At 68.3% G+C, this 92,348-nt stretch carries 88 protein-coding genes and 4 tRNA genes (1 of these 92 cut by a window edge); 54 read left to right on the top strand and 38 right to left on the bottom strand.

Annotation, left to right across the window (positions count from 1 at the left end; all coding sequences use genetic code 11):
- From ACIA1L_RS23360 to rpmH, 9 genes are all read right to left on the bottom strand, one after another.
- The coding region (locus ACIA1L_RS23360) for a hypothetical protein (RefSeq protein WP_396075122.1) at positions 1 to 780 on the bottom strand (780 nt) is incomplete at its 3' end.
- 2,986 nt (positions 781 to 3,766) lie between these two features.
- On the bottom strand, positions 3,767 to 4,813 hold the full coding sequence (locus tag ACIA1L_RS23355; RefSeq protein WP_396074983.1) for a ParB/RepB/Spo0J family partition protein: 1,047 nt from the start codon (positions 4,811 to 4,813) through the stop codon (positions 3,767 to 3,769).
- On the bottom strand, positions 4,810 to 5,958 hold the full coding sequence (locus ACIA1L_RS23350; RefSeq protein ID WP_396074982.1) for an AAA family ATPase: 1,149 nt from the start codon (positions 5,956 to 5,958) through the stop codon (positions 4,810 to 4,812). The genes ACIA1L_RS23355 and ACIA1L_RS23350 overlap by 4 nt, the downstream gene beginning before the upstream one ends.
- Before the next feature lie 1,452 nt (positions 5,959 to 7,410).
- Complete coding sequence (gene rsmG, locus ACIA1L_RS23345) at positions 7,411 to 8,295, bottom strand: 16S rRNA (guanine(527)-N(7))-methyltransferase RsmG (protein WP_396074981.1); 885 nt, start codon at positions 8,293 to 8,295, stop codon at positions 7,411 to 7,413.
- Position 8,296: 1 nt separating this feature from the next.
- Entirely contained in the window at positions 8,297 to 8,857 is a 561-nt protein-coding gene (locus tag ACIA1L_RS23340; protein WP_396074980.1) for a protein jag, read from the bottom strand.
- A 143-nt stretch (positions 8,858 to 9,000) separates the two neighbouring features.
- Positions 9,001 to 10,023 carry a membrane protein insertase YidC gene (yidC, locus tag ACIA1L_RS23335; RefSeq protein ID WP_396074979.1) on the bottom strand — a complete coding sequence of 341 codons (1,023 nt, stop codon included), beginning with the start codon at positions 10,021 to 10,023 and terminating at the stop codon, positions 9,001 to 9,003.
- 1 nt (position 10,024) lies between these two features.
- Positions 10,025 to 10,282 carry a membrane protein insertion efficiency factor YidD gene (yidD, locus tag ACIA1L_RS23330; protein ID WP_396074978.1) on the bottom strand — a complete coding sequence of 86 codons (258 nt, stop codon included), beginning with the start codon at positions 10,280 to 10,282 and terminating at the stop codon, positions 10,025 to 10,027.
- Positions 10,279 to 10,635: a ribonuclease P protein component gene (gene rnpA, locus ACIA1L_RS23325; RefSeq protein WP_396074977.1), complete on the bottom strand. Its 357-nt coding sequence runs from the start codon at positions 10,633 to 10,635 to the stop codon at positions 10,279 to 10,281. Before rnpA ends, yidD begins: the two co-directional genes overlap by 4 nt.
- A 34-nt stretch (positions 10,636 to 10,669) precedes the next feature.
- On the bottom strand, positions 10,670 to 10,807 hold the full coding sequence (gene rpmH / locus ACIA1L_RS23320) for a 50S ribosomal protein L34 (RefSeq protein WP_203818316.1): 138 nt from the start codon (positions 10,805 to 10,807) through the stop codon (positions 10,670 to 10,672).
- A 586-nt stretch (positions 10,808 to 11,393) separates the two neighbouring features.
- Here rpmH and dnaA point away from each other — a divergent pair.
- From dnaA to ACIA1L_RS23295, 5 genes are all read left to right on the top strand, one after another.
- A complete protein-coding gene (gene dnaA, locus ACIA1L_RS23315) occupies positions 11,394 to 13,220 on the top strand; it encodes a chromosomal replication initiator protein DnaA (protein WP_396074976.1) in 1,827 nt (608 codons plus the stop codon).
- Between the two features lie 1,313 nt (positions 13,221 to 14,533).
- Complete coding sequence (gene dnaN, locus ACIA1L_RS23310) at positions 14,534 to 15,667, top strand: DNA polymerase III subunit beta (protein WP_396074975.1); 1,134 nt, start codon at positions 14,534 to 14,536, stop codon at positions 15,665 to 15,667.
- A gap of 35 nt (positions 15,668 to 15,702) precedes the next feature.
- Entirely contained in the window at positions 15,703 to 16,575 is an 873-nt protein-coding gene (gnd, locus tag ACIA1L_RS23305) for a phosphogluconate dehydrogenase (NAD(+)-dependent, decarboxylating) (protein ID WP_396074974.1), read from the top strand.
- 3 nt (positions 16,576 to 16,578) lie between these two features.
- Entirely contained in the window at positions 16,579 to 17,706 is a 1,128-nt protein-coding gene (gene recF / locus ACIA1L_RS23300) for a DNA replication/repair protein RecF (protein WP_396074973.1), read from the top strand.
- 64 nt (positions 17,707 to 17,770) lie between these two features.
- On the top strand, positions 17,771 to 18,256 hold the full coding sequence (locus ACIA1L_RS23295) for a DciA family protein (protein ID WP_396075121.1): 486 nt from the start codon (positions 17,771 to 17,773) through the stop codon (positions 18,254 to 18,256).
- Between the two features lie 125 nt (positions 18,257 to 18,381).
- Here ACIA1L_RS23295 and ACIA1L_RS23290 read toward each other — a convergent pair whose 3' ends face one another.
- Positions 18,382 to 18,948 (bottom strand): hypothetical protein, encoded by a 567-nt coding sequence (locus ACIA1L_RS23290; protein WP_396074972.1) that lies wholly within the window; start codon positions 18,946 to 18,948, stop codon positions 18,382 to 18,384.
- Between the two features lie 580 nt (positions 18,949 to 19,528).
- On the opposite strand from ACIA1L_RS23290, the gene gyrB reads away from it, so the two are divergent.
- The 9 genes from gyrB to ACIA1L_RS23245 all read left to right on the top strand — a co-directional run bounded on the left by gyrB (position 19,529) and on the right by ACIA1L_RS23245 (position 27,663).
- Positions 19,529 to 21,481, top strand: a complete 1,953-nt coding sequence (gyrB, locus tag ACIA1L_RS23285) for a DNA topoisomerase (ATP-hydrolyzing) subunit B (RefSeq protein WP_396074971.1) — start codon at positions 19,529 to 19,531, stop codon at positions 21,479 to 21,481.
- Positions 21,482 to 21,617: 136 nt separating this feature from the next.
- Entirely contained in the window at positions 21,618 to 24,128 is a 2,511-nt protein-coding gene (gene gyrA, locus ACIA1L_RS23280) for a DNA gyrase subunit A (RefSeq protein ID WP_396074970.1), read from the top strand.
- Positions 24,129 to 24,131: 3 nt separating this feature from the next.
- Positions 24,132 to 25,001, top strand: coding sequence for a DUF3566 domain-containing protein (locus ACIA1L_RS23275; protein WP_396074969.1), 870 nt, complete (start codon positions 24,132 to 24,134; stop codon positions 24,999 to 25,001).
- A gap of 134 nt (positions 25,002 to 25,135) precedes the next feature.
- Positions 25,136 to 25,209, top strand: a tRNA-Ile gene (locus ACIA1L_RS23270).
- Positions 25,210 to 25,249: 40 nt separating this feature from the next.
- Complete coding sequence (locus ACIA1L_RS23265) at positions 25,250 to 25,378, top strand: DLW-39 family protein (RefSeq protein WP_211277715.1); 129 nt, start codon at positions 25,250 to 25,252, stop codon at positions 25,376 to 25,378.
- A 40-nt stretch (positions 25,379 to 25,418) separates the two neighbouring features.
- Positions 25,419 to 25,491: transfer RNA gene (locus ACIA1L_RS23260), tRNA-Ala, on the top strand.
- Between the two features lie 193 nt (positions 25,492 to 25,684).
- On the top strand, positions 25,685 to 26,434 hold the full coding sequence (locus ACIA1L_RS23255; RefSeq protein WP_396074968.1) for an HAD family hydrolase: 750 nt from the start codon (positions 25,685 to 25,687) through the stop codon (positions 26,432 to 26,434).
- Positions 26,435 to 26,525: 91 nt separating this feature from the next.
- Entirely contained in the window at positions 26,526 to 27,338 is an 813-nt protein-coding gene (locus tag ACIA1L_RS23250) for an LPXTG cell wall anchor domain-containing protein (protein WP_396074967.1), read from the top strand.
- 187 nt (positions 27,339 to 27,525) lie between these two features.
- Entirely contained in the window at positions 27,526 to 27,663 is a 138-nt protein-coding gene (locus ACIA1L_RS23245) for a hypothetical protein (RefSeq protein WP_396074966.1), read from the top strand.
- Positions 27,664 to 27,707: 44 nt separating this feature from the next.
- On the opposite strand, the gene ACIA1L_RS23240 is transcribed toward ACIA1L_RS23245, so the two are convergent.
- Positions 27,708 to 28,577, bottom strand: a complete 870-nt coding sequence (locus ACIA1L_RS23240) for a sulfotransferase domain-containing protein (protein ID WP_396074965.1) — start codon at positions 28,575 to 28,577, stop codon at positions 27,708 to 27,710.
- A 140-nt stretch (positions 28,578 to 28,717) separates the two neighbouring features.
- On the opposite strand from ACIA1L_RS23240, the gene ACIA1L_RS23235 reads away from it, so the two are divergent.
- Positions 28,718 to 29,062, top strand: a complete 345-nt coding sequence (locus ACIA1L_RS23235) for an NUDIX domain-containing protein (RefSeq protein WP_396075120.1) — start codon at positions 28,718 to 28,720, stop codon at positions 29,060 to 29,062.
- A 9-nt stretch (positions 29,063 to 29,071) separates the two neighbouring features.
- Here the strand turns inward: ACIA1L_RS23235 and ACIA1L_RS23230 are convergent, their stop codons facing one another.
- Positions 29,072 to 29,494 (bottom strand): hypothetical protein, encoded by a 423-nt coding sequence (locus ACIA1L_RS23230; protein WP_396074964.1) that lies wholly within the window; start codon positions 29,492 to 29,494, stop codon positions 29,072 to 29,074.
- A gap of 128 nt (positions 29,495 to 29,622) precedes the next feature.
- Here ACIA1L_RS23230 and ACIA1L_RS23225 point away from each other — a divergent pair, with 128 nt between their 5' ends.
- Positions 29,623 to 30,171: a YbaK/EbsC family protein gene (locus tag ACIA1L_RS23225; protein ID WP_396075119.1), complete on the top strand. Its 549-nt coding sequence runs from the start codon at positions 29,623 to 29,625 to the stop codon at positions 30,169 to 30,171.
- Between the two features lie 40 nt (positions 30,172 to 30,211).
- Positions 30,212 to 30,724, top strand: coding sequence for a GNAT family N-acetyltransferase (locus tag ACIA1L_RS23220; protein WP_396074963.1), 513 nt, complete (start codon positions 30,212 to 30,214; stop codon positions 30,722 to 30,724).
- 25 nt (positions 30,725 to 30,749) lie between these two features.
- Here ACIA1L_RS23220 and ACIA1L_RS23215 read toward each other — a convergent pair whose 3' ends face one another.
- From ACIA1L_RS23215 to ACIA1L_RS23200, 4 genes are all read right to left on the bottom strand, one after another.
- The gene (locus ACIA1L_RS23215; protein WP_396074962.1) at positions 30,750 to 31,391 is read right to left on the bottom strand and encodes a DsbA family protein; all 642 of its coding nucleotides are present in this window, start codon (positions 31,389 to 31,391) and stop codon (positions 30,750 to 30,752) included.
- Positions 31,388 to 31,855, bottom strand: coding sequence for a SufE family protein (locus ACIA1L_RS23210; RefSeq protein WP_396074961.1), 468 nt, complete (start codon positions 31,853 to 31,855; stop codon positions 31,388 to 31,390). Before ACIA1L_RS23210 ends, ACIA1L_RS23215 begins: the two co-directional genes overlap by 4 nt.
- A gap of 126 nt (positions 31,856 to 31,981) precedes the next feature.
- The gene (locus ACIA1L_RS23205; RefSeq protein WP_396074960.1) at positions 31,982 to 32,380 is read right to left on the bottom strand and encodes a CBS domain-containing protein; all 399 of its coding nucleotides are present in this window, start codon (positions 32,378 to 32,380) and stop codon (positions 31,982 to 31,984) included.
- A gap of 137 nt (positions 32,381 to 32,517) precedes the next feature.
- A complete protein-coding gene (locus ACIA1L_RS23200) occupies positions 32,518 to 34,287 on the bottom strand; it encodes a proline--tRNA ligase (protein ID WP_396074959.1) in 1,770 nt (589 codons plus the stop codon).
- 147 nt (positions 34,288 to 34,434) lie between these two features.
- On the opposite strand from ACIA1L_RS23200, the gene ACIA1L_RS23195 reads away from it, so the two are divergent.
- The 11 genes from ACIA1L_RS23195 (at position 34,435) to ACIA1L_RS23145 (ending at position 48,025) form a co-directional block, all read left to right on the top strand.
- Positions 34,435 to 35,208, top strand: a complete 774-nt coding sequence (locus tag ACIA1L_RS23195; protein ID WP_396074958.1) for an SGNH/GDSL hydrolase family protein — start codon at positions 34,435 to 34,437, stop codon at positions 35,206 to 35,208.
- A gap of 5 nt (positions 35,209 to 35,213) precedes the next feature.
- Complete coding sequence (locus ACIA1L_RS23190) at positions 35,214 to 36,113, top strand: sulfurtransferase (protein ID WP_396074957.1); 900 nt, start codon at positions 35,214 to 35,216, stop codon at positions 36,111 to 36,113.
- A gap of 114 nt (positions 36,114 to 36,227) precedes the next feature.
- A complete protein-coding gene (locus ACIA1L_RS23185; RefSeq protein WP_396074956.1) occupies positions 36,228 to 36,767 on the top strand; it encodes a VanZ family protein in 540 nt (179 codons plus the stop codon).
- A 75-nt stretch (positions 36,768 to 36,842) separates the two neighbouring features.
- Positions 36,843 to 37,448, top strand: coding sequence for a TetR/AcrR family transcriptional regulator (locus ACIA1L_RS23180; RefSeq protein WP_396074955.1), 606 nt, complete (start codon positions 36,843 to 36,845; stop codon positions 37,446 to 37,448).
- A gap of 159 nt (positions 37,449 to 37,607) precedes the next feature.
- The gene (locus ACIA1L_RS23175; protein WP_396074954.1) at positions 37,608 to 38,945 is read left to right on the top strand and encodes an acetyl/propionyl/methylcrotonyl-CoA carboxylase subunit alpha; all 1,338 of its coding nucleotides are present in this window, start codon (positions 37,608 to 37,610) and stop codon (positions 38,943 to 38,945) included.
- Positions 38,946 to 38,968: 23 nt separating this feature from the next.
- Complete coding sequence (locus ACIA1L_RS23170; RefSeq protein WP_396074953.1) at positions 38,969 to 39,853, top strand: hydroxymethylglutaryl-CoA lyase; 885 nt, start codon at positions 38,969 to 38,971, stop codon at positions 39,851 to 39,853.
- 333 nt (positions 39,854 to 40,186) lie between these two features.
- The gene (locus ACIA1L_RS23165; protein WP_396074952.1) at positions 40,187 to 40,987 is read left to right on the top strand and encodes a hypothetical protein; all 801 of its coding nucleotides are present in this window, start codon (positions 40,187 to 40,189) and stop codon (positions 40,985 to 40,987) included.
- Positions 40,988 to 41,324: 337 nt separating this feature from the next.
- Positions 41,325 to 42,509, top strand: a complete 1,185-nt coding sequence (locus ACIA1L_RS23160) for a chaplin family protein (protein ID WP_396074951.1) — start codon at positions 41,325 to 41,327, stop codon at positions 42,507 to 42,509.
- 232 nt (positions 42,510 to 42,741) lie between these two features.
- Complete coding sequence (locus ACIA1L_RS23155) at positions 42,742 to 44,268, top strand: acyl-CoA carboxylase subunit beta (RefSeq protein ID WP_396074950.1); 1,527 nt, start codon at positions 42,742 to 42,744, stop codon at positions 44,266 to 44,268.
- A 26-nt stretch (positions 44,269 to 44,294) separates the two neighbouring features.
- A complete protein-coding gene (locus tag ACIA1L_RS23150; RefSeq protein ID WP_396074949.1) occupies positions 44,295 to 45,452 on the top strand; it encodes an acyl-CoA dehydrogenase family protein in 1,158 nt (385 codons plus the stop codon).
- Between the two features lie 83 nt (positions 45,453 to 45,535).
- A complete protein-coding gene (locus ACIA1L_RS23145) occupies positions 45,536 to 48,025 on the top strand; it encodes an ATP-binding protein (RefSeq protein ID WP_396074948.1) in 2,490 nt (829 codons plus the stop codon).
- 253 nt (positions 48,026 to 48,278) lie between these two features.
- Here the strand turns inward: ACIA1L_RS23145 and ACIA1L_RS23140 are convergent, their stop codons facing one another.
- The gene (locus ACIA1L_RS23140) at positions 48,279 to 48,779 is read right to left on the bottom strand and encodes a MarR family winged helix-turn-helix transcriptional regulator (protein WP_396074947.1); all 501 of its coding nucleotides are present in this window, start codon (positions 48,777 to 48,779) and stop codon (positions 48,279 to 48,281) included.
- Positions 48,780 to 48,883: 104 nt separating this feature from the next.
- On the opposite strand from ACIA1L_RS23140, the gene ACIA1L_RS23135 reads away from it, so the two are divergent.
- Entirely contained in the window at positions 48,884 to 49,465 is a 582-nt protein-coding gene (locus ACIA1L_RS23135) for a YceI family protein (RefSeq protein WP_396074946.1), read from the top strand.
- Positions 49,466 to 49,834: 369 nt separating this feature from the next.
- Complete coding sequence (locus ACIA1L_RS23130) at positions 49,835 to 51,346, top strand: glutamate-cysteine ligase family protein (protein WP_396074945.1); 1,512 nt, start codon at positions 49,835 to 49,837, stop codon at positions 51,344 to 51,346.
- Between the two features lie 111 nt (positions 51,347 to 51,457).
- On the opposite strand, the gene ACIA1L_RS23125 is transcribed toward ACIA1L_RS23130, so the two are convergent.
- Positions 51,458 to 53,308 (bottom strand): Hansenula MRAKII killer toxin-resistant protein 1, encoded by a 1,851-nt coding sequence (locus ACIA1L_RS23125; protein ID WP_396074944.1) that lies wholly within the window; start codon positions 53,306 to 53,308, stop codon positions 51,458 to 51,460.
- Positions 53,309 to 53,413: 105 nt separating this feature from the next.
- Between ACIA1L_RS23125 and ACIA1L_RS23120 the strand changes: the two genes are divergently transcribed.
- Positions 53,414 to 54,340, top strand: a complete 927-nt coding sequence (locus ACIA1L_RS23120) for a PASTA domain-containing protein (RefSeq protein ID WP_396074943.1) — start codon at positions 53,414 to 53,416, stop codon at positions 54,338 to 54,340.
- Between the two features lie 4 nt (positions 54,341 to 54,344).
- On the opposite strand, the gene ACIA1L_RS23115 is transcribed toward ACIA1L_RS23120, so the two are convergent.
- On the bottom strand, positions 54,345 to 54,644 hold the full coding sequence (locus tag ACIA1L_RS23115) for a hypothetical protein (protein WP_396074942.1): 300 nt from the start codon (positions 54,642 to 54,644) through the stop codon (positions 54,345 to 54,347).
- 428 nt (positions 54,645 to 55,072) lie between these two features.
- Here ACIA1L_RS23115 and ACIA1L_RS23110 point away from each other — a divergent pair, with 428 nt between their 5' ends.
- From ACIA1L_RS23110 to ACIA1L_RS23100, 3 genes are all read left to right on the top strand, one after another.
- A complete protein-coding gene (locus ACIA1L_RS23110) occupies positions 55,073 to 55,954 on the top strand; it encodes a helix-turn-helix domain-containing protein (protein ID WP_396074941.1) in 882 nt (293 codons plus the stop codon).
- Complete coding sequence (locus ACIA1L_RS23105) at positions 55,918 to 56,142, top strand: DUF397 domain-containing protein (protein WP_396074940.1); 225 nt, start codon at positions 55,918 to 55,920, stop codon at positions 56,140 to 56,142. The genes ACIA1L_RS23110 and ACIA1L_RS23105 overlap by 37 nt, the downstream gene beginning before the upstream one ends.
- Positions 56,143 to 56,479: 337 nt before the next feature.
- Positions 56,480 to 56,932, top strand: coding sequence for a hypothetical protein (locus ACIA1L_RS23100; RefSeq protein WP_396075118.1), 453 nt, complete (start codon positions 56,480 to 56,482; stop codon positions 56,930 to 56,932).
- A gap of 70 nt (positions 56,933 to 57,002) precedes the next feature.
- On the opposite strand, the gene ACIA1L_RS23095 is transcribed toward ACIA1L_RS23100, so the two are convergent.
- From ACIA1L_RS23095 to ACIA1L_RS23080, 4 genes are all read right to left on the bottom strand, one after another.
- Positions 57,003 to 57,656, bottom strand: coding sequence for a hypothetical protein (locus ACIA1L_RS23095; protein WP_396074939.1), 654 nt, complete (start codon positions 57,654 to 57,656; stop codon positions 57,003 to 57,005).
- 302 nt (positions 57,657 to 57,958) lie between these two features.
- A complete protein-coding gene (locus ACIA1L_RS23090; RefSeq protein ID WP_396074938.1) occupies positions 57,959 to 58,780 on the bottom strand; it encodes a WecB/TagA/CpsF family glycosyltransferase in 822 nt (273 codons plus the stop codon).
- Positions 58,762 to 59,835, bottom strand: coding sequence for an NAD-dependent epimerase/dehydratase family protein (locus ACIA1L_RS23085; protein ID WP_396074937.1), 1,074 nt, complete (start codon positions 59,833 to 59,835; stop codon positions 58,762 to 58,764). Before ACIA1L_RS23085 ends, ACIA1L_RS23090 begins: the two co-directional genes overlap by 19 nt.
- Positions 59,836 to 60,347: 512 nt before the next feature.
- Positions 60,348 to 60,430 (bottom strand) — tRNA-Leu (locus ACIA1L_RS23080).
- A gap of 168 nt (positions 60,431 to 60,598) precedes the next feature.
- On the opposite strand from ACIA1L_RS23080, the gene ACIA1L_RS23075 reads away from it, so the two are divergent.
- The 7 genes from ACIA1L_RS23075 to pknB all read left to right on the top strand — a co-directional run bounded on the left by ACIA1L_RS23075 (position 60,599) and on the right by pknB (position 69,491).
- The gene (locus ACIA1L_RS23075) at positions 60,599 to 61,387 is read left to right on the top strand and encodes an FhaA domain-containing protein (RefSeq protein ID WP_396075117.1); all 789 of its coding nucleotides are present in this window, start codon (positions 60,599 to 60,601) and stop codon (positions 61,385 to 61,387) included.
- A 5-nt stretch (positions 61,388 to 61,392) separates the two neighbouring features.
- A complete protein-coding gene (locus tag ACIA1L_RS23070) occupies positions 61,393 to 61,875 on the top strand; it encodes an FHA domain-containing protein (protein ID WP_396074936.1) in 483 nt (160 codons plus the stop codon).
- A complete protein-coding gene (locus ACIA1L_RS23065; protein ID WP_396074935.1) occupies positions 61,872 to 63,293 on the top strand; it encodes a protein phosphatase 2C domain-containing protein in 1,422 nt (473 codons plus the stop codon). Before ACIA1L_RS23070 ends, ACIA1L_RS23065 begins: the two co-directional genes overlap by 4 nt.
- Positions 63,294 to 63,372: 79 nt before the next feature.
- A complete protein-coding gene (locus ACIA1L_RS23060) occupies positions 63,373 to 64,833 on the top strand; it encodes an FtsW/RodA/SpoVE family cell cycle protein (RefSeq protein WP_396075116.1) in 1,461 nt (486 codons plus the stop codon).
- Complete coding sequence (locus tag ACIA1L_RS23055; RefSeq protein ID WP_396074934.1) at positions 64,830 to 66,329, top strand: penicillin-binding transpeptidase domain-containing protein; 1,500 nt, start codon at positions 64,830 to 64,832, stop codon at positions 66,327 to 66,329. Before ACIA1L_RS23060 ends, ACIA1L_RS23055 begins: the two co-directional genes overlap by 4 nt.
- 1 nt (position 66,330) lies before the next feature.
- Positions 66,331 to 67,692, top strand: a complete 1,362-nt coding sequence (locus ACIA1L_RS23050; RefSeq protein ID WP_396074933.1) for a serine/threonine-protein kinase — start codon at positions 66,331 to 66,333, stop codon at positions 67,690 to 67,692.
- Positions 67,689 to 69,491: a Stk1 family PASTA domain-containing Ser/Thr kinase gene (gene pknB, locus ACIA1L_RS23045; RefSeq protein WP_396074932.1), complete on the top strand. Its 1,803-nt coding sequence runs from the start codon at positions 67,689 to 67,691 to the stop codon at positions 69,489 to 69,491. The genes ACIA1L_RS23050 and pknB overlap by 4 nt, the downstream gene beginning before the upstream one ends.
- A gap of 47 nt (positions 69,492 to 69,538) precedes the next feature.
- Here the strand turns inward: pknB and ACIA1L_RS23040 are convergent, their stop codons facing one another.
- From ACIA1L_RS23040 to ACIA1L_RS23030, 3 genes are read right to left on the bottom strand one after another with little or no spacing between them, the layout of a single operon-like run.
- Positions 69,539 to 70,189, bottom strand: coding sequence for an aminodeoxychorismate/anthranilate synthase component II (locus ACIA1L_RS23040; RefSeq protein WP_396074931.1), 651 nt, complete (start codon positions 70,187 to 70,189; stop codon positions 69,539 to 69,541).
- An 11-nt stretch (positions 70,190 to 70,200) separates the two neighbouring features.
- A complete protein-coding gene (locus ACIA1L_RS23035; RefSeq protein ID WP_396074930.1) occupies positions 70,201 to 70,458 on the bottom strand; it encodes a hypothetical protein in 258 nt (85 codons plus the stop codon).
- Positions 70,459 to 70,466: 8 nt separating this feature from the next.
- Positions 70,467 to 71,549, bottom strand: coding sequence for a class E sortase (locus ACIA1L_RS23030; RefSeq protein ID WP_396074929.1), 1,083 nt, complete (start codon positions 71,547 to 71,549; stop codon positions 70,467 to 70,469).
- Between the two features lie 3 nt (positions 71,550 to 71,552).
- Between ACIA1L_RS23030 and ACIA1L_RS23025 the strand changes: the two genes are divergently transcribed.
- Positions 71,553 to 71,723, top strand: a complete 171-nt coding sequence (locus ACIA1L_RS23025) for a hypothetical protein (RefSeq protein WP_396074928.1) — start codon at positions 71,553 to 71,555, stop codon at positions 71,721 to 71,723.
- A 1,064-nt stretch (positions 71,724 to 72,787) separates the two neighbouring features.
- Here ACIA1L_RS23025 and ACIA1L_RS23020 read toward each other — a convergent pair.
- Positions 72,788 to 73,597 (bottom strand): DUF881 domain-containing protein, encoded by an 810-nt coding sequence (locus ACIA1L_RS23020; RefSeq protein ID WP_396074927.1) that lies wholly within the window; start codon positions 73,595 to 73,597, stop codon positions 72,788 to 72,790.
- A 168-nt stretch (positions 73,598 to 73,765) separates the two neighbouring features.
- Here ACIA1L_RS23020 and ACIA1L_RS23015 point away from each other — a divergent pair, with 168 nt between their 5' ends.
- Both ACIA1L_RS23015 and ACIA1L_RS23010 read left to right on the top strand, forming a co-directional pair.
- The gene (locus tag ACIA1L_RS23015; protein ID WP_396074926.1) at positions 73,766 to 74,029 is read left to right on the top strand and encodes a cell division protein CrgA; all 264 of its coding nucleotides are present in this window, start codon (positions 73,766 to 73,768) and stop codon (positions 74,027 to 74,029) included.
- A 196-nt stretch (positions 74,030 to 74,225) separates the two neighbouring features.
- Entirely contained in the window at positions 74,226 to 76,373 is a 2,148-nt protein-coding gene (locus ACIA1L_RS23010) for a (Fe-S)-binding protein (protein WP_396074925.1), read from the top strand.
- Between the two features lie 7 nt (positions 76,374 to 76,380).
- Here the strand turns inward: ACIA1L_RS23010 and ACIA1L_RS23005 are convergent, their stop codons facing one another.
- Positions 76,381 to 77,040: a GPP34 family phosphoprotein gene (locus ACIA1L_RS23005; RefSeq protein WP_396074924.1), complete on the bottom strand. Its 660-nt coding sequence runs from the start codon at positions 77,038 to 77,040 to the stop codon at positions 76,381 to 76,383.
- Between the two features lie 91 nt (positions 77,041 to 77,131).
- Here ACIA1L_RS23005 and ACIA1L_RS23000 point away from each other — a divergent pair, with 91 nt between their 5' ends.
- The 3 genes from ACIA1L_RS23000 to ACIA1L_RS22990 all read left to right on the top strand — a co-directional run bounded on the left by ACIA1L_RS23000 (position 77,132) and on the right by ACIA1L_RS22990 (position 80,646).
- A complete protein-coding gene (locus tag ACIA1L_RS23000; RefSeq protein ID WP_396074923.1) occupies positions 77,132 to 78,472 on the top strand; it encodes a hemolysin family protein in 1,341 nt (446 codons plus the stop codon).
- Positions 78,465 to 79,490, top strand: a complete 1,026-nt coding sequence (locus tag ACIA1L_RS22995; protein ID WP_396074922.1) for a hemolysin family protein — start codon at positions 78,465 to 78,467, stop codon at positions 79,488 to 79,490. Before ACIA1L_RS23000 ends, ACIA1L_RS22995 begins: the two co-directional genes overlap by 8 nt.
- 295 nt (positions 79,491 to 79,785) lie before the next feature.
- Positions 79,786 to 80,646: a LamG-like jellyroll fold domain-containing protein gene (locus tag ACIA1L_RS22990; protein ID WP_396074921.1), complete on the top strand. Its 861-nt coding sequence runs from the start codon at positions 79,786 to 79,788 to the stop codon at positions 80,644 to 80,646.
- A 47-nt stretch (positions 80,647 to 80,693) separates the two neighbouring features.
- Here ACIA1L_RS22990 and ACIA1L_RS22985 read toward each other — a convergent pair whose 3' ends face one another.
- The 3 genes from ACIA1L_RS22985 to ACIA1L_RS22975 form a co-directional block, all read right to left on the bottom strand.
- Entirely contained in the window at positions 80,694 to 81,431 is a 738-nt protein-coding gene (locus ACIA1L_RS22985; protein WP_396074920.1) for a hypothetical protein, read from the bottom strand.
- 225 nt (positions 81,432 to 81,656) lie between these two features.
- Positions 81,657 to 82,301: a hypothetical protein gene (locus tag ACIA1L_RS22980; RefSeq protein WP_396074919.1), complete on the bottom strand. Its 645-nt coding sequence runs from the start codon at positions 82,299 to 82,301 to the stop codon at positions 81,657 to 81,659.
- A gap of 642 nt (positions 82,302 to 82,943) precedes the next feature.
- On the bottom strand, positions 82,944 to 83,207 hold the full coding sequence (locus ACIA1L_RS22975; RefSeq protein ID WP_396074918.1) for a hypothetical protein: 264 nt from the start codon (positions 83,205 to 83,207) through the stop codon (positions 82,944 to 82,946).
- A 544-nt stretch (positions 83,208 to 83,751) separates the two neighbouring features.
- On the opposite strand from ACIA1L_RS22975, the gene ACIA1L_RS22970 reads away from it, so the two are divergent.
- Complete coding sequence (locus tag ACIA1L_RS22970; RefSeq protein ID WP_396074917.1) at positions 83,752 to 84,033, top strand: integrase; 282 nt, start codon at positions 83,752 to 83,754, stop codon at positions 84,031 to 84,033.
- A 91-nt stretch (positions 84,034 to 84,124) separates the two neighbouring features.
- On the opposite strand, the gene ACIA1L_RS22965 is transcribed toward ACIA1L_RS22970, so the two are convergent.
- Both ACIA1L_RS22965 and ACIA1L_RS22960 read right to left on the bottom strand, forming a co-directional pair.
- Positions 84,125 to 84,198 (bottom strand) — tRNA-Gly (locus ACIA1L_RS22965).
- A gap of 138 nt (positions 84,199 to 84,336) precedes the next feature.
- Positions 84,337 to 84,939, bottom strand: coding sequence for a pyridoxamine 5'-phosphate oxidase family protein (locus ACIA1L_RS22960; protein WP_396074916.1), 603 nt, complete (start codon positions 84,937 to 84,939; stop codon positions 84,337 to 84,339).
- Between the two features lie 75 nt (positions 84,940 to 85,014).
- On the opposite strand from ACIA1L_RS22960, the gene dcd reads away from it, so the two are divergent.
- The 3 genes from dcd to ACIA1L_RS22945 are packed head-to-tail and all read left to right on the top strand — an operon-like array spanning position 85,015 to position 86,093.
- Positions 85,015 to 85,593, top strand: a complete 579-nt coding sequence (dcd, locus tag ACIA1L_RS22955; RefSeq protein WP_396074915.1) for a dCTP deaminase — start codon at positions 85,015 to 85,017, stop codon at positions 85,591 to 85,593.
- Positions 85,594 to 85,599: 6 nt separating this feature from the next.
- Positions 85,600 to 85,887 (top strand): YciI family protein, encoded by a 288-nt coding sequence (locus ACIA1L_RS22950; RefSeq protein ID WP_396074914.1) that lies wholly within the window; start codon positions 85,600 to 85,602, stop codon positions 85,885 to 85,887.
- A gap of 44 nt (positions 85,888 to 85,931) precedes the next feature.
- The gene (locus tag ACIA1L_RS22945) at positions 85,932 to 86,093 is read left to right on the top strand and encodes a hypothetical protein (RefSeq protein WP_396074913.1); all 162 of its coding nucleotides are present in this window, start codon (positions 85,932 to 85,934) and stop codon (positions 86,091 to 86,093) included.
- Here the strand turns inward: ACIA1L_RS22945 and ACIA1L_RS22940 are convergent.
- Both ACIA1L_RS22940 and ACIA1L_RS22935 read right to left on the bottom strand, forming a co-directional pair.
- On the bottom strand, positions 86,090 to 86,395 hold the full coding sequence (locus ACIA1L_RS22940; RefSeq protein WP_396074912.1) for an SCO4225 family membrane protein: 306 nt from the start codon (positions 86,393 to 86,395) through the stop codon (positions 86,090 to 86,092). The two genes, ACIA1L_RS22945 and ACIA1L_RS22940, sit on opposite strands and share 4 nt — an antisense overlap.
- Positions 86,396 to 86,443: 48 nt before the next feature.
- Complete coding sequence (locus ACIA1L_RS22935; protein WP_396074911.1) at positions 86,444 to 87,010, bottom strand: phosphoribosyltransferase family protein; 567 nt, start codon at positions 87,008 to 87,010, stop codon at positions 86,444 to 86,446.
- 101 nt (positions 87,011 to 87,111) lie between these two features.
- Here ACIA1L_RS22935 and ACIA1L_RS22930 point away from each other — a divergent pair, with 101 nt between their 5' ends.
- Positions 87,112 to 88,239, top strand: a complete 1,128-nt coding sequence (locus ACIA1L_RS22930) for a PP2C family protein-serine/threonine phosphatase (protein ID WP_396074910.1) — start codon at positions 87,112 to 87,114, stop codon at positions 88,237 to 88,239.
- On the opposite strand, the gene ACIA1L_RS22925 is transcribed toward ACIA1L_RS22930, so the two are convergent.
- Positions 88,236 to 88,427, bottom strand: a complete 192-nt coding sequence (locus ACIA1L_RS22925) for a hypothetical protein (RefSeq protein ID WP_396074909.1) — start codon at positions 88,425 to 88,427, stop codon at positions 88,236 to 88,238. The genes ACIA1L_RS22930 and ACIA1L_RS22925 overlap by 4 nt on opposite strands.
- Before the next feature lie 292 nt (positions 88,428 to 88,719).
- Between ACIA1L_RS22925 and ACIA1L_RS22920 the strand changes: the two genes are divergently transcribed.
- Positions 88,720 to 90,576: an acyl-CoA dehydrogenase gene (locus ACIA1L_RS22920; protein ID WP_396074908.1), complete on the top strand. Its 1,857-nt coding sequence runs from the start codon at positions 88,720 to 88,722 to the stop codon at positions 90,574 to 90,576.
- Between the two features lie 67 nt (positions 90,577 to 90,643).
- Here ACIA1L_RS22920 and ACIA1L_RS22915 read toward each other — a convergent pair whose 3' ends face one another.
- Positions 90,644 to 91,282: a SixA phosphatase family protein gene (locus ACIA1L_RS22915; RefSeq protein ID WP_396074907.1), complete on the bottom strand. Its 639-nt coding sequence runs from the start codon at positions 91,280 to 91,282 to the stop codon at positions 90,644 to 90,646.
- Between the two features lie 102 nt (positions 91,283 to 91,384).
- Between ACIA1L_RS22915 and ACIA1L_RS22910 the strand changes: the two genes are divergently transcribed.
- Positions 91,385 to 91,675 (top strand): DUF6458 family protein, encoded by a 291-nt coding sequence (locus ACIA1L_RS22910; RefSeq protein ID WP_396074906.1) that lies wholly within the window; start codon positions 91,385 to 91,387, stop codon positions 91,673 to 91,675.
- Between the two features lie 98 nt (positions 91,676 to 91,773).
- Here the strand turns inward: ACIA1L_RS22910 and ACIA1L_RS22905 are convergent, their stop codons facing one another.
- On the bottom strand, positions 91,774 to 92,348 hold the 3' portion of the coding sequence (locus ACIA1L_RS22905) for a hemolysin III family protein (protein ID WP_396074905.1). Its footprint extends 103 nt past the window's final position; 575 of the gene's 678 nt are visible here — the last part of the coding sequence; the start codon falls outside the window, past its right edge; its stop codon occupies positions 91,774 to 91,776.

Here is a 92,348-nt window from a genome sequence, read left to right as displayed (position 1 = left end):
CGAGTCCGGCGTCGAGTCCGGCGTCGAGTCCGGCGTCGAGTCCGGCGTCGAGTCCGGCGTCGAGTCCGGCGTCGAGTCCGGCGTCGAGTCCGGCGTCGAGTCCGGCGTCGTCTCGCCGCGCTGCGGCGAGACGGACGTGAAGTGGGCGGGGGGCGATGTGGTGCGGGAAGGTTCGGTGGGCTCCGCAAAGGTGGCGGGGGACTGCCAGTGAATGTGCGGGGGTCCAGCGACGGCACGCCCGCCAAATTCGCCGAGCCAGGCGGCGATGAGGGCTAGGTTCTCTCGCCAGCTGTCTTCCGACACCAAGGGGAGGATGTCGTCCCACATGGACAGGAAGCTGCCGCGTAGCTGCGGAAGGCCCTGCGGGCGCGCGAGGAACCACAGTTGCAGATGGGCCGTGTCGTCGTCCCAGCGGTTCACGTGCACCTGGGCTACGTCGTCGAGCGATCGGATAGCCCGTTCCAGGCGGACGGTCATGACACCGAGTTCGGCGGCTAGGAGATTGGAGAGGTCGCCGAGATCCAGGTGGGAGCGGCACTCCAAGATGAGCACCACGGGGAGCCCGGTAGGCCGTTCCGTTGCCCGTACTCGCCAACGTTCGCTGACCCAAACGTAGGCTTCGTCCGGCGTACGGCATGCCCCGCAATCGGCTGGGTCCTGACCACTCCGTTGCGGCTCTCCGGCGACCGGCGGTACGAGCTGTTTGACCCGCAGCTCTCCCTCAAAGGGGAAGGACGGCCGACCCACAAACTCCGGAAGGCGAGGCGCATTCTCAGGCACGCCGCCGACCCTAGTGCAGCAGCGACGGACTGTCCCGCGTCAATTTCCCCGCCGGCTACCGCCCGCCTCCGCAGGCCGGCCGCGTGGACCAGAGGTTGACGCACGTCATCACCCCCTCCATCGCGGGCGCACCCAAAGTTATCCACAGAAGTTATCCACAGGCCACCCTGTTTCACGTGAAACACCATGTGGAGGGCATCCTGAACCTGTGGATAGTGGAACGACCGGCGTTGGGCGCATCAACGATGTTTCACGTGAAACGGCGGACGTCCGCTTATCAACAGCGATCACGCACACCTTGTGGATACTGCCGAAGTCCGATACCTAGTCACCACCGCTTGTGTGCAACACCAGCAGCCGCCAAGGCCACACCATCGACAACCCTCCGTCTGATCCAGAGATCTCCAGCGCCCGAAACGCCTCCTTGCCCACCGCCCGAAACGCCTCCCTGCCCAAGCCGGAAGCCGCCTGTCCCACCGCTGAGTGCGACGAACCGTTCTCGTGAAAATCAAGGGCGGGCATAGCGGTCGCGATCGGCTATGTGCGCGGGCGCGCCAGAGCAGGAGGGCGCGGCCAGGTTCGCGTCCCGGCCCCTGCGAGCGTCCCAGCCTTGCGGGCATCCGGCCCGCAAGCGCCTGCCCTTCGGCACCGGCGCTGCAAGCGCACCGGGCTAGGAGCGCATAGTCCCAAGGGCACTCGCACTACGAGCGGCGCTGCACTGCGACCCAGACTGCACTGCGACCCGGACTGCATTGCGACCCAGACTGCACTGCGAGCTCACCGCGCGGTGAGCGTTCCTGTTCTTGCAGAGCCATGCTTTACCAGTGTTCTGGCGCCTACGCGAGCGCGACGTCCGGCGCACCTCCCGGCTTCTGATGACAACACCGCAATTGCAGCTCGAGGGCACCACCTTCAGAGGAACGCCGGGCACAGGCGACTGTGTTGAGTCGCCTCGATCCAGACGTGCCCGTGAGGAAGTCGCCACAAATGGAACTTCCGGCGAGCGTGCCTGGAGTAAGCCGCATCTGAACCCGAAGCTTTCCCAGACCAGACCCAGAGTGGAAGCAGGGGCGGCCTTCGCTCGCTAACTGCGACGGCGTATCGAATTCTTCTCTTGTCCAGGAGTGAGCGTTTCACGTGAAACACCACAGCTAGAGCAACCGCGGCCGCTCCGCTCCACCCGGTCCTCGAATGGAACTCAAGCCTCACGCCCCACGCGCCAGCAATGCGCAGGGTGCAAAAGTATCCGCGAACTTCCCCTCCTGGCCGGCATCACCCAACTGCCGTCGTTCAGCTTTGGCAGTGGGCGGTGCCGCGTCGGGGCTGTGCTGCGGCGGGCCGGCGCAGAATAGCGGAGCGGCTGGTGGATAGGCCCCGTAGGGAGCGCGGAGCTGCAGAGTAGCGATCCGCGCGGTGCACGACGCGGCGGGAAGCCTCGCCCAACGGCAAAACAGCGAGGCCGCGGAGTGGCGGTGCGACGGTGCTGCGGGGGTAGCGGTACGGCTCGGCGGGAGCGGCGGGGCCGCGGGAGCGGCGGGGCCGCGGGAGCGGCGGGGCCGCGGGAGCGGCAGGCGCGGCAGGCGCGGCAGGCGCGGCAGGCGCGGCAGGCGCGGCAGGCGCGGCAGGCGCGGCAGGCGCGGCAGGCGCGGCAGGCGCGGCAGGCAGGGCGAGCAAGGCAGGCGGAACGAGCACGGCAGGCGGGACAAGCGCGGCAGACAGGGCGAGCACGGCAGGCGGGGCGGGCGCGATGAGAGCGGCGCGAAGCTGTGGTGCCTGCGGAGTGGCGCGACGCTGTGGGCTTGCGGAGTGGCGGTTCCACAGTGCGACGCTGTGTTCCACGTGAAACCGATCTTCGGCTTGACGCTTGTTCCGTGTGTGGGTAGGCATCCACTCATCGTCGCTAGGAGAGACGATATGAGTTTCGTTGCCGGTCCCTCGGTACCAGGCCCTATTGGCGGTGCGCGGCGAACGACGAGGGCTTCGTGGACCAACCTCCCAGGCGCTGCCCTCCTCCTCGTCTACGCGACGCCATGTCCGCCGTGTCGAAACCACCTCCTTGCGGACGGCCGGATGGTTTCTGTTCCACGTGAAACACCCACGATTGGGTGAGACGAACGAACGCCTAAGGCGCAAGCTCTCCTCAGTTTCACGTGAAACAAGGCCCGAGTACGTCAACCGACGCGGGCTCCCAGGTGTGCTGAACGATCCGAAACCCTGCTGACGACATTCGTGAGCAACCGCCCTGCACTGCAAAGATCACCGATTGGTGGTCGAGACAAAGGATCTGCGTAGGAAAGCAAGCGCGGAATCGTCACCAGGGCGCCCGGATCGCAGCGCGCCCCCAACAGGCGTAAACCGCTGACCGGTCAGTCGCTCGCACGCACCAGCCCCGCGGGACAAGAGCGCCCGAGTCACCTTTGCCCAACCCACTAGGGAGGTCCCGGCTTAAATCGATCGGCCTGACATAGATCCGATCGCCAGAGGGTCACCCGGCCCTGGAGGCCGGGAGGCAATATCCCTGAACCCTGGGGCCAGCAGGCCTAGGTTCATAGCGGCGAAAAGCATGGCAAGGCTCACTCAAGCCGACATGCAAGAACGGCAAAGAAGGTGATCAGTATTCGCATTATTCACCGCGAAACGCTTGAAGCAGCTCATCGACCTCCGAACTAGCTCGTTTCGGGCATCAGATTTGGCGCTGAACCGGAAAACTGTGGAGACCGAAATCCCAGGAGAATCGTTCTGACAGAACCGAAATCGGCCCTACTAAGACAGTCAGCCGGCAGCCTTCAACAAAGTCGTCGTCCGCGCGACTCCCGTGCTAGCGCACCGTTCGCCAACTATCGGCAAGCCGGTCCACTCAGGCCGACCGAACCGATGCGCGCCGGACATGAAGAAGGCACGCGATCCGCCGATCACGTGCCTGTCCGTCATGCACCATCGCCGCCGGCCAGCGGCTATAGCCGATCCAGGCGGATCGGCGTGTTCCCTACTCGGTAGGGGGAGAGCCCTCTTCCTCGACACCGATCATGCCGACGATACGTTCCAGGTCATCCACGGTGGCGAACTCGATCGTGATCTTTCCCTTGTTGCGACCGATGTCGACCTTCACCCGGGTGTCGAATCGGTCTGAGAGCCGGTCCGCCAGATCGTTGAGCGCGGGTGCGTGGACCTTGGCCCGGCGGGTTGGCGCGGCTTTCTTTGCCGGTCCATCCGCGATAGCCAGCGACACCAACTCTTCGGTGGCGCGCACGGATAGACCTTCGGCGACGATCCGGAGTGCGAGTTGCTCCTGCGTTACTCCGTCTTCCAAACCGAGAAGTGCACGGGCGTGGCCCGCCGACAGTACGCCGGCAGCAACTCGGCGCTGGACCGGAGCTGGCAGGTTCAGCAGCCTTATCGTGTTCGATATCTGCGGTCGACTGCGACCGATACGTCGAGCGAGTTCTTCGTGGGTAGCCCCGAATTCTTCGAGGAGTTGTTGATATGCCGCGGCCTCTTCCAGGGGGTTGAGGTTGGCGCGGTGGATGTTCTCCAACAACGCATCGCGCAGCATGGCGTCGTCGCGCGTTTCGCGGATGATCGCGGGGATCGTTTCCTTGCCGACTGCCTGGGCGGCGCGCCAGCGCCGCTCACCCATGACCAGTTCGTAGCTACCGTCACCAAGGTCGCGAACCACAATCGGCTGGAGAAAGCCGACCTCCTGGATGGAGGTCTTCAATTCTTCGAGCGCCTCTTCGTCGAAGACGTGGCGCGGCTGCTTGGGGTTCGGAACGATCGCGGTGACTGCCAGCTCAGCGAATCGCGCACCCGGCACCGGCGACAGGCCTTCGTCGATGGGTTCGGGCTCGGCTTCGGGTTCGCTAACCGCCGCGGGCGCGGTGTCCGGGGCCGCCGCGGCCGCCGAAAACTGGGCCGGAGCAGGAGTCGGTGCAGGCGGTGGGGTGTCTTCGGTAACTGTGGTGCCGGTCGGTGCAGCGGTGGGGATAAGTGCCCCTAGGCCCCGGCCGAGGCCTCCCCGTGGACGGTTCTTCATGCCGCGCCTCCCGTGTTGACCCCGCGCATTGCAATCTCCAGAGCAGCCTCGAAGTAGCTGGTGGCGCCCCGTGAGCCCGGATCGTAGGTCATCACGGACTGGCCGTAACTCGGCGCCTCCGACACTCGTACATTGCGGGGAATCACTGCTTCGAGCACTTTCGAGCCAAAATGGTTGCGCACGTCCTGCTCCACGGCGTCCGCCAGGCGCGTACGGCGGTCGTACATAGTCAGCAGGATGGTGGAAACGTCCAGCACCGGGTTGAGGTGCTGCCGAACCAGGTTGATGTTGTTGATCAGCTGGTTCAGGCCCTCCAGCGCGTAGTACTCGCACTGAATGGGGATAAGCACCTCCTGCGCAGCGCACAGGGCATTAACGGTCAGGAGGCCGAGGGAGGGCGGGCAGTCGATGAAGACGTAATCGAACTTCTCCGGATGAGCGGCGATGGCCCGAGCAAGTCGTGACTCACGCGCGACAACAGACACGAGCTCGATCTCCGCGCCGGCAAGGTCGATGGTCGCCGGTACGCAGAAGAGGTTCGGAATGCCTTCCACCGGCTGCGCCACCTCAGCGAGTGGCACGTTGTCGATCAGGCAGTCATAGACATCCGGCACGCCCGCGTGGTGCGGAACGTTCAGGCCGGTGGACGCATTGCCTTGCGGGTCGAGATCGACGACGAGCACTCGGTTTCCGTGCAGCGCGAGGGCCACGGCGAGGTTCACCGTCGTGGTCGTCTTGCCGACGCCACCCTTCTGGTTCGCTACGCAGAGCACCCGCGGCTGGTCCGGCCGAGGCATCGTGATCTCGCCACTCGGATTGAGGATCTGCACAGCTCGCAACGCTTCCATGGCGAGCGGCGGATCGTCCTCAACCCGGCCCGGCGTTTCACGTGAAACATGCTCGCCTGCCATGGCATCGACCACTTCCTGCTCGGTCACGACAGAATCCGCACTCGCCGAAACCGGCGAAACTGGGGCAACTGACACAGATTCGGCGGATGCCAGCCCAGCACGATCACCCTCCGCGAAGTCGCCGGAAACTGGAGCGCTAGGCACATGCGGCGGGCTGACTTCCCCCGCTGCGCGGGACTGCGGCGGCGCGGAAGTAGGTCGCCCTGCGTAATCCGCACCGGTCCGCGTCGACATGGCCGCAGCTGACGGTACGGCCGCAGATCCGGATACAGGAGCAGCGGGCGGCCCAGAGCGCGGAGCGGGCGCAGAGCGACGCTGCTCCGCCACCCCATGATCCGAGTTCACCGGCGTGCCATACACCTGCCCACCATTACCGGTCCGCGGCTGGGGCACTCCCTGATCTCCGCTGTTGAAGCTCACGCTCAGGCTTCCGCTCCGATCAGGCCCGGCTTGTGGATCGGTTTCACGTGAAACACCGTTCCCACCGAGGTCGCCATCAGGGCCCCTGCCATACTCATGCACCGTTTTATCCCTGCCTGGTTGGAGTGAGTCGGCACCGCGAGTGTGCGGTCCGGCAGGAAACGGCGGCGCCACCGCGCTCACCGTCCGGTCCACACTATCGACGCGCGGCCAGCCTACGGCCGCCGGGCGAGCGTCGCCACGGTTGTCCGCCTCTTGAGTCGAGACGTACAGCGCCGGCGACGCCTCGAAGGCCATAAATCCGGCTACTAGCCGCAGCTTGCCCCCGTACACCCGAACTCGTCCGGGCCAACCGAGTCCGGAAGCCGACCACCGAGCGGGGGCTGAACCCAGATCCGGGGGTGGGGCGTCGTCGCCCGCAGAATCGACCGTGGGAGCGGCCCCTGCGTCTCCCGCGTCGGTCTGGTACGCGCCGCCGCCGGCCTCGCGTCTCGGGCCGCCGGTCCCGGGCGCCGCCATCTCCGGCCACCGGCCGCTCGTCGTCATATCGCCGGACCCAGAGTTCGGTGCCGCGCTAGCTATCTGTCGCCTGTTCGCTGAACTTCCCGTTCTCGAATTGCCGGGGGAGGCCTTATCCGGCGTCCGAGCACCGGTCGAGGCAGCCGCCATGACGAGCGGCGAGTAGCTCAACGCAGCTAGGGCCGGCGCGTCTGACAGCTCTTCCACCGCCGGCGAGCTCGACCTCGCCTCGCCACCCAGTTCGACGGCCCTGGCGCTCCAGCTCTCAGCAGCCGGCGATGAGATAGCCCCGGCACTCGCCATGCCCCGCGGCGAGACAGCCCCCGAAACCGACAACGAAGCGGCCCTCGCGCCTGCCACGCCTGACAACGAAGCAGCCCCAGAACCCGCCGTCCCCGTCAGGGAACCACCAACAGGGCCCACCCCCGACCGCGAAGCGGCCCCCGAGCCTGCCATGCCCGACAACGAAGCGCCGGCCCCCGAGCCTGCCGTTCCTGCCGGCGAAACGGCCCCAGCGCGCGCGACCCCCGACGGCGAGACAGCCTCCGTGGCCGCCTCGTCTGACACGGAAATGATCCCCGTGCCCGCTGCCACAGGCGGCGAACCCACCCCCGGCCGCCGTGGAGAGGGCGACACGCTCGTTGCCGGCGGGGCATCCGGCGCTGCCTCCTGCGCGGGGGAGCGGGCCGGCTGCGGCGAGGGGCGTGGAAGCTTCCCAGATCGTTTCCGCGCGCCCCGCCTAGCCATCTATCTCCTCCGCGATCTCCTCTTCCCGGAGCCGCGCCCGCCGGCGTCGCCGGCGGACCGGCCCGGGGTGGCCGCCCGCTGAGACGACCCTGGCCGTGGTGCCACGACGAAGCGTTCCCGCACGATGTCCACGACCGTGGACGGCGGGTCGATCACACCGACCCCGCAGAGCCGGACGACCGGCTCACCGCCGCCAAGACGGGCGACCGCGTCGCGGTGCTCTGCCACCTCTTCTTCGGCCGTGGCGCCTTTGAGCGCGACCAGCCGGCCACCGATGGCGGCGAGGGGCAGGCACCAGCCGGCGAGCCGGTCCAGCGGCGCCACAGCGCGGGCGGTGACGACATCGGCGGGGGCGGGGGGTCCACCGGCGAGGTCTTCCGCTCGGCCTCGGACGACCGTGACGGTCGTGTCGAGCCCGAGGGCTGTCACCGCTTCGGACAGAAAAGCGGTACGTCGTGCCAGTGGCTCGACCAGGGTGATCGTGAGATCAGGCCGGGCCACTGCCAGCACGATACCGGGCAAACCGGCACCAGACCCCACGTCAATCACCGAAGCGCCGATAGGGATGATCTCGGACATAACCCCGCAGTTGATCAGGTGCCGCTCCCATAGGCGTGGTGCCTCGCGGGGACCGATCAAACCGCGAACAACGCCGTCGGTGGCGAGTAACTCCGCAAAGTGACCTGCCAGTGCCAGTCGATCGCCGAACACCGCCTCAGCGGCCGCCCGGTGCTCGGCCGGCGGTTCCACGACCGAGCCGGCCACCGGGACGGAAGAGGGCCCAGAAGAAGAGGACGACGGGGGAGAGGCGGACGAAGAAGAAGACGGCCCGGGCACCGAAGCACCCGAGCCGCCATCCCCCGCCTCGAAGCGGGACTCAGTCATTTCACTCCGCCGACCGCACGACGATCCGACGGTTCGGCTCGACGCCCTCGGACTCGCTTTCCACACCCGAGATCGCGTTGACCACGTCGTGCACGCACTTGCGCTCAAACGCCGACATCGGGTCCAGCCGCACCTCGTCGCCGTGCTGCTTGACCTTCTCCACCGCGTTCTTGGCGACGGCGGTCAGCTCCTTGCGGCGGGTCGCGCGGTAGCCGCCGATGTCCAGCAGCAGCCGGCTCGGCGAACCGCTCGCCCGGAAAATGGCGAGGCGGGTCAGCTCCTGCAGGGCCTCCAGAGTGGCGCCGCGCTGGCCGACGAGCGGCTGCAGCCGGTCACCGACGACCTCGACCATCGGGCGGCCACCCGACACCAGCTCGTCGATGTCGCCGTCGTAGTCGAGGATGTCGAGCAGACCCTCGATGTAGTCGGCGGCGATCTCGCTCTGCGAGAACAGGTCGCTGTCGGAGGTCACGCTCTCCGACTTCTTGGTCTCCTCCGTACCGGTCGACTCCGCGGTCGCGGCGGTCGTCTCCTCGGCGCTGGGAGTGCTGGTGTCGGTCACGGTCTCATCTCCGTACTCTCGGGCCGGACCTGCGCGGTCCGCTGTTTCCCGCGCCGGTGTGTCCGTCACCGGTGCGGGGAGGTCTGTGTCGCTGCCCGCAAGGGGCCGCGCGCGGGCCGACACGGGGCCGGGCCGCTGCTGCGTCAACCCTTGGGCTTGTTCGCCGGCCGGGAGCCCTTCTTCGGGTTGGCGGGCTTGGCGCCGGGCTTGGGGGCGAGCGCCTTGGTGTCGACGACCGGCGTCTGCGGCTCGGGCTGGGCCTGCTTGCGGCCGAACAGGCCACGGGGAGCCGGCTGCACCGGGTTGGAACCGCTCTTACCGGAGCTGCCCGCGGGGCGCGCGGAGGAGCCCGGCTTGGCGTTCGCCATCGGCGGCGGCGGGAACTTCCGGAGCACCCACTGCTGCTGCGCCAGGCTGAAAAGGTTGTTGGTGACCCAGTAGATGACCACACCGATGGGGAACAGCGCGCCGGAAATGAGCAGCGAGGCGGGGATGCCGTACAGCATCAGGCGCTGGATCATCTTCTGCTGCGGGTCCTCGGCCCAGCCGGTCTTGAGGATCATCTGGCGACTGGTGAGGTAGGTGGTCGCCATCATGATGAGGACCAGCACGCCCGCGATGATCTTCACTGTGACGGTGCTGCTGCCGGTGCCGAGCCGGGCCAGTTCGGCGGCGCTGGAGCTGAAGTGACCCGCGATCGGCGCCGTGAAGAGGGAGGCGTGCGTCGCACTGTCGAACTGCTCAGCCGACCAGCCGTACAGCGTCTTCAAGTTGTTGTCCGGGCTGAGCCGGCGCAGCACGTGGAAGAGGCCGAGGAAGACGGGGATCTGCAGGAACATCGGAAGGCAGCCCATGAGCGGGTTGGCCTTCTCCGTCCGGTACAGCTCCATCATTTCCTTCTGGAGCGTCTCCCGGTCACCCTTGTGCTTCTCCTGCAGCTCCTTGACCTTGGGCTGCAGCGCCTGCATCGCCCGCTGGGACTTGATCTGCTTGACGAAGACCGGGAACAGGATGACGCGCAGCGTCACCACCAGGAACACGATCGCCAGGATCCAGGCCCAGTTGGTGCCCAGGACCCGGTCGACAGGAACGCCAATGCTGTCCCACAGGGCGTGCCATTGCAGGAGGATCCACGAGATGGCGTAGTAGATCCAGTCGAGACTCAAATCATGCTCCAGTCACATCAGCAGGACGGTGACGGATCGGATCAGGCACCGGGTCGAACCCGCCAGGGTGGAAGGGATGGCACCGCAGCAGCCGCCAGATCGCCAGACCGGTCCCGTGGAGCGCGCCGTGCTTCGCGACCGCCTCCTGGGCGTACGCACTGCACGAGGGGTAGAACCGACAGCGGGCCGGCAACGCCGGGCTCACATAACGACGGTACGCGACGACCGCCGCCGTCAGCAGCCGGGCGAGCGGTGTCACCGTCGCCGCCGGGGTGAGCGGGCCGCAGTCAGGGCGGCATCGAGATCGGCGCCGAGGGTCTCGAACGATGCGGTCGCGGCGGCGGGCAGCGCGCGAACCACCAGTGTCGTTCCGGACGGCAGGTCGTTCAGCCGGGGACGGACCAGGTGGCGCAGCCGCCGCTGGACCTTGTTGCGGACGACCGCGTTGCCCACAGCCTTGGACACGACAAAGCCGGCGCGGGCCTCAAAGGCTTGCGCCGGCTCATCGACGAGTAGGTGGACCACCACGGTGCCGCGCCCGGAGCGACGGCCACCGCGAACCGCTGCGGCGAAGTCGCTGCTACGCCGCAGTCGCTGCGCAGCGGCCAGCACGACTACCTGGCGATCGACCTCGGCTCGCGTCGGCTCAGGCCGACAGCTTGCCGCGGCCCTTGGTGCGGCGGGAAGCCAGGATGGCGCGACCGGCCCGGGTGCGCATGCGCAGCCGGAAGCCGTGGGTCTTCGCGCGCCGGCGGTTGTTCGGCTGGTAGGTGCGCTTGCTCACGTCAGAACTCCGTCTTCGTACGGCCAGGGGGCATCAGCTGCAAGACGCCACTTTAGCAGAGCGCGGCGGAGCAACCGCTCGACCCTACGCAGGGCTGCCGCACTGGTCAACCATGGCACGACGGCGGCGCGCCGACAGTCATGTCCGTCACTCCTGCCGGCTGGCACGCGTACGGAATGCAGCTTTTCGGGCTGGACCTGGCCCGAAGCGGGCCCTGCCGGTTGATGCGGGCGTGGCCCCGCTGTTAGCGTGCCCGTTTGCTGGTCTTCAGCGCTGTTCGCCAACTGCACCGCCGGGCATGGAGAAGAACCCGACGAGGCAGTGAATCGTTCGGCACGGTGAGCCTGTTTCCCGCGCCAGCGCAGGCTCCGGGGAAGTCTGCCGACCACCCGGCCGGGGAGCGACCGCCGACGAGTGCACAGGTTGTGGATAACCTGTGGACAGCCGGTGGCGCCATGCACGTTCAGCACGTTGAATGTGCGGGGTTGGGGGGAGCCGGTCCGTCGCCCGGACGGGTGACGGCGGGCAAGGGCGGAAGCCGGACAAGGCCATCGGGAGAACCGGGGGCGATGGGGGTGGCGCGGCGGTGGCCGATACGGTCGACCTAGGCGGGGTCTGGGCTGCGGCGACGGACGAGCTCGCGGACGAGATCGCGTCCGCGCAGCAGCGTGCCTACCTGCGCCTTACTCGCCTGCGCGCCATCGTCGAGGACACCGCGCTGCTCTCCGTTCCGGACACGTACACCCGGGACGTGATCGAGTCCCGCCTGCGGCTCGCGATCACCGAAGCTCTTTCCCGCCGGCTTGGTCGGCCCATCCAGGTCGCCGTGACCGTCCGCCCGCCCGAGGACGGCTCGGGCCGCCCCGGCACGGTTTACGGCAACCCACCGCCCGAGCCAGCCGCGCCTCCTGCCGCGCACTACGCCGAGGTCCCCCCGCCGTACCCAGATCGTTATCCGCAGCCGACTGCCTACAGCGACGGCTACGACCAACAGGACGGCCCGACCGGGTCGGCGCAGGCGCCGTTCACCCGGGGCGTGCCGGCGGCACGCGACGGGCAGGACGCCTTGTTTGCCGCACCGCTGCCGATGGGGCAGACCGAGCCCGGAAAATCCACCATCGCGGAGGAAAAGAAGCCGAAGGCGGATGCACCGCGGCAACTTCCGCATTTCGACGTCCCGAACGAGTCCGGCGGGCACCGGATGGCGACCGAACCGGCTCAGCTGCGGGAAAACCAGCGTCGCCCCGACGACCGCCCGGCCCTGGTCGGCCAGGACCGCCGCGACGACACCATGCAGCTGCGGCACGGAGGCGACAACGGTCCCGGCCGCGCGCCGGTCGACATGCGCGGCACCCAGCCCGGAACCCGCCCCGGCGGCAATGACGGCAACCGGCTCAACCCGAAGTACATGTTCGAGACGTTCGTCATCGGCTCGTCCAACCGGTTCGCCCATGCGGCTTCGGTCGCGGTCGCCGAGTCACCGGCGAAGGCCTACAACCCGCTGTTCATCTACGGCAGCTCGGGTTTGGGCAAGACTCACCTGTTGCACGCGATCGGTCACTACGCGACCACCCTCGGCCACGCCCGCAGTGTGCGTTACGTCTCCACCGAAGAATTCACGAACGACTTCATCAACAGCCTGCGCGACGACAAGACCCAGGCATTCCAGCGCCGCTACCGCGACGTCGACATTCTGCTGATCGACGACATCCAGTTCCTGGAAAACCGCGAGCGTACGCAGGAGGAGTTTTTCCACACCTTCAATACCCTGCACAACGCCAACAAGCAGATCGTGATCAGCTCGGACCGCTCCCCGCGCCAGCTGGCCACCCTCGAAGACCGCATGCGCACCCGCTTCGAGTGGGGACTGCTCGCCGACATCCAGCCGCCCGACCTGGAGACACGCATCGCGATTCTCCAGAAGAAGGCCGCCCAGGAGCGCATGTACGCCCCGGACGACGTCCTCGAGTTCATCGCCAGCCGCGTATCCAACTCCATCCGCGAGCTCGAAGGCGCCCTCATCCGGGTGACTGCGTTCGCCAGCCTGACCCGCAGTTCGGTTCAGCTCTCCCTCGCCGAGGAAGTCCTGCGCGACTTCATGCCGGACGGCGCCGGCCCGGAGATCACCGCCGACCAGATCATGGTCTCCACCGCCGACTACTTCGGCGTCAGCCTGGAGGACCTCCGCGGCCACTCCCGCTCCCGGGTTCTGGTCAATGCCCGCCAGGTCGCCATGTATCTGTGCCGCGAGCTCACCGACCTCTCCCTCCCGCGCATCGGTCAGGCCTTCGGCGGCCGCGACCACACCACGGTCATGCACGCCGACCGCAAGATCCGCCAGCACATGGCCGAGCGGCGCTCTCTTTACAACCAGATCGCCGAACTCACCAACCGCATCAAACAAAACACCTAAACCGGCAGATCAACCGCTTCTTCGGGTACGGGCACACCCCACCCGACCGCAGCAGCCCCGCCGGACGCCACACCCGCTCAGGCCGTAGCCACTCCAGGCCGTACCCCGCCGCCGGCCCAGCCGACGCAAGCGTGCATCCGCGCCGCAGTCCCACCATCCGTCGCCTGCTCCCCGCCCCCACCGCCCGCCAGGCATTCGGCCAAGTCTCCGGTCGAGTCGCTGCCGGCGGGAAGTTGACGTGAGCGGCACGGCTGTGCGACGGGCAACCCCCGTGCCTTAACGTCCGGTCCGTCAATAACCTCGGCCACGCCGTCCCCTTAGCCGGGGCGGCCCCCTTAGCCGGGGCGGCCCCCTTAGCCGGGGCGGCCCCCTTAGCCGGGGCGCGCCGAACACGGGAGGGGCCAACTCCGGCGCCGGTACCGCGTCGGGGTCCTCGGGGACCGATCCCAGTGGTGCTGCTGGAGGTTCTCCACAGCCCAATTGCCGGGGTGGCAGGATTTCATTGCGAGATTTCCGCAGCTCAGAGCCGTGCGCGCGGTGGTTACGCACAGGCTCGTCCACAGGCAGCGGCCGCGGATCTGAAGGGGTAAGGCAACGAACCATTCAGGGTTCCGCCATGGCGTGGTCATCCAGCACTCATCCACAGTGGGGGTTTGTCAACGCCGGGACGGAACTGTTTCGTGCCAACGTTTTCCACACTAATCCACAGGTCTCCACAGGCTGCGTCCCCAGCGGTGGACAACCGGGCGGACAGCTCTCCACAGATGTGGAGAAGTCCTGGGGAAATCGATGTGGACAGACACTGAGGGTTACCAAGCTGCCCACACCCTGTGGACGCGTGTGGATTTCCTGTTGAAGGTTCTGGGGACGACGGGCCGTGACCGTCCCGGCGTTATCCCCAGGGCGGGGGACAAACCCCGTGGATATCCGGTGGATAACCGGTGGACAGCCGTGGACAACTTCGTGCGCGTCGGCAACTGTGGACGCAGACCGGAGTTTGTACCCCGGTTGCCCACATGTGAATCACCGGTGGATAACTCTCTGACCTGCGCAAACTCGAGTTCTCCACACTATGCACAGCCCCGATGATTACGACTGATATCTCTCTCGAGAAATCCAAAAACCAATCATCAGCGTTGGGGAAGGTGTGGATAAGCCGCTCGCGGTCCGACGTACCCCTGCTTCAGGCAACCCCGCACCGGGGGCCGGGCGGACGGGTCGGCCACCCGCGCCATAGAGTTCAGTGGGCTCAGCAGGCACATCCGAAGTTTCTCTAGCTGGTTCGTCGAGGAAAGTGACGCGGAGGGCATGGCATGAAGTTCCGGGTGGAGCGAGACGCACTCGCCGACGCGGTGGCGTGGACGGCCAAGAGCCTCCCGAGCCGTCCGTCGGTGCCGGTTCTGGCTGGTGTCATGCTGCGCGTGACCGATGGCCGGCTGCACGTCTCCGGTTTTGACTATGAGGTCTCCAGCCAGGTGAGCGTGGAGGTGCAGGCCGACGCGGACGGAGCAGCACTGGTCTCCGGTCGCTTGCTCGCCGAGATCACCAAGGCGCTCCCGGCCAAGCCGGTGGACATCGCCGCGGTGGGCTCACACCTGGAGCTGGTTTGCGGCAGTGCCCGGTTCACTCTTCCGGTGATGCCGGTCGAGGACTACCCGTCGCTGCCGGACATGCCGTCGAGCGCCGGCACGGTCGACGCGCAGGCCTTCGCTGTCGCCGTCGCCCAGGTAGCCATTGCCGCCGGGCGCGACGAAACGCTGCCGATGATGACCGGGGTCCGGATCGAGCTGAACGGCTCAACGATGGCCATGCTGGCCACCGACCGGTACCGGCTTGCCATGCGTGAGCTGGAGTGGAACCCGGACGACCCGGAGATCAGCCTGAACGCGCTGGTGCCGGCGAAGACCCTCAACGACACCGCCAAGGCCCTCGGGCCGATCGGTGGCGCGGTGACGCTCGCACTCGCGCAGGGCAATGCTGGCGAGGGCATGATCGGCTTCGCGGGCGGCACCCGGCGGACGACGAGCCGCCTGCTGGACGGCGCCAATTACCCGCCGGTGCGGTCGCTCTTCCCGGCCAGCCACAACGCCGAGGCCCGGGTGAGCGTTGCCGCCCTGGTCGAGGTGGTCCGGCGCGTCGCCCTGGTTGCCGAGCGCACCACCCCGGTGCTGCTCAGCTTCGGTGAGGACGGGCTCGTGGTCGAGGCCGGCGGCACCGAGGAGGCCCGCGCGAGCGAGGCGATGGAGGCTGCCTTCACCGGTGAGCCGTTGACGATCGGCTTCAACCCGCAGTACCTCATCGACGGCCTGCAGAACCTCGGTGCCCCCACCGCGGTCCTGTCGTTCGTCGACGCCTTCAAGCCCGCCGTGATCTCCCCCGCGGCGGACGACGGCGAAATCGTGCCCGGATACCGCTATCTGATCATGCCGATCCGGGTAACCCGCTGATACTGGGCCAAGGGAACACACATCTAGGGGGAATCATGCAGCTCGGCCTTATCGGTCTAGGCCGGATGGGCGGCAACATGCGCGATCGCCTGCGCGCCGCCGGCCAGGAAGTCGTCGGGTACGACCACCACAAGGAGAGTTCCGACGTCGCCAGCCTCGCCGAGCTGGTCGAGAAGTTGGCCGCGCCGCGCGTGGTGTGGACGATGGTCCCTGCGGGCCAGATCACCGAAAAGACGATCGACGAGCTGGCCGAGCTGCTCTCCGAGGGCGACATCATCATCGATGGCGGCAACTCGAAGTTCACCGACGATGCGCCTCGGGCCGAGCGGCTGAAGACCAAGGGCATCCACTACCTCGACGTGGGTGTCTCGGGCGGCGTCTGGGGCATCACCAACGGGTACGCCCTGATGGTCGGCGGCGACGCGGAGATCGTGGCCCGCTGCCAGCCGATCTTCGACGCACTCAAGCCGGCCGGCGAGTTCGGCTTCGCGCACGCCGGCACGCACGGCGCCGGCCACTACTCGAAGATGATCCACAACGGCATCGAGTACGGCCTGATGCACGCGTACGCCGAGGGTTACGAGATCCTCGAGGCTTCCGAGCTGGTGCAGAACGTCCCCGCCGTGATCAAGAGCTGGCGTGAGGGCTCGGTCGTGAAGTCCTGGCTGCTGGATCTGCTGGACCGGGCGCTGGACGAGGACCCGACGCTGGCCGGGCTCAAGGGCTACGCCGACGACACCGGCGAGGGCCGTTGGACGGTCGACGAGGCGGTCCGGCTGGCGGTGCCCGCGAACGTCATCGCGGCGTCGCTGTTTGCCCGCTTCCAGTCCCGCCAGGAGGACTCGCCGGCGATGAAGGCCGTTGCGGCGCTGCGCAACCAGTTCGGCGGCCACGCCGTCAAGCGCTGATCCATGTACGTGCGCCGGGTCGAGCTGACCGATTTCCGCTCGTACGAGCGGGTGGCGGTCGACCTCGACCCGGGCGTCGCGGTGCTGGTCGGCCAGAACGGGATGGGTAAGACGAACCTGGTCGAAGCCCTCGGCTATGTCGCCACTTTGGACAGTCACCGAGTGGCGACGGATGCGCCCTTGGTGCGCGCAGGCGCGACAGCTGCGGTGATCAGGTGTGCGATCGTCCACGATGGACGCGAATTGCTGGTCGAGTTGGAGATCGTCCCGGGCAAGGCGAACCGGGCGAGGCTCAACCGTTCTCCCGTACGCAGATCGCGGGAGATTTTGGGTGCTCTTCGCATGGTGCTCTTCGCGCCGGAGGATCTCGAGCTGGTGCGCGGTGATCCGGGGGAGCGGCGGCGCTATCTCGACGAGTTGCTGGTGGCCCGTCAGCCCAGGTATGCCGGGGTTCGTGCCGATTACGACCGAGTCGTGAAGCAGCGGAATGCATTACTGCGCACGGCCTACCTGACTCGCAAGGTCGGCGGCAACCGGGGCCAGGACCTGTCGACCCTCGCGGTGTGGGACCAGCATCTCGCGCACCACGGGGCCGAGCTGCTGGCCGGGCGGCTCGAGTTGGTGGCGGCGCTCGGCCCGCACCTGACCAAGGCCTACGACGCGGTGGCGGCCGGGCGGACGTCGGCGACGATTGCGTACGCATCACGCCTCGGCGACGGCCTGGCACCGGACCGCCCGGCGCTGGAGACTGCGCTGCTCGCTTCGCTCGCGGACCGCCGGCAGGCGGAGATCGAACGCGGAGTCACGCTGGTCGGTCCCCACCGCGACGACCTCACTCTGACCCTCGGCGACCTCCCGGCCAAGGGGTACGCGAGCCACGGTGAGTCGTGGTCGTTCGCGCTGGCGCTGCGGCTGTCAGCCTACGAACTGCTGCGTACCGATGGCATTGAGCCGGTTCTGGTCCTCGACGACGTTTTTGCCGAGCTCGACGCGGGCCGCCGAGAACGCCTCGCCGCCCTGGTCTCCGACGCTGCGCAGTTGCTGGTGACCTGCGCAGTGGCGGAGGATGTCCCGGCGGCGCTCCAGGGCGCCCGCTACGACGTCGGAGCAGGAACGGTGACCCGTGTCTGAGACACCCGCGGAGAAGGGCGCAGCGGACGGCTCAGGGCTCCCGCCGGGACAGACCGGCCCGGAGCTGGCCCGAGCCGTGCTGGACGCTGCTCTGGCTAAGCGCCGAGCCGCCCAGCAAGCGCCACGCCGCCGTACGGTCAATGCCGAGGGTGAGGGCCGCCGCCTGCGCGGCTATTCCGGTCCAGGCCCGGACCCCCGCGACCCGCAGCTCTTCGGCTCGGTCCTCGAACGGATCATGAAACAACGCGGCTGGCAGAAACCCGCCGCGGAGGCCACCGTCTTTGGCGCCTGGGAGAAGGTCGTCGGCTCGGACATCGCCAAACACAGCAACCCGATCAAGCTCGAGGGCGGCGTCCTCACGGTCGAAGCGGAGTCCACTGCCTGGGCCACCCAGCTGCGCATGCTCGCCGCCACGCTGTTGCGCAGCATCGCCGCCGAGGTCGGCCACAACGTCGTGACCCGGCTCAACATCCACGGTCCCGCCGCGCCTTCCTGGAACCGCGGCCCCCGCAAAGTTCAAGGCAGAGGCCCGAGAGACACCTACGGCTAATGCGCTCGATCGCTCATGCGCCGCTGAGAGCCGATGAGTTCGGGCGCCCGGACGCCGTCGGCTTCGCCTGGCCGCCCGGACGCCCGAACTCATCGGCGCGGCAATTCGCTCCTCGCTGACTTCGATCAGTAGTCAGCAAAAACGGCATAGCCGCGGTCGGCGCAGCGGCGGTAGAAGCCGGCCAGGATGGCTAGCTCGGTGCGGGCGAAGCTCCAGTGCGGGGCATTGCCGGCCTCGTCGCGCAGGGCTGACAGGCGGTGGTCCAGCCAGCGGAGCTGTTGTTCGGCGAGCCGGCCGGCAGCCACCGCGGCGCGCATGACGTCGGCGACGCTGTCGAAGGTGACCAGGTCGCCGTGCGGCTGGTGGCCTTCCACGAAGCGTTCGAGGCCGCCGGCGATCCAGGCGCAGCCGTCCGGGTCGATCACCGGATCCTCGTCCTCGGCCGCGGCGTCGGTGGCGTAGAGGACGCCTTCGAGGCCGAGGAGCAGGTCGACGAGCTCGGTATAGGCGGTCGCGCGTACGGTGCCGGTCTTGGCGATGTGCAGGGCGAGCGCGCCGGTGGGCGCGGCGATGTCCGGCGCGTCCGCGACGGCGCCGAAGTCGACGAACTCGGCTGGGGCGACCGGGTCGTAGAACCGGTTCGTCCGCGGCCAGTGCACGGCGACGTTGTCCAGCCCCTTGTCGTGCGCCATGGGGCTCCACCTCTCCTCGACTGCCGGCTGCGGACCCGCCCGGTGGGATCGCTTCCGTGCGGCTGCGGGTCGTCCGGCCATGCATCGGCCCGCGCGGGCGAGGTTACGACACTCCGGCCGACAGGCGCGCGGCAGTGTCGCAGCGCGTGGCGTTGCAGCGACGCGGGTGTGACTCCGGCGAGTGTCCGCCGGATGGTGCACTGTTGCGGGGAAGGCTTCTTCCGTGTAGGGGGACCCGTGGGAACAGGCCTCCGGGGCGCTACGGCAATCTGAGGCGCCCGTACGAGGGTGCCGGACCCCCGATAACTCGCCCGGACGGAGTAGAATCGCCGAAGACCGGGAAAGTGTGGCCCGTGCCGTGCGCCCAAGGAGGGCGAGTCTTCGTCACGCTACGCATTTTTCCAGCCGATCACGATCCGCGGGACCACCGCGGCGACCGGCGCGCTCGGCTCCACCGGTGGTCCGCCTCCTTTCTCGCGGCTCGCTCATCCGTGGTGTGCCGTGCCTGCCGGACGCCTGGGGGTTCCCGCCAACCCCGTGGCCGGGCCTTCGCGGGACCGGTGCGAGAAAGTGGCCGAGGGTGGCAGAGAACAAGCAGGAATACGGTGCCGAGTCCATCACCGTGCTCGAAGGCCTCGAGGCGGTCCGCAAGCGCCCCGGTATGTACATCGGCTCGACCGGCGAGCGCGGCCTGCACCACCTGGTCTGGGAGGTTGTGGACAACGCGGTCGACGAGGCGCTCGCCGGCCACTGCGACACCATCGACGTGGTCCTGCTGGCCGACGGCGGCGTCTCGGTCACCGACAACGGCCGTGGTTTCCCGGTCGACCTGCACCCCAAGCTGAAGAAGCCGGGTGTCGAGGTCGCGCTGACCGTCCTGCACGCGGGCGGCAAGTTCGACGGCAAGGCGTACGCCGTCTCCGGCGGTCTGCACGGCGTCGGTGTCTCCGTGGTGAACGCGCTCTCCACCCGGATGGCCGTGGAGATCCACAAGTCCGGCAACGTGTACCGGCAGAAGTACACGGCGTCGAAGCCGGGCCCGCTGGACAAGGGCGAGACGACCGACAAGACCGGCTCGACCGTGCAGTTCTGGCCGGACCCGACGATCTTCGAGACGGTCGAGTTCGACTTCCAGACGATCTACCGGCGGATCCAGGAGATGGCCTTCCTCAACAAGGGCCTGACCATCAACCTGGTCGACGAGCGCGAGGAATCCCGCGACGAGAACGGCGAGGCACGCCGGGTCACCTTCATGTACGAGAACGGCATCGCCGACTTCGTCCGGCACCTGAACCACACGAAGAGCGCCATCCACAAGACCGTGATCGAGTTCGAGGCCGAGGCCAACGACGAGGGCATGGCGCTCGAGATCGCGATGCAGTGGAACGAGTCGTATGGCGAGTCGGTCTACACCTTCGCCAACACGATCAACACCCACGAGGGTGGCACCCACGAGGAGGGCTTCCGGGCCGCGCTGACGAGCATCGTCAACCGGTACGGCGCGGAGAAGAAGCTGCTCAAGGGTGACGAGAAGCTGTCGGGTGAGGACATCCGCGAAGGCCTCGCCGCGATCATCTCGGTGAAGCTGGCGAACCCGCAGTTCGAGGGTCAGACGAAGACGAAGCTCGGCAACACGGACATGAAGGGCTTCGTCCAGAAGATCGCGAACGAGCAGATCGCCGACTGGTTCGACCGCAACCCGGCGGACGCGAAGCAGATCATCACCAAGGCGTCCCAGGCGGCCCGCGCCCGGATCGCCGCGCAGCAGGCCCGCAAGCTGGCCCGGCGCAAGTCGCTGCTGGAGTCGGGGTCGATGCCGGGCAAGCTGGCCGACTGCCAGTCGACCGACCCGCGGGTGTCCGAGCTGTTCATCGTCGAGGGCGACTCGGCCGGTGGCTCGGCGAAGCAGGGCCGGGACAGTCAGATCCAGGCGATCCTGCCGATCCGCGGCAAGATCCTCAACGTGGAGAAGGCCCGGATCGACCGGGTGCTGAAGAACAACGAGGTCCAGTCGCTGATCACCGCGCTGGGCACCGGCATCCACGAGGAATTCGACGTCGCCAAGCTGCGCTACCACAAGATCGTGCTGATGGCCGACGCGGACGTGGACGGCCAGCACATTCAGACGCTGCTGCTGACCCTGCTGTTCCGCTTCATGCGGCCGCTGGTCGAGCTGGGGCACGTCTATCTGGCGGCGCCGCCGCTCTACAAGATCAAGTGGAACAAGCGTGGGGACGACGCGCAGTACGCGTACTCGGACCGCGAGCGGGACGGCCTGATCGCCCTGCGCCAGCAGAAGAAGGCGAACGCCAAGCCGGACGACATTCAGCGGTTCAAGGGTCTCGGCGAGATGAACTTCCACGAGCTGTGGGACACGACGATGGACCCGGCCACGCGGACGTTGCGCCAGGTCACGCTGGACGACGCGGCGACGGCCGACGAGCTGTTCAGCGTGCTCATGGGCGAGGACGTGGAGGCCCGTCGCTCGTTCATCCAGCGCAACGCCAAGGACGTGCGCTTCCTCGACATCTGATCTGCGGTGAGCGGCGCCCATAACGCCGCTCACCTCGGGTTATGCACAGCGTTCCACTGCTTTCCACAGCGTTATCCACAGCGAAATGCGTAGCTCGGACCCGTTTGTCGGGTTCGACCGTAAGTAAGGGTCAACTGTGACGGATACTCCCGAGAACCCCGCCGAGGAGCCGCAGCCCGACACCGGCGGCGGCGTGGGCCAGCGCGTCGAGCCGGTCGGCCTCGAAGTCGAGATGCAGCGGTCGTACCTCGACTACGCCATGAGCGTCATCGTCGGTCGCGCCCTGCCGGACGTGCGCGACGGCCTCAAGCCGGTGCACCGCAAGATCCTGTACGCGATGTACGACTCGGGTTTCCGCCCGGACCGTGGCTACGTCAAGTGCGCCCGCGTCGTCGGCGACGTCATGGGCAACTACCACCCGCACGGCGACTCGTCGATCTACGACGCGCTCGTCCGGATGGGGCAGCCCTGGTCGCTGCGCTACCCACTGATCGACGGCAACGGCAACTTCGGCTCGCCGGGTAACGACCCGCCGGCCGCCATGCGCTACACCGAGTCGAAGCTCTCGCCGCTCGCCATGGAGATGCTGCGGGACATCGACGAGGACACCGTCGACATGCAGGACAACTACGACGGGCGTACCAAAGAACCGACGATCCTGCCGGCGCGCTTCCCGAACCTGCTGGTCAACGGCTCCGAGGGCATCGCCGTCGGTATGGCCACCAAGATCCCGCCGCACAACCTGCGCGAGATCGCCGGGGCCGTGCAGTGGTGCCTCGACAACCCGGAGGCCGACGAGGCCACGACCCTCGACGCGCTGCTGGAGATCGTCAAGGGTCCCGACTTCCCGACCAAGGGCCTGATCGTCGGCCAGCAGGCGATTCAGGACGCCTACCGCACCGGTCGCGGCTCGATCCGCATGCGTGCCGTGGTGGAGGTCGAAGAGGACGCTCGGGGTCGTCCCTGCCTCGTGGTCACCGAGCTGCCGTACCAGGTCAACCCGGACAACCTCGCCGAGCGGGTGGCCGAGCTGGTCAAGGAAGGCAAGCTCACCGGCATCGCCGACATCCGGGACGAGAGCTCTGGGCGTACGGGCATGCGCTTGATCTTGGTCTTGAAGCGTGACGCGGTCGCGAAGGTCGTGCTGAACAACCTCTACAAGCACACCCAGCTGCAGGAGACGTTCGGCGCCAACATGCTGGCGCTGGTCGACGGCGTGCCGCGCACGCTCAACCTGGCGCAGTTCATCCGGCACTACGTCGAGCACCAGATCGAGGTCATCCGCCGGCGGACCGCGTTCCGGCTGCGTAAGGCCGAGGAGCGCGCGCACATCCTGCGCGGCCTGGTCAAGGCGCTCGACATGCTCGACGAGGTCATCGCGCTGATCCGGCGCTCGCCGACGGTGGAGGACGCCCGCCAGGGCCTGATCCAGCTGCTCGACATCGACCAGGTGCAGTCCCAGGCGATCCTGGACATGCAGCTGCGCCGCCTCGCGGCGCTCGAGCGGCAGAAGATGATCGACGAGCTGGCCTCCATCGAGCTCGAGATCGCCGACCTCAAGGACATCCTGGCCAAGCCGGAGCGGCAGCGGGCCATCGTCGCCGAGGAGCTCGCCGAGATCGTCAACCGGTTCGGCGACGAGCGGCGCACCCAGATCATCCCGTTCGACGGTGAAGTCTCGATGGAAGACCTCATCACCCGCGAAGACGTGGTGGTGACAATCACACGGACCGGCTACGCCAAGCGGACGAAGGTCGACCTCTACCGCTCGCAGAAGCGCGGCGGCAAGGGCGTGAGTGGTGCGTCGCTGCGGCAGGACGACATCGTCAGCCACTTCTTCGTCATCTCGACCCACTCGTGGATCCTATTCTTCACGAACAAGGGCCGGGTATACCGGGCAAAGGCGTACGAACTTCCCGAAGCTAACCGGGTTGCGAAGGGGCAGCACGTCGCCAACCTGCTGGCCTTCCAGCCGGACGAGCACATCGCCCAGGTGATCCAGATCCCGAACTACCAGGTGGAGCCGTACCTTGTGCTCGCCACTAAGAATGGCCTGGTGAAGAAGACCCGACTCGAGGAATTTGACTCCAACCGCAGTGGTGGCATCATCGCCATCAACCTGCGGGAGGATGACGAGTTGGTGGGCGCCGCGCTGGCCGCCTCGGAGAACGACCTGCTCCTGGTGTCGAAGAAGGCCCAGGCCATCCGGTTCAACGCCACCGACGAGGCGCTGCGGCCGATGGGACGGGCCACCTCCGGGGTGATCGGCATGCGCTTCGGGGAGGCCGACGAGCTGCTCGCCATGGAAGTGGTTCGCGAAGGCCTGGACGTTTTGGTCGCCACGGACGGCGGGTATGCCAAGCGGACGCCGATCGAGGAGTACCCCGTGCAGGGGCGGGGCGGTAAGGGCGTACTGACGGCCAAGATCACGGAGCGTCGTGGCGGGCTCGTCGGAGCGCTGGTCATCGACCCGGAGGATGAACTGTTTGCCATCACCAGCAATGGTGGTGTCATCCGGACTCCCGTGAAGCCTGTACGGCGCACGCGGGATCGGAACACAATGGGGGTCAAGCTGATGGACCTCCCAGAAGGTGTAACCATCGTGGCGCTTGCTCGTAATGCCGACGAGCCTGACGAACAGGACTAGTTGATGCCGGAGACACAGGCGAAGTCGGGAGGTTCGGGGCCCTCGGCGTCTTCCGTCGGTGCGGAGTCGAAGAAAGACGGCTCCGCGGCGAAGGGGCAGGACGCTGCAGGTCGCGCCGCGGTTCCCGCGGACGCCCCGGCCCCGAAGTTCACCCGCGCCCCGGGCATGGCCCCGCCGCCGGGCGAGCCCAGCACCGACAAGGAGGCACCGGCCGAAGGCAAGCGGCCGGCCGGCTCCGCGGCGAAGGGCTCGGCCACCGTGCCCATCGTCACCAAGGGCAAGAGTGGCGGCACCCCGGCCCAGCCGGCCCAGTCCGGTCGCGCCGCGGTGACACCACCCCCGGCCAAGCCGGCCACGGTCCCGCAGCGCCCCGGTGCGGCGCCCAAGACCCCGGCAAGCGGTGCGCCGGCAAGCGGTGCCGCCGCGGTGGGTGCGGCCCGGGTCTCCGAAGCTGTGCGTACGGCGCGTTCACCCGTTGCCGCGGCCACGGCTGCCCGCGGACCCCGGCGCGCCCGACTGAACCTCAAGCGGATCGACCCCTGGTCCGTGATGAAGTTCGCCTTCGCCGTCTCCGTCGTCCTGTTCATCGTCGTGGTCGTAGCGACCTCGGTGCTCTACCTCGCCCTCGACGCCATGGGCGTCTGGAGCGAGGTCAACAAGAGCCTGCAGAGCCTCGTCAACGCCAGCGGCGGCACCGGCTCCAGCGGTGGCGGCTTCCGCATCACCGCCTGGGGCGTCATCGGCACCTCCATGCTCATCGGTGCCGTGAACGTGGTGCTCTTCACCGCGCTCGCCACCCTCGGCGCGTTCATCTACAACGTCTGCGCAGACCTGGTGGGCGGCGTCGAACTGACGCTCGCCGAACGGGATTGACCGGACCCCACGCCACGCGGCCGCTGCCCCTCCCAGGGCAGCGGCCGCTGCGTTTCCAGGCCGAGCCAACCCGGCACAGGCACCCCGATTTGGGCGACCGGCGGCGGGTACGGTAACCTTCGTCTCGCTGTCACGGGGCTATAGCTCAGTCGGTTAGAGCGCAGAGCTGATAACTCTGAGGTCGCTGGTTCGATTCCAGCTAGCCCCACCGTGCACGTCCTCCGCCGCAGATCAAAGGGGACCCGGCAATGCTGAAGAAGCTTCTGATCGTCGCCGGCATCGTCGGCGCCGCCGCCCTCGTCGTCAAGAGGGTCAAGGCCTCCAGCGACGAGCGGGCCCTCTGGCACGAGGCCACCACCGCACCCGACCTGCGCTGAGCCCGGTTTCCACTCCGGGCCACAGAGCCCCGGAGTTCCGGGGGCCCTAGCTCAACTGGCAGAGCACCGCCTTTGCAAGGCGGGGGTTAGGGGTTCAAGTCCCCTGGGCTCCACTTTTCAAGCCTGTGACCAGGCAAAACGTAGTTCCTCGATCATTAGGGACACGTCGGGGACACTTCGGAATGTCCCACCGGTCGACGACAGTCGGTTTCAGCGCCTCACCGACGATCCCGCGGCGGCGCCAGGAGTGCACGTAGGTCTCCGTGGTGACAGCGTCTGGAACACCATCGGTCGGGAGTACCGCCCGTGAACGATCAGCGTCTCGGCGACGTCGTTGCTCACACGCGGACCTTGCTCCTGGACTTCGATGGCCCCATCTACTCGATCTGCTCCGGGCTGCCAGCTCCCGAGGCCGCGGCCGGGTTGCTCCACATCCTGGGGGGAACGGGGACGTCGCCATCCCAGCTTCCCTTGCGATCTGAGACGGATCCGCTTGAAGTCCTACGGGCTTCCGCTGTTATGCCGGGCGACGTGGCTGCCGCCGTGTCGGAGGCACTTCAAGAAGCAGAAGAAAGAGCTGCCCGATCCGCGTCCCCCACGCCGTACGCCGACGATATGCTCCTGGCTGCCCGCGACTCCGGCCGTCGTCTCGGCGTCGTCAGCAACAACTCCGTCGCTGCTATGCGCGAGTACCTGGACCGCGCTGATCTGAAGGACATGTTCGACCGCATCACGGGCCGCTACGACGGCATGGGGCCGGAGCTGATGAAGCCCAGCGGCCACCTGGTCACGATGACGATGACCGGGATGGATGCAGCGCCGTGGAACCCGACCTTGGTCGGCGACTCCACGACCGACGTGCAGGTCGCCAATGCTGTCGGGATCCGCTGCATTGGCTACGCCAACTTACTGGGTTTTCGTTTGCGTTTTGTGGCGGCTGTCACCACCGGAGCGGCGCGCAGGAATACTCGGATGATGCCCAACGGCGTGCTGAGATGGTCGTTCCCCGATGGCGTTCTCTGGGTGATTTGGTTACGGGATCACTGCAGGCTGTAGTTGGCTGCAGGTCACAGTCGATCAACGCTTGCTCTCGTTCTCCCCGCCAGTAACATCGCCATGCTTTGGCGTGTAACGGGGAGGAAGACCTGTGCGGTGGAAGACTTCGGCTGGCGTCCTGACGGCGCTGGCTTTTTTCGTTCCGGCGGCTCCGGCTGCTGCGCAAACTGAGCCGCCCGCGGTCAACGCCGCGTGTCAGACGGTTGAGCGCAAGGTCTACCAGGACATTCGCAAGCTTCTTGCGACCGATCTGGACGCAGCCACCGATACGCAGGTCCGGATTCTGGCTAACCAGATCTATGCAGCGGCGGAGCGCGACTCGCTGCCCGTTCTGCCTGACGCGCTGCAGAAGGGGCTGGACGGCGCCGCGGTCGACTTGCGCGCATTCCTCAAGACGGACGTACTGAAGGCTTGGACGATGGCCCTGCGGGTCTCGGTGGTCCGGACGCTGACGGACGCCGGCAAGAACGTGGATACCGCTGCGCAGAAAGTGCTCCGCGACGGAGCTGTCGATGTCTACCTGGCGTACTTGAATGACGGCTTGTATGCCGCACGGACGCTGGACTGCGCCGCTCAGCCGGTTGCCACGCCGAGCGGGGCGGTTCAGCCGACGCCGAGCGATGCCGGTCAGCCGGTAGCGAAGCCGAGCGGCGAGGTCAGCGTCCCGGCGACCGGTGCACCTACGCCCGCCTCTTCCGCCGGCGCTGGCGTCCCTGGCACTGCCGCTCCCAGCCCGAATGCGCCTGGCGGCAACTCCGGCGACGATCGAGGCGGCAAGGACGGTGGGCTGCCGGTGACCGGTTCCAACACCGGGGCCGTGGCCGGTGTCGGCGGTGCGCTCCTGCTTCTCGGCGGCGTCGGGTATCTGATCGGACGGCGACGTCGTTCCCGCTTCGTGGCCTAGCTGAACCGATGCGCCTCCGACACCTCTGAGTTCGTCGGGGCAGCGCGGTTGTCGCGAGGCTCCGCATTCAGGCTGGTTCAGCGTGGCCTGCGCTGACCGCACTGACAACCCGCACCTGGCGCTGACCGGTGCGGGTTGTCAGTCACCGGGCTGAGCGTGGCTTCCAACCGTTGCTAAGGTCCCGCGCGTGGGAGCTATCAAGCCGTGGCAGCTGATGCTGCTGCTCTGCGCCGTCTCGACCGTGCTGGTCGCTGCGGGACTTGTCGTCTACGCCCTCAAGCGTCGAAATGACGTACGCAGAGGCAGGCGGGGGCCGGGAGCCTAGCCGGCGGCGGTGCGGTCCGACTGAGCTGAGAACGTCGGTCCAGGTCAGCGGTGGAGCCAGGTCAGCAGGTCTGGGGGTGCCAACGCGGCCGCGCGCTGCTCGTAGTGGGCGAACTCTTCGGCGGTGAGGAGTTCGCGTCCGGCGCCGGAGCTGCCTCGCCGGAAGAAGGCGGTGCGGCTTTGCATGATGCCGCTCGGGTCCGGGGCCAGAGTTTCGGCGCGTTCGCGCATGTGGGCGAAGCTGGCTGCCTGGACGAGGGTGGGCCAGCGCTGCTCCGGTACGTCGATGCTGAGGCGGTGGGCGAGCCGGCGCATTTCCCCGTCCAGGTCATTCACTAGGTCGGCGTAGTGGATGAGCACGATGTTGGGGTCATTGCGGCGTGCCCAGGCGTCGCGGAGGTGCCACATGACGCCGGGGAGTGAGTCAAGGGCGTCGGCGGGTTCTACGTCCCGGTCGATCCAGGCGATCAGGGCTTCGTGCGGGGAGCGGGTGGGCCGGGTGCCCGTCGGGGTGGGGGTGCCGAGGAGTGCGGCCATGCGGGCCCGGTCGAGGTTGGCGCTCTGGTGAAAGAGGGAGACCGCCAGGTCCAGCGGGTGCCGGGCGACGACGAGGTACGTGGCACGGGGGTCCAGCGGTAGGCCGTCAAGTGGGGTGTGCGTCTTGATGAAGCGCCGGTGCTGCTGGGCTTCGAGGCGGGCGTACATGTCGGCACGGGGCAGGATGAGCCAGTCGAGCCAGGGTGACAGCTCTGACAGCGGGGCCGGCAGTTCGGGATCTTGGAACACGAGGAGTGCGCAGATCATTTGAGCCCAGGTGGTGCCGCTCTTTGATCGGGTGCTGATCACGATGTCGCCGGCGCGGAACGGGAAGTCGTCCCAGCGGGCACTGTCTTCGTCGGCAGACCGGTAGCGCATTCGGCCCAATCTAGGAGAAGCCTTGCGGGTCCGCTAGAGAAATCATGGACGGGCGCTGGCGTCGTGCGGTGGGTAGCCTTTCCCTCGTGAGTGGACGGAGGCGAGCTGCGGCGATCATAGTCCGGGATCGGCGGGTGCTGATGGTGCACGAGCGGAGCCGGCGCGACGGCGGCCGGGAGTGGTGGACGCTGCCGGGCGGCGGGATCGACGACGGCGAGACCGCCGAGGACGCGGTGCGTCGAGAGGTGCTGGAAGAAGTGGGCCTCGTGGTGAAGGAGGCCCGTTACGTGCAGGACCTGCCGTACCCGTCGGGGATGACCTCGGTGTTTGCCTGCACGGTGGCCGATGGCGAGCCGGTGTTGGGGCCGCACGTGACCGGGCCGGAGCCGATTGGGATGGACTGGGTGCCGCTGCCGGAAGTCGGGCTCGACGGTGCCGGGCTGGTGCCCGTCTTTCCGATGATCGTGGCGCTTCGCCTGGACTGAGCGGCGAGTTCAGCGCGACTCGGCCGGTGTGGGGACAGTGACAGCCGGGGCGGCGAGGCGTGTGATGGTGCGGCGGCGGTCTCTGACGAAGTAGGCGGCGCTGAGGGCGTACGAAAGGGAAAGGGCGAGGCCGACAGCTCGGACCGGGAGCGGGCCGTTAGCCAGGATCGTGCCGGTGAGGGCGACCACCGACCAGGCCAGGAGCAGGATGGCGTTGACCGTGTCGGCGGCTGTCCAGCTCACGGTTTGCCGGCGGGCCTGGCGTTGGATCTCGGTGACCAGCGCGTGACCGAGGCTCATCGCGAGCAGGCCGAGCATGATCGTCGCGAAGATGGAATGCGTTCCGCCGGCGACTGCGGCGACGGCGGTGCCGCCAACGAGGAGTGCGAGGCCACTGACGGTCCCGATCCGCCCGCTGCGTCTCTCCCTCACAACCCCTGACGGTCGGCAAGATCGCGCGATGGCTGAGCGGGAGGACGGTTTCGAGGTCGGTGCGATGGTCATCGTGGGCGTGACTCGGGTGGTGGGGGCGCGGTGGGCGGGGGAGGATGGCGGTCGTGATGGGAACTCTGAAGCTCGAACCCGCGATCTCCCGGCTTGAGCTGTTGGCCGCGCCCGTGGCCGCGGCCCTCGAGGTGTGGCCGGTGGAGGCGCCGATCGACGGGGACCAGGTGCTAGTCGCGCCGATCAACGGGGAGCTGGCGGATACCGCGGAGTTCTGTGCGGCGTACGGGGTCGGGCTGGAAGAGTCGGCCAACTGCGTGATCGTGGCCGGGCGGCGCGGTGAGGTCACCCGGTACGCAGCGTGTGTCGTGCTCGCCACGACCCGGGCCGACGTGAACGGGGTGGTGCGGCGCTGGCTGGACGTGCGCAAGGCCAGCTTCGCGCCGATGGATGACGCGGTGCGGCTGACCGGCATGGAGTACGGCGGGATCACCCCGATCGGGCTGCCGAAGGACTGGCCGGTGCTGGTCGACGCGCGGGTGGTGGCGATGCCCCACGTGATCATCGGGTCCGGAGTGCGACACAGCAAGATCGCTATTGCCGGGCCGGCGCTCGGGGCGTTGCCCGGTGCCGAGGTCATCGACGGCCTGGCGCGGGAAGGTTAATCGCTGGACTGCTCGGCGGCCCGGCTGCTTGGCTCGGCCGGTGGTGATTCGGGCGATGCGGGTCCAGGACCTTGCTGCGGTACGGGCGATAGAGGAGCGGGCCGGCGCGCTGTTCCGGGACGTCGGCAGGCCAGAGATCGCCGCGCATCCGGTGCCGTCAGCCGATGAACTGTCCCGGTTCGTGCACGCGGGGCGGGGCTGGGTTGTCGTTGGTGACGCGGACACGCCCGTCGCGTTTGTGCTGGTCGAGCTCGTGGACGGGCTGGCGCACGTGGAGCAGGTGAGCGTCGATCCGGCGTACGCGCGACGGGGTTTGGGTCGTGACCTGCTGGACCACGTCGGGCGGTGGGCGGCGGGACAGGGTCTCCCGGCCGTGACCCTGACGACGTTTCGCGGGGTGCCGTGGAATGGTCCCTACTATGCGCGGCTTGGGTTTGTCGAGGTGGCGGCCGATGCGCGTGGTCCGGAGTTGGTGCGCCTCATGGCGACGGAAGCCGAGCACGGACTGGACCCCGCGGAGCGGATCGCCATGACTCGGCCAGCCATCGACTAGTTCCGATGATGTTTCACGTGGAACATCATTGATGAGTGTCGACTGCCTCGCGGCGGGCGATCTCTTCCAGGGCCGTCTGCAGCACCGGCACCGCTTGGGCTCCCTGCACCACATACTTCCGGTCGATGACGTACGTGGGCACGCTCGTGATACCCAGCTCGCGCGCCTCGGCGAGATCAGCGTTTACCGCGTCCGTGCCGGCCGGGGTGGCGAGGTAGCTGCGGGCGGCCTGCTCGTCCAACCCGACCGATGCCGCAAGTCCGGCCAGAACCGCATGCGAGCCGATGTCCGCGCCGTCGGTGAAGTGCGCCTGCTGCACCGCTTCGATCATCATGAGCTGCAGGTCCTGGCCGGCCGCCCAGGCGATCAGCCGATGCGCATCGAACGTGTTGGCGTGGATCGCCCGGTCGAAGTTCAGGACCAGGCCGTCTGCTGCGGCCACCGAGCTGACATGCGCAAACATCTCGTCGGCGCGCTGCGCGCCACCGAACTTCGCCGCCAAGGCCTCCCTGAGCGGCATCGGCTCCGGGACCGGAGACGGATCCAGTTGGTACGCGCGGAAAGTGACGGTCGCGTCCCCACCGAAGTGCTGCATCGCCGTCTCCAAGCGACGCTTGCCCACGTAGCACCAGGGGCAGATCACGTCGGACCAGACTTCGATGTTCATGCGGGTGCGTCTTCCTGGTCGCGGCCCTGCTGGCCGGGGCTGTGCTGATCGCGGATCTGTCGTTTGAGCCGACCCAGGATCGCGGTTCCGCCCCGGATGCGCAGCGGGGTGATCGCCGCAGCCAGCCCCATCCGGCTGTAGAGATCGTCCGGCACGGCGAGAATCTCCGCCGCCCGAGCGCCGTCCAGACCCTCGGCGAGAATGCCGGCGAACGCGCGGGTCGTCGGCGCCTCAGGCGGACAGTCAAACCAGGTCTGCACGGTGTCGTCTGCCTGCACCTCGGCCCGCAGGAAGAACTGCGTCTGACACTCCGGCACCTGCTCCATACCCTCATGCGTCTTGAGCTCCGCCGGCAGCGGCGGCATCGCATCAGAAAATTCCAACAGCATTTCGAGTACGACGTCACGCGGCGCGGAGGCGAACTCGGCGACGATCTCGGCCAGTTTCGGCGGCATGTCACTCACGGATGCGACCCTACGCGCCCAGGGGTATCCCGCGGATCAACGACGGCCCTCGTCTCGACGCCAGCGTCGGGCTGGGACTGGCGCAGCGGAGTGGCCGTCGGCTCAGGGCGCCACCCGACGCGAATGTCAGGCTCCGACCGGCGCAGAGGTGGGCAGGAGCGCGGCGTCACTGAGACTCATGATGCCGACCACGTTGCGGTCGGCATCGCACACAAGGAGACGACGAACGCCGCGCTCGCGCATCGCCTGCACCGCCTCCTCCACAGTGGCTGTCTGCTCGACCATCATGAGCTCCACCGAGGCGATGGACGCCAGCGTCGTGGCGTGCGGCGGCAGGCCCGCTGCGATGGCGCGGACGACGATGTCGCGGTCCGTGACGAGGCCGGCCATCGTTGGACCGTTGGTGACCACGACGTCGCCGATGGCCTGGTCCCGCATGACCTGGGCGGCCTCGTCGAGCATCGTGTCACCCGGCAGGTAGATGACCTTCCTGGTCATCACATCCGCCACCGCTGTCCTGGCCACGGCCGCACCTCCCCGCATTCGTGTCCGCCTGTCTCTCAGCCGGGTACCCGGCAGTTGCATCGACTACACCCCTCAGTGTCCGAGTCGGACGGGCGCGGCCCGGACGCTGAGCCAGCCCGAACACCGAAGTGCGGCGGTCACGGGTTATGCCGGAGGGTGGCGGTTACCTCGGCGAGGGGCACGTCGTGGCGGTCGCCGGTGTGGCGGTTGCGGAGTTCGGCGTACCCGTCGGAGAGTCGGCGGCCGACCACGACGCAGCGGGGGATGCCGATGAGCTCGGCGTCGGTGAACTTGACGCCGGCCGACAGGTGGCGGCGGTCATCGACCAGCACCCGCAGGCCTGCCGCGGCCAGCTCGGCGCCCAGTGCCAGGGCCGCCTCGATCTGGCCGTCCTTGCCGGCGCCGATGACATGCACGTCCGCCGGGGCCACCTCGGCGGGCCAGACGATGCCGCGGTCGTCGCGGTGCTGCTCGACGATCGCGGCGACCGCGCGGGAGACGCCGATGCCGTAAGAACCCATCGTGGGTCGGACCGGCTTTCCGTCGGCGCCGAGCACGTCGATCTGGAACACGTCGGTGTAGCGCCGGCCGAGCTGGAAGATGTGCGCAATCTCGATGCCGCGGCGCATGGTCAGCTCACCGCTGCCGGCGGTGCCGGCGGCGTCGGCGTCGGCGTCTCGGGTCTGGCAGGCAGGACAGGGGTCGCCGGCGCGAACGTCGGCTGCCTCGATCGTGCCGTCCGGGGTGAAGTCCCGCCCGGCGACGACGGACGTGGCGTGGCGGCCCGGCTCGTTGGCGCCGGTCAGCCAGGACGTGCCGGGGGCGATGCGCGGATCGGCGAGGTAGCGCGCCTTGCTGCCCTGCGGGCCGATGTAGCCCCGGACCAGGTCGGGCCGGGACGCGAAGTCGTCGAACATGGTGGCGGTGGCCGGGCTCAGCACGGCGTTGAGTCGTTTGAGGTCCACCTCACGGTCGCCGGGGATGCCGAGCACGAGAATCTCGTCCTCCGCGCCGGGGTGGTGGACCGTCACCACCACGTTCTTCAAGGTCTCGGCGGCCGTCCAGTCGGTGCGGCCGTCGAAGGCGCGGGAGTTGGCTAGCTCCACCAACGAGGCGATCGTGGGGGTGTCCGGAGTGTCGTGCACCGTGAGCGGACCGTGCGCGCGGTCGTCGGCGGGCGGTGCCGGGGTGACGACGGCTTCGGTGTTTGCGGCGTAGTCGCACCTCGTGCAACCGACGAAGGTGTCCTCGCCCACGTCAGCCACGGCTAGGAACTCCTCGGAGGCCGAACCGCCCATCGCGCCGGACATAGCGGACACAATGCTGTGCTCCAGGCCGAGGCGCTGGAAGATGCGCTGATAGGCGCCGCGGTGCTGGGCGTACGCGTCGATCAGTCCCTGGTCGGAGAGGTCGAACGAGTAGGCATCCTTCATCAGGAACTCGCGCCCGCGCAGCAGCCCGGCCCGGGGACGCGCCTCGTCGCGGAACTTGGTCTGCACCTGGAAGAGGATCAGCGGAAAGTCGCGATAGGAACTGGTCATGTCCTGCACGAGCAGGGCGAACATCTCCTCGTGCGTCGGCGCGAGCAGGTGGTCGGCCCCACGCCGGTCCTTCAGCGTGAAGATGTCGTCACCGTATTCCGTCCAGCGTCCGCTGACGTCGTAGGCCTCGCGGGGGAGCAGCGCTGGGAAGGCCACCTCCTGCCCGTCGATGGCGGCCATCTCCTCACGAATGACCTGAGTCACCCGGTCGAGCACCAACTTGCCGAGCGGCAGCCATGTGTAACCGCCCGGTGCCGCGCGCCGGATGAAGCCGGCACGGAGGAGGAGCCGGTGGCTCGGCACCTCAGCTTCGGCCGGGTCCTCGCGCAGGGTCTTGAGCAGCATCGTGGACATTCGCAGCAGCATGCCCGTGAGCCTAGAGAGGCGGACTGACCGGGACACCCGGTTATCCACAGGCACGCGGGTGTAGCCATCGTCACGTCCCATCGACGGCCGTGCAGTGGAAAACTCAGACCGTTCGCCTAAGGCCAAGCAAGCAGCGCAGGGGGTGTCATGACCTGGCAGAACTTCGTCGCAATGGGTGACAGCTTCACCGAAGGTATGGATGACAGCTATCCGGACGGCACCTATCGGGGCTGGGCCGACCTGGTCGCCGCCCGCCTCGCCGTCGATGCCGGCCCCGACTTCGGGTATGCGAATCTCGCCGTCCGCGGCAAACTTCTCGACCAGGTCATCGGAGAGCAGCTGGAGCCCGCGCTGGCGATGCGGCCCAGCCTCGTGAGCCTGGCCGCGGGCGGCAACGACGTGCTGCGCCGCAAGGTGGATCCGCAAAGCCTGGTCGACAAGATCGACGCCATGATCGGCCGGGTCGCCGCGACCGGCGCCGACGTGATCCTGTTCCGGTTCGCCGACGTGACCGCGGTGCTGCCCGGTCAGCGCATCGTCCGGCCGCGTGCGGCGGCGCTCAACGACGGAGTGGCCGCGGTCGCCGAGCGGAACGGCGCCCACCTGATCGACCTGTTCGCCGACGACACGTTCCACAACCCCGTGATGTGGAGCGTGGATCGTCTGCATCTGTCCGCCGCCGGGCACCGCCGTGTTGCCGGGCACGTGCTGTCGGCCCTGGGCGTCGGCGTCGACGAGGAATGGTTGCTCGTTCCACCGATGCCGGCGCCGACCCCGTGGCTGCTCGCACGCGGGGCCGACCTGCGGTGGGCCGGCCAACACCTGGCTCCCTGGCTGAAGCGGCGGCTGACCGGCGCCTCGGCCGGCGACGAAGTCACGGCGAAGCGTCCCGAACTCGCCCCGGTCGAAGCGATAGCGTGAGAGCCATGTCCGTTGCGAACGATCCCGCGCCGTCCCTGCAGTCGTACGCCCACCCCGACAAGCTGGTCACCACCGACTGGCTCGCCGCGAACCTCGGCACTCCCGGCCTGGTCATCGTCGAGTCGGACGAGGACGTGCTGCTCTACGACACCGGGCACATCCCGGGAGCGGTGAAGGTCGACTGGCATCTCGAGCTGAACGACCAGCTCACCCGCGACTACCTCGACCCGGCGGCTTTTGCGGCGCTCTGCGAAGCCAAGGGCATCGGTCGAGACGACACGGTCGTGTTCTACGGCGACAACTTCAACTGGTGGGCCGCGTACGCGCTGTGGGTCTTCAGCCTCTTCGGGCACCGCGACATCCGGCTGCTGGACGGCGGCCGGCAGAAGTGGGCCGCCGAGGGCCGCGAACTGACCCGGGAGAAGACGACCCGCCCGAGTGCCACCTATCCCGTACCGATCCGCGAGGACGGTCCGATCCGCGCCTTCCGCGACCAGGTCATGGCGCACATCTCGACCGGCCGGCCGTTGGTCGACGTCCGCTCGCCGCAGGAATACACGGGCGAGCTGACGCACATGGAGGCGTACCCGCAGGAGGGTGCGCTGCGCGGCGGGCACATTCCGGGCGCGGTCAGCAAGCCGTGGAAGTCGGCGGCCAACGACGACGGCTCCTTCAAGTCCGCCGATGAGCTCGCCACGATCTACCGCGATGAGCTGGGCCTGGAGAGCGGTGACGACATCATCGCTTACTGCCGGATCGGCGAGCGGTCCAGTCACACCTGGTTCGTGTTGTCGCACCTGCTCGGCTATCCGCAGGTCCGTAACTACGACGGCTCCTGGACCGAGTGGGGCAACCTCGTGCGGGCGCCCATCGTCAAGGGCACTGAACCGGGCGGCATGTCCTGACCCACCCGTCCCACAGCGCTAGCCGGCAGCCCTCGGAACGCCTTCCGAGGGCTGCCGCCGTTAGCTGGGGCAAGCAGGATGTCGGCCGGCCAAGCAACGAAGAGCGAGGACGGTATGGCTGAGGTGTGGCGGGATCATGGGACCACGATTCTGCTCGCATTCCTAATGCTTCCCGCGCTGAGCTTTGCGGGCTATCGGTGGCGATGTCGGACCCGACCGCGCAGGTTTGCCCTCGCCGAGGTTGGGGCGGTCGTCGGCTCGGTGCCGTGGGCGATCATGCTGTTCACCCCGCAGCCGGCCCCACGCTCGGTCGATCTGGTGCCGTTGCATGACCTGCCGTCCTGGCTCGCCGGTGACCTCGGCATTGCCGTGGCGCAGGTGTCCGGCAACCTCCTCGTCCTGGCCGCCTTCGGCTTCTTCTTGCCGATGCGCTTCGCCGTCCTCGCGTCGCTTCCGCGGGTCGGATTGGCCGCCGCGGCTACTGCCATCGGGATCGAGATCCTGCAGTGGGTGCTGGCTATCGGGCGGGTGTCGAGCGTCGATGACGTGCTGATCAACACGCTGGGGGCGGTGCTCGCCGCGGCGGCTTCGCGCCGGTGGTGGGTGGCGGGAGACCGGGCGGCAGCTGCGGACAAGGCCGCGATGCCGCGCTGACCCGGGTGCCGCCGGGCCCGAATATGCCTGAACGGCCGTTAAGGGAAGGGCTTGACAGCGGGATAGAGTTGCGAGGTGACGGTAGATCAGCAGCAACAGCGGCCCGGGCCGCCAGCGCCGCGTCGGCGGTCGCGCCGGGACGAGATCCTCGAGATCGCGGTGGGGCTCTTCGCTGCCCGGGGATATCACGGCGTGTCGATGGACGACATCGGTGCGGCGGCAGGCGTCACCGGGCCGGCGCTCTACCACCACTTCGCTGGCAAGGAAGCCATGCTGGTGGCCGCCCTCATCCCGGTGAGCGAGAGCCTGCTGCACGGCGGCAAGGACCGGGTTGCTCGGCACCCCGACGAGGCGCAGGCAGCGCTGGCCGACCTGATCGAGTTCCACGTCGAGTTTGCGCTCGCACACCCCGCGGTGATCGCCCTGCACCTGCACGAGCTGGACCGGCTGCCCGACGAGCCGCGGCGGCAGATCCGCCGGCTCCAGCGGCTCTACGTCGAGGAGTGGGTCGCCGTGCTCGCCACGTTGCGCCCCGAGCTGCCGGCGGGAGAGGCGCGGGTGCTCGCCCACTCGGCCTTCGGCCTGATGAACTCGACCCCGTTCCTCGGCGGCGAGGTGGACCGGCGCCGGCGCGCCGCACTGCTCCGGGAGGCCACCATGCATGCCCTCATTGGCGGTTGACCGAGACGGAGCCGGTCACCGCGAGGAAAGCCGTTGACCGAGACGGAGCCGGTCACCGCAAGGAAAGCCGCTGACTCGAGGCGAAAGAGTCGGCCCGAAGCACAAGCTCGGGGAAGCCCGAAGCATCCGAAGACGAGAACACCCTAGAGAAAGAGCGAAATGATCGAGTCGCTGCTCATCGCCAACCGGGGCGAGATTGCCCGCCGGATCATCCGCACCGCGAAGCGGCTGGGCATCCGGTCGATCGCGGTCTACTCCGAGGCGGATGCCGGCATGCCGTTCGTGACCGAGGCGGACGAGGCGGTGTGCGTCGGCCCTGCCAACCCGGCCGAGAGCTACCGCAACACCGAGGCGATCCTCGCCGCCGCGAAGTCGACGGGTGCGCAGGCCATCCACCCCGGGTACGGCTTCCTGAGCGAGAACGCCGAGTTCGCGCGTACGGTCGAAGCCAACGGCCTGGTGTGGGTCGGACCGTCCGCGGACGCGATCACCGCGATGGGCGACAAGATCAATGCTCGGAACCTGATGGCGGCGGCCGGCGTGCCGGTGGCGCCGGGGACGCAGGACCCGGCGGCTTCCGTGGAGGCGGCGATCGAGGCCGCGGCCGGGATCGGCTACCCGGTGATGGTCAAGGCGGCTGCGGGCGGCGGCGGCATGGGCATGGCCGTGGCGAACGACGAGGCCGCGCTGCGCACCGAGTACGACAAGGTTCGCGGTTTTGCCGAGCGGATGTTCGGTGACGGCTCGGTGCTGCTGGAGCGTTACTTCCCTCGGGTCCGCCACGTTGAGGTGCAGATTCTCGGCCTGGCCGATGGCCGCGTGATCGCTCTCAGCGAGCGTGAGTGCTCGGTGCAGCGGCGCAACCAGAAGCTGGTCGAGGAGGCGCCGAGCCCGGCCGTCAGCCCCGAGCTGCGCGCGAAGTTCCTGGCGGCCGCGGTGAAGGCCGGCGAAGCCGTGAACTACCGCAACGCCGGCACCGTCGAGTGCCTGCTCGACCCGGCGACCGGGGAGTTCTTCTTCCTGGAGATGAACACCCGGCTGCAGGTCGAGCACCCGATCACCGAGCTGATCCACGGCATCGACCTAGTCGAGCAGCAGCTGCGGATCGCTTCGGGCGAGGCGCCGAACTTCGACGTCGACAACCTGACGACGACCGGCCACGCGATCGAACTGCGGATCAACGCCGAGGACCCGAAGCGGTTCCTCCCGGGCCCGGGCAAGGTCGCCACCTGGGTCGAGCCCTCCGGCGAGGGCGTCCGGGTGGACTCGGGCTACGCGGCCGACACCACCGTCACCCCGTTCTACGACTCGCTGATGGCGAAGCTGATCCTGTTCGGCACCGACCGGGCGGACGCGATCGCGAAGGCGCGGGCCGCGGTGGCCGGGTTCGAGATCGCCGGGCCCAAGAACAACCTGCCGTTCTTCGCAGAGCTGTTGACCAACGACGAGTTCCTGTCCGGCGACTACGACACGGGCATCGTGTCCCGGATGCGCTGAGCAGCCACGAGGGGAAGACAGACATGACGACGACGGCGGTCTCGATCCGCGAAGTAGCCCCCCGCGACGGGCTTCAGAACGAGGAGCCCATCCCGACCGACGACAAGGTGCGGCTGATCGACGCCCTGTCCCGGACCGGGGTCAAGCGGATCGAGGCCGTCTCGTTCGTCCACCCCAAGGCCATCCCGCAGATGGCCGACGCGGACGAAGTGTGGGCGCGCGCGTGGCACAACCCGGACATCCGGTATTCCGCGCTGATTCCCAACACTCGCGGCGCCGAGCGGGCGATCAAGGCGGGCTTCCGGGAGATCGAAGTCGTGGTCTCCGCCAGCGACACGCACAACCGCCGCAACCTGAATCGGTCCACTGAGGAGTCACTCGACGACATTGCCGGGCTGATCCCGCTGGTCCACGACGCCGGGGCGACACTCGAGGTCATCGTTGCGACGAGCTTCGGCTGCCCGTTCGAGGGCGACATCGACCCCGACCATGTCGCGGCCATGGTCGAGCGGGTCCGCGCCGACGGCGCGGACCGCATCGCATTCGGCGACACCACCGGCATGGCGACTCCGCGTCGGGTCCGTGACCTGCTTTCTTCGGTACGCCCGGAGCTCCTGCACTTCCACAACACCCGAGGTACGGGGCTGGCGAACGTCCTGACCGCCCTGGAGCTCGGCGTGACCGAATTCGACGCGAGTGTGGGCGGCATCGGCGGCTGCCCGTACGCGCCGGGTGCCTCGGGAAACATCGCCACCGAGGAAGTCGTACACATGTTGGAGGACATGGGTATCGACACCGGTATCGACTTGGAGAATCTGATCGGCGTGGCAGGTATGGCGGAGGGGCTGCTCGGACGCACGCTCCCGTCGGGTGTTCTTCGGGCCGGCCCGCGTACCAGATTGGTCTGATCTCGGTTTCTCATTCCCCGCTATCGGCGGCGAAACGTCTGATCGATTTTCTCCATTCGTCCGCGTGACCCTGACTGTGTCGCTTCGTTACCAATACCGAGTGGCCGATTGAATCGGCCGCCGGTCACGAGTCGACGACGAGGGGCGGAACAGATGGCGGGGTGGAGGGTCGAGCGCGTATCGCGTCCGGCGCACCGTCCGGTCGTTTCGTCTGCTGGTCCCGCGCTCATGCCGCCCCACAGCCAGGGGGCGGAGACGCGCAGGGGGCTTCGGTCCGGATCCCGTTGGGGTCTGCGTGCTCTTGTTGTCGGTGGGATCGCCGGCGCGGCCTGGTTGCTCTCCGGAGCTGCCGCCCACGCCGCCGGACCCGACCAGGCGCCCGATCTGTTATCGACCGGTACGTCGCTGCTCGGTGCCGTGGTGCACGGTGAGCCGGCGGACGTGCCGGTGGTCGGTGGTGTCCTCGAGGCGGTTACCAAGCCGTCCAAGGCGGCCGAGAAGCCGTCCAAGTCCGGCGGCAACCGGACTCAGGGACTGCTCACGCAGGTGACCACGATCCCGCAGCGGCTCGTGGGCACGGTCGACAAGACCGTGCAGGTCACCAGGGACGACGCTGGTTCCGCGCTCCGCGGTGCCGATGACGTTGTCCGAGGTGTGACCGAGCCAGGCGCCGCCACCCCAGTTCGCCCTGCCGGCGAAGTGGTGGACGCCGAAGAGCCCGCCCCCGTGCCGGATGCGGTGGAGCCGGATGTGGGTGCCACGACACCCGCTCCCCAGGCCTCGCAACCGGTCAAGGGTGAGCAGAAGTCCGCCCCGGTGCGCACAGCGAAACCGGCGCGGCACAAGGTGGGAAAGACCGCCGCCCGGCACTCGGCCGCAGCTGCGGTCAGCGTGCCGGAGACGGTCCGCGAAACACCCGATGGTGACGGGCCTGCGCCTCTGCAGGTCCACCTCGGAGCAGCGAACGGGTTCCCGACCTCTGGTGCGGGAACCGCGACGGACGGTGGTCCCTCTGCGGCCGTCCTTCCGTCAGCGGTCGCGGACAGTTCGACGGCTTGCTGCCGACTGTCCCGGGCGACCGATGTCGAGGTCCGGCGCCACGACGCCGAGGCACCGACCGTCTCACCTGACTGATGAGGATTGTTCAGGACGGCAAAAGTCAGGGCGCTCAGCTGCGGCAACCTGCAACTCAAGGTCGGTCCTGAACAACCCTCAGTGACGGCACCGCCGGGCCTTTCCCGGCGACCGGCCCGATTCCTGGAACCGTTTGCGAACAAGCGGCGAATCAACCTCCAACAGGTCCGGGCCGTCACACACCGCGAGCGAAAGCGCCGGTAATAACGGGCGCACGTCGACGAGCGGGGTCAGGGCAGCCGATAAAGAGCCAGGGCACCGCTGCGCCCGGAAACACCATTCAACTGAATACGCGACTCACCATTATCTGACAATTTTCGAAAGGCTCTTCTACTCCATGAAGACTTGGGTTCGTAAGACTCTGAGCGTCGGTGTCCTGGCCGCAGGCGCCCTGCTGTTCGCCCCGGCTGCCGCGCAGGCCGACCAGAACACCTCCGGCAACATCGGCGTCGCCAACGGCACGCAGGTGCTGACCAAGGTGGCCGTGCCGCTGAACGTGGTGGGCAACTCGATCGGCGTCGCCGGCGAGTCCAACTCGGCGGGCCAGGGCATCAACTGGGTCGAGAGTGGCAAGAACGGCAAGGGTGGCAAGGGCGGCAAGTACTCGCAGAACAGCCACGGCAACGTCGGCATCCTGAACGGGACGCAGATCCTCGTCCCCGTCGAGGTGCCGGTGAACGTGGTCGGCAACGCCGTCTCCGTCCTGGGCATCGCGAACGCGGCCGGCACCGGCGTCAACAAGACCGAGAGCGCCCACAAGACCGAGGGCACCAAGGTCGACCAGGACTCGTCGGGCAACGTCGGCATCGGCAACGGCACCCAGATCGCCGCGCCGATCGACGTGCCGATCAACGTCTGCGGCAACTCGCTGTCGATCCTGGGCCTGGCCGGCTCCCAGGCCGCCTGCATGAACGGTGGCGGCAAGCACACCGAGGGCGTCCGTCAGGACACCGGCGGCAACGTCGGCGTGCTCAACGGCACCCAGGTGGCGCTCCCGGTGCACGTGCCGGTGAACCTGACCGGCAACGCGGCCAGCCTGCTGGGTGTGGCAAGCGCGGCCGGCGCCTCGCAGAACGAGTCGGGCCACATGGGTGGCGGCGTCAAGCAGGACAGCAACGGCAACGTCGGCATCCTGAACGGCACCCAGGTCGCGGCCCCGATCACCGTCCCGATCAACGTGTGCGGCAACGCGCTCGCGGTCCTCGGTGTGGCTGACGCGGCGGCGGCGTGCTCGAACGGTACGGGCAACAACGGTGGCGGCAACGGCGGCCACGACGACGATGACGACAACGGTGGCGACAACGGCGGCTACCCGGGCCACGACGACGATGACGACGTCGCGGGCGACGGTGGCTCGCAGGGCAACGACGACGATGACATGGACTACGGCGACGCGCCGCGGCACCACTCCTCGTCCTCGAACGACACCGAGGCCGGTGCGGTCGACGGTCTGACCCAGAGCCTGAGCAACGCAGGTGGCATGAACCTGGGTGGCCTCGACGTCACCGGGCTTCTCAAGTAATCAGCTGGATAAACCCGGGTTGCGCCGGTCCCGGGCGTAACCCGAGCGGCGCCGCTCGGCGCCGAGCAGGGAAATGAATACCGGTGCTCCTCCACAGCGCCGGCATGAATCGGACGGGAGTCCTCGCAGCAGCGAGGGCTCCCGTTCGCGTTGCCGGGAGAAGTGCGGTCCTGGTCTCACAGTCTGGAATGCGCTAACCTAACGATCGTTCAGGATCGAACGAGGGGGTTACGTGACACTCGACGAGGACGCGCTCGCGCAGGCGCGCAAGCGGGCGGCCGCCGGCGGCGCGGAGAAGTACCACGCCGCGAACGCCGCGAAGGGCAAGCTCTTCGCGCGGGAGCGGATCGCCCTGCTCGTCGACGACGGCACCTTCGTCGAGGACGGCATCTACGCCAACAGCCTGGCTGACGGACTGCCCGCGGATGGCGTGATCACCGGAAACGCCCGCGTCGACGGGCGCGACGTGTGCATCATGGCGAACGACTCGACCGTGAAGGCGGGGTCGTGGGGCGCCCGTACGGTCGAGAAGATCATCAGAATCATCGAGCGGGCGTACGCGACCGGCGTACCCATGGTCTATCTCGTGGACTCCGCGGGCGCGCGCATCACCGACCAGGTCGACCTGTTCCCGGGCCGGCGCGGTGCCGGCAAGATCTTCCACAACCAGGTCAAGGCCTCCGGCTCGATCCCGCAGGCGTGCGCGCTGTTCGGCCCGTCGGCCGCGGGCGGCGCCTACATCCCGGCCTTCTGCGACGTGGTCGCGATGGTCGAGGGCAACGCCAGCATGTATCTCGGCTCCGATCGCATGGTCGAGATGGTGACGGGGGAGAAGACCACGCTCGAGGCGATGGGCGGCGCGCGGGTGCACTGCGCCGAGTCCGGCGTCGGGCACTTCCTCTGCAAGACCGAGCAGGAGGCGCTGGAGGCCATCCGTTCCTACCTGTCCTACCTGCCGTCGAACTACACGCAGCAGCCGCCGGTCACTGAAGCGACCGGACCGGGCAAAGTGGACCTTGCTGCGCTCGTTCCGGCCAGCGAGCGGCAGGCTTTCGACATGCGCCGCTACATCAAGGGCATCGTCGACCAGGGCTCGTTCTTCGAGATCCAGGCGTTGTGGGCCAAGGAGCTGACGGTCGGCTTCGCCCGACTCAACGGCGAGGTCATCGGCGTCGTCGGCAACAACTCGATGTTCAAGGGCGGCGTGCTGTTCGTCGACTCTGCCGACAAGGCCAGCCGGTTCGTGCAGCTCTGCGACGCGTTCAACGTGCCGCTGCTGTTCCTCTCCGACGTGCCCGGCTTCATGGTCGGCTCGGCCGTGGAGAAACAGGGCATCATCCGGCACGGCGCCAAGATGATCACCGCGATCTCCGAGGCCACCGTGCCCAAGATCTGTGTCGTGGTCCGCAAGGCGTACGGCGCCGGCCTCTACGCGATGGCCGGTCCCGGCTTCGAACCGGAGGCGACGATCGCCCTGCCCACCGCCAAGATCGCGGTCATGGGTGCCGAGGCGGCCGTCAACGCGGTCTACGCCAACAAGATCGCCGCGCTGCCCGAGGAAGACCGGGAAGCCTTCATCGCCGAGCGCCGCGCCGAGTACGAACGCGACATCGACGTCCTGCGCCTCGCCAGCGAGCTCGTGATCGACACCATCGTCGAGCCCGGCGACCTGCGCGACGAGCTCATCCGGCGATACAGCGCCGCCCGCGGCAAGGACCGCACCTTCTCCCGTCGCCGCCACGGCGTCACGCCCGTCTAGTTCCACTCCTCTCGAAGGGACACGCCATGGTCGACTTCCGGCTCAGCGACGAGCAGGAGGCACTGCGCGACAGCGTCCGGGAATTCGCCCGGGAGCAGGTCGCGCCGGTGATCGCCGAGCACTACGAGCGCAAGACGTTCCCCTACGACGTGATCCGCCAGATGGGCAAGATGGGCCTCTTCGGCCTGCCCTTCGGTGAGGAGCACGGCGGCATGGGCGGCGACTACTTCGCGCTCTGCCTCGCCCTGGAGGAACTGGCCCGGATCGACAGCAGCGTCGCGATCACCCTGGAAGCGGCCGTCTCGCTGGGTGCCATGCCCATTTACCGCTTCGGTACGGACGAACAGAAGTCCCGCTGGCTCCCGCAGCTCTGCAGCGGCGAAGCCCTGGCCGCCTTCGGCCTCACCGAACCGGGCACGGGGTCCGACGCCGGCGGCACGACGACCCGCGCGGTGCTCGACGAGTCGACGAACGAATGGGTCATCAACGGCTCCAAGGCGTTCATCACCAACTCGGGCACCGACATCACCTGCCTGGTCACGGTCATGGCGGTGACGGGCACCCGGCCGGACGGCTCCAAGGAACTGTCCACGATCATCGTTCCCTCGGGCACCCCGGGCTTCACCGTCGCACCCGGCTACTCCAAGGTCGGCTGGTGCGCCTCGGACACCCACGAGCTGTCCTTCGACGACGTACGCGTACCGGCTGCGAACCTGCTCGGCGAGCGCGGCCGCGGCTTCGCCCAGTTCCTGCGCATCCTCGACGAGGGCCGGATCGCGATCGCCGCGCTGTCCACCGGTCTCGCCCAGGGCTGCGTGGACGAGTCGGTGAAGTACGCCAAGGAGCGGCACGCGTTCGGCCAGCCGATCGGCAACTACCAGGCCGTCCAGTTCATGATCGCGGACATGGAGATGCGGGCGTACACCGCGCGCCTCGGCTACTACGACGCGGCGGTCCGCATGCTCGCCGGCGAGGACTTCAAGCGGTACGCCGCCGCGGCCAAGCTCAACGCCAGCAACGCCGCGATGGAGAACAGCCGCTGGGCCACCCAGGTCCACGGCGGCTACGGCTTCATGAACGAGTCCGCGGTGGGTCGCTTCTACCGCGACGCCAAGATCCTCGAAGTCGGCGAGGGCACCTCCGAGGTTCAGCGCATGCTGATCGCCCGCGGCCTCGGCCTGTAAAGACCCGCGCTGGACAGTCGGTTTCTCGACAGTCGGGCGCATGAACTCGGCATTCATCGTCATGTCTGCCTAGGTTCGACTCCATGACCTCCGATCACGGGGCAGACCAGGAAGGTACGGGGTTCGACACCGTCCTGCGCGGTTACCGGCTGCGGGCGAAGTTGACCCAGGAAGAGTTGGCGGCCCGGGCGGCGGTCGGGGTGCGTACGGTCCGCGATCTCGAGCGCGGCCGGGCCTCCCGGCCGCAGCGCACCACCGCAGAGTTGATCTCGGCTGCGCTGGGGTTGTCTGGCGCTGACCGGCTTGCTTTCCTCGCCGCAGCGCGCGGGCACTCGGCCGTCTCGCTGGCTCCGCCGCGCTATGTGCGGCTACCGCCGGCGAGCGAGCTGATCGGTCGGGACGACGACGTGGCGCACCTGGTCTCCCGGCTGTCTCGGCCGGCCGGGGACGGCTCGCGCGGCATCACCCTGGTCGGGCTGGCGGGGGTCGGCAAGACCAGCCTGGCGTTGACCACGTCGCACCGGGTCGCGCCGGCTTTCCCCGGTGGCGTCGCGGGCGTGGTGGTCACCGACGGTTCGACCGCCGGCGAATTGCTCGGTGGCGTCGCGGCGGTCTTCGGGGTGGGCCGGCCCGACGATCTTGCCCCGCGTTTCGCCGGCCGCGCCGCGCTGCTGCTCATCGACGCGGTGGATCGGGCGCCTGAGCCGCTCGCCGAGGTCCTTGGCCGACTCCTGGCCCAGCACCCGACGCTGCGCTTCCTCGCCACCGGACGGCATCCCATCGGTCTGCCCACCGAGCGGATCCAGCCGGTGGCTCCGCTGGTCGCCCCGCCCGCCGGCGCGGGGGAGACCTTGGCGGAGGCCGCCCGCTTTCCGGCTGTCGCGCTCTTTCTCGACCGCCTTTCCCAGGTACGCGACTCGCCCGTCGCACCGGACGAGGTCGCCGCCCTGGTGACGTTGGTTCGCCGGCTCGGCGGGCTGCCCATCGCCCTGGAACTCGCGGCCGCTCGCGGTCGAGTGCTCACCGTCGCGGAGATCCTCGAGCGGTACGGCGACCGGGTGCTCGACCTGTCCGGCCGCCCGTCCGACGACGGCGTGGTCGCGGTCCGGGATCTCGACGGTCGCCCGACAGACACCGGTGTCGTTTCGGTGCGGGACGCGGTGGCGGCCAGCTATCGCCTGCTCTCCACCGCCGAACGCCAAGCGCTGCACCGCCTTGCGATGTTTCGGAACCGCTGGTCTCTGGACCTCGCCGAACAGATCATCGACCGAGATTCGGCGGTCGACGTCGTGCACCTACTGGATCGATTTCTTGAGCTCGGCATGCTCAGCGCGCGCGGCGCTCGCGCCTTCCGGTTCCGGCTGCTCGACGTGGTGGGCGACTACGCCTGGGAGCAAGCTGCGGCGCAGGGCGACCTGCCGGCCGCGCGTCGCCGGCACGCCCGCGTGTTGGCGGACCTGGCCCGGTCCATTGCGCCGGATCTCCAGGGCGCGCACCTCGCGGCGGCGGCCGCGCGGCTGGACGACGTAGCCGGCGACTTAGGCGCGGCGCTGACCTGGGCCGCCAAGGACGACCCGCACACCGCGTTGCGACTGGCTACCTGCTTGCCGAGGTGGTGGCGGTTGCGTGGCCGGGACAGCACGGGGCGGCAGTGGCTGCGCCGGCTGCTCGCCGATCCGCGGACGGAAGACGCGGAGCCGGTGCTGCGGGCCTGGGCCAAGCTTGGCCTGGCGCAATTGGCGCTGGAGCACGGCGCGGGGGCCGAAGAAATCGGCTCTGCCCAGGTGGCGTTGACCGAGTTCACCGCGCTCGGGGACGTCGCCGGCCAACTCACGGCCCACACATTGCTTGCCGCGTTGTGGATGACGGCGCACGGCTACGAGCGGGCGCGTGGGCACGGCGAGGCGGCGTTGGACCTGGCCCGGCGCAGCGGGCGGCTGCGAGACCAGGCGGTTGCCGAAAACAACCTGACCTGGCACGAGATCCGCGAGGGCAATCTTCCGGCGGCGCGGTTGCGGCTGTCGCAGGTCGACCGGCTGGCTAGCCGGTGTGGTGAGCATCGGCTGCGCGCGGTGGCTGTGGCAAACCTGGCCGAGGTGGAGCGGTTGGACGGCCGCTTCGAGGAGGCTGCTCGGTTGGGCCGGCACGCCATCGCCGAGTTGGCGGACGTGGGAGACCCGGGGCATCGGCGCCGCGTGTTAGCCACGATCGGGCTGTCCCTCGCAGCGGCGGGTCGGCTCCGGGAGACCGAGAATGTGCTGGCCGAGTTACGTCCACCGGATGCGGTGGTGCCGGCGGACGGCCCGGCTGCCGTGGTTGCGGGCGCCTTGGCGTTGCTGCGCGGCGACGAGCGCAGGGCGGCGGATTACTACGAGATCGCTGCGGCGGCGTACGAGGGTGGGCATGATCCGCGGGACACGGTGGAAGCGCTGGTGGGGCTCATTCGGTGTGCGCGGGAGGACGAGCGGCGGACCGAATTGGTGCAGCGGTTATCCCAGATGTGCCGAGCGAGCGGGATTGCACTGCTGCCGCGGGACCGACACTTGCTGGGGATGCCGCTGTCGCTGACGTGAAGGCGGCGTGGACGACCGGCGCTTTCCGTGCCCCCCACAACGCCGGCCGTCACCACCCCCCGGTAGACGCCACGAGAACGATGACTCCCCCGTTGTGTCCCGCTCGGCCTCGGCCGCGTCGCGTCTCCCTGTGGAGATCACCCTAGCGAGCCCTACCTGGGGAAATGCGTAGATAGGCGGGTTTCGACCGGGCGGGGTATCCGGTTCTGCCGGTACTTCTGCCGGTTCTCGGCCCGAAAGTACGGTAAAGCTCTTACGGAGAGCTGGTTGCTTCATCACCGTGCGTGCCTGCGGTGGCGCACGGGTTCACCGCGTCGCGGATGGTCCGCAGTGACTCGGTGAACGCGGTGAGCTGCTCGGCGGAGAGCTGGCCGATGAACCAGCGCTGCATGAGCTCGAGGTGGCCGGGCAGGACCTCGTCGAGGCGGGCGAGTCCGGCCGCGGTGACCACGGCGTACGAGCTGCGGCGGTCGCTGGGGCAGGCCTCGCGCCGGATGAGGCCGTCCCGGTCCATCCGGTCCACGACGCGCGTGACGCCGCTGGTTGACAGGGCAGTCTGTCCGGCCAGGTCGGTCATCCGGAGTCGGTTCTCGGGCGAGCGGGCCAGGCGGATCAGCACCTCGAACTCGACCGAGGAGAGGTGGTGTTGCTCCAGCTGCGCGCCGAAGCGGTTGATCAGCCCCGTGTAGGCCTCGGCGAACAGGCCGAAGGCAGTGAAGCGGGGGTCGTCGTATTGGGTTCCCACGAAGGTCATGTTAGCGCGTTCACTTGACAAGTGGAATATTGCCGGGCTTATAGTTGCTCCGTCAGACAACTATCGCCGCTCATCCCGTCGCTTCATCCCCGAAAGGACATGTCATGACCGACTCCGCCGCCACTGGTACCCGCGAATTCCAGGGTCTCCAGATCCCGGCCGCCGGCACCTACGAGCTCGACGCCGCGCACAAGCGGGTCGGTTTTATGGTGCGCCACCTCATGGTCAGCAAGGTGCGCGGAAACTTCGCCGAAGCCACCGCGACGATCACCATCGCGGAAAACCCGCTCGAGTCCGCGGTCACCGCCTCGATCCAGACCGCCAGCGTGCACACCGGCCAGGCCGACCGCGACAACCACCTGCGCACGGGCGACTTCTTCGAGGCCGAGAAGTACCCGACCATGGCGTTCCGCAGCACCGGCATCAAGTCGTTCGAGGGCAACGAGATCGTCCTCGACGGCGAGCTCACCATCAAGGACGTCACCAAGCCGGTCGAGCTGCTCGTCGAGTTCGAGGGTGCGACCACCAGCCCGTACGGTCAGCAGGTCTTCGGGTTCAGCGCGACCACCGAGATCGACCGCGAGGACTGGGGCCTGACCTACAACATGGCGCTGGAGTCCGGCGGTGTCATGATCGGCAAGAAGGTCAAGATCGAGATCGAGGGCGAAGCGATCCGGCAGGCCTGATCCCCCTCCCTCGGCGTAGCGCCGGGGAGGTCCATCGCTGAGCGGCGTCACCCGAATGCGGGTGGCGCTGCTCGCATGTCTGCGCCGGGTTTCGTTCCGACAGTTGGACATTTCACAGAAAGGTCTGACTCGGTCGAGCGGCCCGACGCGGTGCCGTCGCCGCAAGGGAGCTGCGTGCCCTCGTTCGTCCGTCCGGCCAGGGACTTCGCCGATCGATCGCTCCGGTGGCGGCCCTCTCCGCGGAGTGCGATGGTGGACCGTACGCGTCCGCGCGCTTACCCAGCGCTGATGCATGTCCGTTTCGTCCCTGGTCACGGTTACCGGGTGCCCCTAACGTGAGAGCCTCACGCGATCGTTCCAGGAGGATCGATGGGTAAGGACCTCTCCGGTTCCGTCTTCTCCAACGAGGACCGCGCGCAGTACCGACACAAGGTCCGGCGCTGTCTCGACGTCCTCGCACTGATGCTGGATCGGCGCAATGTCCAGGGCGGCACCCGGCCGGCACCGGTCCCGTTCGACGCGGACAGCCAGCTGACCGGCCTGGAGATCGAGCTCAACCTGATGGACGCCGCGGCCGAACCCGCCATGCGCAACGCCGAAATCCTGGCCGATCTCGCCGACCCGATGTTCCAGACCGAACTGGGCCAGTTCAACATCGAGCTCAACGCGCGCCCGCGCACGATCTGCGGAGACGGCTTCGCCGACTACGAGCGAGACCTCCTGGAAAGCATCGGCCGGGCCGAAGACCGGGCCGCCAAATCCGACGCCACGATCGTGCTCATCGGCAGCCTGCCCACCCTCACCGCGGACCACCTCGTCCTGGCAAACCTGTCGGCGAACGAGCGCTACCACGCTCTCAACGACCAGATCGCCGGCGCCCGCGGCGAACAGTTCAGTGTGGATATTCGCGGTGTCGAACGGCTGCAGACCGCCAACGACTCGATCGCTTCCGAAGCGGCGTGCACCAGCGTGCAGTTCCACCTGCAAGTCCCCCCGGACCGGTTCGCCGCGTACTGGAACGCTTCCCAGGCGGTGTCGGCGATCCAGGTGGCAGTTGGCGCGAACTCCCCGTACCTGCACGGCAGGCAGTTGTGGGCGGAGACCCGGATCGCGCTGTTCGAACAGGCCACGGACACCCGGCCGGAAGAGCTCAGAGCGCAGGGCGTACGCCCCCGGGTCTGGTTCGGCGAACGCTGGATCACCTCGGTCTTCGACCTCTTCGAGGAGAACGTTCGCTATTTTCCGCCGCTTCTGCCGATCGTCGACGAGGAAGACCCGATCGCTGCCCTGGAGCGCGGGGACGTGCCAAGCCTCGGTGAGCTGCGCCTGCACAACGGCACGGTCTACCGCTGGAACCGGCCCGTCTACGACATCATGGACGGCCGCCCGCATTTGCGCGTCGAGAACCGGGTCCTGCCGGCCGGGCCGACCGTCGTCGACATGCTGGCTAACGCCGCCTTCTATTACGGCCTGACCCGCCAACTCGCCGAAGAGGAAAGGCCCGTCTGGAGCCGCCTGGCATTCCCCGCGGCCGAAGACAACTTCCACGCCGCTGCCCGTCGCGGCATCGAAACCACCATTCATTGGCCAGGTACGGGCGAAAGCCCCGTCACCGACCTCATCCGCGACGTCCTCCTGCCCAAGGCGCACCTGGGTCTAGCGAAGCTCGGCGTGAGCACCCGGCACCGAGATCGCCTGCTCGGCATCATCGAGGACCGCTGTCGCACCCGCCGCAACGGCACCACCTGGCAAACCGAGGCGGTGTGGCACGCCGAACACCGCAGGGGTCTCGACCGGCGCGCTGCCCTGCACCACATGCTGCTCACCTACACCGAACACCAACGCACCAACGAGCCGGTGCACACCTGGCCGGTCGGCTAGCTGTCCGCTTTCAACCCGCTCACCACATCGGACATATCGCGCTCCGGGCGGCGGCGCGTGGGTGTGCGGTCCTGGTCGTGGGTCACGCGGACCACGTCGGCCGACACGCCCTTAGCTGGTGGGGTCTTCGGGGGTGGGCTGGTCGGTGCTGGATTCTTGATCGTTTGCACCTGGTATCGGCGGCTTGGACCGAGCCGTCCCTCTGGTGCCGGCCGCCTTCTTTGCCGGCGCCTTTCGAGGGGTAGCGGCTTTCCGGGGCGGCGTGGCCGGTTGCGCGCCGCCAGGGTCACCCATCTCAGGGGTGGCACGGATCAACGGCTCCGACTCGGTGGCACCGCTCCCGGCCCGCGGGCCAGGATGAGACCCTGCGCGCGGCCCGGGTGCGGGCGGCGCACCGCCGGCAACCGGAGGATTGATCTTGGCAACAGCCGGTGTGTTCGGTGGCCGTGCCACCGTCTCGCGCTTCGTCTCTGGCATCCCTTGCGGCGATGATCGAGCGGAAGCTGGAGCCTGCGCGCGCCCGGTGACGATCGCAGGAGTGCCGGAGTTCTCCCCAGATCTGGACTCGATAGCCGTAGATCCGGACCCGGCTTCGCTGCTGGCCGAGGTCTCAGCGGCGTTCTGGCTCCGGCGCAGGCGGCCCAACAATGAGGACCGCTTCGGGGTCGAGTCGGCAATCGCTTCAGCGCCCTTGCCCTGCGCCCGCGGCGCGTCCACCCGGTCCGGCTCGCTCTGTTGAGGTCCGCGGGACACGCGCTCATCAACCGACTTGTCCGACTTATCTGTGCCGCGAGGGTCATCTTTCCCGCCGGATCGGGCGGTCCTGCCAAACCAGCCGGTTCGGCCGGCCTTTGCCTTCGCAGCCTTCCCCGCCTCGACTACAGAAGCACCCTCAGAACCGGTCCCGGCGACGCGGCCGGCTTCGGCTGGGGAAGTGCGGCCGCTTCCGGCCGCGGAAGCGCGTTCGGCTTCGGCCATAGCGCCACGCCCAGCTCCGGCGGCGGCGCGGCCTGTTTCGCCCGCAGTGGAACGCACGGGCGCCGACGCAGCTGGCAAAGCGGGACGGTGGGTAGGCCGTTGGGCTGGAATGCTGAGAGCGCCGGACTTGGTGGCGCGTCGCGTAGCCCAGCGCTGGCCGATGGCGACCGTCACGGCCGAGCCCGCGAGTCCAGCCAGGACGGCGTACGGTGCGGTCAGAAAGGCCGATCCGAGCGGACCGAGACCCGTCGTGAGCTGCGGCGCGAGGGCCAGGAACGCGACCGCAACCAGTAGCGGGCCGACCGCGCCGGACGTGGACGTGCCGATGCCGAGGTCTCCCCGCCGGGCGGCTGCCCAGGCCCCGATGATGCCGAGCAAGAAGGTCGCCAGCAGAGTAAGGCCCGCGTCGCGCCAATGGATGGTGCCGCTGTGTTGCCAGCCGAGGAATTGCCAGCTGGAAAGGTAGGCGGCTGTCGGCATGCCTCGGACGACGTCTGTCACGACTGCCGCGACGGCGAGGGACCAGAGCCAGCAGGCGGTGGCGATGAGGTTCGCGGCGACCGGCCGGGAGCCCGTCGCCCAGAAGGCGAGGACGAGTCCCACCAGGACGCCGATGACCGCGTATCCGCCGGCCAGGGTTTCGGGGGAGAAGGTGTCTTCGCGTACGGAAGCACGGGCCGGAAGTGCGATAAGCGCGACCGTCAGCAGGGCGCCGACCGCTGCGGACGCTGCGAGCGCGAAGCGCCACAGGCCGCCGGCGGTGCGGCCGAGCCGGCTCGCGATGACCGCGCCGAAGACGGTGGCACTCGCGGCGGTCCAGGTTGCCCAGCCGAGGCTGCTCACCCACTCGGTGTCGCCGGCGGTGACACCCGCGGGCCACACCACGACGCCGAGGCCGTAGCCGAGACCGAGTTGGGCGGCGCCGGTCCCCGCGGCTACTCCAGCCGCGGCTCCTACCTGCGCTGTCCACCCCCTAGCAGCCATGCCGGGCACTGTAGCCGCCGGGGACGATGCCTGCGAATTGATGAACCATAGCTTCAAGATTGGTTAAGTTGATTCTGAGGAACTGCTTGAGGGAAAGGTACGGCGATGTCCGACGACACCGGCGAGTTCTTCCCTTTCCGCGACGAAGCCTCTGGCGAGAGCGGAAAACACCCGAACGAGCGTCCCCGGAAGGGGGACGATTCCACCCAGGAGGTGCCGCGGACGCCGGCCGATGCGGATCGGACGGCGATGTTTCCGGCTGCGGGCGACGCCACAGAAATTCATCGTCCGGCGACCGACGACGCGACGGCTGTCTATCGCGCCGGAGGCGATGACGCGACGACCGTCTATCGATCCGGCGGGGACGACGCGACTGCCGTCCACCGGCCGGCCGGTGCGGAACAGCCGGATGCGGACCCGGTGTGGGCGGGTCGCGCCGGGGTGCGGGGGCCCGGCTCGGCGTCGGGCTCGGCACCGGGTGATGAGACGCGGACGGACTGGGCCGCGGCACCGGGTGGGAGCGATCAGGCGCCGAACAAGTGGTGGTTGCCGATCGTCGTGGGTCTGATCGCATTTGCGCTGCTGGGCGTGCTGAGCTGGGGTGTCTGGCTGATCGCCCAGAATTCCGGCGGCGAGGAGGATCCGCTGCCGCCCCCGCCGACCGCGACGAAGCCAGCCGCGCCGTCACCCACGGCGAAACCGTCCAGCGTGGCGCCGTCCTCCGAGCCGCCGACCTCACAAGCGCCGTCCAGCGCTCCGCCGACCACGCCGAAGGACACGACAATTCCGGCCTTGCGGGGGCTGTCGGTCGAGGCGGCGCGGGCCGCGCTGAACCGGAGCGGCCTCAACTACCGCCTGCGCTATGTGACCAGCACGGATGCGCCGGCTGGGACGGTCATCGAGAGCGATCCTGCTGAGGGCCAGCAGGTGCCTGGCGACACCGTCATCAACCTGATCGTGGCGTCGGCGCCGACCGCCACCGCTTCGGCGCCGTCCACCAATCCGTCCGCCGCCGGTATCGACGAGGACTGAGTGCTCAGCGGTTGGCGCGCAACGCCCGGGCCGGAACGGCACCGGTGGCGAGGCCCGGCTGCCGGCCGTTGCGGGTCCGGGGGTCGGGGGCCTTGCCGATCTGTCGCAGGCCGCTGACCTGCACGAAGATCGATCGGCGTTCGACCGCGTCGCCTGCCGTGTTGAGTTCGTAGCCGTCCAGCCAGATCCAACCCTCGTACGTCGGCCAGTCGTGTACGCGGATGACCCGGAAAAGCATCGGCGATGAGAATTGGACGCTCGCCGCCTTCGTCACGTGGATGACATCGCCGGAACGAGGAAGCACGTCAACTCCTGTCCTGAAACCAGACTCGGGGCAAACACCGTTTTGCCGTAGAGCGAACACAGATGGTCCAGTGTGCCCGGCTCGTACGTCTTGGCAAGGTTGTGGGGATGCCAATCCCTAACCGTTGCCGTGTTGCCGCCATCGGTTCCGCCGGACCCACGTGGCTTGCCGTCCACGTAGGACAATCCGGAGCGAAGCCGACCCCGTAGTCGGCGGCGTGTCAGGTCCAGGCGGTCCACTCGGGTGCGCCGAGTGACTTCCGCCATAGGAAGAAGATTGCACCACGGCTCGGATCGATGCAAGTTGCATGTCAGCCGTCCGTGACCAAGTGATCACTGTCGACGCTTGAAGGATCAAGAGATCAACAGAGAGACTGAGACCGACCGCACCGTACGGCGGAGCTTCCGCCGCTTTTGCCGGAGGTAAGCGTGAACCCGCGCCGCAGTCCCACCATCCGTCGCCGCCGACTCGGTGCTGAGCTGCGCAGATACCGCGATGCGGCGGGCGTGACCATCGAGGTGGTGGCGGATCGGTTGGGGTGTTCGCCGTCCAAAGTGTCCCGGATCGAAACCGGGCACACCAGCGCCACTCCGCGCGATGTTAAGGACATGTTGGACATTTACGGTGTGAATGGCGCCGAGTCCGATGAATTGGTGCAGATCGCCAGAGAAGCCCGGCAGAAAGGCTGGTGGCATCCGTTCAGCACGGTGCTGACCGGCGCATACGTCGGGTTGGAGGCTGCTGCCAAGACGATCCGGGCGTACGAACAACAGGTCGTTCCGGGGCTCTTGCAGACCGACAAGTATGCAATTGCCATGATTCGCTCCGCTCGATTGGGTGACACAGAGCAAGAATTAGAGCAACGGGTACGAGTCCGAATGGCTCGCCAAGCGTTATTGATTCAGGACGATCCGATCGATCTTTGGGTGGTGCTCGATGAGGCGGTGCTGAGCCGGCCGGTCGGCGGCGACGAGGTCATGCGAGATCAATTACTGCGATTGGTCGAGATGGCTGAGCTGCCGAACGTGACCCTCCAGATCCTGCCGTTCGCGGTGGGTGCCCACGCCGGCATGGATGGCACGTTCGCGATTCTCGACTTTCCTGATGCCGAGGACCCGAACGTGGTGTTCGCCGAGAATGCGACCGGCGGCTTGTTTCTGGAGAAGTCCGACGAGCTCCGCAAGTACAACTCCATCTTCGAGACCATCCAGGCGACGGCCCTCTCTCCGGAGGAGTCCAAGATCATGATCCAGATGCTGGCAGAGGAGCCATTGTGGAAGTCGAGACCAAGGGTTTCCGGATCGATCTGAGCCGCGCAGAGTGGTTCAAGAGCACGCGCAGTGGCCCTAACTGCGACAACTGCGTCGAGGTGGCCTTCGTGGCCGAGGCCATTGCCGTCCGCGACTCGAAGAACCCGACCGGGCCTGCCCTGATCTTCACCGCCGACGAATGGGACGCTTTCGTGGGCGGCACCAAGGACGGCGAGTTCGACCGATAGCCGGTGCGCGACACCGGGTCAGGAACGTTTCTCCTACCGGGACAGCGCCGGACCGGCACGCCGGCCGCCCTCGCTCCACCGAACGGAGCGCGGCCGCCAACGGCCTCCGGCGCTGTCCCGCCATCGTCCTTGGCTAAGCGGTTGACCTGCGGCGATAGTGGTGCTGTCGGATTTCGCCGGATTTGTACCGTCGCTCCGCGGGATTCTCCTCGTTGAACGCTCTAAGCGCGGACCGGACCGCGCCGGCGAATTACTGCTGTGCCCGTACGGCGGACCGTCCCCCTCGCGTGACGGCACGGGCCGGGTCAACTCAACGAGCGAGGCAAGGCGAATACAGATGACCATGGGTTCCGACAATCTGAGCAACGGGACGTCGACCGCGCAGGACCGATTCAGCGGCGGCGTGAGCGCGTACCGGCAGAACCGGCGCGAAGCCGCGCTTGCAGCCGAAAACGGCGACGGCGAACTGATGTCGCGCGGCAGCGGGCCCAGCCTGTCGTCGTCGGGCCTGCCGACCCGTACTCCGATCGAACCGACCAGCGCGCTCGACCGGGCCGCGAAGCTGCCCTCCCTGGACATGCAGGGTCTGACCGAGCCGGTGTTCTCGTCGAGCGGTTGGGTCGATGCGGTCCCGTCGCCGTCGATGGCGGACCACCCGCTGCTCCGCGGCCTGCTGCTGGAGCTCCCGGCCCGCGGCACACTGCCGCCGTCGGAGTGGCTGGACCGCTGGTTCGAGGCGGCCCGTTCCATCCTCGAACTGCTCTACGTGCAGGAAGCCAAGCGCCAGTAATCCCGGCGCCGGGTGGGCCGCCCGGCGCCGGTGGCCCACCCGGCAGCCACCCCTTTGTTTCGACTCTGGTCTAGCCGACCAGGTCAACCTCGCGACCGGCGAGCACTGGCTGCGTAACCGGTGTGGTCGACCCGGGGAACGCCTCGACCGATTCGCTCGGCGAACGATCTCCGGCGAGCGGTGTCAGAGCGGCGACACTGAGCCTGCTGTGCCGCACCGCGTGCCGCGTCGCAAGAGCGATCAAGATGACAGCGGCGGCGGTGAGCGCACCGCCGGTGCGGCCGGGCACCTCGACGCCCGCCACCACCACGACCGCGAGAACCGCGGCCAGGCCGGTGACTTGCAGCGGCGCGGCGAGCAACGGGTGGGCGGCAGCGGCAACCAGGGCCGGGGGAGCCGGCGCCAGCGGCGCCGTCGTGAACGCCCGCACTCCGCGCCGGACCTGAGTGAGGCGCCGCGCGGTCACGATCAACACCACGAGCGCGGGTACGGCAGGAAGCACAGCGGCCGTCGGCACCGGAGAATCCCCGGGCTGCACAACAGTCACCACCGGCACAGCGAGGAACATCGCGACTCCCGCGCCGACCACCATGGACAGTGTTCGAGTGCGCCGGCGCAGCACTCGCGCGGTACGCGAGCCCGGGAGCACGTCGACGAGCAGCCCGGCAGCAAGCCAAGCCGCGGCGAGGGCGCCGATGAGAACGAGGTCCGTGGCGGTATTCACATAGACAGACTTCACCCCGTACGCAACTCGCGAAACCGGGATATCACCGATCGCCGACCCGTAGGGGCTACCGCGTGACATGGTGTGCCTGGAGAGTTACCGACAGCTCTCATCCCAATGGGCGAAGCGGACAATGCCCCCTGTTGTGACCGTGAGGCGTGTCTTAATGTCGGGTCCCAGACGCCCCGCGACGCGGAAGGACAGGGGACCGCACGCCGGCGGCGACGGGCACGACCTGGGGAGGTCGGCCGGGATCCCACCCGCGAGGCGGCGGGATCCCGGCACCGCCCGATCCCTGAGCCTCAGACGGCGAAGTCGCGGACCGGCTCGGTGGTGGCGGCCGGTGGGGCAGCTTTCCACACCCCGGCCTTTTGCACCGCGAGCCGGGACAGATATGCCGGATTTAGCAGAATGTAGCGTTTCCAGAGCCGCTTAGGCTCAAGGCCGAGCCGCCACAACCACTCGAGCGAATACTTCTGCATCCACGGCGGCGGGTTTCGCAGCAGTCCCGCGTGATAGTCGAAGGCCGCACCCACGGCCAGCAGCGGCATGTCCAACAGCGGGCGCATCGCGTGCGCCCAGATTTCCTGCCGCGGACAGCCGAGACCCACCAGCACGATCCGGGCTCCCGAAGCCTTGATCCGGTCGGCGATCTCCACCTCTTCGCCGGGGCGGTTGCTGCGGAACTTGGAGGATTCCACGCCGGCGAGCTTGAGCGCGGGGAACATTTTCTCCAGCGCCGGGATGAGCCGGTCCAGGGTGGATTCGGTCGACCCGTACAGATAGACGGGTAGGCCCTCAGCCGCGGCCTGGCGCAGAACGCGCAGCGTGAGCTCCGGACCGTAGACGCGGTCCGCGAGATCGGCGCCGTGCAGGAGATTGAGAGCGCCGCGGACGGGCTGGCCGTCCGGCGTCACGAGATCGAAGGAGTTCAGTCGGGCGTTGTGCGCTTTGTTCTGTACGCCGGTCATCACGCCATGCACGGCGAGCGCGGTGACCGCGTAGTGCCGGCGTTCCCGGGCCGCGTCGAGAATCTTGGCCGTGGCGGCGTCGTAGTCGACCGCGTCGACCAGGACGCCGAGGACATTGCGCTTGCCCCGGTCGATCATGGAGTGGGGACCCACTTGTCGACGTTCGCCTCGTAGATCTCCTGGAGGATCATCGGCACGTCGTAGACCTGCTTCCATTCCGGGTAGTCGGCCTGGAAGGCGGCCATCGAGCCGATCCACCACTGGTGGTCGCCGATCCGGTTGTCGTCGACGTACTCGGTGATCATCTCGGTGCCGCTGATCTTCGCCGCGAGCGCGAACGCCTCGAGGTTCGAGCAGTTCGAGTGCCGCCCGCCACCCAGGTTGTAAATCTTGGCCGAGCCCGGGTTCCGGAAGAACGCCTCGAACGCGCTGAGCACATCGTGGCTGTGAATCGCGTCGCGGACCTGCTTGCCCTTGTAGCCGAAAATCCGGTACGTCCGCCGTTCCATGTTCGCGCGCATGACGTACCCAAGGAAGCCGTGCAGCTCGGTCGCGGAGTGGGCCGGACCGGTGAGCGTGCCACCCCGGAAGATCGCCGTCTTCATCCCGAAATAGCGACCGTATTCCTGCGCCATGACGTCCGCTGCCACCTTCGAAGCACCGAAGATCGAGTGCAGGCAGCTGTCGATCGACATGTCCTCGGTGATGCCCTCGTAGTAAGGATGCGCCGGGTCGAGCTCCCAGCGCGTCTCCTGCTCTACGAGCGGCAACCGGTTCGGGGTGTCCCCGTAAACCTTGTTGGTCGAGCAGTGGATGAACGGCGCCTCGATGCAGTGTTCCCGGGTGTTCTGCAACATCGTCAGCGTGCCGCCGGCATTCACATCGAAGTCCGTGTACGGATCCCGCACCGCCCAGTCATGCGACGGCTGCGCCGCCGCATGGATCACCACGGCGATGTCCTTCTGATACCGCTGGAAGATCCGAGCCACCGCATCCCGGTCCCGGATGTCCACCCCATGGTGCTCGTACGCAGAACCAAGATCAGCACTCAGTCGCTGCACATTCCACGCGGTCGAGGCCTCCGCCCCGAAGAACTCCTGCCGCATGTCGTTGTCGATCCCGACCACATCAAGGCCCAGCCCGGCAAAGTGCCGCACGGCTTCAGACCCGATAAGGCCACCTGACCCGGTCACCAGAGCAACGGCCACGAGCAGACTCTCCAGACGGTCTCGGCAGCGAAAACCAGATGAGAGCATAGCCCGCCCCCACCCACCGCCCACGAATCACCCAAACGAAGTCAGCCCAACAGACGACCAGCAAACAAAGACCCCGACCAAAGCCAAGAAAGAACCAACACCACCCCCCAGAACCAGCGCCAACCCCACCAAAGCAGAGCCACCCGCAACAACCAGCCCCAGCCACACCAAAGCGCCGCCACCCGCAAGAACCAGCCCCAGCCACACCAAAGCGCCGCCAGCCGTAACGAAGCGGCGCCAGCCGTAACGAAGCGGCGCCAGCCGTAACGAAGCGGCGCCAGCCGCACTAAATCGTCACCAAGAGTGAATCAAGAGCGGCGCAGCCGCCCGAGTCACCCACAGTGACCATCCCACGAACCGCGCCACCGCACCGTGGGGCTTCCGGGGGCTCGGCCCCCGGAGCAGACAAAAAAGAGCGACCCCAGGTCCGCGCTTTCCGCGGACAGGGATCGCCCAGTCGCTCGTGGGGATGGGGGGAGTTGAACCCCCACGTCCTTTCGGACACACGGACCTGAACCGTGCGCGTCTGCCATTCCGCCACATCCCCGTGGCACTACTTCGGTCGGAACAGATTACGCTGTCCCTCGTTACATCGCGAGCAGGTACTGCCCGTGACGCCAGGGAAGATTAGCACGGCGGCGTGGGCCGTTATACGAGGGTCAGGAGCGACCGGTCGTCCGGTGCGAAGATGCGCAAGCGGCGGCCGGATACCATCATGTCCTCGGAACCCGAGGAGGAGCCGGTGAGCGTGCTGCAGCGCTTTGAGAAGCGATTGGAAGGCCTGGTCGAGGGGGCCTTCGCGAAGGTGTTCAAGGGTGTCGTGCACCCGGTGGAGATTCTGAACGCCATGCAGCGGGAGGCCGAGGCACACAAGGCTATCCTCGCTGGTGGCCGGACTCTCGTGCCGAATCGCTACGTGATCGATCTCTCGCCGTACGACCACAGCAGGTTGGCGCCGTATGCCGCCGCGTTGGCCCAGGAGTTGGCCCAGTCGCAGGCGGAGTTCATCGGCGAGCAGGCCTGGACGGTCTACGGCGATGTGATTGTGGAGATCGAGCGGGGCGACGGGCTCGACACGGGCATGTTCCGGGTGACGGCGGAGGTGTACACCGGCGGCGAGGTCGCCCCGGTGCAGCAGCCGGCCTATGACGCCCAGCCCGCGTATTCGCCGTATGACCAGCAACAGCAGCAGGGTGGGTACCAGCAGCACGGGCACAATGGGCGCAGTGTGGGCCTGGTGTCGGGCGACGGGCGTACCTATCCCTTGCAGATGGGGTCGACGGTGATCGGCCGGGGTGACCAGGCGAATCTGCGGCTGCCGGATGTCGGCATCTCGCGGCGCCACGCCCGGCTGGATTATGACGGCAGCCAGGTGGTGTTGACCGATCTGGGTTCGACGAACGGCACGATGGTGAATGGTCAGCGGGTGTCTGCTGTGGCGCTGAACCCGGGCGACATGATCCAGCTGGGCACCACGACGTTGACGTTCCGAGTGGACGGCTAGTCACCTTGCCCGAATTCGTCCTCACCGTCGCCCGCTTCGGGTTCCTCATCCTGCTGTGGATCTTCGTGTTCACCGTGGTGGGGGTCATCCGGAAGGATCTGTTCGCCGGCGTCCGGTCAAAGAGCATTGTCGCTTCGCCCCGTGGGGTGGGTGGCGTGATGGCTCCTGGCCGGCCGGCGAAGGCGAAGCGTGGCAAGGCGGCGCGACAGCTTGTCGTGACCGCCGGGCAGTTGGCCGGCACCCGGATCACGCTCGGTGAGGCTCAGATCACGATAGGTCGAGCCGAGGATTCCACGCTCGTCATCACCGATGATTTCGCGTCCGCTCGCCACGCCCGGCTCGTGCCGCGCGACGGGCAGTGGTTCGTCGAGGACCTCGGCTCGACGAACGGGACCTACCTCGATCGCGGTAAGGTCTCCGGACCTACTCCCGTCCCCCTTGGCGTGCCGATCCGGATCGGCCGCACTTCTCTCGAGTTACGGCCATGACCCTGACCCTGCGCTACGCCGCCCAGAGTGACCGCGGTCTGATCCGAGACGGAAACCAAGATTCCGTCTACGCCGGACCGCGGCTGCTCGCCGTCGCCGACGGCATGGGCGGCATGGCCGCCGGTGACGTCGCCAGCAACATCGTCATAGCCGCCATGGCTCCGCTGGACGAGGACGTGCCGGGCGACGCGCTCGTCGATGCCCTGCGTCACGCCGTCGGGCAGGCCAATCAGCAGCTGCGGGACACCGTCGATGCCAACCCTCAGTTGGAGGGAATGGGCACCACGCTGACCGCCGTGCTGTTCTCCGGCAGCAAGATCGGCATGGTGCATATCGGTGACTCGCGTGCCTACCTGATCCGGCAGGGCGAGTTTTCGCAGATCACCAAGGACGACACCTACGTCCAGATGCTGGTCGACGAGGGTCGGATCAGCCCGGAGGAGGCGAGCAGCCACCCGCAGCGGTCGCTGCTGACCCGGGCGCTCGACGGCCGGGACATCGATCCGGAATATTCCGTACGCCAGGTGCTCAAGGGTGACCGCTATCTGATCTGTTCGGACGGTCTGTCCGGTGTGGTCAGTGCGGAGACGATCGGCGAGAGCATGCGGGACATCGCGGACCCGCAACTCTGCGTGGAGCGCCTGGTGCAGCTCGCGCTGCGTGGGGGCGGCCCGGACAACATCACCGTGGTGGTGGCCGACGCCACCGACGCGGACATCGTCGAGCAGGCGCCGATCGTGGGCGGTGCGGCCGCCCGGGACCGCGGCAACTCGACGGTGGCCGACAGTTCCAGTGCGGCGGCTCGTGCGGCCGCACTCCAGAAGCCGCCCCGGCCGGCCCAGCCCGAGGCCGCGGCGTACGAGCGGGACGAACCGGAAGCGCCCAAGCGGCACCCGGTGCGTACCGCGCTGCTCGTCCTGTTGTTGATCGCCTTTCTGGGCGGCGGGCTCTGGACGGGCTGGAAGTACACCCAGGAGCAGTATTACGTCGGCGCCACCGAACAGGGCCAGCTGGCGATCTTCCAGGGCGTGCCCGGGGAGGTCGCGGGTCTCGACCTGTCGAGCGTCAACGAGACCAGTGCCGCCCGCCTGGACGACCTCACCACGGTCGCGCAGGAGCGGGTCAAGCAGGGCATCCACGCGGACAACAAGTCAGACGCGCAGCGCCGGCTGCTCGAGCTGACCAGCGAGGACGCGTCCAACCCGAACCTCAAGCCGGTGTGCGCGCCGAGCGCCGTGCCGTCGGTCAACCCGACGGTGAACCCTCCGCTCGCGTCGGCCGGCAGCCCGTCTGCTCCCGCGCGGGGTTCGTCCGCCCCGGCTCCCGATCTCGTGCCTGCCGCCCCTCCGGTTTCCCAGCCCTCGGTCACGCCCCCGCCGGTCACCAACGACCCGGTCGGGTGCCGGCCCGTGGACTGAGCGCCGCCGACCGAAGTCTGGGGATCACCTCTTGACCGCGCCCGCACTACCGGCTCCCACACCCGCTCCCACGGGTGAGATGCCGCGCATCCCGGGCACGAAGACGGGGCGCAACTCCGAGCTCGGTCTGCTGTTGTTCGCGATGGTGATCGTGGCGCTGTTCTACGTCACCGTCGAGATGCACCAGCTCGACACGGTGACCTCGACGTTCTGGGTGCCGCCGCTGCTGTTGGGCGTCCTCTTCGTCGGCCTGCACTTCGTCGTGCGCTTCGCCGCACCGCACGCCGATCCGGTGCTGATCCCGACCGTTGCCTTGATCAACGGCCTCGGTGTCGCCTTCCAGCGCCGGCTGGACATCGAGAATTCCCTCGCCAACAAGATCCCCCTTCCGGGCACCTTCTCCGGCATCAGCGGCAAGCAACTCCTCTGGACGTTGCTCGCGCTGATCCTGGCGGCGGGACTGTTGCTCATCGTCCGGGACCACAAGATCGTTTCGCGGTACGCGTACACATTGGGCCTGGTCGGTATCGTCCTGGTGATGCTGCCGGCGGTCCTGCCGGCATCGATCTCCGAGATCAACGGCGCACGTCTCTGGATCAGGTTCGGCAACTCCTTCTCGATCCAGCCGGGCGAATTCGCGAAGCTGGCGCTGGTGTCCTTCTTCGCGTACTACCTGGTGCGCAAGCGTGAGGTGCTGTCGCTCGCCAGCCGCCGCTTCCTCGGCATCGACTTTCCCCGCGGGCGCGACCTCGGCCCGGTCGTCACCGTGTGGCTGCTGTCGCTGCTCGTCCTGGTCTTCGAGAAGGACCTCGGCACCGCCCTGCTGTACTTCGGCCTGTTCGTGGTCACGCTGTACGTCGCCACCGAGCGGGCGAGCTGGCTGATCATCGGCCTGGTGATGTTCTTCGGCGGCGTCTACGTGGCCTACCTGCTGGGTGAGGCCGTGGGTGGTCCGTTCCTCAACTTCTACGACCGGGCCTCGGTGTGGCTCGACCCGTTCGACCCCGAGTACTACAACCGCAAGTTCGGCAGCAGTTTCCAGCTCGTCCAGGGCCTACTCGGCCTCGGCACCGGTGGGATGTTCGGCTCCGGGCCGGGCGCCGGCTCGCCGTTCCAGGTGCCCGAGGTGCGCACCGACTTCATCTTCGCCGGCATGGGCGAGGAGATCGGCCTGTTCGGGCTCGCCGCCCTGCTCATCTGTTACCTGCTGGTCGTCGAGCGGGGTCTGCGCGCGGCGCTGGGCGTCCGCGATTCGTTCGGCAAGCTCGTGGCCGGCGGCATGGCATTCACGCTCGGGCTGCAGGTGTTCGTGATCCTGGGCGGGATCACCGGCCTGATTCCGCTCACTGGTCAGACGACGCCGTTCCTGTCCGCCGGTGGTTCGTCGTTGATGGCGAACTGGCTGCTGATCGCGATGCTCCTGCGCATCTCGGACGCCGGTCGCAAGCCCGCCGCGGGTGGACCAGCGACACCAGCCACCGGGCCGAAGCAACCACCCGCTCAGCTCCACGGCGCCATGACGGAGGTGATCAAGCCGTGAACGCTCCCCTGCGCAAGGCCGGCGTGGTCATCCTCGTCCTCTTCGGCCTGCTCTTCGCCAACCTGAACTGGATCCAGGCGTACAAGGCCGACGACTACCGCACCAGCGACTACAACGGCCGGGTGCAGGTCGCCGAATACGAAGTGCCCCGCGGGGTCATCGAGGCCGGCGGTCAGCCGTTGGCCGAGAGCAAGGCGACCGACGGCAACCTCAAGTTCCTGCGGGTCTACCCGGAGAAGCAGGTGTACGCCCCGGTGCTCGGCTTCAAGCCGGTCAACATCGGCAAGGTCGGCATCGAGCGCAGCGAGAACGACTTCCTCTCCGGCGCCAGCGACAAGCTGCTCGCCGACCGGATCAGTGCCATGTTCACCGGCGACGCGCCCGGCGGCGGCAACGTCATCCTGTCGTTGAAGCCGAAGGCGCAGGAAGCCGCCTGGAAGCAGCTCACCAACAACGAGGGTGGGGCGACGAAGGGTTCCGCTGTCGCCATCGATCCGCGGACGGGCGCGATCCAGGCGATGGTCTCGTTCCCCAGCTTCGACCCCAACCCGCTGGTGTCGCACGACGTCAAGGCCGCGGGCAAGGCGTACGAAGAGCTGAACAAGGACAAAGACAAGCCGATGCTCAACCGGGCGACGTCCGAGACGTACCCGCCCGGCTCGGTCATGAAGGTCATCGTCTCGTCGGCGGCGCTGAAGAACGGCTACTCGCAGGAAACCGACATCCCGGCGGGTCCGGAGTTCATCGCGCCGGGCGCGGGCAACCCGATCCGCAACGCCGTGGACAGCGTTTGCCCCCAGTCCGAGGTAACGCTGAAGGTGGCACTGCGGGACAGCTGCAACACCGGCTTCGCCAAGCTCGGTGTCAAGCTGGGCGCCGACAAGATCAAGGGCGAGGCCGAGGCGTGGGGCTTCGAGCAGGACGACCTCACCATCGGCAACCTCAAGGGCGACGGTCTCCCGATCGCGGCCAGCCGACACGGCGCCATGCAGAACCCGGACGGCGGCACCGACCAGGCCGCGCTGGCCCAGTCGTCGATCGGCCAGAACGACGTACGGATGACCACCGTCGAGGGTGCGCTGATGGCGGCCACCGTGGCGAACGGCGGCAAGCAGATGCGGCCGTACCTGGTGCAACAGCTGCTCAGCGCGGACCGGCGGCCGATCTACAACGCCAACCCGGAAGCTCTGCGGACGCCCACCAACGAAGGCGTGGCCGGCGACCTCAAGGAAATGATGGTCAACGTCGTCGAGAACGGCACCGGCACCAACGCGCGGATCGACGGATTCGAGGTGGGCGGCAAGACGGGTACGGCCGAAAACGCCGCGGGCGAGGACCCGCACGGCTGGTTCGTCGGCTTCGCGTTCAAGGACGGGCAGCCGGTCTCGGCGGTCTGCGTCATGTTGGAGCGGGTGCCCGCCTCGCACGGCAGCGCCGAGGCCGCCCGGATCGCGGGGCTCATCATGAAGGCCGCGGCCGGCGGGGGAAACGACTGAAATGATCAGCCCTGGAGTCACCCTTGGTGGCCGGTACCGCTTGGACGAGCGGATCGCCGGTGGCGGAATGGGCGACGTATGGCGTGGCACCGACGAGGTGCTCGGCCGTACGGTCGCGGTGAAGATCTTGCTGCCCGCCCTGCTGGACGAGCCCGGTTTCGCCGAGCGCTTCCGCGGCGAGGCCCGCACGATGGCAACCATCAACCACCCCGGCGTGGTGGACGTCTACGACTACGGCAGCGACCAGCAACTCGCGTTCCTGGTGATGGAATACGTCGAGGGCGACGCCCTGTCCCGCACGCTCAGCCGGGTCGGCCGGCTCACCCCCGCGCGCACGATGGCGCTGGTGGCACAGGCGGCAGATGCCCTGCAGGCCGCCCACGCGAACGGGATCGTGCACCGCGACGTCAAGCCCGGCAACCTACTGGTACGCCCGAACGGCACGCTCGTCCTCACCGACTTCGGCATCGCCCGCTCGGCACTCGTCGGCCAGCTCACCGTCGCCGGCTCGGTCCTGGGCACCGCCTCGTACATCTCGCCCGAGCAGGCCTCGGGTGCCACCGCCACGGCAGCGTCCGATGTGTACGCGCTGGGCGTGGTCGCGTACCAGTGCCTCTCCGGGCACCGGCCCTTCGACGGTGCTACGCCGATCGAGATCGCGATGAAGCACGTCCGGGACAACCCGCGCCCGCTGCCGGCCGACATTCCGCCGGCGGTGCGAGCAATCGTTGATCGCGCGATGGCTAAGGACCCGGGCACTCGGTGGCCCACCGCGTCAGCGATGGCCGCGGTGGCCCGACAGGCCGCCTCGTCGTTGACCACGCAGGTGCACCAGCCGGCCGTCAACGGTTCGGCCCCGGTCCATCACCCGCAGAACGGCCCTGCGACCCCGATCCGGCCGCAGTCGGGTGGTCCGGCGATGGCAAACCGGCCGCATTCGGGCGCACCGACATCCGGCCCGCCCCATCACCCGCACTCCGGGCAGGCCCGGCCGCCTTATCCGCCGGTGCCCCGGCCGGTGTCGGGCGGGCAGGGCGCGCGGGGCGCGGCTTCGGTGCCGCCGCTGCAGCAGCCGTACCGGCATCCGTCGGCGCCGCCGCTGCAGCAGCACCCGCAGTCGGCGCCCGGTAAGCAGACAGACAACTCGGGTGGCCGGCAGGTCCTGATCGTGCTGGCCGTCGTGCTGGCACTGTTGGTGCTGCTGTGTGCCGGCGTGATTTCCTTCCTGCTGAAAGAGGGGAAGGACAGCACCGCCTTCGGCGCGGCCGGATCATCGGCGGCGGCGTCGTCGTACCGTCTTACGAAGCAGGCTGGCGTCCCGCACAGCCCGTACCCCGCAACCGAAGGACGACAGAGGCTATGACGGCGCAGGCCCGCCTGCTGGGTGGCAGGTATCAGGTCGGCGAGCTGCTCGGTTACGGCGGCATGGCCGAGGTGCATCGTGGTCGGGACCTCCGGCTCGGCCGGGACGTGGCGATCAAGATGCTGCGGTCCGACCTGGCCCGGGACGCCACCTTCCAGGAACGGTTCCGGCGCGAGGCGCAAAACTCGGCTGCCCTGAACCACCCGGCGATCGTCGCTGTCTATGACACGGGCGAGGAGACCTCGCCGACGAACGAGAAGCAGCCGTTCATCGTCATGGAGTTCGTCAACGGGCGCACCCTCAAGGAGGTGTTGGCGGCCGAGCAGCGGATCCAGCCGCGCCGCGCGCTCGAAATGATCGCCGACATCTGCGCCGCGCTGGAGTTCAGCCACCGGCACGGCATCATCCACCGGGACATCAAGCCCGGCAACGTGATGATCACGCAGAACGGCCAGGTCAAGGTCATGGACTTCGGCATCGCCCGGGCCCTGGCGAGCGGCGCGACCACCATGACCCAGACCAGTGCGGTCATCGGTACGGCCCAATACCTCTCCCCGGAGCAGGCCCGCGGCGAATCGGTCGACGCCCGCTCCGACGTGTACGCCGCCGGCTGTGTCCTCTTCGAGCTCCTGGTCGGCCACCCGCCCTTCGTCGGTGACAGCCCGGTCAGCGTGGCGTACCAGCACGTCCGCGAGGACCCGAAGGCGCCGAGCGACATCAACCACGAGGTCGGCCCGGACATCGACGCGATCGTCCTCAAGGCGCTCGCGAAGAACCCGCTCAACCGCTACCAGAGCGCCCAGGAGATGCGCGCGGACGCCCTGCGCGCGGTCTCCGGCCGGCCTGTCATGGCTACCCCGGTCATGAACGAGGCCGAGACCATCGCCATGGGCGGGCTGGGTCAGGCGCCCACGGCGATGACCCGCCCGATTCCGGCCGGGGCGACCGGCCCGCACGGCCCGCAGCAGCCGGAACGCAAGACATCATCTTGGGTGATGGCGGTGCTCGCGGCCCTCGGCGTCCTCGCGGTGGTCGCCCTCGGTGTCGGTCTGGCCCTGTCCAACCGGGACGACAAGGAGACACCGCCGGCCGAAGCCCAGGTGCCCAAGGTCACCAAGATGACGGAGGACCAGGCGCGCAATGCGCTGGAGAAAGCCGGCTTCACGAAGATCGGGTTCGCTGATCCGAAGCAGACGACCGACTGTGGCGACAAGAATGTCGTGGGGCAGGATCCTGCCGCGAATTCGACGCTGGCGGTCGACCAGACGGTCACTCTCACCCTGTGCGTGCTTCCGGACAAGGTCCGCGTGCCCGACAACCTGAGGGGCAGCCAGCGGAGCCTGGCCGAGGACACGTTGCGCGGACTGAAGCTGGAACCGGTCTTCGAGGACGTGGACTCCGATGCACCCGAAAACGTGGTGATCGAGATCCCGTCCGCGGGCAAGCAGGTCAATGTCGGCTCGAAGGTCACCGTGCGGGTTTCCAGGGGCAACCTGGTCGAGGTGCCTGACGTGCGTACGTTGACGGAGAAAGACGCCATCGCGAAGCTCGAGAAGGCTGGCTTCAGCAACGTCAACGTGGACGAGACGAACGAGACAGGCGGCCAGCCCGGCACCGTGCTCCGGCAGACGCCGGACGGGGGGCAGAAGCGCACCAAGTCGACGCAGATCACCCTGTTCGTCATCGCCGAGAACGTGCCCAACCCGAATCCTTCGTCGGGCGCGCCGTCCACCCCGCCCGGCGGCGGAGACGGCGGTGGGACCGGCAACGGCCTCATCGGCGGCGGCCTGATCGGCTGAGTTCGACCGACCGAGAGCTCCGGCTGGGAGCTCTCGGCGTCGAGCCGTCAGGCGGAGGCGAAGGCAGCGCGGCGGCGGGTCTCCACCTCAGCGGCCAGCTCCGGGGCGCGGTCCCGTGCCTCGGGCAGTCCGCACACCGTGAGCCAGTTCGCCAGCATGGTGTGCCCGCCCTCGGTCAGGACCGACTCCGGGTGGAACTGGACGCCCTCGATCGGCAGCGAGCGGTGCCGCATAGCCATCACCACGCCGGACTCCGTCCAGCCGGTGGCCTCGAGCTCGTCCGGCAGCGTCTCGGGCACGACCGCCAACGAGTGGTAGCGGGTCGCTGTGAACGGGTCGGGCAGCCCGTCCAGCACACCAGCGCCCTTGTGACGCACCAGCGAAGTCTTGCCGTGCAGCAGCTCCGGAGCGCGAGTCACGGTGGCGCCAAAGGCCGCGCCGATCGCCTGGTGGCCGAGGCAGACGCCGAACAGGGGAAGCTTGCCGGCGTACTCGCGGATGACGTCCATGGTGATCCCGGCCCGTTCGGGGGTGCCTGGGCCGGGAGAAAGCAGGACACCCGCAGCGCCGAAGTCGCCGACGTCGGCGACGGAGATCTCGTCGTTGCGGCGCACCTCGCAGTCGGCGCCGAGCTGGCCGAGGTACTGCACGATGTTGAACACGAACGAGTCGTAATTGTCGATCACAAGGATGCGCACGCGGGACCCGCCTAGCTCGCCGAAGGTGCGGGATTGTTGGTGTGCACCGGGTACGGAATCTCGTCCGGCCCGAGGTCGGTGCCGGCCGGCACCTGGTTCGGGTCGAGTTGCTCCGTGCCGACCTGCACGTCGTCGAAGGGCAGCAGCGGGGTCGCCCAGGGGAAGACGACATACCAGAGCAGCGAACCGATCGTCACGGCCAGCACGAGTGAGCCGGTCACTTTGCCCCACAGGCCGAAGGGCAGCTTTCGCCAGATCCAGGCGTACACGGTCCTCCCTAGGCCTTCATCTCGGCGGGTTTGCCGGCGTCGGGCAGCTGGGCATCGCGCTTGACGGTGTTCACCAGCTCCGCGTGCACGATGAGTCGCTGATAGTTGTCGAACTTCGGGTTGCACGTGGTGAGGGTCAGCAGCGCCTTCGTGGGCTTCTTGCCGGGCTGGTTGGGCACCGGGGCGACCACCTCCACCTGGCTCGGTTTGACGATTTCGCTGTCGGTGACCTTGTAGATGAACCAGCTGTTGCGCGTCTCGACACCCACCACGTCACCGGGCTTGAGCTCGTCCAGCCGATAGAAGATCGTGCGGATGCGGTGGCCGGCGACGGAGAAGTTGCCGACCTTACCCGGCTGGGCGGTGTCCGGGTAGTGACCGGGTGCGTACCGGATGTCCTCGGGACGGACACCGTCGACAACCACCCATTTCATGTCGAACTTGGGAATATAGAGCCGGCCGACCAGGCCTTTGCCCGGTGCTGCGGGAGCCTTCTTGGTCGGCCCGGCGGAGCTCGGTGCCACGGTCGGGTCATTCCACTGCTGGTCCAACGCGTTGGCGAGAGTGTCCTGCTCGTCCTCCACCGCGGCGGAGTTGCCAAACACCTCGTACCCGGCGAACAACAGCACGACCAGGCCGAAGGTGATCATCAGCTCGCCACCGACCCGGATGCCGGAGCGGATCCGCGAGCCAATGGTCGGCCGGGTCAGTTCGGAATACACGCTCTTATAGCCCTCGTCAGTCTGCTCGGGCCGCAGCTGCACGACCTTCCCGCGCTTAGGCTTCGCGTCCTCCGCCGGCCTTTCGGCATCCTTCCGGCCCGCCGCGGCGGCCGCAGCCGCCGCCACCGAAGCAGCCCCGACACCGTCACCCTTGTCGCCGGTCGCCCTACGTTCCGGCTTCCGTACGGCCGGAAGCAAACTGGTCGGTCCGTCAGCAGCCGGAATCACCGCGGTGGCAGACGGATCCTGTCGCGCCGCCCCGCCCGGCCCAGCACCGTCACCAGCCGCCCGCGCCCCTTGGGCCCGCCGCCGCCCGCTGTCACGTCGTCCGCCGTCGAACTGCTCACCGAGGCCCGAGTCAGTGCTCACCGCTTGGCCGACGTGGGAGCTATTCCCGGCGGCGCCGTGGGGGCCGACGAACGGCGGGTGGTCGTGGCCTGGCTCCGTCGGCTGGCCGGGGCCGACGAACGGCGGGTGGTCGTGGCCTGGCTCCGACGGCTGGCCGGGACCGACGAATGGCGCGTAGTTATGCCCCGGCTCTGATTGTCGGCCGGGGCTGGTGAACGGCGCATGGTCACGGCCGGGGGCCGAGGCGTGGTCGTAGCCGGAGGCCGCACTCGTTCCTGGCAGCCCGGCCTGTCCGTTAGCGGGCGACGCGCCTGTGGCCTGCATCGGCGAGACCGGCGCGGAGGCGGCGCGCGCGGGAGAGACCGGCGCGCCAACCGCCGGTGCACCCGCGGTAGGCGGGCGCATGGGGCCTGATGGCGCGTTTCGACCGGGCATACCAGCGCGTGCAGCAGGCACTCCACCTGCGTAGCTGCCAGGACGGATCGGACCCGTGCCTGGCCCACCACCACCTGGCGGCACCGAAACCTTCGCCGTTCCCGCGCGTTCGCCTGGCGGCACTGAGACTTGTGCGGTTCCCGCGCGTTCGCCGGGCGGTGTCGGGACCCGGCCTGTTCCGGCGCGCTCGCCGGGGGGTGCTGAGACCTGTGCTGTCCCTGCGCGCTCGCCGGGTGGTACGGAGACCTGTGCTGTCCCTGCCCGCTCGCCGGGCGGTGTCGGGATCCGAGCTGATCCTGAGCGTTCGCTTGGTGGGACCTGCGCCGCTCCCGCGCGTTCGCTGGGTGGAGTAGGGACCCGGGCTGATCCTGAGCGCCGGCCCGGAGGCGGGGATAGCGGGGCTGCAGCTGGGGGAGTGGGCACCGCGGCCGATCCTGCGGGACTGGCGGCGCCACGTGGTGCGGCGGCCGGGGCGTTTGCGCGGCCGGCGGGGCTCTGCGGCCGGACCGAAGCCACGGCACGGCCCGGGACGCCGGTGCGGGGAGCCGGGGCGGCGGGGTGCGATGCGGCGGGGTGCGATGCGGCGGGGTGTGATGCGGCGGGGTGTGTTGGAACGGGGTGCGTTGTGGCGGGGTGTGCCGCGGATCGGGGCGGTCTGCCGTGGTCGGGGCCGAGCAGGCCGACCGGGGGTTCCAGCGGGCCGCCGGGCACGCCATCGGGCGACGCGTCGGTGATGCGGGGGATGAACGCTGTCTGGGCGTCGCCGTCCGGCGCGCGGTGCCGACCCGAATTTGCGGCGCCTTCGGTGTTGTCCGAGGGCACCATCACTCGGTGACCTCGGCGGATCGGAGGTCACTCGACCCGTCGTAAGCCCCCACTGTCACGTTCCTCTCGACGGTTTCCGCGTAGCCGAGGCCGTAATCGGCGACCGCGACGCGGAACTGTTGAACTCCTTCTGCGGACTCCAACGCCCGACGCAGCGCCGTGGGTTCGCCGATCGCCGTGATCTTGAAGGGTGGCGAGAAGACTTGGCCGTGTAGCAGCAGCGTATTGCCCACACAGCGTACCGCGCTCGTGGAGATGACGCGGACATCCATGATCGACATTGCCTCGGCCCCACCAGCCCAAAGGGCGTTGACGACCGCTTGCACGTCGCCCTGGTGGACGACCAAATCGTCATTTTGGGGGGCATCGGCGCCGCCGTCGGTGGAGCGCCGGGCGGAATCGTTGAGCGACACCGTGAGACCGGGGCCACGCAGCGCGGTGAAGCCGGCCGGTTCGCGCATCCCGTCGGCACGCTGGCGGGCCTTCTTGACCGGCTGGTCCACGTCGGCGAGCCGCGCGGCATCCTGGTCCACGGCGGTGCGGAGCGCGGCGGCCTGCTCCTCGCGCGCCTCCAGCCGTACGCGTTTGTCCGAGATCAGCTGGGCGAGTTGCGGCCGGCGGTCGTCGCGCAAAGCCGTACCGTCGGCGGTGGTCGCGGAGGTGGTAAACAGCAGGCCCGCCGCGAGCGCGATCAGCGGGACCCCCACTGACCAGCCTCTTTGTCGTTGTCCTCGGTGTCGCGGTCGAAGCCCGCCGAGGGCTCGGCGCAGCACGAGTCGCCACGAGGGCGTCCCCGTGGTGTACTCCACGTCGGTCTTCCTCCCGTGCTGGTCCGAAAAACCCACCGGCGGGTGCCTGTGCGCGCGCCGGTTTGACTACGCTAGCTGTCGAACACTATTCGCCACAGGCAGCTTTTGGGGTCCCCGGAGCCGCTCAGGGGTGGGTTGTTCACCACTTGTCGCCCTCAGGAGAGCGCCGTGCCGAAGTCACAGGTTCGCAAGAAGAAGGTCTACACGCCGCCGACGGATGTCCGTCCCGCGGTTGCGGCTGCGTCCAAGAAGCCCAGCCCGGTCTGGGTGCCTGCCTCGGCGGTCTTCCTGATCGTGTTCGGCATCGCGTGGCTGGTGGTCTATTACCTCTCGGATCAGCAGTGGCCGGTCGAGTCGTGGCGCTTCTGGAACCTGGCTGTCGGCTTCGGCTGCATGGTTGCCTCTCTGGGAATCCTCTCTCGCTGGCGCTAGCCGCCCGTAAAGTCTGCTTTAGTCCGATCGCGCACCTCAGGGCTGATCTTGCCCATGGGGTGCGCTTTCGGCTGAGGTGAGAGCGAGAAGTCCCGGGGTGGCCGGGTGAGACGAACTCAACCGCCTCGCCCGCATGCAGATTGATTACCCGTGGGTAACATAGGTCGGCACGACCGACCGAGGAGGCACAAGGCAGATGGGCATCGCGCAGATCGTCGCCACCATTCTGGCGGGAGCCGTCACCATCGTGGCGCTCTCTCTCGCGGTGCGCGCCGTCACGTCCATGACCGCGGTGATCCGTCAGGGCCAGCCCGATCCGACGCGCTTTGACAACAAGGGCACGCGGACGAAGACAATGCTGGTCGAGACTCTGGGCCACACCCGGATGCTCAAGTGGGGCGTGGTCGGCGCGGCGCACTGGTTCGTGATGGTCTCCTTCATGATCCTGTTCCTGCTGGTCGTCGAGGCGTACTTCGAGATCGCCGACCCCGCGGGTGGCCTGCCGCTGGTCGGGCACTGGGTGGTCTACGGCCTGGTCACCGAGTGGATCGGCATCCTCGGTCTCGCCGGCATCCTGGTGCTGATCGCGATCCGCCAGGCCAACAAGCCGGGCAAGCGCAAGCTGTCCCGCTTCACCGGCTCCACGATGTGGCAGGCCTACTTCGTCGAGGCGATCATCGTCGGCGTCATGGTCTGCGGGTTCCTCATCCGCGGCTTCAAGGTCGCCAACGAGACCTTCGAATACCCGGCCTGGGCCACCCCGCTCAGCCACGGCGTCGGCGCGCTGCTGCCCGCGGCGAAGGACGGACCTACCTGGGTCGGCCTGGTCAAGATCTGCATCTCGATGGGCTGGATGATCACCATCTCGCTCAACGTGACGATGGGTGTCGCCTGGCACCGGTTCCTGGCCTTCTTCAACATCTTCTTCAAGCGCAGCCCAGAGAAGCTCGCCGGTTCCGGCCTCGGCGCCCTCAAGCCGATGATGAGCGACGGCAAGCCCCTCGACTTCGAGGAGGCGGACCCGGAGAAGGACCAGTTCGGCGTTGCCCAGGTCGAGCAGTTCACCTGGAAGGGCCTGCTCGACTTCTCCACCTGCACGGAGTGCGGCCGCTGCCAGTCGCAGTGCCCGGCCTGGAACACGGCGAAGCCACTGTCACCCAAGCTGATGGTGCTGTCCCTGCGCGACCACGCGTACGCGAAAGCGCCGTATTTGCTCGCCGGCGGAGGCAAGGACCTCACGGGCGAGGAGAAGGGCACCGAGGAGCAGCTCAAGGGCGTGGACGTCCTGGCGCTCGCCGAGGCCGACCGACCGCTGATCGGCGGTGTCGACGAGAACGGCATCATCGATCCGGACGTGCTGTGGAGCTGCACCACCTGTGGCGCCTGTGTCGAGCAGTGCCCGGTGGACATCGAGCACATCGACCACATCGTCGACATGCGCCGCTACCAGGTGCTGATCGAGTCGAACTTCCCGGCCGAAGCCGGCGTCATGCTGCGCAACCTGGAGAACAAGGGCAACCCCTGGGGCGCGCCGCAGAACACCCGCGAGGACTGGACCAAGGGCCTCGACTTCGAGATCAAGCGGGTCGGCGAGGCCGAGTTCGACTACCTGTTCTGGGTCGGCTGCGCCGGCGCCTTCGAGGACCGCGCCAAGAAGACCACCCGCGCGGTCGCCACGCTGCTGCACGAGGCGGGCGTCGACTTCGCGATCCTCGGCGAGGGCGAGACCTGCACCGGTGACCCGGCCCGCCGGATCGGCAACGAGTTCATCTACCAGATGCTGGCCCAGCAGAACGTGGAGACGCTGCAGGAGGCCCAGGTCAAGCGGATCGTCGCGACCTGCCCGCACTGCTTCAACACCCTCGGCAATGAGTACGAGCAGCTTGGCCTGAAGGTCGAGGTCGTGCACCACACCCAGCTGCTGGCCCACCTGGTCGCTGAGGGCAAGCTCACCCCGGTGCAGCCGGTCGACGGCGGCGTCACCTACCACGACCCCTGCTACCTGGGTCGGCACAACCGGGTCTTCGAAGCGCCGCGCGAGGTGCTGGGCAGCGCCATCGAGGGCGGCCTGACCGAGATGCCGCGTAACTCCGAACGCTCCTTCTGCTGTGGCGCCGGCGGTGCCCGCATGTGGATGGAGGAGAAGATCGGCAAGCGGATCAACGTGGAGCGCACCGAGGAGGCCCTGGCTACCGGCGCCAAGACCATCGCGGTCGGCTGCCCGTTCTGCTACACGATGATCGGCGACGGTGTCACCGGCAAGGGCGAGCAGGAGAACGTCGAGGTCATCGACGTCGCCAGCGTGCTGCTGCGCAGCATCAAGGGCGACAAGGCGACGACCTAGAGCGGTCCTACGAGGTGGCGGCACCGGTCGCCGCCACCGTCGCGCCGATCATGATGGCGGCCTGGATCTCCTCGATCGCCTTCTTGACCGCCGCCGCGGCCCAGGAGCCTTGGGAGATCTCCGCCAGGCGGGTCTTGACCTGCTGCCGGTCCAGGTCGCGGAACACCTTGCGATCCATGCCGGTCGCGCCGACCAGCGCACACAGGGCAGCGGTGCGGGGCTCGACCGGCCCGGTGTCCTGCACCGCGGCGGTCAGCCGCTGGCGGGCCTCGGTCTCCGGCACCGGCTCCACCCCGTGCGGCGCGGGGTAGCGGGTGCGGGGGAAGACGAGCAGCACCTTGTCCTGCTCGCGGGTCAGCACACCAGCGGCCACGAGTCGGTCCAGCGTCCGCTGCCGGGCGTCCTTGGCGAACGTCGTCACCCAGTGACCGGGCTTGCGGCTCTTAGGGTCGGCGACGATCCGGGCGAGCGCGTCGTCCACGAGCGGATCACCCACCGGCGCCGGGTTGCCCACCACGATCTTCTTGTCCTCGACGGCGACCCGCTCGGCCAGCGCCAACTCGAGCAGCAACGCCCCGCCCAGCCCGATGGTGAGCCGAGTGCCGTCGAGTTCCGGAGAGCCGTCATCGCGGTAGGCGAGCAGGACAAATTCCTCGGCGAGGTTCATCCGCCCACGCTAACTCCGAGGCACCAGCGGGCACCGCGAACACGTACGGCACGGGCGGTTCCGGCACAATGAGGGCCGAGGTGAACCGATCATGGACGGCCTGATCCTGACCGCGGTGCTGCCCCTGGCGGCCTTCGCGCTGCTCACCGCGGGCAACGCCTTCTTCGTGGCCGCCGAGTTCGGGCTGGTCACCGTCGACCGGGTGGAGATCGACCAGCGCGCCGCCGCCGGCGACCGCCGGGCGAACACGGTCCAGCACGCGTTGCACGAGCTTTCCTTCCAGCTCTCCGGCACGCAGCTCGGCATCACGCTGACCGCCCTGCTGACCGGCTACCTGGCCGAGCCGGCGCTGTCCCGGCTGTTCGAACCGGCCATCGAGCCGATCGGCGGTCGGCACACCGAAACCATCACGCACCTGCTCGCGCTGGTGCTGGCCACGCTCGTGTCCATGCTCTTCGGTGAGCTCGTACCCAAAAACGCTGCCCTGGCCCGCCCGATGAAGGTCGCCCTCGCGACCGCGGCCCCGCTGCGCACCTTCTCGAAGCTCTTCAAGTGGCTGATCGGCGCGCTGAACGGCGCCGCCAACTGGTTGGTCCGGCGGCTGGGGATCGAGCCACAGGAGGAGCTCGCCAGCGCCCGCTCGCCCGAGGAGTTGGGCCTGCTCGCCGCGATCAGCGCCCGTGCGGGCGCGCTGCCGGACGAGACCGCGACGCTGCTGCGCCGCACCATCCGGTTCGGCGAGAAACGCGCGGCCAAGGCGATGACCCCGCGCGTCGACGTGGTCGGCCTCAAAACCACCGCGACCGTCGCGGACCTGATCACGGTCGCGCGCGAGACCGGCCACACCCGATTCCCCGTGTACGAGTCCACGCTCGACCTCGTCATGGGAGTCGTCGGCGTCTCGGACGCACTGGGGGTCGCACCCGACCGGCGCGCCGCCACCCCGGTGTCCGCCGTCGCCCGCGAACCGGTCTACGTCCCCGAAAGTCTCGGCTTGGACAAGGTCCTCGCGGCGCTGCGGGCCGCCGACGCCGACCTCGCCATCGTGGTCGACGAGTACGGCGGCACCGACGGCGTCGTCACCGTCGAAGACCTCATCGAAGAACTCGTGGGCGAGATCGCGGACGAACACGACGTGGAAGTGCTCGCCGCCGACGTCACCGGTGCACCCCTGCTGGCGCCCGACGGCGGCCGGGCGTACGTCGTCGACGGGCTGCTGCGCGAGGACGAGCTGGCCGAGCAGACCGGGTTCCGGCTGCCCGAGGGGCCGTACGAGACGTTGGCCGGGTTCCTGCTCGCCGGCCTGGGCCACATCCCGAAAGCCGGCGAATCGCTCGAGGACGAGGGCTGGGAGTTCACCGTGCTGGAGGTGGACCGACATCGCATCGAGCAGGTCCGGGTCGTCGCGCCGCCGGAGCCCACCGATGGCTGAGCTGCTGGTGACGGTGGCGCTGCTGCTCGGCAACGCGTTGTTCGTGGGCGGCGAGTTCGCACTGATCGCGTCGCGGCGTACGGCCCTGGAACCGCTCGCGGAAACCTCGCGGCCAGCCCGCTGGGCGCTGTCCGCCATGAACCAGATCCCGCTCATGATCGCTGGTGCTCAGCTCGGCATCACGATCTGCTCGCTGGGCCTCGGCGCGATCGCCGAGCCCGCCCTCGCCCACCTCCTGGAGGTCCCGTTCGCGGCGGCCGGCGTACCGGAGAAGGCACTGCACCCGATCGCGTTCGTGCTCGCCCTTGGCGTCGTGGTCTTCCTGCACACCGTCGTCGGCGAGATGGTGCCCAAGAACATCACCCTGGCCGGCCCGGAGCGCTCCGCCCTGATCCTCGGCCCCTTCATGCTGGCCTTCTGCACGGCGACCCGGCCGCTGCTGACCGCCATGCGCTGGGCGTCGCGCATGGTCCTCAGCCTGTGGAAGATCGAGGCAACGGACGCTGTCAAGACGGTGTTCACCGCCGAAGAACTGGCCGGCATGGTGACCCAGGCCAGGTCGGAAGGGCTGCTCGGCACCGAACAGTACGAGCGCATCCACGCGGCGCTCGGCCTCAGCGAGCGGACGGCCGCCGACACCCTGCGGCCCTGGGCGGCGGTGACCACCGTGGCGGACGACGCGTCGCCGGCCACAATCGAGGCCGTGGCAACGCGAAGCGGCCGGTCCCGGTTCCCCGTCGTGCAGCGGGAGTCGAGGCGCGTGCTGGGCTTCGTACACGTCAAAGATGTCCTGGGTTATGCCGACGCGCAGCGTCGCCTTCCGATCCCGGCAGAGATCATCCGACCGCTTGCCGTGGTGCCGCCGGACCGCAACCTCGCCGACCTGTTACTCACCATGCGCCGCGACCGGCGGCACATTGTGCTGGTCAGCGACGGTCGCCGCCCGCTCGGCGTGATCGCGCTGGATGACGTGCTGCACGCGGTGATCGGCGAACCGGCTGCCTCGCGGGGCAGTTGACCGGGAAGGCGGGTGGCGGATCGTGCTGCCGATCGCCCGGTGCGGGTACGCCGCCACCGCACGTTCGCAGGCCGCCGACTTCACCGACTGAGCTCTGCTGATGAGCTCCAGGCAGTTCCCGCCCTGGCCCGAGCTCTCGGGTCAGGGCGGTGGGCAGGCCCCGCTCGTGCGTTGGCGGCCCGCGGGATCGGTTGTGGGCCGTTTGGCCGACCGCGGTCGGGGTGCTTTATGCCACTTTTGCGGCGAAGGGGAGGTTGGTCCTGGCGCTTCGGGCATTGTTTCGGACAATAACCGCATGTTCGACACACGCCGGTCCTGGTTCAGCCCGCTCGGCGCGCTCACGGCCACCGCCGTCCTCGGCACCGGCCTGCTGGCCGTCGCCCACTTCGCCCAGCGCAGCGACGCCGCACCCCGGCTCACCCCGGTGGTGACGCCGCGTCCGTCAGCCGGCGTCCTGACCCCCACCGACTTCGGCTTCGCCGCACCCGCTCAGGCTGGCAAGATCGGCGTCGCCGTAGCCCCGCTCACCCTCCGCTACACCTTCGACGGCGGCGTGGCCGAACCCATCACCGACGAGCAGGGCGGCTTCGAGCTGCGTCCCACCGGGCAGAACGGCGGTACCCTCAGCCTCGTACCCCAGGGCACCGGCCTGGCCGTGCAATACCCCGACCGCTGCACCCTGGTCCGCGAACGCGAATGCCCGCGCGCCATCCTCGAAGGCATTCGCGACGACGCCCTCAACCCCGGCACCCGCCCCATGCAGTACGGCGCGTCGATCCTGATGACCCACAGCGACCTCGCTGACGGCGCGAACGTGCTCCAAAAGGGATACTCGGTGGGCGGCATCAGCCAGTTCAAGCTCCAGGTCGACCACCGCCAGGGCCACCCCAGCTGCGTCATCGCCAGCCGCAACCGCATCTACCGTGCGGAGCCGGCGGTCGACGTCGCGGACGGGGTGTGGCACGAGCTGGTGTGCACCCGTACCCAAAACCGGTTGGAGCTTGCCGTCGACGGCGTCCGCCGGGCGTCGGTCCCGGTCCCCGCCAAGCTGTCGATCGCCAATGCGGAACCGCTGCGCGTCGGTGGCAAGGGCGCGAACAAGGGCAACGACCAGTACGCGGGCCAGATCGACAACGTCTTCCTGACCATCAGCTGACGACGAATCGCCCGGCCGCGGTGGCCGGGCGACGTCGGTTCGTGGGGTCAGTCCACCGGGTTGAGCAGGACCCGGCCGAGCTGGGCGGAGCAGCTGCCCCACTTGTTGCTGTTCGTGATCTTCAGAACGTAGGCCCGCTGCGGGTCCAGCCCGGTAAAGGTCTGCGAGCGGGCAGTGCTCCAGGCAGCCGACGAGTACGTGGCCGTCGAGATGACCTTGTTGTCGACGACCCGAACCAACTGAGCCGTGCTGGTGAAGCTCATCTTCGGGTTGCGCTGGTCATCCTGCGTAGCCCCGCCGGTGGGACCGCCGAGGTAACCCTTCCACTGCGGAGCGGTGTAGGTGAAGGTCGCCTTGGTGGGGTCGCTAGCGCGGACCGCCTTGGCCTTGACCACGATGGTGGGAGCGAGCGACTTCTCGACCACGTAACGGGCGGTGCCCTGGCCCTTCGCGTCCCGCGAGGCAACCGTGATGCGGTAGCGCGCGCACTTGTTCGGCGTCGCCACCGCCACCTGGTACTTCCCCGCGGCGGTCAAAGGCTGTGTGGCCGCAACCGAATACTGCCGGGTGGTGGCGCCGTCGCTGACCGTCACCCGGTAGCTCACCGCCCCAGAGACGGGCTTCCACGACACCGCGGTTTCCGCGGCGTTCAGGTTGGACCGCACATTCGCCAGGCCCATCGGCGCACCGGGCACGACCGGCGCTGCCGAGGCCGCTTGCGGAGCCACCAGAGTGCTGGCGGCGAACGCCACACCCAGGACCGCGACCAGACGTGCGAGCTTCATTGTGTTCCTCCATCGCGTTCGGACTGGGGAACTTTGACAGTCGACTCTCAAGCCGAGCGCAAGCCAGACCCAACCTTCCCGCAACACCCGCCGCCACGCTCCGTATATGTAACGCTGAGTAGTTTCTACCTGGCGCAGCGCGAAAAACTGGCAACTGGGTAGCTCGACAGAATCAAGCGCTAACTTAAGGTGACGGCGGGTCCCGGTGTGGCGGGGCGCTGGGCGTCAGCCCTCCGAGCCCGAATCCGGGTCCTGCTCCGAGTCCGGGAACATGTACAGCTCGAAATTCAGCCCCTGTCCGTCCAGCTGCAACTCCGGGCTGCTGCCCGAGAGCCCGGGCGGGCCGACAAAGGTGCCGGTGACGGTGTAGAGGCCCGGGTCAGCGACAAACTGGAAGGCGCCATCGGGGCCGGTAACCATCTCGATCCCCGCCGGTTCCAGTCGAATCGTTGCCCCCTCCACCGGCATCCAGGTAGTCGCGTCAATCGCACGACCCTGGAGGCTCCAGGTGGCAGACACTGTGAAGCTGCCCTGAGTCATCGGGCTGACCCGACCTCGACGGTCGACCGCCACCGCGTACACCAGCCGGTCACCGGTCACATCGCCCGCGTCGACCAGCACCGTAGCCGTACGGTCCGCTGCCGCAAGGACCTCCTTGTCCAAGGTGGTGCTGCCGACGCTGTATCGGAACCGAGTCACCTTGGCGTCACCTTTGGCGTCGAACCGCACGGCAATCTGGCCGCCCGCGGCAACGCCAGCACCGGCCGGGAACCCGATCGCCGGCTTACAAGGCACCTTCGCCCCGGCCGCCGCCGCAGGCGACGCCACCAGGCTCGAACCGGAGGTCACCAGCAGCAGGGACGCCGCCACTCCCACAAACCTGCGACGAGAAAACCCAGTGCGCAAACCCACATTTGATTCGACAGACATTCAAAACCCCCGTGCCATCAGTACGTTTTAGCGCGCACAACCTAGCGGCCACGATGACCCCCGTCAACGCCCATCAATGCCATCCCGAAACGCTGGCCCTCACCCCAAGCGCCCACAACGGGCGACCCCGAGGTTCTGCACCGACGCCGAAGAGGATCACCTCGGCCGTGGAATGCAAGTCCACCAAGCCCTTAGCTCGCTACCTGCAGTCCGGCAGCCGTGCTGCGTAGCCACAATGCAAGCGGAGGCGCGGAGCTGGTAGGTGTGAGCCGGAGTTCCACGAACGCACCATGCCGCACCGTGAGGTCTGGGTGCTCGGCCCCAGAAATAAAGCGAGGATCCCCAGTCCGGCGCTTTCTGCGGACGAGGGATCCCCGGATACGAGCGGGTGCCGGGAATCGAACCCGCACTGTCAGCTTGGCAGGCGCCTTGATAGACGGGAACGACCGGCCATGAACAAGTAGGACTCTTTTTCCGTTAGCCACCAGGACCTCTCAAGGCGGCCGCAGCGTGAAACCGATGTCGCTGATGGCCGTATTCACCTACCGGTCAGGCACGTACCGGGCACGCTGAAGTCGTCGGTCAGAGGGGGTCCTGCTCGAAGTAGCCCGCATCGATTAGTGTATCGATTTGCGCCTGAGCGTCGTTGATGAAGCCGTCGATCTTGATGTCCAGAATGACGGTCCCATCCGGTGTGTAAGCCACCTGGAAGACACGTCGTGCGCCGAGGAAACGGTCAGGATGCTTGCACGTCAAGAAGACGTACTCATCCACCCGAGGCACTCCTGGGTACGGCAGATCGTCATCAAAGGTGAAACGGCGCGTCTTGCCGAGGGGCGGGGTCATCCACGCGGATCCGAAATTTAACTTTCACGCTGCCCAACCATAGATCCGAGCAAGGTGCAGTTCTGTCACCCAATCGGGCGCCCACCCTGGCTTGACACGGAATGCGTGAACGGTGGCATTCCCAGCGCCATCCCGTCGCTTTCGACCCGACTTCTAGGAGTGGACCCGGCCAGTGCCCGCCGCATCGCTTAGACCTTGACCCTAGGCAACCAGGCTGGCGGGGGCCGGCGGGGTGTGCTCGGCTTGCACGGGCCGAGGGTGACGGGGTGCGCAACCCATGCCAGAGCCGGAGCCTCACGCCGGAGGCGCCTTAACCCCAGCCGTCGACGGCCCCGACACTCGCCCTACGGCCTGCTAGCGGCAGTTCGTCCGCGTCGCCCAGGACGTGCCGGTCGGCCGCCCGAATAGACTCCACCCCCGGACTTCGACAGGCCTTCGGGAGGCCCGACCCCTCTCCGCGTTTTCCACGATTGTCGACGGGGAGCGCTTAGGACGCGTCCTGTGGCGTGGCAACTTCAACAAGCGGGTCAAGTGGTCCGAGGCGGTGGCCGCGATCGGCGCGGCGGGGCTGCACTTCCACGATCTGTGGCACACCGGCAACACGCTCGCATCGCGGGCGCCGGGGGCGAGCCTGAGCGATGTCATGGCTCGGATGGGACACGACAGCCCGCGAGCCGCGCCGATTTATCAGCACACGAATCGAGAGGCCGATCATGGCATCGCCGACACCATGGACCAGGCCGTGAAGGCGGCCCTCCGCAAGCCGAGCAAGCGCAAGGCGACGCGGGCTCGCGAGGGTGACGAAACCGCCGCTGAGGCGAGCTAATGGCACATTAATGGCACGGCAGGCAGTTCTAGCCCTGTAGAACGACGGAAGCCCTGGCCGGACCATCGGTCCTGACCAGGGCTCCGGCACTTGGAGCGGGTGACGGGAATCGAACCCGCACTGTCAGCTTGGGAAGCTGATGTTCTGCCATTGAACTACACCCGCGAGCGGCCTCACTGTACCCGATTGTGGGCCATTGTGGCGTAGCCGCCCTGTGTAGACGCCGGCCGGACGTGGCGCGGACCAGCTCCCTCCGCACCTGTCAGCGCCCCGCGTTCGCAGATTGCGGGGTCCGGCCGGCGTCTACGCATTGGTGGTGGCCCGGGAGAGGTCTTGGAAGACGACGCCGGCGGCTCGGAGGGGGCCGGCGTTGTGCGGGGTGCGGTGTCGGGTGGGGGTGGGTGACGGGTGGGTGGTTGGGCCGGTGGGGGGTGTCGGGTCGGACCACGTGAGGGTGATGGGTGGGTGTTGCTGGGTGATCGCCAGGGGGAGGGCGCCGGCGGGGCCGTGGCGGCGGAGCATGGCGGTTTCGATGGAGAGTTCGAAGAGGCGCCAGTCGACGCGGGGTGCGGCGTGGAGGGCGTCGGCGAGGTGCTGGATGACGGTGGAGTTGGTGACGGGGGAGGCGACGCCCGTTACGTAGGCCTCGTCGTCGTTCTCCTCCGGTGGGTAGGAGTGCAGGGCGTAGCGGCCGTCGCGCTCGAGGTCGTGGCGTTTGGGGGAGGCGACGATGAAGCAGTAGAGGCCGTCGTCGGTGATGACCGGGGAGACCGGATGCACGCGAGGGCCGCCGTCGGGGCGCACGGTGGCGAGGTAGCCCATGCCGGGGCCGTACTGCAGCAGGAGCGCACGGATGGCCGCGGAGAGGTGGGGCTCGGCGGCGGCGAATGCGGACCAGGTAGCCATGGCGACAGCATATCGAACATATGTACGAGACGACCACTCAACACGCCAGGAAGTGCAGGTCGGTATGGTGTCCCGATGCTGCTCTCCGACCGTGACCTGGTGGCCGAGATCAAGTCGGGCAACCTAGCGCTCGAGCCCTTCGAGCCGGAGCTGATGCAGCCGTCCAGCGTCGACGTGCGGCTGGACCGGTTCTTCCGGGTGTTCAACAACCACCTCTACACGCACATCGATCCGGCCGAGCAGCAGGACGAACTGACCGCCGAGCTCGAGGTCGGCGACGGCGAAGCGTTCGTGCTGCACCCCGGCGAGTTCGTGTTGGCTTCGACGCTCGAGGTGATCACCCTCGGCGATCAGCTCGCCGGTCGGCTGGAGGGCAAGAGCAGTCTGGGCCGCCTGGGCCTGTTGACGCATTCCACAGCCGGCTTCATCGATCCAGGCTTCTCGGGGCATGTGACCTTGGAGTTGTCCAATGTGGCGAACCTGCCGATCAAGCTGTGGCCGGGCATGAAGATCGGCCAGCTGTGCATCTTCCGCCTGTCCAGCCCGGCGGAGCACCCGTACGGCTCGGCGGTCTACGGCTCTCGTTATCAGGGTCAGCGTGGCCCGACACCGAGCCGCAGTTCGCAGAACTTCCGCACCTGGCCGACGAGCTGAGTCGCCATGTACCTGATGATTTCGACGTATCTCGCCCCGCTCGACGAGGTGGACCGGGCTCGCGACGACCATCTGGCGTTCGTGGCAGAGCTGGAGCAGCGCAGCCTGTGCGTATCGGCGGGCCGGCGGGATCCTGCGGTCGGCGGCATCGTGCTGCTCGCCGTTGACACAGAGGCCAACGCGTTCGCGCTGATGGCCGACGACCCGTACGTGCAGCGCGGCCTCGCCGAGTACACCGCGATGGGCTGGAACCCGACCCGCGGCGCTCTGGCCGGCTTGCGTCCCCCTGCCTGAACGGCCGAGAGCGGGCTCTGACCTGCGCCGTTACCCTGGATTGCATGGTGATCGCGGTGGCAGTCGGAGTCGTCGTCATCGTCGCGCTGTCAGTTGTGGTGGTGGGGCGCCGCAGTAAGGCGCCGTCTGCGCTGCCCGGCGGCCGGGTGCAGAAGGAACGCACCGTGGGCTTCGGAAACCACGGCGGCGAGGCCAGCGGCTTTTAGGCCCGGCTGGAGTGGAACTTGCCGACCTCGCCGACGATCGTGTTGATCAGCAGGGTGTTGAGCAGGGTGCCGGCCGCCGCGCTGAGCCAGAGCATGGCAATGGCGAGCCAGCCGTCGCCGAGCAGTGCCACCGGAGCGAAGATCACCGAGACGGGTGCGGTCAGGCCGATCAGGTAGATGGCCTCGGTGGTCGGTTCGTGCTCACCTGTGGCGAGGTTGGCGCCGAGCAGGATGACCGCCGTGATGGCGACGGCGAAGAGGTAGCCCCGGGTGATCCAGTTGCCGAAGAAGAATCGGGTCATGGAGACCATCCTTCTCAGCTGGGCAGGCCGGCTCCTGAGTAGCGCTACCTAGCCGGCACCGGGCGCACTGCTCAAATCCGCGCCGGTGAGCAAGCCGCGGATGCCGAGCCCGGCCGCAACCGAGGGTGGGCACTCGTCCACGATCACCGCGGCTCCCACCACCGTTGCGCCGAGCGTGTTGAGCACTGTGTGCAGGCCGCGGGTCTGGGCGCCGGTGACCGCCCAGTCGTCGACGATGAGGACGCGGTCGTCCGTACGGATCAAGTGGGAGCGCACGCCGAGATGCTGGCTGTCGCCGCGGTGATCGGCCGGAACCGAAGCCCAGGTCATCGGTTCGGCGATGGGTCGCCGGGCACCGGCGCGGTACGCCTCCACGAAGCCCACGCCGAGCGCCCGGGCGACGAGCGGGCCGAGGAGGAATCCGGTGACCTCGGGTGAGACCACGACGGTGGGCCGGGCGTCGGGAAACAGGGCTGCCAGGCCCGCGCCCAGACCGTCCAGAATGTCTGGGTGGCGCCACCAGCCGGAGCGGTCGCTGACCAGGAGGCCACTGCCGGGCTCGGGCTCCGTCCAGCGGAACTCGGCGCGAAGAAGATCACGCAGGTCGGATGTCACGCGGACATGGTGTCACCGCGGTGCGCGGGGTAGCCCACCGAGTGGACAGAACGCGGTCAGACTAGGGGCCAACTTGATGCATCGGCCGCTTCGGATCAGGCATGCTGTTCGGCGTACCCATGCCTAAATTGCCGTCGGGCCGACGCCCGCTCACTCCCGGATCCCGCGCCGGTCTCGGCGCGGCCCTCGTGCTGCTCGTCGCCGTGTCGGGGTTGGAGCTGGCGAACGGCACCGAGGCGCATTTCGTCGGACTGTTCGCGGCCGTGCCGTTCCTCGCCGCGGTCTTCGCCTATTGGCGGGCGGTGCTGGCGGTGGGCGGCCTCGCCACCGTCGCCGGGCTGGTCTTCGCGACCGCGGATGGCACGTTCGGCTCGATCGGCATGATCAATGTGCTGGGTCTGCTGCTCGCCACCGGCATCGCCGCGACCGTGGCGACGATCCGGCAGCGGCAGGCCACCCGGATCGCCGAGCTGCTGAAGCTTGCCGCTGTCGCCCAGCAGGCCGTGCTGCGACCGCTGGGTCCGCAGGTCGGCGCGCTTGCGGTCGCCGGTCGCTACATCTCGGCGTCGGCCGCCGCGGACATCGGTGGAGATCTCTACGAAGCGCTCGACACACCGTACGGCGTGCGCGTCCTCATCGGTGACGTACGGGGCAAGGGCCTCGACGCGGTGCGGCTCGCCAGCATCGTGCTCGGCTCGTACCGGCATGTGGCTTATGAACGGGCGGATCTGCGGGCGATTGTCACCGACCTGGACCGGGCGGTGGCCCGGAGCGTGGGCGACGAAGACTTCGTGACGGCGGCGCTGGTCGAGGAGCGCGGCGGCACTCTGACCATTGTGAACTGTGGGCATCCGGCGCCGCTGCTGCTGCGCCGTGGGCGGGTCATCCCGCTCGAGCCTCCGGCGCCTGCCCCGCCGCTGGGCTTCATGCCGGTCGCCCAGCCCCGAGTGGAGCGGCTGGAGCCGGGCGACCGGCTGTTGCTGTTCACTGACGGCCTGGGGGAGGCCCGCCGGGACGGCGAGTTCTTCCCTACGGCCGATCGGGCTTGGCGACTTCTGGGGCACGGTACGGTCGGCGACGGCCTGGCCTCGTTGGAGACGGCCCTCGTCGACTGGGTGCACGGGCAGTTGGACGACGACATCGCCTTGGTGCTGCTCGAGTACGCCGGTGCCGACGGTGGCCCGGCCGTGCCGATGCCCAGCTGGGAAGTCGGCGCGGCGGGGAGCTAAGCGGTCTCCTCGACGCGTTCCTTCGTTGCCTCGGTGGTGTCCGCGTCGGCCTCGGGCGACGGGCCTGGGATCACGGCGACTGCTGCGCGCGCGGCGATCGTCTCGGGCTGCCTGTGCCGGCCGATGTAGTGACGTGGCTGGTCGGCCTGGCGCGGCTCGGGAATAAGGCTCTTGATCGTGGCGAACATAAAGACCTCCCCGGGTCTGTGTACGTCCTGCGCGTACACCCGGAGCAACGATGCGGCGCGATCGTCGATACGTGTCCCGGCGTGGCGACTGGTCAAATGTCCGAACGGCTGTGTGTCGGCCTACCCGATCGGCGGGGTTTGACCGCCAAGTTGACGGACAACTCGCTGGCTGGCTCATCCCGGGCCGCCTTTACCCGATTGATCAGATGCGACTTGTCGGGGGCTACCGATGGGTAATACAGTGGTGGTTACTGACGGGTAACTCGGGTGTCGGAGAGCGGGGCCAGACTTCATGACTCACTACAAGAGCAATCTGCGCGATCTGGAGTTCAACCTCTTCGAGGTCTTCGGGGCGCAGCAGTCGTTCGGCCAGGCGCCGTTCGACGGTATCGACGCGGACACCGCCCGTGACGTGCTCGCAGAGGTGAACCGGCTCGCTCGCGAGGACCTCGCGGCCAGCTACACCGACGCGGACCGCAACCCGCCGAAGTTCGACCCGGCGACGCACACCGCGCCGCTGCCCGAGTCGTTCAAGAAGTCGTACGCCGCGTTCATGGCCTCCGAGTTCTGGCGCCTCGACCTGCCCGAGCACCTCGGCGGCACCTTCGCCCCGCGGACGCTCTGGTGGGCCATCGCCGAGCAGATCCTCGGCGCCAACGCCCCCATCTGGATGTACTCCTCCGGCCCCTCCTTCGCCCACGTGGTCGAGGTCGAGGGCACCGAGGAGCAGAAGAAGTGGGCGAAGCTCTTCGTCGACAAGCAGTGGGGCTCGACGATGGTGCTGACCGAGCCCGACGCGGGCTCCGACGTCGGCGCCGGCCGGGCCCGGGCCATCCCGCAGGCGGACGGCTCCTGGCACATCGAGGGCGTCAAGCGCTTCATCACCTCGGGTGAGCACGACCTCACCGACAACATCATCCACTACGTGCTCGCCCGCCCCGTGGGCGTCGAGGGCGTCGGCGGACCGGGCACCAAGGGCCTGTCGCTGTTCATCGTGCCGAAGTTCCACTTCGACCCGGAGACCGGCGAGCTGGGCGAGCGCAACGGCGTCTACGCCACGAACATCGAGCACAAGATGGGCCTCAAGGTCTCGAACACGTGCGAGATCACGATGGGCGAGCACGGCACCCCGGCCAAGGGCTGGCTGCTCGGCGAGGTGCACGAGGGCATCCGCCAGATGTTCATGATCATTGAGTACGCCCGCATGATGGTCGGCACGAAGGCGATCGCCACCCTCTCCACGGGTTACCTCAACGCGCTTGAGTACGCGAAGAACCGCGTCCAGGGTGCCGACCTGACCGAGAGCTCCAACAAGGCGGCTCCCCGGGTCACGATCACCCACCACCCGGACGTACGCCGCTCGCTGATGCTGCAGAAGTCGTACGCCGAGGGTCTGCGCTCGCTGGTGATCTACACCGCCAGCTGGCAGGACAAGGTCGCCATCGCGCAGGCGGCCGGCGACGAGAAGGCGGCCAAGGCGGCGGCCCGCGTCAACGACTTCCTGCTCCCGCTGGTCAAGGGCGTGGGCTCGGAGCGGGCGTACGAACTGCTCGGCCACGAGTCGCTGCAGACCTTCGGCGGCTCCGGCTTCCTGCAGGACTACCCGCTCGAGCAGTACGTCCGCGACGCCAAGATCGACACCCTGTACGAGGGCACCACCGCGATCCAGAGCCTCGACCTGATCTTCCGCAAGATCGTCAAGGACAACGGCCGGGCGCTCGCCACGGTTGCCGGCGAGATGCAGGAGTTCATCGAGAGCGAGGCCGGCAACGGCCAGCTCAAGGAGGAGCGGCTCGCCCTCGGCAAGGCGCTCGGCGAGCTCCAGACCATCCTCGGCGTGCAGATGGGCTGGCTGCAGGCGGTCCAGGGCGGCGAGACCCGCGAGCTGTACAAGGTCGGCCTGACCTCCCGCCGGGTGCTGCTGGCCCTCGGCGACGTGATCGTCTCCTGGCTGCTGCTCAAGGGCGCCGAGGTGGCGGTCGCCAAGCTCGGCACCGAGCTGAACGCGGCCGACAAGGCGTTCTACGAGGGCAAGGTGGCCTCGGCCCGGTTCTTCACCCGCGAGGTGCTGCCCCGGATCGGCTCCGACCGCCGGATCATCGAGAACACCACGCTCGACCTGATGGACCTCCCGGAAGAGGCCTTCTGAGCTTCGCTCTTCTCCTGAAGACGAAAAACCCGGCGGATGGGAACCCCCGCCGGGTTTTTCGTGTGCCCTAACCGCGGGCGGTGTGAGTGGTCACCAACGGCATCGACCCCGGCTCGGTGGCCGACCAAGACCCCTCCACCCGGTGTACGGCGATGCCCGACGTCGCGAGCCCTTCCCGGATCGTCGCGCCGGTGCCTGCCGACAGCAGTAGCGACACATCGGACATAGTCGGATTGTGGCCCACGACCAGCACGGTCCCCACCGAGTCCGGCACCGCCCGCAGCAGGTCGATCACCTCGGTGCGCCCGGCGTCGTAGAGCCCGTCCACGAAGCGCACCTCCGGCGCGGCCGGCGCGGCGGCTGCCGTGCGAGTGGTCTGGGCTGGCTCCTCGTTGGTCGGCGGTCCCTCGCTCTCCCGCGCGGCCTGCTCGGCCAGCGCCACGTCCTCCCGCAGCGACATTTCGTCCCGGCCCAGCGCGGCCTCCTCCCGGGTCAGTGCGGTGGCGACGGCGTGCCAGGTCTGTCGGGTGCGAGTCGCGGACGAACACAGGACCAGGCCCGGGAGCAGCCCCTGCAGGGCCAGCCACGATCCCGCCGCGGACGCGTCCCGTCGGCCCCGGTCGGTCAGCCGTCGCTCGACGTCGAGCAGTTCGCCGGGGGTCTCGGCCTTGGCGTGGCGGAGCAAGATCAGCGTGCGTGCGGTCATGGGAAGAGCATGACTGATTGATTCGCGGCCCGGGTGGGTAGACACACGCATCGACGAATTGCCGCGGCTCGAAGCGGCAGCAGCGAGCCAGGGAGGTCCACGATGGGCATCGGCGGAAGCATCTTTCTCCTGGCGCTGGGGGCGATCCTCGCGTTTGCCGTCAACGCCGAGATCAGCGGTCTCGACATCAACGTGGTCGGCTACGTCCTGATGTTGGCCGGTCTCGTGGGCCTCATCATCACGGTCTGGTTCTGGAACAGCCGCCGCCGGCCCACCACTGTGGTCGAGCGCCCGGTCGTCCGGGAGGAACCGGTCTACCGCGACGGCCACGTGGTCGAGGAGTACCGGCAGACCACCCGCAACCAGCCCCCGCCGCCCGGCTACGGCGCCTGAGCCACCCGGCCTGGGCTGCGTACCCCCCGCGTCGCGCCTTCCTCGCCGCTTTCCGCAGAGCTGCGAGCCGCGGGCGTCACCGACCTCGGTGGCGCCCGTCAGGCATACAGGGCGAAGTAGATGGCAATGTGGTGGCAGATGGCCGCGACCAGAGTGCAGGCGTGGAAGAACTCGTGGTGGCCGAAGACGGTCGGCCACGGGTTCGGTCGCCGCAGCGCATAGAAGACCGCGCCCGCGCTGTAGATCAGGCCGCCGGTGGCGAGCAGAACCAGGTCGGCCACTCCGCCGTTGTGGGCGATATCGGGCAGGATCGCGACCGCACCCCAGCCGAGGGCCAGATAGAGCGGCGCACCTACCCAGCGGGGCAGATGCGGCCAGATGCTCTTGAGGGCGACGCCACCGAGGGCGCCGGCCCAGATCAGGCTGAGCATCACCGTGGCCTTGTCGCTGTGCAGCAACAGAATGCAGAACGGTGTGTACGTACCCGCGATGAAGATGAAGATCATCGAGTGGTCCATCCGCCGCATGATCTGGTAGCCGCGCTCGGTCCAGATCCGGCGGTGGTACAGCGCGCTGATGCCGAACAGCCCACACACGGTGAGGCTATAGATCAGGCAGCTCAGGAATGGTGCCAGGCCCGGGCGCGAGGCGGCGATCGAGCAGAGCACGACGC

It is taken from the genome of Actinoplanes sp. NPDC051859 (genome assembly GCF_044452725.1).
Taxonomy (GTDB): Bacteria; Actinomycetota; Actinomycetes; order Mycobacteriales; family Micromonosporaceae; genus Actinoplanes.
The sequence above is the reverse complement of the archived record's forward strand: the minus strand, read 5'-3'. Positions and strand labels throughout refer to the sequence as shown.

Excerpts from the sequence above, each read along its gene's own strand:
- ACIA1L_RS23355 (WP_396074983.1), bottom strand. The coding sequence starts at position 4,813 with ATGAAGAACCGTCCACGGGGAGGCCTCGGCCGGGGCCTAGGGGCACTT.
- ACIA1L_RS23350 (WP_396074982.1), bottom strand. The coding sequence starts at position 5,958 with ATGTCGACGCGGACCGGTGCGGATTACGCAGGGCGACCTACTTCCGCG.
- rsmG (WP_396074981.1), bottom strand. The coding sequence starts at position 8,295 with ATGACTGAGTCCCGCTTCGAGGCGGGGGATGGCGGCTCGGGTGCTTCG.
- dnaN (WP_396074975.1), top strand. The coding sequence starts at position 14,534 with ATGAAGTTCCGGGTGGAGCGAGACGCACTCGCCGACGCGGTGGCGTGG.
- gnd (WP_396074974.1), top strand. The coding sequence starts at position 15,703 with ATGCAGCTCGGCCTTATCGGTCTAGGCCGGATGGGCGGCAACATGCGC.
- recF (WP_396074973.1), top strand. The coding sequence starts at position 16,579 with ATGTACGTGCGCCGGGTCGAGCTGACCGATTTCCGCTCGTACGAGCGG.
- ACIA1L_RS23290 (WP_396074972.1), bottom strand. The coding sequence starts at position 18,948 with ATGGCGCACGACAAGGGGCTGGACAACGTCGCCGTGCACTGGCCGCGG.
- ACIA1L_RS23275 (WP_396074969.1), top strand. The coding sequence starts at position 24,132 with ATGCCGGAGACACAGGCGAAGTCGGGAGGTTCGGGGCCCTCGGCGTCT.
- ACIA1L_RS23265 (WP_211277715.1), top strand. The coding sequence starts at position 25,250 with ATGCTGAAGAAGCTTCTGATCGTCGCCGGCATCGTCGGCGCCGCCGCC.
- ACIA1L_RS23240 (WP_396074965.1), bottom strand. The coding sequence starts at position 28,577 with ATGCGCTACCGGTCTGCCGACGAAGACAGTGCCCGCTGGGACGACTTC.
- ACIA1L_RS23235 (WP_396075120.1), top strand. The coding sequence starts at position 28,718 with ATGGTGCACGAGCGGAGCCGGCGCGACGGCGGCCGGGAGTGGTGGACG.
- ACIA1L_RS23225 (WP_396075119.1), top strand. The coding sequence starts at position 29,623 with ATGGGAACTCTGAAGCTCGAACCCGCGATCTCCCGGCTTGAGCTGTTG.
- ACIA1L_RS23215 (WP_396074962.1), bottom strand. The coding sequence starts at position 31,391 with ATGAACATCGAAGTCTGGTCCGACGTGATCTGCCCCTGGTGCTACGTG.
- ACIA1L_RS23200 (WP_396074959.1), bottom strand. The coding sequence starts at position 34,287 with ATGCTGCTGCGAATGTCCACGATGCTGCTCAAGACCCTGCGCGAGGAC.
- ACIA1L_RS23195 (WP_396074958.1), top strand. The coding sequence starts at position 34,435 with ATGACCTGGCAGAACTTCGTCGCAATGGGTGACAGCTTCACCGAAGGT.
- ACIA1L_RS23190 (WP_396074957.1), top strand. The coding sequence starts at position 35,214 with ATGTCCGTTGCGAACGATCCCGCGCCGTCCCTGCAGTCGTACGCCCAC.
- ACIA1L_RS23185 (WP_396074956.1), top strand. The coding sequence starts at position 36,228 with ATGGCTGAGGTGTGGCGGGATCATGGGACCACGATTCTGCTCGCATTC.
- ACIA1L_RS23175 (WP_396074954.1), top strand. The coding sequence starts at position 37,608 with ATGATCGAGTCGCTGCTCATCGCCAACCGGGGCGAGATTGCCCGCCGG.
- ACIA1L_RS23170 (WP_396074953.1), top strand. The coding sequence starts at position 38,969 with ATGACGACGACGGCGGTCTCGATCCGCGAAGTAGCCCCCCGCGACGGG.
- ACIA1L_RS23160 (WP_396074951.1), top strand. The coding sequence starts at position 41,325 with ATGAAGACTTGGGTTCGTAAGACTCTGAGCGTCGGTGTCCTGGCCGCA.
- ACIA1L_RS23150 (WP_396074949.1), top strand. The coding sequence starts at position 44,295 with ATGGTCGACTTCCGGCTCAGCGACGAGCAGGAGGCACTGCGCGACAGC.
- ACIA1L_RS23145 (WP_396074948.1), top strand. The coding sequence starts at position 45,536 with ATGACCTCCGATCACGGGGCAGACCAGGAAGGTACGGGGTTCGACACC.
- ACIA1L_RS23140 (WP_396074947.1), bottom strand. The coding sequence starts at position 48,779 with ATGACCTTCGTGGGAACCCAATACGACGACCCCCGCTTCACTGCCTTC.
- ACIA1L_RS23135 (WP_396074946.1), top strand. The coding sequence starts at position 48,884 with ATGACCGACTCCGCCGCCACTGGTACCCGCGAATTCCAGGGTCTCCAG.
- ACIA1L_RS23130 (WP_396074945.1), top strand. The coding sequence starts at position 49,835 with ATGGGTAAGGACCTCTCCGGTTCCGTCTTCTCCAACGAGGACCGCGCG.
- ACIA1L_RS23125 (WP_396074944.1), bottom strand. The coding sequence starts at position 53,308 with ATGGCTGCTAGGGGGTGGACAGCGCAGGTAGGAGCCGCGGCTGGAGTA.
- ACIA1L_RS23120 (WP_396074943.1), top strand. The coding sequence starts at position 53,414 with ATGTCCGACGACACCGGCGAGTTCTTCCCTTTCCGCGACGAAGCCTCT.
- ACIA1L_RS23100 (WP_396075118.1), top strand. The coding sequence starts at position 56,480 with ATGACCATGGGTTCCGACAATCTGAGCAACGGGACGTCGACCGCGCAG.
- ACIA1L_RS23075 (WP_396075117.1), top strand. The coding sequence starts at position 60,599 with ATGTCCTCGGAACCCGAGGAGGAGCCGGTGAGCGTGCTGCAGCGCTTT.
- ACIA1L_RS23065 (WP_396074935.1), top strand. The coding sequence starts at position 61,872 with ATGACCCTGACCCTGCGCTACGCCGCCCAGAGTGACCGCGGTCTGATC.
- ACIA1L_RS23060 (WP_396075116.1), top strand. The coding sequence starts at position 63,373 with ATGCCGCGCATCCCGGGCACGAAGACGGGGCGCAACTCCGAGCTCGGT.
- ACIA1L_RS23050 (WP_396074933.1), top strand. The coding sequence starts at position 66,331 with ATGATCAGCCCTGGAGTCACCCTTGGTGGCCGGTACCGCTTGGACGAG.
- pknB (WP_396074932.1), top strand. The coding sequence starts at position 67,689 with ATGACGGCGCAGGCCCGCCTGCTGGGTGGCAGGTATCAGGTCGGCGAG.
- ACIA1L_RS23010 (WP_396074925.1), top strand. The coding sequence starts at position 74,226 with ATGGGCATCGCGCAGATCGTCGCCACCATTCTGGCGGGAGCCGTCACC.
- ACIA1L_RS23005 (WP_396074924.1), bottom strand. The coding sequence starts at position 77,040 with ATGAACCTCGCCGAGGAATTTGTCCTGCTCGCCTACCGCGATGACGGC.
- ACIA1L_RS23000 (WP_396074923.1), top strand. The coding sequence starts at position 77,132 with ATGGACGGCCTGATCCTGACCGCGGTGCTGCCCCTGGCGGCCTTCGCG.
- ACIA1L_RS22995 (WP_396074922.1), top strand. The coding sequence starts at position 78,465 with ATGGCTGAGCTGCTGGTGACGGTGGCGCTGCTGCTCGGCAACGCGTTG.
- ACIA1L_RS22990 (WP_396074921.1), top strand. The coding sequence starts at position 79,786 with ATGTTCGACACACGCCGGTCCTGGTTCAGCCCGCTCGGCGCGCTCACG.
- ACIA1L_RS22985 (WP_396074920.1), bottom strand. The coding sequence starts at position 81,431 with ATGAAGCTCGCACGTCTGGTCGCGGTCCTGGGTGTGGCGTTCGCCGCC.
- ACIA1L_RS22975 (WP_396074918.1), bottom strand. The coding sequence starts at position 83,207 with ATGACCCCGCCCCTCGGCAAGACGCGCCGTTTCACCTTTGATGACGAT.
- ACIA1L_RS22960 (WP_396074916.1), bottom strand. The coding sequence starts at position 84,939 with ATGGCTACCTGGTCCGCATTCGCCGCCGCCGAGCCCCACCTCTCCGCG.
- dcd (WP_396074915.1), top strand. The coding sequence starts at position 85,015 with ATGCTGCTCTCCGACCGTGACCTGGTGGCCGAGATCAAGTCGGGCAAC.
- ACIA1L_RS22950 (WP_396074914.1), top strand. The coding sequence starts at position 85,600 with ATGTACCTGATGATTTCGACGTATCTCGCCCCGCTCGACGAGGTGGAC.
- ACIA1L_RS22945 (WP_396074913.1), top strand. The coding sequence starts at position 85,932 with ATGGTGATCGCGGTGGCAGTCGGAGTCGTCGTCATCGTCGCGCTGTCA.
- ACIA1L_RS22940 (WP_396074912.1), bottom strand. The coding sequence starts at position 86,395 with ATGACCCGATTCTTCTTCGGCAACTGGATCACCCGGGGCTACCTCTTC.
- ACIA1L_RS22930 (WP_396074910.1), top strand. The coding sequence starts at position 87,112 with ATGCTGTTCGGCGTACCCATGCCTAAATTGCCGTCGGGCCGACGCCCG.
- ACIA1L_RS22925 (WP_396074909.1), bottom strand. The coding sequence starts at position 88,427 with ATGTTCGCCACGATCAAGAGCCTTATTCCCGAGCCGCGCCAGGCCGAC.
- ACIA1L_RS22920 (WP_396074908.1), top strand. The coding sequence starts at position 88,720 with ATGACTCACTACAAGAGCAATCTGCGCGATCTGGAGTTCAACCTCTTC.
- ACIA1L_RS22915 (WP_396074907.1), bottom strand. The coding sequence starts at position 91,282 with ATGACCGCACGCACGCTGATCTTGCTCCGCCACGCCAAGGCCGAGACC.
- ACIA1L_RS22910 (WP_396074906.1), top strand. The coding sequence starts at position 91,385 with ATGGGCATCGGCGGAAGCATCTTTCTCCTGGCGCTGGGGGCGATCCTC.